109 protein-coding genes, 1 tRNA gene and 6 pseudogenes are annotated in these 115343 nt (G+C 32.8%); 109 read left to right on the forward strand and 7 right to left on the reverse strand.

The window, feature by feature from the left end; all coding sequences use genetic code 11:
• Window positions 1–109 precede the first annotated feature (109 nt).
• The 15 genes from AC1EJ5_RS01125 to AC1EJ5_RS01195 all read left to right on the forward strand — a co-directional run bounded on the left by AC1EJ5_RS01125 (window position 110) and on the right by AC1EJ5_RS01195 (window position 14674).
• Window positions 110–358 (forward strand): hypothetical protein, encoded by a 249-nt coding sequence (locus AC1EJ5_RS01125; protein ID WP_009346075.1) that lies wholly within the window; start codon window positions 110–112, stop codon window positions 356–358.
• 323 nt (window positions 359–681) lie between these two features.
• Window positions 682–996 carry a YdcP family protein gene (locus AC1EJ5_RS01130; protein ID WP_000420682.1) on the forward strand — a complete coding sequence of 105 codons (315 nt, stop codon included), beginning with the start codon at window positions 682–684 and terminating at the stop codon, window positions 994–996.
• Between the two features lie 15 nt (window positions 997–1011).
• Window positions 1012–1398, forward strand: coding sequence for a YdcP family protein (locus tag AC1EJ5_RS01135; protein WP_000985015.1), 387 nt, complete (start codon window positions 1012–1014; stop codon window positions 1396–1398).
• Window positions 1399–1426: 28 nt separating this feature from the next.
• Window positions 1427–2812 carry an FtsK/SpoIIIE domain-containing protein gene (locus AC1EJ5_RS01140; protein WP_000813488.1) on the forward strand — a complete coding sequence of 462 codons (1386 nt, stop codon included), beginning with the start codon at window positions 1427–1429 and terminating at the stop codon, window positions 2810–2812.
• 177 nt (window positions 2813–2989) lie between these two features.
• Entirely contained in the window at window positions 2990–4195 is a 1206-nt protein-coding gene (mobT, locus tag AC1EJ5_RS01145; protein WP_000398284.1) for a MobT family relaxase, read from the forward strand.
• 42 nt (window positions 4196–4237) lie between these two features.
• Window positions 4238–4459, forward strand: a complete 222-nt coding sequence (locus AC1EJ5_RS01150; RefSeq protein WP_001009056.1) for a hypothetical protein — start codon at window positions 4238–4240, stop codon at window positions 4457–4459.
• A gap of 116 nt (window positions 4460–4575) precedes the next feature.
• Window positions 4576–5073 (forward strand): antirestriction protein ArdA, encoded by a 498-nt coding sequence (locus AC1EJ5_RS01155; protein ID WP_000342539.1) that lies wholly within the window; start codon window positions 4576–4578, stop codon window positions 5071–5073.
• Window positions 5074–5161: 88 nt separating this feature from the next.
• The gene (locus AC1EJ5_RS01160; protein ID WP_000723888.1) at window positions 5162–5554 is read left to right on the forward strand and encodes a conjugal transfer protein; all 393 of its coding nucleotides are present in this window, start codon (window positions 5162–5164) and stop codon (window positions 5552–5554) included.
• Window positions 5538–7985 carry a conjugal transfer ATPase TcpF gene (gene tcpF, locus AC1EJ5_RS01165; RefSeq protein WP_000331160.1) on the forward strand — a complete coding sequence of 816 codons (2448 nt, stop codon included), beginning with the start codon at window positions 5538–5540 and terminating at the stop codon, window positions 7983–7985. The genes AC1EJ5_RS01160 and tcpF overlap by 17 nt, the downstream gene beginning before the upstream one ends.
• A gap of 2 nt (window positions 7986–7987) precedes the next feature.
• Window positions 7988–10165, forward strand: coding sequence for a CD3337/EF1877 family mobilome membrane protein (locus tag AC1EJ5_RS01170; RefSeq protein WP_000804748.1), 2178 nt, complete (start codon window positions 7988–7990; stop codon window positions 10163–10165).
• Window positions 10166–10167: 2 nt separating this feature from the next.
• Window positions 10168–11163, forward strand: coding sequence for a bifunctional lytic transglycosylase/C40 family peptidase (locus AC1EJ5_RS01175; RefSeq protein ID WP_001842741.1), 996 nt, complete (start codon window positions 10168–10170; stop codon window positions 11161–11163).
• A gap of 14 nt (window positions 11164–11177) precedes the next feature.
• Window positions 11178–12092 (forward strand): conjugal transfer protein, encoded by a 915-nt coding sequence (locus tag AC1EJ5_RS01180; RefSeq protein ID WP_000975333.1) that lies wholly within the window; start codon window positions 11178–11180, stop codon window positions 12090–12092.
• Between the two features lie 274 nt (window positions 12093–12366).
• Complete coding sequence (locus AC1EJ5_RS01185) at window positions 12367–12453, forward strand: tetracycline resistance determinant leader peptide (protein ID WP_011058339.1); 87 nt, start codon at window positions 12367–12369, stop codon at window positions 12451–12453.
• 15 nt (window positions 12454–12468) lie between these two features.
• The gene (tet(M), locus tag AC1EJ5_RS01190; protein ID WP_019117172.1) at window positions 12469–14388 is read left to right on the forward strand and encodes a tetracycline resistance ribosomal protection protein Tet(M); all 1920 of its coding nucleotides are present in this window, start codon (window positions 12469–12471) and stop codon (window positions 14386–14388) included.
• Window positions 14389–14506: 118 nt separating this feature from the next.
• A complete protein-coding gene (locus AC1EJ5_RS01195; RefSeq protein ID WP_000336323.1) occupies window positions 14507–14674 on the forward strand; it encodes a cysteine-rich KTR domain-containing protein in 168 nt (55 codons plus the stop codon).
• 59 nt (window positions 14675–14733) lie between these two features.
• Here AC1EJ5_RS01195 and AC1EJ5_RS01200 read toward each other — a convergent pair whose 3' ends face one another.
• Window positions 14734–15087, reverse strand: coding sequence for a helix-turn-helix transcriptional regulator (locus AC1EJ5_RS01200; RefSeq protein ID WP_001227347.1), 354 nt, complete (start codon window positions 15085–15087; stop codon window positions 14734–14736).
• 504 nt (window positions 15088–15591) lie between these two features.
• On the opposite strand from AC1EJ5_RS01200, the gene AC1EJ5_RS01205 reads away from it, so the two are divergent.
• The 40 genes and pseudogenes from AC1EJ5_RS01205 to AC1EJ5_RS01400 all read left to right on the forward strand — a co-directional run bounded on the left by AC1EJ5_RS01205 (window position 15592) and on the right by AC1EJ5_RS01400 (window position 62373).
• The gene (locus tag AC1EJ5_RS01205; RefSeq protein ID WP_000804885.1) at window positions 15592–16014 is read left to right on the forward strand and encodes a sigma-70 family RNA polymerase sigma factor; all 423 of its coding nucleotides are present in this window, start codon (window positions 15592–15594) and stop codon (window positions 16012–16014) included.
• Window positions 16015–16028: 14 nt separating this feature from the next.
• Entirely contained in the window at window positions 16029–16241 is a 213-nt protein-coding gene (locus AC1EJ5_RS01210) for a helix-turn-helix domain-containing protein (protein ID WP_050212332.1), read from the forward strand.
• 460 nt (window positions 16242–16701) lie between these two features.
• Complete coding sequence (locus tag AC1EJ5_RS01215; RefSeq protein ID WP_000814511.1) at window positions 16702–16905, forward strand: excisionase; 204 nt, start codon at window positions 16702–16704, stop codon at window positions 16903–16905.
• 81 nt (window positions 16906–16986) lie between these two features.
• Complete coding sequence (locus AC1EJ5_RS01220; protein ID WP_001291561.1) at window positions 16987–18204, forward strand: tyrosine-type recombinase/integrase; 1218 nt, start codon at window positions 16987–16989, stop codon at window positions 18202–18204.
• A gap of 294 nt (window positions 18205–18498) precedes the next feature.
• The gene (locus AC1EJ5_RS01225) at window positions 18499–19932 is read left to right on the forward strand and encodes an ATP-binding cassette domain-containing protein (RefSeq protein ID WP_225791830.1); all 1434 of its coding nucleotides are present in this window, start codon (window positions 18499–18501) and stop codon (window positions 19930–19932) included.
• A 240-nt stretch (window positions 19933–20172) separates the two neighbouring features.
• Window positions 20173–20463: a DUF3847 domain-containing protein gene (locus tag AC1EJ5_RS01230; protein WP_009346049.1), complete on the forward strand. Its 291-nt coding sequence runs from the start codon at window positions 20173–20175 to the stop codon at window positions 20461–20463.
• A 333-nt stretch (window positions 20464–20796) separates the two neighbouring features.
• Window positions 20797–22437 carry a MobQ family relaxase gene (mobQ, locus tag AC1EJ5_RS01235; RefSeq protein WP_060793391.1) on the forward strand — a complete coding sequence of 547 codons (1641 nt, stop codon included), beginning with the start codon at window positions 20797–20799 and terminating at the stop codon, window positions 22435–22437.
• Window positions 22438–22510: 73 nt separating this feature from the next.
• Complete coding sequence (locus AC1EJ5_RS01240; RefSeq protein ID WP_019035175.1) at window positions 22511–22684, forward strand: hypothetical protein; 174 nt, start codon at window positions 22511–22513, stop codon at window positions 22682–22684.
• 183 nt (window positions 22685–22867) lie between these two features.
• Entirely contained in the window at window positions 22868–23395 is a 528-nt protein-coding gene (locus AC1EJ5_RS01245) for a PcfB family protein (RefSeq protein WP_009345651.1), read from the forward strand.
• 443 nt (window positions 23396–23838) lie between these two features.
• Window positions 23839–24909, forward strand: coding sequence for a PDDEXK nuclease domain-containing protein (locus AC1EJ5_RS01250; protein ID WP_007516562.1), 1071 nt, complete (start codon window positions 23839–23841; stop codon window positions 24907–24909).
• An 82-nt stretch (window positions 24910–24991) separates the two neighbouring features.
• Window positions 24992–25705: a hypothetical protein gene (locus tag AC1EJ5_RS01255; protein ID WP_009345654.1), complete on the forward strand. Its 714-nt coding sequence runs from the start codon at window positions 24992–24994 to the stop codon at window positions 25703–25705.
• A 154-nt stretch (window positions 25706–25859) separates the two neighbouring features.
• On the forward strand, window positions 25860–26084 hold the full coding sequence (locus AC1EJ5_RS01260; RefSeq protein ID WP_007516568.1) for a hypothetical protein: 225 nt from the start codon (window positions 25860–25862) through the stop codon (window positions 26082–26084).
• A 3-nt stretch (window positions 26085–26087) separates the two neighbouring features.
• Entirely contained in the window at window positions 26088–27734 is a 1647-nt protein-coding gene (locus AC1EJ5_RS01265) for a recombinase family protein (protein ID WP_007516570.1), read from the forward strand.
• Window positions 27735–27740: 6 nt separating this feature from the next.
• Window positions 27741–27821: a Maff2 family mobile element protein gene (locus tag AC1EJ5_RS01270; RefSeq protein ID WP_143434426.1), complete on the forward strand. Its 81-nt coding sequence runs from the start codon at window positions 27741–27743 to the stop codon at window positions 27819–27821.
• Between the two features lie 10 nt (window positions 27822–27831).
• On the forward strand, window positions 27832–28695 hold the full coding sequence (locus AC1EJ5_RS01275; RefSeq protein ID WP_000466919.1) for a VirB6/TrbL-like conjugal transfer protein, CD1112 family: 864 nt from the start codon (window positions 27832–27834) through the stop codon (window positions 28693–28695).
• A 9-nt stretch (window positions 28696–28704) separates the two neighbouring features.
• Complete coding sequence (locus AC1EJ5_RS01280; RefSeq protein WP_002838520.1) at window positions 28705–28995, forward strand: hypothetical protein; 291 nt, start codon at window positions 28705–28707, stop codon at window positions 28993–28995.
• A 1-nt stretch (window position 28996) separates the two neighbouring features.
• Window positions 28997–29407 carry a PrgI family protein gene (locus AC1EJ5_RS01285; RefSeq protein ID WP_008902108.1) on the forward strand — a complete coding sequence of 137 codons (411 nt, stop codon included), beginning with the start codon at window positions 28997–28999 and terminating at the stop codon, window positions 29405–29407.
• Window positions 29298–31721 (forward strand): VirB4-like conjugal transfer ATPase, CD1110 family, encoded by a 2424-nt coding sequence (locus AC1EJ5_RS01290; RefSeq protein WP_002842305.1) that lies wholly within the window; start codon window positions 29298–29300, stop codon window positions 31719–31721. The genes AC1EJ5_RS01285 and AC1EJ5_RS01290 overlap by 110 nt, the downstream gene beginning before the upstream one ends.
• Before the next feature lie 7 nt (window positions 31722–31728).
• Entirely contained in the window at window positions 31729–34308 is a 2580-nt protein-coding gene (locus AC1EJ5_RS01295; protein ID WP_036757780.1) for a CD1108 family mobile element protein, read from the forward strand.
• 14 nt (window positions 34309–34322) lie between these two features.
• Window positions 34323–34562, forward strand: coding sequence for a hypothetical protein (locus AC1EJ5_RS01300; RefSeq protein WP_001080402.1), 240 nt, complete (start codon window positions 34323–34325; stop codon window positions 34560–34562).
• Window positions 34549–36972 (forward strand): leucine-rich repeat protein, encoded by a 2424-nt coding sequence (locus AC1EJ5_RS01305; RefSeq protein ID WP_036757777.1) that lies wholly within the window; start codon window positions 34549–34551, stop codon window positions 36970–36972. Before AC1EJ5_RS01300 ends, AC1EJ5_RS01305 begins: the two co-directional genes overlap by 14 nt.
• 14 nt (window positions 36973–36986) lie before the next feature.
• Complete coding sequence (locus AC1EJ5_RS01310) at window positions 36987–37847, forward strand: CD1107 family mobile element protein (protein ID WP_479814058.1); 861 nt, start codon at window positions 36987–36989, stop codon at window positions 37845–37847.
• A 73-nt stretch (window positions 37848–37920) separates the two neighbouring features.
• On the forward strand, window positions 37921–38532 hold the full coding sequence (locus tag AC1EJ5_RS01315; protein WP_007895003.1) for a DUF6088 family protein: 612 nt from the start codon (window positions 37921–37923) through the stop codon (window positions 38530–38532).
• Window positions 38525–39508: a nucleotidyl transferase AbiEii/AbiGii toxin family protein gene (locus tag AC1EJ5_RS01320; protein WP_007895000.1), complete on the forward strand. Its 984-nt coding sequence runs from the start codon at window positions 38525–38527 to the stop codon at window positions 39506–39508. The genes AC1EJ5_RS01315 and AC1EJ5_RS01320 overlap by 8 nt, the downstream gene beginning before the upstream one ends.
• A gap of 92 nt (window positions 39509–39600) precedes the next feature.
• On the forward strand, window positions 39601–41322 hold the full coding sequence (locus tag AC1EJ5_RS01325; RefSeq protein WP_479814060.1) for a DNA topoisomerase 3: 1722 nt from the start codon (window positions 39601–39603) through the stop codon (window positions 41320–41322).
• Window positions 41315–42277 (forward strand): DNA cytosine methyltransferase, encoded by a 963-nt coding sequence (locus AC1EJ5_RS01330; protein WP_479814062.1) that lies wholly within the window; start codon window positions 41315–41317, stop codon window positions 42275–42277. The genes AC1EJ5_RS01325 and AC1EJ5_RS01330 overlap by 8 nt, the downstream gene beginning before the upstream one ends.
• Before the next feature lie 35 nt (window positions 42278–42312).
• Window positions 42313–44526, forward strand: coding sequence for a hypothetical protein (locus tag AC1EJ5_RS01335; RefSeq protein ID WP_479814064.1), 2214 nt, complete (start codon window positions 42313–42315; stop codon window positions 44524–44526).
• 1888 nt (window positions 44527–46414) lie between these two features.
• Window positions 46415–50884 (forward strand): annotated as a pseudogene (locus AC1EJ5_RS01340) (helicase-related protein); the annotation flags it as partial.
• Between the two features lie 369 nt (window positions 50885–51253).
• Entirely contained in the window at window positions 51254–51391 is a 138-nt protein-coding gene (locus tag AC1EJ5_RS01345) for a hypothetical protein (protein ID WP_023078863.1), read from the forward strand.
• A 69-nt stretch (window positions 51392–51460) separates the two neighbouring features.
• On the forward strand, window positions 51461–53092 hold the full coding sequence (gene ltrA, locus AC1EJ5_RS01350; protein ID WP_479814066.1) for a group II intron reverse transcriptase/maturase: 1632 nt from the start codon (window positions 51461–51463) through the stop codon (window positions 53090–53092).
• A 127-nt stretch (window positions 53093–53219) separates the two neighbouring features.
• A pseudogene (locus AC1EJ5_RS01355) lies at window positions 53220–54593 on the forward strand (helicase-related protein); the annotation flags it as partial.
• 43 nt (window positions 54594–54636) lie between these two features.
• Entirely contained in the window at window positions 54637–55293 is a 657-nt protein-coding gene (locus AC1EJ5_RS01360; protein ID WP_316531551.1) for a DNA-binding protein, read from the forward strand.
• A 145-nt stretch (window positions 55294–55438) separates the two neighbouring features.
• Window positions 55439–55654, forward strand: a complete 216-nt coding sequence (locus AC1EJ5_RS01365) for a helix-turn-helix domain-containing protein (RefSeq protein ID WP_265236961.1) — start codon at window positions 55439–55441, stop codon at window positions 55652–55654.
• A complete protein-coding gene (locus AC1EJ5_RS01370; protein ID WP_265236959.1) occupies window positions 55635–56300 on the forward strand; it encodes a response regulator transcription factor in 666 nt (221 codons plus the stop codon). Before AC1EJ5_RS01365 ends, AC1EJ5_RS01370 begins: the two co-directional genes overlap by 20 nt.
• Window positions 56287–57264, forward strand: coding sequence for a sensor histidine kinase (locus AC1EJ5_RS01375; protein WP_265236957.1), 978 nt, complete (start codon window positions 56287–56289; stop codon window positions 57262–57264). Before AC1EJ5_RS01370 ends, AC1EJ5_RS01375 begins: the two co-directional genes overlap by 14 nt.
• A gap of 99 nt (window positions 57265–57363) precedes the next feature.
• Window positions 57364–58053: an ABC transporter ATP-binding protein gene (locus AC1EJ5_RS01380; RefSeq protein ID WP_023060024.1), complete on the forward strand. Its 690-nt coding sequence runs from the start codon at window positions 57364–57366 to the stop codon at window positions 58051–58053.
• Window positions 58040–60535 (forward strand): FtsX-like permease family protein, encoded by a 2496-nt coding sequence (locus tag AC1EJ5_RS01385; RefSeq protein ID WP_479814069.1) that lies wholly within the window; start codon window positions 58040–58042, stop codon window positions 60533–60535. Before AC1EJ5_RS01380 ends, AC1EJ5_RS01385 begins: the two co-directional genes overlap by 14 nt.
• 149 nt (window positions 60536–60684) lie before the next feature.
• A complete protein-coding gene (locus AC1EJ5_RS01390) occupies window positions 60685–60906 on the forward strand; it encodes a helix-turn-helix domain-containing protein (protein WP_209814455.1) in 222 nt (73 codons plus the stop codon).
• Window positions 60907–60997: 91 nt separating this feature from the next.
• Window positions 60998–61519, forward strand: coding sequence for a hypothetical protein (locus tag AC1EJ5_RS01395; RefSeq protein WP_209814453.1), 522 nt, complete (start codon window positions 60998–61000; stop codon window positions 61517–61519).
• Window positions 61516–62373 (forward strand): Kiwa anti-phage protein KwaB-like domain-containing protein, encoded by an 858-nt coding sequence (locus AC1EJ5_RS01400; protein WP_209814451.1) that lies wholly within the window; start codon window positions 61516–61518, stop codon window positions 62371–62373. The genes AC1EJ5_RS01395 and AC1EJ5_RS01400 overlap by 4 nt, the downstream gene beginning before the upstream one ends.
• A 19-nt stretch (window positions 62374–62392) precedes the next feature.
• On the opposite strand, the gene AC1EJ5_RS01405 is transcribed toward AC1EJ5_RS01400, so the two are convergent.
• Together AC1EJ5_RS01405 and AC1EJ5_RS01410 are read right to left on the reverse strand one after the other, a co-directional pair.
• The gene (locus AC1EJ5_RS01405) at window positions 62393–63727 is read right to left on the reverse strand and encodes a relaxase/mobilization nuclease domain-containing protein (protein WP_479814072.1); all 1335 of its coding nucleotides are present in this window, start codon (window positions 63725–63727) and stop codon (window positions 62393–62395) included.
• A gap of 1 nt (window position 63728) precedes the next feature.
• Window positions 63729–64085, reverse strand: coding sequence for a plasmid mobilization protein (locus AC1EJ5_RS01410; RefSeq protein ID WP_154272563.1), 357 nt, complete (start codon window positions 64083–64085; stop codon window positions 63729–63731).
• Window positions 64086–64636: 551 nt separating this feature from the next.
• Here AC1EJ5_RS01410 and AC1EJ5_RS01415 point away from each other — a divergent pair.
• From AC1EJ5_RS01415 to AC1EJ5_RS01470, 12 genes and pseudogenes are all read left to right on the forward strand, one after another.
• A pseudogene (locus AC1EJ5_RS01415) lies at window positions 64637–64759 on the forward strand (TetR/AcrR family transcriptional regulator); the annotation flags it as partial.
• Window positions 64760–64819: 60 nt separating this feature from the next.
• A complete protein-coding gene (locus AC1EJ5_RS01420) occupies window positions 64820–65218 on the forward strand; it encodes a hypothetical protein (protein WP_223420581.1) in 399 nt (132 codons plus the stop codon).
• Window positions 65219–65389: 171 nt separating this feature from the next.
• Window positions 65390–65983, forward strand: coding sequence for an MptD family putative ECF transporter S component (locus tag AC1EJ5_RS01425; protein ID WP_002842188.1), 594 nt, complete (start codon window positions 65390–65392; stop codon window positions 65981–65983).
• Window positions 65984–66670 (forward strand): energy-coupling factor transporter transmembrane component T family protein, encoded by a 687-nt coding sequence (locus AC1EJ5_RS01430; RefSeq protein WP_000398547.1) that lies wholly within the window; start codon window positions 65984–65986, stop codon window positions 66668–66670.
• Window positions 66671–66682: 12 nt separating this feature from the next.
• Window positions 66683–68098 carry an ABC transporter ATP-binding protein gene (locus tag AC1EJ5_RS01435; RefSeq protein ID WP_094210128.1) on the forward strand — a complete coding sequence of 472 codons (1416 nt, stop codon included), beginning with the start codon at window positions 66683–66685 and terminating at the stop codon, window positions 68096–68098.
• Window positions 68099–68101: 3 nt separating this feature from the next.
• Entirely contained in the window at window positions 68102–69814 is a 1713-nt protein-coding gene (locus AC1EJ5_RS01440) for an ABC transporter ATP-binding protein (RefSeq protein ID WP_048950572.1), read from the forward strand.
• Between the two features lies 1 nt (window position 69815).
• A complete protein-coding gene (locus AC1EJ5_RS01445; RefSeq protein WP_094210127.1) occupies window positions 69816–71558 on the forward strand; it encodes an ABC transporter ATP-binding protein in 1743 nt (580 codons plus the stop codon).
• 84 nt (window positions 71559–71642) lie between these two features.
• Window positions 71643–73007 (forward strand): MATE family efflux transporter, encoded by a 1365-nt coding sequence (locus AC1EJ5_RS01450; protein WP_048950570.1) that lies wholly within the window; start codon window positions 71643–71645, stop codon window positions 73005–73007.
• Window positions 73008–73246: 239 nt separating this feature from the next.
• The gene (locus AC1EJ5_RS01455) at window positions 73247–73657 is read left to right on the forward strand and encodes a sigma-70 RNA polymerase sigma factor region 4 domain-containing protein (protein ID WP_047199838.1); all 411 of its coding nucleotides are present in this window, start codon (window positions 73247–73249) and stop codon (window positions 73655–73657) included.
• 435 nt (window positions 73658–74092) lie between these two features.
• Window positions 74093–74302, forward strand: a complete 210-nt coding sequence (locus AC1EJ5_RS01460) for an excisionase (RefSeq protein ID WP_006700838.1) — start codon at window positions 74093–74095, stop codon at window positions 74300–74302.
• Window positions 74303–74379: 77 nt separating this feature from the next.
• The gene (locus tag AC1EJ5_RS01465; protein WP_005956591.1) at window positions 74380–75615 is read left to right on the forward strand and encodes a tyrosine-type recombinase/integrase; all 1236 of its coding nucleotides are present in this window, start codon (window positions 74380–74382) and stop codon (window positions 75613–75615) included.
• A 156-nt stretch (window positions 75616–75771) separates the two neighbouring features.
• Window positions 75772–76218, forward strand: a complete 447-nt coding sequence (locus AC1EJ5_RS01470; protein ID WP_479814077.1) for a methionine--tRNA ligase subunit beta — start codon at window positions 75772–75774, stop codon at window positions 76216–76218.
• A 490-nt stretch (window positions 76219–76708) separates the two neighbouring features.
• On the opposite strand, the gene AC1EJ5_RS01475 is transcribed toward AC1EJ5_RS01470, so the two are convergent.
• A complete protein-coding gene (locus AC1EJ5_RS01475; protein ID WP_479814079.1) occupies window positions 76709–77302 on the reverse strand; it encodes a Crp/Fnr family transcriptional regulator in 594 nt (197 codons plus the stop codon).
• Between the two features lie 95 nt (window positions 77303–77397).
• Between AC1EJ5_RS01475 and AC1EJ5_RS01480 the strand changes: the two genes are divergently transcribed.
• The 11 genes and pseudogenes from AC1EJ5_RS01480 to AC1EJ5_RS01530 all read left to right on the forward strand — a co-directional run bounded on the left by AC1EJ5_RS01480 (window position 77398) and on the right by AC1EJ5_RS01530 (window position 84120).
• Window positions 77398–78156, forward strand: a complete 759-nt coding sequence (locus AC1EJ5_RS01480) for a class I SAM-dependent methyltransferase (RefSeq protein ID WP_479814081.1) — start codon at window positions 77398–77400, stop codon at window positions 78154–78156.
• Window positions 78157–79359 (forward strand): ABC transporter substrate-binding protein, encoded by a 1203-nt coding sequence (locus tag AC1EJ5_RS01485; protein ID WP_479814083.1) that lies wholly within the window; start codon window positions 78157–78159, stop codon window positions 79357–79359.
• Window positions 79356–80384 (forward strand): FecCD family ABC transporter permease, encoded by a 1029-nt coding sequence (locus AC1EJ5_RS01490; protein ID WP_479814085.1) that lies wholly within the window; start codon window positions 79356–79358, stop codon window positions 80382–80384. Before AC1EJ5_RS01485 ends, AC1EJ5_RS01490 begins: the two co-directional genes overlap by 4 nt.
• Window positions 80371–81174, forward strand: a complete 804-nt coding sequence (locus AC1EJ5_RS01495) for an ABC transporter ATP-binding protein (RefSeq protein ID WP_479814087.1) — start codon at window positions 80371–80373, stop codon at window positions 81172–81174. The genes AC1EJ5_RS01490 and AC1EJ5_RS01495 overlap by 14 nt, the downstream gene beginning before the upstream one ends.
• Window position 81175: 1 nt before the next feature.
• Window positions 81176–81823, forward strand: a complete 648-nt coding sequence (locus tag AC1EJ5_RS01500) for a cupin domain-containing protein (RefSeq protein ID WP_099320161.1) — start codon at window positions 81176–81178, stop codon at window positions 81821–81823.
• A gap of 266 nt (window positions 81824–82089) precedes the next feature.
• Window positions 82090–82200, forward strand: coding sequence for a Maff2 family mobile element protein (locus AC1EJ5_RS01505; protein WP_479814331.1), 111 nt, complete (start codon window positions 82090–82092; stop codon window positions 82198–82200).
• The gene (locus tag AC1EJ5_RS01510) at window positions 82200–82268 is read left to right on the forward strand and encodes a Maff2 family mobile element protein (protein WP_479814325.1); all 69 of its coding nucleotides are present in this window, start codon (window positions 82200–82202) and stop codon (window positions 82266–82268) included. The genes AC1EJ5_RS01505 and AC1EJ5_RS01510 overlap by 1 nt, the downstream gene beginning before the upstream one ends.
• A 741-nt stretch (window positions 82269–83009) precedes the next feature.
• Window positions 83010–83158, forward strand: a pseudogene (locus tag AC1EJ5_RS01515) (DUF3847 domain-containing protein); the annotation flags it as partial.
• Window positions 83142–83323 (forward strand): annotated as a pseudogene (locus tag AC1EJ5_RS01520) (methionine--tRNA ligase subunit beta); the annotation flags it as partial. The pseudogenes AC1EJ5_RS01515 and AC1EJ5_RS01520, both read left to right, overlap by 17 nt.
• A gap of 305 nt (window positions 83324–83628) precedes the next feature.
• The gene (locus AC1EJ5_RS01525) at window positions 83629–83847 is read left to right on the forward strand and encodes a helix-turn-helix domain-containing protein (RefSeq protein ID WP_348938127.1); all 219 of its coding nucleotides are present in this window, start codon (window positions 83629–83631) and stop codon (window positions 83845–83847) included.
• A gap of 3 nt (window positions 83848–83850) precedes the next feature.
• Window positions 83851–84120, forward strand: coding sequence for a hypothetical protein (locus tag AC1EJ5_RS01530; RefSeq protein ID WP_479814090.1), 270 nt, complete (start codon window positions 83851–83853; stop codon window positions 84118–84120).
• A gap of 274 nt (window positions 84121–84394) precedes the next feature.
• On the opposite strand, the gene AC1EJ5_RS01535 is transcribed toward AC1EJ5_RS01530, so the two are convergent.
• Window positions 84395–84910 (reverse strand): hypothetical protein, encoded by a 516-nt coding sequence (locus AC1EJ5_RS01535; protein WP_479814092.1) that lies wholly within the window; start codon window positions 84908–84910, stop codon window positions 84395–84397.
• Window positions 84911–85221: 311 nt separating this feature from the next.
• Between AC1EJ5_RS01535 and AC1EJ5_RS01540 the strand changes: the two genes are divergently transcribed.
• The 6 genes and pseudogenes from AC1EJ5_RS01540 (at window position 85222) to AC1EJ5_RS01565 (ending at window position 91023) form a co-directional block, all read left to right on the forward strand.
• Window positions 85222–85545 carry a restriction endonuclease subunit S gene (locus AC1EJ5_RS01540; RefSeq protein ID WP_311486954.1) on the forward strand — a complete coding sequence of 108 codons (324 nt, stop codon included), beginning with the start codon at window positions 85222–85224 and terminating at the stop codon, window positions 85543–85545.
• A 176-nt stretch (window positions 85546–85721) separates the two neighbouring features.
• Window positions 85722–85882, forward strand: a pseudogene (locus AC1EJ5_RS01545) (DUF3847 domain-containing protein); the annotation flags it as partial.
• 214 nt (window positions 85883–86096) lie between these two features.
• Window positions 86097–86231, forward strand: a complete 135-nt coding sequence (locus AC1EJ5_RS01550; protein ID WP_479814327.1) for a hypothetical protein — start codon at window positions 86097–86099, stop codon at window positions 86229–86231.
• 42 nt (window positions 86232–86273) lie between these two features.
• The gene (locus tag AC1EJ5_RS01555; RefSeq protein ID WP_479814093.1) at window positions 86274–86474 is read left to right on the forward strand and encodes a hypothetical protein; all 201 of its coding nucleotides are present in this window, start codon (window positions 86274–86276) and stop codon (window positions 86472–86474) included.
• A gap of 201 nt (window positions 86475–86675) precedes the next feature.
• Window positions 86676–89900, forward strand: a complete 3225-nt coding sequence (locus AC1EJ5_RS01560; protein WP_479814095.1) for a right-handed parallel beta-helix repeat-containing protein — start codon at window positions 86676–86678, stop codon at window positions 89898–89900.
• A 283-nt stretch (window positions 89901–90183) separates the two neighbouring features.
• Window positions 90184–91023, forward strand: a complete 840-nt coding sequence (locus AC1EJ5_RS01565; protein WP_308749260.1) for a DegV family protein — start codon at window positions 90184–90186, stop codon at window positions 91021–91023.
• Between the two features lie 64 nt (window positions 91024–91087).
• Here the strand turns inward: AC1EJ5_RS01565 and AC1EJ5_RS01570 are convergent, their stop codons facing one another.
• Together AC1EJ5_RS01570 and AC1EJ5_RS01575 are read right to left on the reverse strand one after the other, a co-directional pair.
• Complete coding sequence (locus tag AC1EJ5_RS01570) at window positions 91088–91990, reverse strand: diacylglycerol/lipid kinase family protein (protein WP_348938113.1); 903 nt, start codon at window positions 91988–91990, stop codon at window positions 91088–91090.
• A gap of 48 nt (window positions 91991–92038) precedes the next feature.
• The gene (locus tag AC1EJ5_RS01575; RefSeq protein WP_223417476.1) at window positions 92039–92458 is read right to left on the reverse strand and encodes a PaaI family thioesterase; all 420 of its coding nucleotides are present in this window, start codon (window positions 92456–92458) and stop codon (window positions 92039–92041) included.
• Window positions 92459–92573: 115 nt separating this feature from the next.
• Here AC1EJ5_RS01575 and AC1EJ5_RS01580 point away from each other — a divergent pair, with 115 nt between their 5' ends.
• The 25 genes from AC1EJ5_RS01580 to AC1EJ5_RS01700 all read left to right on the forward strand — a co-directional run bounded on the left by AC1EJ5_RS01580 (window position 92574) and on the right by AC1EJ5_RS01700 (window position 115329).
• Window positions 92574–93902 (forward strand): CapA family protein, encoded by a 1329-nt coding sequence (locus AC1EJ5_RS01580; RefSeq protein ID WP_479814097.1) that lies wholly within the window; start codon window positions 92574–92576, stop codon window positions 93900–93902.
• Complete coding sequence (locus tag AC1EJ5_RS01585) at window positions 93902–94459, forward strand: phosphatase PAP2 family protein (protein WP_479814099.1); 558 nt, start codon at window positions 93902–93904, stop codon at window positions 94457–94459. Before AC1EJ5_RS01580 ends, AC1EJ5_RS01585 begins: the two co-directional genes overlap by 1 nt.
• Before the next feature lie 32 nt (window positions 94460–94491).
• Window positions 94492–94578: transfer RNA gene (locus AC1EJ5_RS01590), tRNA-Leu, on the forward strand.
• A 293-nt stretch (window positions 94579–94871) separates the two neighbouring features.
• Window positions 94872–95663 (forward strand): hypothetical protein, encoded by a 792-nt coding sequence (locus AC1EJ5_RS01595; RefSeq protein WP_479814101.1) that lies wholly within the window; start codon window positions 94872–94874, stop codon window positions 95661–95663.
• Complete coding sequence (locus AC1EJ5_RS01600) at window positions 95650–96456, forward strand: hypothetical protein (RefSeq protein ID WP_479814103.1); 807 nt, start codon at window positions 95650–95652, stop codon at window positions 96454–96456. The genes AC1EJ5_RS01595 and AC1EJ5_RS01600 overlap by 14 nt, the downstream gene beginning before the upstream one ends.
• 12 nt (window positions 96457–96468) lie before the next feature.
• The gene (locus tag AC1EJ5_RS01605; RefSeq protein ID WP_479814105.1) at window positions 96469–97113 is read left to right on the forward strand and encodes an ABC transporter ATP-binding protein; all 645 of its coding nucleotides are present in this window, start codon (window positions 96469–96471) and stop codon (window positions 97111–97113) included.
• 377 nt (window positions 97114–97490) lie between these two features.
• On the forward strand, window positions 97491–97709 hold the full coding sequence (locus AC1EJ5_RS01610) for a hypothetical protein (protein ID WP_311480662.1): 219 nt from the start codon (window positions 97491–97493) through the stop codon (window positions 97707–97709).
• A 120-nt stretch (window positions 97710–97829) separates the two neighbouring features.
• Window positions 97830–100463, forward strand: a complete 2634-nt coding sequence (gene polA, locus AC1EJ5_RS01615; protein WP_479814107.1) for a DNA polymerase I — start codon at window positions 97830–97832, stop codon at window positions 100461–100463.
• A complete protein-coding gene (gene coaE / locus AC1EJ5_RS01620; RefSeq protein ID WP_479814109.1) occupies window positions 100450–101052 on the forward strand; it encodes a dephospho-CoA kinase in 603 nt (200 codons plus the stop codon). The genes polA and coaE overlap by 14 nt, the downstream gene beginning before the upstream one ends.
• Window positions 101039–101695, forward strand: a complete 657-nt coding sequence (locus tag AC1EJ5_RS01625; protein ID WP_308749250.1) for a lytic transglycosylase domain-containing protein — start codon at window positions 101039–101041, stop codon at window positions 101693–101695. The genes coaE and AC1EJ5_RS01625 overlap by 14 nt, the downstream gene beginning before the upstream one ends.
• A gap of 73 nt (window positions 101696–101768) precedes the next feature.
• Window positions 101769–103097, forward strand: coding sequence for an electron transport complex subunit RsxC (gene rsxC, locus AC1EJ5_RS01630; RefSeq protein ID WP_479814112.1), 1329 nt, complete (start codon window positions 101769–101771; stop codon window positions 103095–103097).
• Between the two features lie 8 nt (window positions 103098–103105).
• Window positions 103106–104086 carry an RnfABCDGE type electron transport complex subunit D gene (locus AC1EJ5_RS01635; protein WP_223417491.1) on the forward strand — a complete coding sequence of 327 codons (981 nt, stop codon included), beginning with the start codon at window positions 103106–103108 and terminating at the stop codon, window positions 104084–104086.
• Window positions 104079–104621, forward strand: a complete 543-nt coding sequence (locus AC1EJ5_RS01640) for an RnfABCDGE type electron transport complex subunit G (protein ID WP_308749247.1) — start codon at window positions 104079–104081, stop codon at window positions 104619–104621. Before AC1EJ5_RS01635 ends, AC1EJ5_RS01640 begins: the two co-directional genes overlap by 8 nt.
• Before the next feature lie 8 nt (window positions 104622–104629).
• Window positions 104630–105259: an electron transport complex subunit RsxE gene (gene rsxE, locus AC1EJ5_RS01645; protein WP_479814114.1), complete on the forward strand. Its 630-nt coding sequence runs from the start codon at window positions 104630–104632 to the stop codon at window positions 105257–105259.
• Between the two features lie 8 nt (window positions 105260–105267).
• Window positions 105268–105843 carry an electron transport complex protein RnfA gene (locus AC1EJ5_RS01650; RefSeq protein WP_223417494.1) on the forward strand — a complete coding sequence of 192 codons (576 nt, stop codon included), beginning with the start codon at window positions 105268–105270 and terminating at the stop codon, window positions 105841–105843.
• A gap of 9 nt (window positions 105844–105852) precedes the next feature.
• Complete coding sequence (locus tag AC1EJ5_RS01655; protein WP_479814116.1) at window positions 105853–106653, forward strand: RnfABCDGE type electron transport complex subunit B; 801 nt, start codon at window positions 105853–105855, stop codon at window positions 106651–106653.
• 101 nt (window positions 106654–106754) lie between these two features.
• Entirely contained in the window at window positions 106755–107144 is a 390-nt protein-coding gene (locus tag AC1EJ5_RS01660; protein WP_479814118.1) for a NusG domain II-containing protein, read from the forward strand.
• Window positions 107144–107662 carry a Gx transporter family protein gene (locus AC1EJ5_RS01665; protein WP_223417498.1) on the forward strand — a complete coding sequence of 173 codons (519 nt, stop codon included), beginning with the start codon at window positions 107144–107146 and terminating at the stop codon, window positions 107660–107662. The genes AC1EJ5_RS01660 and AC1EJ5_RS01665 overlap by 1 nt, the downstream gene beginning before the upstream one ends.
• Window positions 107663–108343, forward strand: a complete 681-nt coding sequence (radC, locus tag AC1EJ5_RS01670) for a RadC family protein (RefSeq protein WP_479814120.1) — start codon at window positions 107663–107665, stop codon at window positions 108341–108343.
• Between the two features lie 9 nt (window positions 108344–108352).
• A complete protein-coding gene (gene mreB / locus AC1EJ5_RS01675; protein WP_308749161.1) occupies window positions 108353–109363 on the forward strand; it encodes a rod shape-determining protein in 1011 nt (336 codons plus the stop codon).
• 6 nt (window positions 109364–109369) lie between these two features.
• Complete coding sequence (gene mreC, locus AC1EJ5_RS01680; protein ID WP_479814122.1) at window positions 109370–110272, forward strand: rod shape-determining protein MreC; 903 nt, start codon at window positions 109370–109372, stop codon at window positions 110270–110272.
• Window positions 110265–110756 (forward strand): rod shape-determining protein MreD, encoded by a 492-nt coding sequence (mreD, locus tag AC1EJ5_RS01685; RefSeq protein ID WP_479814124.1) that lies wholly within the window; start codon window positions 110265–110267, stop codon window positions 110754–110756. Before mreC ends, mreD begins: the two co-directional genes overlap by 8 nt.
• An 8-nt stretch (window positions 110757–110764) precedes the next feature.
• Entirely contained in the window at window positions 110765–114136 is a 3372-nt protein-coding gene (locus AC1EJ5_RS01690) for a penicillin-binding transpeptidase domain-containing protein (protein ID WP_479814126.1), read from the forward strand.
• Between the two features lie 12 nt (window positions 114137–114148).
• Complete coding sequence (locus AC1EJ5_RS01695) at window positions 114149–114772, forward strand: P-loop NTPase family protein (RefSeq protein ID WP_308749165.1); 624 nt, start codon at window positions 114149–114151, stop codon at window positions 114770–114772.
• Complete coding sequence (locus AC1EJ5_RS01700) at window positions 114769–115329, forward strand: S1 domain-containing protein (RefSeq protein ID WP_479814128.1); 561 nt, start codon at window positions 114769–114771, stop codon at window positions 115327–115329. Before AC1EJ5_RS01695 ends, AC1EJ5_RS01700 begins: the two co-directional genes overlap by 4 nt.
• The last annotated feature ends 14 nt before the right edge of the window (window positions 115330–115343 follow it).

The following is a 115343-nucleotide window of genomic DNA, read 5'->3' on the forward strand; positions in this document are numbered from 1 at the left end:
AGCCCCAATAGGGGCGTGCCGGTATTCGCGCCTTATAGGCGCTGCACAAACTACCAGCTAAGCTGGTAGTTTTGATTTTAAGAAGTAATTAAATAATTGTGGTGTGGAAATGAAAAAGAAAAAAAGCATAGTTTATAACATAAAAGTGGTTAAAATAATAAAAGAATGTACACCTAGTCAAATTCCATTGATTATAGCAAATGCCGTTTTAAAAAGTGTTCAAGCCATTATAAATATTTTGTTGTTTAAGTATGTTTTTAATATGTTAATAAATAAAGTTGAATACGATGCTTTGATAACAAATATAATTATAATTTTCTTTACTAATATGATTATTTTAATGATAAAAATAGCATAAAAATCTAGTTATCCGCATAAAAACTGGACTTATCACACTTTATCAAGGTCAAAACCACTCAATTTACTACTAATTTACTACTTATGAATGAGCTTTGATACGACGATTTATCCTTGAAAAGTGAAGATATAAAGATACTTCCAATAAAATTTGAATATTTAATAGGTAGACACTTCAAAAAATGAGGTGTCTATTTTTTTACCCGATTTTGAAAGGAAGTGAACTTATGAAAACAAAAAATCAAGAATCAAAAGGTCGTTCCCCACTCTTTAAGACCATCAAACATTCATTCAGCCAATAAAAAAGAAAGGATAGGTAAAAATATGGAACTTAAATTTGTGATTCCCAACATGGAAAAAACATTCGGCAATTTAGAATTTGCTGGCGAGGATAAAGTCGTTCAGCGAAGAATCAACGGACGGCTAACTGTCTTATCAAGAAGCTATAATCTCTATTCTGATGTTCAAAGAGCAGATGATATTGTGGTGGTGCTTCCTGCTGAAGCTGGCGAAAAACATTTCGGCTTTGAGGAACGTGTGAAGTTAGTCAATCCACGTATTACCGCAGAGGGCTACAAAATCGGCACTCGTGGTTTTACAAATTACCTTTTACATGCTGACGACATGATAAAAGAATAAAGAAAGAGAGGAAAAATGATGAGATTAGCAAATGGCATTGTATTAGATAAAGACACGACTTTTGGAGAATTGAAATTCTCTGCTCTACGTCGTGAAGTGAGAATCCAAAATGAAGACGGGTCGGTTTCAGATGAAATCAAGGAACGTACCTATGACTTAAAATCCAAAGGACAAGGACGCATGATTCAAGTAAGTATTCCTGCCAGCGTGCCTTTGAAAGAGTTTGATTATAACGCACGGGTGGAACTTATCAATCCCATTGCGGACACCGTTGCTACTGCCACCTATCAAGGAGCAGATGTTGACTGGTATATCAAGGCAGACGATATTGTGCTGACAAAGGATTCTAGTTCATTCAAAGCTCAACCACAAGCAAAGAAAGAACCGACACAAGACAAATAGTCGCTAGGTAGAAAGGAGACTTTTTCGCATGAAACAGCGTGGTAAAAGGATTCGCCCATCTGGTAAAGATTTAGTCTTTCATTTTACGATAGCGTCACTCCTGCCTGTTTTCCTGCTGGTTGTCGGACTGTTTCATGTGAAGACAATCCAGCAGATCAACTGGCAGGATTTTAACCTATCACAAGCAGATAAGATTGACATTCCCTATTTAATTATCAGTTTCAGTGTCGCAATTCTTATCTGCTTGCTGGTAGCGTTTGTATTCAAACGGGTTCGCTATGATACGGTTAAACAACTTTACCACCGTCAAAAACTGGCAAAGATGATACTTGAAAACAAGTGGTATGAATCTGAACAGGTCAAAACAGAGGGTTTCTTTAAAGATAGTGCTGGTCGTACAAAGGAAAAGATAACCTACTTCCCTAAAATGTATTATCGACTTAAAAATGGCTTGATACAGATACGGGTGGAAATCACGCTGGGAAAATATCAAGACCAACTCTTACACTTGGAAAAGAAATTAGAGAGTGGCTTGTACTGTGAGCTGACGGATAAAGAGTTAAAGGATTCCTATGTGGAATATACTTTGCTCTATGACACCATAGCCAGTCGTATTTCTATTGATGAAGTAGAAGCTAAAGATGGTAAACTTCGCTTAATGAAAAACGTATGGTGGGAATATGATAAGCTCCCTCATATGTTGATTGCTGGTGGTACAGGTGGCGGTAAAACTTACTTTATACTGACACTGATTGAAGCCTTGCTTCATACAGATTCAAAACTGTATATTCTTGACCCGAAAAATGCTGACCTTGCGGACTTAGGTTCTGTGATGGCAAATGTCTACTATAGAAAAGAAGACTTGCTTTCTTGCATTGAAACATTCTATGAAGAAATGATGAAACGTAGTGAGGAAATGAAGCAGATGAAGAACTATAAGACTGGCAAAAATTATGCTTACTTAGGTCTCCCGGCACACTTCTTAATCTTTGATGAATACGTCGCTTTCATGGAAATGCTGGGAACAAAAGAAAACACCGCAGTTATGAATAAGCTGAAACAGATTGTCATGTTAGGTCGTCAAGCTGGCTTCTTTCTAATACTGGCTTGTCAACGTCCAGACGCAAAATATTTAGGCGACGGAATCCGTGATCAGTTTAATTTCAGAGTGGCTTTAGGTCGTATGTCTGAAATGGGCTATGGCATGATGTTTGGCAGTGACGTACAAAAGGATTTCTTCTTAAAGCGAATCAAAGGTCGTGGCTATGTTGATGTAGGAACAAGTGTCATATCAGAGTTTTATACTCCCCTTGTACCAAAAGGATATGATTTCTTGGAGGAAATTAAAAAGTTATCCAACAGCAGACAGTCCACGCAGGCGACGTGCGAAGCGGAAGTCGCAGGTGTGGACTGATCTTGCTGGCTGGTGTGGCAATAGCCACGCCAGCACTTAACCCCCCGTATCTAACAGGGGGGTACAAATCGACAGGAAACAGTCAAAAAAACATTAGAAAATCCTTTGGTTACAAGGGATTTACAAAATTTCAGCGTATGTCAAATGGGCTTTAAAAGTTGACATACGCCTTTTTGATTGGAGGGATTTTTACTGAATGAACAAACTTGGTTACAGCATTTAAAAGAAAAACGCTTGGCTTATGGACTATCTCAAAACCGTTTAGCTGTTGCGACTGGTATTACAAGGCAGTATCTAAGCGATATTGAAACAGGAAAAGTCAAGCCATCAGAGGATTTACAGCAGTCCCTTTGGGAAGCTCTGGAACGCTTCAATCCCGACGCTCCCCTTGAAATGCTGTTTGATTATGTAAGGATTCGCTTTCCGACAACAGACGTACAGCAGGTGGTCGAAAACATCTTACAACTGAAACTGTCCTATTTTCTTCATGAGGACTATGGTTTCTATTCTTATTCAGAGCATTATGCTTTAGGCGACATATTCGTCCTTTGCTCCCATGAACTGGACAAAGGAGTTCTGGTGGAATTGAAAGGTCGTGGGTGCAGACAATTTGAAAGCTATCTTCTGGCACAACAAAGAAGCTGGTATGAGTTCTTTATGGACGTTTTGGTGGCTGGCGGTGTGATGAAACGCCTTGACCTTGCCATTAACGATAAGACAGGGATTTTGAATATCCCTGTACTCACTGAAAAGTGCCAACAGGAAGAATGTATCTCCGTCTTCCGCAGTTTTAAAAGCTATCGCAGTGGCGAACTGGTACGCAAAGAGGAAAAGGAATGTATGGGAAACACCCTCTATATCGGTTCATTACAAAGTGAAGTTTATTTCTGTATCTATGAAAAGGACTACGAGCAGTACAAGAAAAATGATATTCCCATTGAAGACGCAGAAGTAAAAAACCGTTTTGAGATTCGATTGAAAAATGAGCGTGCCTATTATGCAGTCCGTGATTTACTCGTCTATGACAATCCAGAGCATACCGCCTTTAAAATTATCAATCGGTATATCCGTTTTGTAGATAAAGACGATTCCAAACCTCGTTCTGATTGGAAACTGAATGAAGAATGGGCTTGGTTTATTGGGAACAATCGTGAACGATTAAAACTAACCACAAAACCAGAGCCTTACTCCTTCCAAAGGACGCTGAACTGGCTATCTCATCAAGTTGCCCCGACCTTAAAGGTTGCGATTAAACTTGATGAAATCAACCAGACGCAGGTTGTAAAAGACATTCTCGACCATGCGAAACTGACAGACCGACACAAGCAGATTTTGAAGCAACAGTCAGTAAAAGAACAGGACGTGATAACAACAAAAAAATAACTCAAATACAAATTCATTGAATATAGAGAGGAGAACATTTTTATGAATTTTGGACAAAACCTTTATAACTGGTTTCTATCAAACGCTCAATCACTGGTGCTTTTAGCAATCGTTGTGATTGGCTTGTATCTTGGCTTCAAGCGTGAGTTTAGCAAACTGATTGGCTTTTTAATTATTGCGATTATTGCGGTTGGCTTAGTCTTCAACGCTGCTGGAGTAAAAGACATTTTACTAGAGCTATTCAATCGCATTATTGGTGCTTAAATAAAACCGTTCTTTTGTGGAATATAAGTGGTTTTCTTATGTTCCGCAAAGGAATGGTACACCAAACGAAGTGCGGTAGGGATTTTTGAATCTCTACAAAGAAAGGACGTGAATATATGGACGATATGCAAGTCTATATTGCGAATTTAGGCAAATACAATGAGGGCGAATTGGTCGGTGCGTGGTTTACCTTTCCCATTGACTTTGAGGAAGTCAAAGAGAAAATCGGCTTGAATGATGAATATGAGGAATACGCCATTCATGACTACGAGTTACCCTTTACGGTTGACGAATACACTTCCATTGGCGAACTCAATCGACTATGGGAAATGGTATCGGAATTACCCGAAGAATTACAATCGGAGCTATCTGCTCTGCTCACTCATTTTTCAAGCATTGAAGAACTAAGCGAACATCAAGAGGATATTATCATTCATTCCGATTGTGATGATATGTATGACGTGGCACGCTACTACATTGAAGAAACGGGTGCTTTAGGCGAAGTACCAGCTAGTCTTCAAAACTATATTGATTATCAAGCCTATGGTCGGGATTTAGACCTTTCAGGAACGTTTATCTCAACCAATCATGGGATTTTTGAAATCGTCTATTAAATCTGTCGGTACATTACTACTGGCAGATTTTCTATTTTACGGGGTGGCTCAATCAGCTACCCCTATTTTTTATGAAAGGATTGATTACATGAAGAAAATACGAAGCTATACCAGTATCTGGTCTGTGGAAAAGGTACTGTATTCTATCAATGATTTTAGACTTCCGTTTCCCATAACCTTTACGCAAATGACATGGTTTGTCGTGTCACTCTTTGCAGTGATGATACTTGGCAACTTGCCCCCTCTTTCCATGATAGAGGGAGCATTTCTCAAATACTTTGGGATTCCTGTGGCTTTCACATGGTTTATGTCTACAAAAACTTTTGATGGTAAAAAGCCTTATGGATTTTTGAAGTCTGTCATTGCTTATGCACTGCGACCAAAGCTGACCTATGCAGGAAAAAAAGTAACGCTTGGCAGAAACCAGCCACAAGAAGCCATTACAGCAGTTAGGAGTGAATTTTATGGCATATCCAATTAAATACATTGAAAACAATCTCGTCTGGAATAAAGACGGGGAATGTTATGCTTACTATGAGCTTGTTCCTTACAATTACTCATTTCTAAGTCCAGAACAGAAAATACAAGTGCATGATTCTTTCAGACAGCTTATCGCACAAAATCGTGATGGCAAAATTCATGCTTTACAAATCAGTACAGAATCCAGCATACGTTCTGCACAAGAGCGTTCCAAAAATGAAGTCACTGGCAAGCTCAAAGCGGTTGCCTATGACAAAATCGACCAACAGACAGACGCTTTAATATCCATGATTGGCGAAAATCAAGTGAACTACCGTTTCTTTATCGGCTTTAAGTTGCTTCTCAACGATCAGGAGTTTTCTATGAAAAGTCTTACCGTTGAAGCAAAAAATGCTTTGTCTGATTTTGTCTATGATGTGAACCATAAGCTGATGGGCGATTTTGTTAGTATGAGTAATGATGAAATCCTGCGTTTTCAGAAGATGGAAAAGCTCTTAGAAAATAAAATCTCTCGTCGTTTCAAAATCCGCAGGTTAGATAAGGACGACTTCGGCTATCTGATTGAACACCTTTACGGACAGACAGGCACTGCCTATGAAGAGTATGAGTACCATCTATCAAAGAAAAAGCTGGATAATGAAACGCTGATTAAATACTATGACTTGATTAAGCCTACTCGCTGTTTGGTGGAAGAAAAACAGCGATATTTGAAAATCCAGCAGGAAGATGAAACCGTCTATGTAGCTTACTTTACCATTAACAGCATTGTCGGAGAACTGGACTTCCCGTCCTCTGAAATCTTCTACTACCAGCAACAGCAATTTACATTCCCGATTGATACGTCAATGAATGTGGAAATTGTAGCGAATCGTAAAGCCCTATCTACTGTCCGCAATAAAAAGAAAGAACTGAAAGACTTGGATAACCACGCTTGGCAAAGTGATAATGAAACCAGCTCCAATGTGGCGGAAGCTCTGGAAAGTGTGAATGAGCTGGAAACCAATTTAGACCAAAGCAAGGAATCTATGTACAAGCTGTCTTATGTGGTAAGGGTATCAGCAAATGATCTTGACGAACTCAAACGTCGTTGTAATGAAGTGAAAGATTTTTATGACGATTTAAGCGTAAAACTGGTACGACCATTTGGGGATATGCTCGGCTTACATGAAGAATTTTTACCTGCCAGCAAGCGTTATATGAATGATTATATTCAATACGTGACCTCTGATTTCCTCGCTGGTTTAGGTTTTGGTGCTACTCAAATGCTGGGGGAAAATGAGGGGATTTATGTTGGCTACAGCTTAGATACTGGACGCAATGTCTATCTGAAACCTGCTCTTGCCAGTCAAGGGGTTAAGGGTTCAGTAACCAATGCGTTAGCGTCGGCTTTTGTTGGTTCGCTGGGTGGTGGTAAATCCTTTGCGAATAACCTTATCGTCTATTATGCGGTGCTTTATGGGGCACAAGCAGTGATTGTAGACCCAAAAGCAGAACGTGGCAGATGGAAAGAAACCTTGCCAGAGATTTCCCATGAAATCAATATCGTCACTCTGACTTCTGATGAGAAAAACAAAGGCTTACTTGACCCTTATGTGATTATGAAAAATCCCAAAGATTCTGAATCACTGGCTATTGATATTCTGACATTCCTTACGGGGATTTCCTCTCGTGATGGGGAACGCTTCCCAATCCTTAGAAAAGCCATTCGTGCAGTAACCAATAGTGAAGTACGAGGGTTGATGAAAGTGATTGAGGAATTACGGGTTGAGAATACGCCACTAAGTACCAGTATAGCCGACCATATCGAAAGTTTTACAGACTATGACTTTGCACATTTATTATTCAGTAATGGTTATGTGGAGCAGTCTATCAGCTTAGAAAAACAACTGAACATTATACAGGTTGCGGACTTGGTACTTCCCGACAAGGAAACTTCCTTTGAGGAATATACCACTATGGAGCTTTTATCCGTTGCTATGCTGATTGTCATTAGTACCTTTGCTTTAGACTTTATCCATACAGACCGAAGCATTTTCAAGATTGTAGATTTAGACGAAGCATGGAGCTTTTTACAGGTAGCACAAGGAAAAACACTATCTATGAAGCTGGTTCGGGCTGGTCGTGCTATGAACGCTGGGGTATATTTCGTGACCCAAAATACAGACGACCTCTTAGATGAAAAACTGAAAAATAACCTCGGCTTAAAATTTGCATTTCGTTCCACTGACCTTAACGAGATTAAAAAGACCTTAGCCTTTTTTGGTGTAGACCCAGAGGACGAAAACAATCAGAAGCGATTGCGTGATTTGGAAAACGGGCAATGCCTTATCAGTGATTTATATGGTCGTGTCGGTGTGATACAGTTCCACCCTGTATTTGAAGAACTGCTCCATGCCTTTGATACCAGACCACCTGTGCGAAAAGAGGTGTAAATGTGAAACCATCAATAGTAAACAGAATAAAATCAAACTGGACGCTGAAACGTCTAGGTAAAGTGGCAATGACAGTGGCTTTCACACTTGTGATTGCCATTTTTCTTTTAGCCATGCTGGGAACGGTGGTTCAAGCTGCGGGCTTGGTAGATGATACGGTCAATGTGGCAAATGAATACAGCCGATACCCACTTGAAAACTATCAACTGGATTTTTATGTGGATAATAGCTGGGGCTGGCTTCCGTGGAACTGGTCGGACGGGATTGGAAAACAGGTCATGTATGGACTATATGCCATTACCAATTTTATTTGGACAATCAGTTTGTATGTTTCCAATGCGACAGGTTACTTAGTACAGGAAGCCTATTCCTTAGACTTCATTTCCGCTACAGCAGATTCCATTGGTAAGAATATGCAGACCTTAGCTGGTGTGAGTGCAAACGGATTTTCAACAGAGGGTTTCTATGTTGGATTCCTCTTACTCTTGATTTTGGTTCTTGGGGTTTATGTTGCCTATACGGGACTGATAAAGAGAGAAACCACAAAGGCAATTCATGCCATTATGAATTTTGTGCTGGTGTTTATCCTATCGGCTTCCTTTATTGCCTACGCTCCCGACTACATTAAAAAAATCAATGACTTTTCATCAGACATCAGTAATGCCAGTTTATCACTTGGCACGAAGATTGTCATGCCCCATTCCGATAGTCAAGGCAAGGACAGCGTGGACTTAATCAGAGATAGCCTGTTTTCCATACAGGTTCAGCAACCGTGGCTACTGCTTCAATACAACAGTTCAGACATTGAAAGTATCGGTATTGACCGTGTGGAAAGCCTGCTCTCCACCAGCCCAGATTCCAACAATGGCGAAGACAGAGAAAAAATTGTTGCGGAAGAAATTGAAGACAGAAGCAATACCAATCTAACCATTACAAAGACCATTAACCGTTTAGGTACAGTCTTCTTCCTATTTGTCTTCAATATTGGGATTTCCATATTTGTATTCCTATTAACAGGAATCATGATTTTCTCGCAGGTACTTTTTATCATCTATGCTATGTTTCTGCCTGTGAGCTTTATTTTAAGTATGATTCCATCATTTGATGGTATGTCAAAACGAGCCATAACAAAGCTCTTTAATACCATTTTGACACGAGCTGGAATCACATTGATTATTACGACAGCATTTAGTATTTCAACCATGCTCTATACCTTATCGGCTGGTTATCCGTTCTTTTTGATTGCTTTTCTACAGATTGTGACCTTTGCAGGAATCTACTTCAAGCTGGGCGATTTAATGAGTATGTTTTCTCTACAGAGTAACGATTCTCAAAGTGTGGGAAGTCGTGTGATGAGAAAACCTCGTATGCTTATGCACGCTCACATGCACCGTCTACAGCGGAAACTTGGACGTTCCATGACTACTCTAGGGGCTGGGTCTGCCATTGTTACAGGTAAAAAAGGACAGTCGGGTTCGGGGAGTTCTGCAAGGACACAAGCAGATCACTCCCGACCAGACGGAAAGGAAAAATCAACACTTGGAAAACGTATCGGTCAAACCATCGGTACAGTAGCTGATACCAAAGACAGAATGGTAGACACTGCTAGTGGTTTGAAAGAACAGGTTAAAGATTTGCCGACCAATGCAAGATATGCAGTATATCAAGGAAAATCCAAAGTAAAAGAGAATGTCCGTGATTTAACCAGTAGTATTTCTCAAACCAAAGCGGACAGAGCCAGTGGACGCAAGGAACAGCAGGAACAAAGGCGAAAAACCATTGCGAAGCGTCGCTCTGAAATGGAACAGGTCAAACAGAAAAAACAGCCTGCTTCTTCTGTTCATGAAAGACCGACTACAAGACAAGAACAATATCATGATGAACAGACCTCAAAACAGTCTAATATTCAGACTTCATATAAGGAATCTCAACAAGCCAAACAAGAGCGTCCAGCAGTTAAGTCCGATTTTTCAAGTCCAAAAGTGGAACGCCAAGGCAATACCGTTCAAGAAAAAACCGTTCAAAAGCCAGCAACTTCAACCACTACAGCAGATAGAACTTCACAACGTCCAATCACAAAAGAACGTCCGTCTACTGTTCAAAGAGTACCACTACAAAATACAAGAAGTAGACCACCAATCAAAACCGCCACCATTAAGAAAGTCGGTAAGAAACCATGAAGTTGAAAACTTTAGTGATTGGTGGTTCTGGATTATTCTTGATGGTCTTCTCACTGCTTCTGTTTGTTGCCATTTTATTTTCAGATGAACAGGACAGCGGAATTTCCAATATTCATTATGGAGGTGTGAATGTTTCCGCAGAAGTGCTGGCTCATAAGCCTATGGTAGAAAAATATGCCAAAGAATATGGCGTTGAAGAATATGTCAACATACTTCTTGCGATTATACAGGTGGAATCGGGCGGTACTGCGGAAGATGTTATGCAGTCCTCGGAATCCCTCGGTCTTCCACCTAATTCATTGAGTACAGAAGAATCCATTAAGCAAGGTGTGAAGTATTTCAGTGAATTATTAGCCAGTAGCGAAAGGCTCAGTGTAGATTTAGAATCGGTTATCCAGTCCTACAATTATGGTGGTGGTTTCTTAGGGTATGTGGCTAATCGTGGAAATAAATATACCTTTGAACTGGCTCAAAGTTTCTCAAAAGAGTATTCAGGTGGCGAAAAAGTGTCTTACCCCAATCCCATAGCCATACCTATCAATGGGGGCTGGCGATACAACTATGGCAATATGTTTTATGTGCAACTGGTAACGCAGTATCTTGTCACAACAGAGTTTGATGATGATACGGTACAAGCCATCATGGACGAAGCACTGAAATATGAGGGCTGGCGATACGTTTACGGTGGAGCTTCCCCGACTACTTCTTTTGATTGTAGCGGACTGACACAATGGACGTATGGAAAAGCTGGAATTAACTTACCACGAACCGCACAACAGCAATATGATGTGACCCAGCATATCCCACTATCGGAAGCACAAGCTGGCGATTTGGTTTTCTTTCATTCTACCTATAACGCTGGCTCTTATATTACTCATGTTGGGATATACCTTGGCAATAACCGTATGTTTCATGCAGGCGACCCAATCGGTTATGCCGACTTAACAAGCCCCTACTGGCAACAGCATTTAGTGGGAGCAGGACGAATCAAACAATGAGAAAGGAAGATTTAATGATGAAATTTAGAAAAAATCAGAATAAAGAAAAACAGATACCAAAGGAAAAGAAACCTCGTGTCTATAAGGTCAATCCTCATAAAAAGGTTGTGATTGCCTTGTGGGTACTTTTAGGGCTTAGTTTCAGCTTTGCGATATTCAAGCACTTTACAGCTATAGATACTCATACTATTCACGAAACAACTATCATAGAAAAGGAATACGTTGATACTCATCATGTAGAAAATTTTGTAGAGAACTTTGCGAAAGTCTACTATTCATGGGAGCAATCCGATAAGTCCATTGATAATCGAATGGAAAGTCTAAAAGGCTATCTGACAGATGAACTTCAAGCTCTCAATGTTGATACAGTACGCAAAGATATTCCTGTATCGTCTTCTGTAAGAGGATTTCAGATATGGACGGTAGAGCCAACTGGCGACAATGAGTTTAATGTAACCTACAGTGTAGACCAGCTCATTACAGAGGGAGAAAATACAAAGACCGTCCACTCTGCTTATATAGTGAGTGTCTATGTAGATGGTTCTGGAAATATGGTACTGGTTAAGAATCCGACCATTACCAACATACCTAAGAAATCAAGTTATAAACCAAAAGCCATTGAAAGTGAGGGGACGGTTGATTCCATTACAACCAATGAAATCAATGAGTTTTTAACGACGTTCTTCAAGCTCTATCCTACAGCGACAGCCAGTGAACTTTCCTACTATGTGAATGACGGGATATTAAAACCAATCGGAAAAGAGTACATCTTTCAAGAACTGGTAAATCCTATTCACAATCGTAAGGATAATCAAGTCACGGTATCGCTGACAGTGGAGTATATCGACCAGCAGACCAAAGCAACGCAGGTATCTCAATTTGATTTGGTACTTGAAAAGAACGGGAGTAATTGGAAGATTGTAAAATAACAAATATTGGTACATGATTACAGATACTTTGTAATCATGTACTCTTTTTGATAAAAAATTGGAGATTCCTTTACAAATATGCTCTTACGTGCTATTATTTAAGTGACTATTTAAAAGGAGTTAATAAATATGCGGCAAGGTATTCTTAAATAAACTGTCAATTTGATAGCGGGAACAAATAATTAGATGTCCTTTTTTAGGAGGGCTTAGTTTTTTGTACCCAGTTTAAGAATACCTTTATCATGTGATTCTAAAGTATCCAGAGAATATCTGTATGCTTTGTATACCTATGGTTATGCATAAAAATCCCAGTGATAAAAGTATTTATCACTGGGATTTTTATGCCCTTTTGGGTTTTTGAATGGAGGAAAATCACATGAAAATTATTAATATTGGAGTTTTAGCTCATGTTGATGCAGGAAAAACTACCTTAACAGAAAGCTTATTATATAACAGTGGAGCGATTACAGAATTAGGAAGCGTGGACAAAGGTACAACGAGGACGGATAATACGCTTTTAGAACGTCAGAGAGGAATTACAATTCAGACAGGAATAACCTCTTTTCAGTGGGAAAATACGAAGGTGAACATCATAGACACGCCAGGACATATGGATTTCTTAGCAGAAGTATATCGTTCATTATCAGTTTTAGATGGGGCAATTCTACTGATTTCTGCAAAAGATGGCGTACAAGCACAAACTCGTATATTATTTCATGCACTTAGGAAAATGGGGATTCCCACAATCTTTTTTATCAATAAGATTGACCAAAATGGAATTGATTTATCAACGGTTTATCAGGATATTAAAGAGAAACTTTCTGCCGAAATTGTAATCAAACAGAAGGTAGAACTGTATCCTAATATGTGTGTGACGAACTTTACCGAATCTGAACAATGGGATACGGTAATAGAGGGAAACGATGACCTTTTAGAGAAATATATGTCCGGTAAATCATTAGAAGCATTGGAACTCGAACAAGAGGAAAGCATAAGATTTCATAATTGTTCCCTGTTCCCTGTTTATCACGGAAGTGCAAAAAACAATATAGGGATTGATAACCTTATAGAAGTGATTACGAATAAATTTTATTCATCAACACATCGAGGTCCGTCTGAACTTTGCGGAAATGTTTTCAAAATTGAATATACAAAAAAAAGACAACGTCTTGCATATATACGCCTTTATAGTGGAGTACTACATTTACGAGATTCGGTTAGAGTATCAGAAAAAGAAAAAATAAAAGTTACAGAAATGTATACTTCAATAAATGGTGAATTATGTAAGATTGATAGAGCTTATTCTGGAGAAATTGTTATTTTGCAAAATGAGTTTTTGAAGTTAAATAGTGTTCTTGGAGATACAAAACTATTGCCACAGAGAAAAAAGATTGAAAATCCGCACCCTCTACTACAAACAACTGTTGAACCGAGTAAACCTGAACAGAGAGAAATGTTGCTTGATGCCCTTTTGGAAATCTCAGATAGTGATCCGCTTCTACGATATTACGTGGATTCTACGACACATGAAATTATACTTTCTTTCTTAGGGAAAGTACAAATGGAAGTGATTAGTGCACTGTTGCAAGAAAAGTATCATGTGGAGATAGAACTAAAAGAGCCTACAGTCATTTATATGGAAAGACCGTTAAAAAAAGCAGAGTATACCATTCACATCGAAGTTCCACCGAATCCTTTCTGGGCTTCCATTGGTCTATCTGTAGCACCGCTTCCATTAGGGAGCGGAGTACAGTATGAGAGCTCGGTTTCTCTTGGATACTTAAATCAATCGTTTCAAAATGCAGTTATGGAGGGGATACGCTATGGCTGTGAACAAGGATTGTATGGTTGGAATGTGACGGACTGTAAAATCTGTTTTAAGTATGGCTTATACTATAGCCCTGTTAGTACCCCAGCAGATTTTCGAATGCTTGCTCCTATTGTATTGGAACAAGTCTTAAAAAAAGCTGGAACAGAATTGTTAGAGCCATATCTTAGTTTTAAAATTTATGCGCCACAGGAATATCTTTCACGAGCATACAACGATGCTCCTAAATATTGTGCGAACATCGTAGACACTCAATTGAAAAATAATGAGGTCATTCTTAGTGGAGAAATCCCTGCTCGATGTATTCAAGAATATCGTAGTGATTTAACTTTCTTTACAAATGGACGTAGTGTTTGTTTAACAGAGTTAAAAGGGTACCATGTTACTACCGGTGAACCTGTTTGCCAGCCCCGTCGTCCAAATAGTAGGATAGATAAAGTACGATATATGTTCAATAAAATAACTTAGTGTATTTTATGTTGTTATATAAATATGGTTTCTTGTTAAATAAGATGAAATATTCTTTAATAAAGATTTGAATTAAAGTGTAAAGGAGGAGATAGTTATTATAAACTACAAGTGGATATTGTGTCCTGTATGTGGAAATAAAACACGATTAAAGATAAGGGAAGATACTGAATTAAAAAAATTCCCCCTCTATTGTCCGAAATGCAGACAAGAAAATTTAATTGAAATAAAGCAGTTCAAAGTAACTGTGATTACAGAGCCAGACGCAAAGACGCAGAGCCGATAAAATGAGATTAATACAATCTCATTTTATCGGCTCTTTCCGTTATGTATGGATTCTTTTAATTAGTCTTCGATGTTTCTTGCTTCGTTGATACCGCTGGCTAAAGATTCCATTAAGGATAGTTCTTTGTCTGTAAAGCTATCCATGTATTTCTCTATCTGTAATCGTCGGGTGCTTTTTACCAAGTTATTAGCAGGTAAGAAAAATTCATCAACGGAAACATGAAGTAACGATACAAGGTCATAAAGAACTTGTATGCTGGGGTGTTGCCCTTTATTTTCAATATTAGTTAAGTACCGTGGGTCAATTTCAATCAATGCTCCCACTTGTTCACGAGTTAAACCTCGTTTCAATCGAGCTTCTTTAATGGCTAAACCAAAGGCTCTAAAATCATATTTATCTTCTTTTTTACGCATAGTAGACCACCTCTATACATTTTATTGTTCCTACTGAATTAAAAACAGGTATAGAAAAACGTGTTATATGGTTTATAGGTTTATATTTAATAAAAAGCACTACTAAACGCCAATAAAAAAAACCGTTATATGGTAGTGCTATTTACGCTGTTAAAATATTGTATATTACTTCCAAATGGCGGTTTGTTGGAGGTCAACGTCGCCATGAAGTACATCATATACAATAAATTTCCTTACATTGGGTTCTTGTCAAAAAAAGTCGTCTATCTGCAATAGATAAGTACGTCCACCAATGTGGTTTTATAAATCATATAGATAGAATAACAGAAGCATGTAAACAGAGAAATAAATCTGTTTATATGCTTTTTTGGCTATTCAGAACTTTTTTACAAAGTTTATTTATCAGTAATGCAACAAATCCCCCTTTCACATTGGGACTAAGAGTGAAAGGAGATAAACGAGCAAGGCTCACTTCCTTTCCTAGACAGAAAGGGGGTGAGAAACATGAAACCATCTTCTTTTCAGACCACAATAGAAAATCAGTTTGACTATATCTGTAAACGTGCTATGGAAGACGAGCGAAAGAATTATATGCTTTATCTTTCAAGGATTGCAAAGCGTGAGGTGTCCTTTTCGGATGTTGGCGATTATCTTGTTAGCCAGTTTGCGACAACAGATAACTATTCAACTGACTTTCAGATTTTTACACTCAATGGGTTATCAGTAGGCGTTGAAAATGATTTGTTGAGTGAAGCATTACGTGAGTTGCCAGACAAGAAACGTGAAATTCTACTGCTGTTTTACTTTATGGACATGAGCGATTCAGAAATTGCAGACCTGTTGAAATTGAACCGTTCTACTGTCTATCGGCATAGAACCAGTGGACTAGCCTTAATTAAAAAGTTTATGGAGGAATTTGAAGAATGAAAACACAATATCCTATGATTCCCTTTCCTCTCATTGTAAAGGCAACAGATGGCGATACCGAAGCGATTAACCAGATTCTACATCATTACAGAGGGTACATAACGAAGCGTTCCCTACGACTTATGAAAGATGAATATGGCAATCAAAGTATGGTCGTTGATGAAGTCTTACGTGGAAGAATGGAAACCAGACTGATTACAAAGATTTTGTCATTTGAAATTAAGTAATATCCTCTCTCCTTTCGTGGAAGCGTGCTAAACCATTCCACGCTTCCCGAACAGGGAGGTTTGTTATTCCACCAAAGCATATTGAGCTTTCAATGTGTTTTGATAGGCTAACGAGCCATTGTTCTTTGAAAACTGAATAAAAGTAATCGAATACGTTTCGATAAGAAAAGAGCCAACGGAACTAACCGCCATGACCTATCTTATAAAGATAGCGAGCGATTCATGTTAGTGATCCGAGAAGCAATCTTTAGCAGGATTGCCTGCAACGACATTCTTATCGTGATAATGATACTCCCATACAGTCAATAGTCCGAGCGTGATAAAACCGTCGCAGGCAATGAGTATGGCTACATGAGAACCATGCAGGGGTGGAACTCCCGTGAGCTTTGCTAAAGCTGTTCGATTGCTGGTAAAACAACTTTTATGAAATCCAAATAAGTGATTTGGAAAGGAGGATTTTATGAAGCAGACTGACATTCCTATTTGGGAACGTTATACCCTAACCATTGAAGAAGCGTCAAAATATTTTCGTATTGGCGAAAACAAGCTACGACGCTTGGCAGAGGAAAATAAAAATGCAAATTGGCTGATTATGAATGGCAATCGTATTCAGATTAAACGAAAACAATTTGAAAAAATTATAGATACATTGGACGCAATCTAGCGTCGCCAAAGGGTCTTGTATATGATAAAATAGTATTAAGTCGTATCAAGGCTCTTTCCATAAAGGAAAGGAGCAAATGCCATGTCAGAAAAAAGACGTGACAATAAAGGTCGAATCTTAAAGACTGGAGAGAGCCAACGAAAAGACGGAAGATACTTATACAAATATATAGATTCATTTGGAGAACCGCAATTTGTTTACTCGTGGAAACTTGTGGCTACAGACCGAGTACCAGCAGGAAAGCGTGATTGTATCTCACTTAGAGAGAAAATCGCAGAGTTACAGAAAGACATTCATGATGGTATTGATGTTGTAGGAAAGAAAATGACACTCTGCCAGCTTTACGCAAAACAGAACGCTCAAAGACCAAAGGTTAGAAAAAACACTGAAACTGGACGCAAATATCTTATGGATATTTTGAAGAAAGACAAGTTAGGTGTAAGAAGTATTGACAGTATTAAGCCATCAGACGCTAAAGAATGGGCTATTAGAATGAGTGAAAATGGTTATGCTTATCAAACCATCAATAACTACAAACGTTCTTTAAAGGCTTCATTCTATATTGCTATACAAGATGATTGTGTTCGGAAGAATCCATTTGACTTTCAACTGAAAGCAGTTCTTGATGATGATACTGTCCCTAAGACCGTACTAACAGAAGAACAGGAAGAAAAACTGTTAGCCTTTGCAAAAGCTGATAAAACCTACAGCAAAAATTATGATGAAATTCTGATACTCTTAAAAACAGGTCTTCGTATTTCAGAGTTTGGTGGTTTGACACTTCCAGATTTAGATTTTGAGAATCGTCTTGTCAATATAGACCATCAGCTATTGAGAGATACTGAAATTGGGTACTACATTGAAACACCAAAGACCAAAAGTGGCGAACGTCAAGTTCCTATGGTTGAAGAAGCCTATCAAGCATTTAAGCGAGTGTTAGCGAATCGAAAGAATGATAAGCGTGTTGAGATTGATGGATATAGTGATTTCCTCTTTCTTAATAGAAAGAACTATCCAAAAGTGGCAAGTGATTACAACGGCATGATGAAAGGTCTTGTTAAGAAATACAATAAGTATAACGAGGATAAATTGCCACACATCACTCCACATAGTTTGCGACATACATTCTGTACCAACTATGCAAATGCAGGAATGAATCCAAAGGCATTACAGTACATTATGGGACATGCTAATATAGCCATGACGCTGAACTATTACGCACATGCAACATTCGATTCTGCAATGGCAGAAATGAAACGCTTGAATAAAGAGAAGCAACAGGAGCGTCTTGTTGCTTAGTAGTACAAATGAATTTACTACTTATTTACCACTTCTGACAGCTAAGACATGAGGAAATATGCAAAGAAACGTGAAGTATCTTCCTACAGTAAAAATACTCGAAAGCACATAGAATAAGGCTTTACGAGCATTTAAGAAAATATAAAAAGATAATTAGAAATTTATACTTTGTTTATTTGAAATATATTTATAGAGCAGTTTTTTATAGCTAAAAACAAAAGAATTATAGTGGGTCATTTTCAAAAATTACTGCTTGATAAGAGTGTTAAATTTGAGCTAGAGTGTTTTGAAAAAATGGAATATTACGATGAATTTAAAAAATCTAAAGATCAGATAGAGAAAAGAATAGAAGATATTCAAGAAACACTTTCAAATTTTGTGACATCAATTTTAGGAATTGGTGCATTTATTGGTTTAATAATAACTATGGAACCAATTGTAATTATATTTTCATTTTCAAGTGTATTAATGTCCTTATTTTTAAATAAAAAAGCTATAAGTATGCAATATGATTTTTATGAAAAAATAACACCATTAGAGCGAAAAGTGGATTATTTTCTTAAAATTAGTACTGATAGAGAATATGCTAAGGATGTAAGAATGCACTCTGGATTCGTATCTTTGATTAAAATGAAATTTAACTATAATTTGTCAAATATAATTAAAATAATTAAAAGTTTTTCTAAAAAATACTCATATGTATTAGTGTTTCAGAACTTGATTGTTCAAGGCGTTAATCTGATTACAGTAATTTATATTGTACGAAAAGTTTTCTTTAAATTAATTTCTATAGGAGATTTTGTAGCACTAGCCGGCAGTAACCAGCGATTGATTGAGTATATCAGCACATTATTCAGGGTTATTCCAGAAATATATGAACATGGTTTGTATTTAGAAAATCTATTCAATTTTTTGGAATACAATGTAAAAGTATATGATGGTGAAGTAGATTATGTTGATGAGAAAAATCTTGAGATACAGTTAGAAAATGTTAGTTATATGTATCCAGAAACAAATGTATATGCCATAGAAAACCTAAATATGAAAATAAGGCAAGGAGAGAAAGTTGCTATAGTTGGTGAAAATGGAGCAGGTAAATCTACATTAATAAAATTATTGTGTAGATTATATGATCCCACATCGGGTCGTTTATATTTTAAAAATGAATTATATAAAGATTTAAAAATAAATATTATAAGGGACAATATAAGTGTTCTTTTTCAGGATTTCAAAATGTATTCGTTACCTATAATTGATAATGTTTTAATGAAAGAAGTAACAGAGAAAGATGTTGATTTTGGGAATGTAATAGAAGTGCTACGAGTACTAAGAATGTTGCAAAGGATAGAAAATTGTGATAACGGGATATTCACAGAAATATCTAGAGAATTTAGTAATAAAGGGACTTTATTTTCGGGAGGAGAGGAGCAACGTATTGCAATAGCGAGAATTTTTTCTCAAGACAAAAAAATATACATTTTTGATGAACCATTAAGTAATATAGACCCTCTTGCTGAGAGTGAAATATTTGATTTATTGATGGAGAAATGCTCTGATAAGACTCTAATATTAATATCTCATCATCTGTCTAATTTATATAAAATGGATACAATATACTTCTTAGAAAATGGTAAAATAAAAGAAAGTGGTTCACATGAACAATTGATGGCAAAAAAAGGAGAGTATTATAATATGTATATGCGACAATCGGAAAGATATTTAAGGTAGCAATTTTAATTCAATATAAGATATATTGGTAAGAAAAACTTAGCCTTTTTAAATCTTAAATTTGAGGAAATTATTATAAAATAATAAAAAAATAATGGAACAAATGGAGAAAGAATAAAAAATAGAAAATCATTATAGATACATAGATGATATTTCAAAAGACATAAAATTTTAATAGTGAAACTTTGAAAGGGATAGCAGAAATGTTATCTCTTTTTTAATACAAGAAAGGAGATCAGTATGAAAAATTTAGATCAAATAAGACAAGAGTCAAAAGAAATAAAAGATAAAATTGATGATACAGAAGAAAGATTAAGGCAACTAAAAAATCAAGAAAAGAAGATATTAAAACAAGACATAATAAAAAGAAGAAAAGAAAGAACTCATAGGCTAATAACTAGAGGAGCAATATTAGAAAGCCTTATAGAAAATGCAGAAGAACTAACAGATGAAGAAATAAAAATCCTACTAGAAGAAGCAACAAAGACAAAAGAATTCAAAGAAACACTAAAAATAATGAGAGAAAATTAAGAAAAATAAAATAATCAAATATCCCTTAGATTTTCTAAGGGCGCAATTATACACCCTAAAGGGTGCTTGCGTCCTGCGGAGCCAAACCCTTGCAGGGAGCAACAACCATTCGCTTTTTAAAAGTCAAGGGTAAATAAACTCGCTAACGCTCGCCCTTGACTTTTAAAATTTGAAATGAAAGTAACAATTAAGCCGACATACTGAAACAACAAAAATTAATTCAGTAGTCGGCTTTTTCTATTCTATCATTTCAAAACGCTCATTCACAAGGTGGCTATAAAAAATCTATTAAGCCTCCACCTAAAACAACAAAAAAGAAAGGAAGTGATAAAAATGGCAGACAGTTTTCATTTTTCAGTAAACATAATATCAAGAGGAAAAGGCAAAAGTGCAGTAGCAAGTGCAGCATATATAAGTGGAGAAAAAATAAAAAATGAATGGGACGGAGTAACCCATGACTATACAAGAAAAGAAAAAGTATTAGTAAAAAATATAATATTGCCTGATCATATACCAAAAGAATTTAATGATAGGTCTACCTTATGGAATAAAGTAGAAATGGCAGAAAAAAATTCTAATGCACAACTAGCAAGACAATTCATAATAGGACTACCAAAAGAATTAACTTTAAGTGAAAATAAAAACCTGGTTGAAAGATTTATAAAAGAAAATCTAACATCACAAGGAATGATAGTAGATTATGCAATTCATGATGAGAGTCAAGATAAAAATGGAAATATTCATTGTCATATAATGACCATAATGCGACCCATAAACGAAAAAGGAGAGTTCTTAGCAAAGTCAAAAAAAGAATATATCCTAGATGAACAAGGAGAAAAGATTTTAAACAAAAATGGAAAACCAAAGACAAGAAAAGTAGAACTAACAACATGGAACGATAAAGGCAATGTAGAAAAATGGAGAGAAAATTTTTCAGACCTTTGTAATGAATATCTTGCAAAAAACAAGATAGAAAAAAGAGTAGACCATAGGAGTTTTAAAAGACAAAATTCTGATTATCTACCGACAATCCATTTAGGATCAGCAGCAAGTGCAATGGAAAGAAAGGGAATAGAAACTGACAAGGGAAACTATAATAGAGAAATAAGAAAATATAATGAACTTGTAAAAACAATAAAAGAAGAGATAAAAACATTAAAGGATTGGATAGGAAATCTATTAGATAACTTGTCTACTGCTTATGAAAAATTTAAGGATATAGAAAGAGATAAGGTAATAGACAACCCTAAACTTTTTAATCTAACAAATTATCTATTAACTTATTCAGAAATTCAAAAAGAAAAAAGTAAATATCTAAAAGGATATGCCAAAACCAATAAAGAAAAGTATGACTTCAAAAAGCTAACGAGTGCATATAGCTATTTAAGAAAAAACAACATAGAAACCATAGGTCAGTTACAAACAAAAATAGAAACTTTAAAGTCTAATAGTTACAAAATAAATAAAAAAGCAAAGACAATCCATAAAGAAATGGAAGATGTAGAAAAGAAAATTCTATACTATGAAATATACAAAGACAAAAAAGGAGTTTATGAAGAATATCAAAAGAAAAATATATTCACAAAAGACACATTCTATAACAAACATAAGAAAGATATAGACCAATATAAGGTAGTAAGCGAGAAATTAAAAAAACTCCTATCAGATAAGGAAAAACTAAGTCCTAAAAAATGGAATGAAGAAAAAAATCTTTTAATGGCAAATCTTGAAGAAATAAATAGAGAAAAAGACAAGATAAAAGATGAATACCAGGAAATTAATCATATAAAATATTCAGTAGATTTTGTAAACAAAGAACTTGGCATAGATTTATCCATAGAAATAGATAAGCTAATAAAACAAGGTGAAAAACCAAGTGTAATAGCACAGATTAAAAAATTCCAAGACCAAGTTATTAAAGATAATGAATACAGAGAAATGATGAAAAACAAGAAAATGGATCAAGAAAGATAAGACCTGGTAAAAATATCTTATCCAAGCTATAATATGACCAAACAACTAAAGGCAGATCTAGGAGGTAATAGAGATGAATAAAAGGCAAGAGCTAATAGATGAACTCATAAAAGCAGATCAAGATGGAACATACAAAACCTATAAAAGCACAGAAGAAATAAAAGCGATGAACAATGAAGAAATACAGATTATATATTCCAACATGAAAAACTATCTATCAGACAAAAGAACGCACATAAACTACTAAAGGTGGAAAGGCATTGTAAGCTATTTTAAAGTATAAAAGGTACAAATACCTAAGTAAGCTATAAAAACATCAAAATAAAGCATTCCACCACCAAGAACAATAAAATAAAAACAATCAAAGGGAAGTATAGAAAAATTAAAGCCTATACTTCCCTTTTTTTAATTCAAACAAAGGAGATAAAGCATGATAAACGAAGAAATAAGCAAAGAAGCAGGGCAAGCAGCACAAACCATAATATCATACACAATAAAGGCAGCAAAAGAATCAATTAAATTAGACAAAGAAATTAGAAAAAAGATGAATGATACTTTAGAAAAAGCAAATGGAAACCTAAAAAGCCTTATTGGCGATGAAATAAAAATAAAAGACCTCTACAAAAAAGGACAACTAGAAAATATAAGCATAGATCAAAGCAACCTCAAAGACTTAAGAAAAGAACTAAACAAACTTGGAGTAAGTTTCTCAGTAATGAAAAACAAAGAAAGCAAAAACTATGAAATATTCTTCCAAGCCAAAGACATAAAAGTAATGGAATATGCCTTTAAGCAAGTCATAGCCAAGGAAAATAAAAAAGAAAAAGAAAGTATCCTAAAACAAATAAAGAAATACAAAGACCTATCCAAGAACAAGGATAAGACAAAAGAAAAAGTCAAAAGAAAAGTAAAAGAAAAAGTAAAACCAAGTAAAAAAGATATGACCAGAGAAATCTAAGGGAGTAACGAAAAGTTACACCCTTAAATAACTAAAATAACAAGACTTCCGAAAATCGGAAATCAAGAATTCCGAAAATCGGAAATCAAGAATTTCGATTATCGAAAATCAAGAAAGGAGCAGATATGGCAACAAACAAAAGATATTATTGGATAAAATTAAAAAAAGAATTTTTTACAGACAAAATAAACAGAGGACATTGTCCTTAATGAGTCCAACCCATGTCCGACAAGAGATAGAGAAAGATATAGAGATAGATAAAGAGAGAGAGGGAGAGATAGAAAAGATTTAACATTTTTGGTATAATCACATTAATTAAACTAAATGTGTAATGATAAAATGAGCTTGTTTACCGTAAGCTGATTGTGATAAAAAGATTAAAACTCCCACCATTGGTGAAAGAGATAGAATAAAATAAAAAGAATCAGATTGGAGTGATTAGAATGGATAAAAAAGATTTAGATATTATAGGAGATGGTGAATATATAAAAATGCTTGAGAAAATAAAAAGATCATATACAAGCAGACAACTTAAAGCAGCAGTTTCGGTCAATTCTGAAATGCTAAAGTTTTATTATAGTTTAGGAGAAGAAATTATTAACTTAAAGGCAGAAAGCAGATGGGGAAGCGGATTCTATAAAAAATTAAGTTCGGATTTAAAAAATGAAATTCCCAATGTTAAAGGATTTTCTGTTACTAATTTAAAATATATGAAGAAATTTTATGAAATGTATTCGCCATTAAATCGTCCACAGCTTGTGGACGATTTACAAATATCTAAAGTCGGTGGAGATTTTAATATGATTTTTAGTATCCCATGGGGACATCAAAGATATATTATGGATAGATGTGAGGGAAATTTGAATAAAGCATTTTTCTTTATATCTAAAACATTAGAAAATAGCTGGAGTAGAGCGGTGCTTTTAAATTTCTTGGATACAGATCTATTTGAAAGACAAGGAAAAGCAATAACAAATTTCACAAATAATTTGCCTGCTACACAAAGTGATTTAGCCAATGAAATGACGAGAGATCCGTATAATTTTGACTTTATATCTATAAGGCAAAATTATGATGAAAAAGAATTGAAAGACGCTTTGATGGATAATATTCAAAAATTCTTATTGGAGCTAGGGACAGGTTTTTCGTTCGTGGGCAGAGAATATAGACTTGTAGTTGGAAATTCAGAAGAATTTATTGATATGTTATTCTACAACATTAAGCTACATTGCTATGTAGTTGTGGAGGTTAAAATTTCCGCATTTAAACCTGCGGATATAGGACAACTTGGAACCTATGTAACATCTGTAAACCATATATTAAAGGGAGATGGGGATAATCAAACAATAGGTCTTTTAATCTGTAAGACAAAGGATAATGTATTGGCAAAATATGCTTCTGAAAGCTCCAGAGAGCCTATTGGAATTTCAGAATATCATCTACAAAACTTAATTCCTGAAAGTTTAAAGGGAGCATTACCAACCATAGAAGAAATTGAAAACGAACTAAAATAAATTTTAAAAACATAATAAATGTACACAAGGCGGTAGAAGTAAAAACTATCGTCTTTTTTTATTTGAAGAAAGGTAGGAGAGCATGGCAGATAAAAGAATGTTTTCACTAAAGATAGTGGATAGCGACTTATTTTTGGATATGCCACTAAGTAGTCAATGTCTGTATTTTCATTTATCAATGCGAGCAGATGATGACGGTTTTGTAAATAACCCTAAGAAAATCATCAAGATTATCGGAGCAAATGAAGATGACCTAAAAATACTTATTGCCAAAGGCTTTGTGATAGTCTTTGATCAGGGAATTATCGTCATTACTCATTGGAAGATAAATAACTTTATTAGAAAAGACAGATATAAGCCAACAATGTATATCGATCAGAAACAGCAGCTTTATCAAACGGACAATGGAGCATATATTTCAGAAGAAAAAGTTGGTTGTCATCTGGTTAACCAAAGGTTGTCAAGTGGTCAACCCAGTATAGATAAGGGTAGATTAGATAAGGTTAGTATAGATAAGGGGAGAGAGGGAGAGATAGATAAAAAGTCCACCCCCATTTTTTATGGAGAATTCAAAAATGTAAGGTTAAGCAAAGAAGAATATAAGACCCTTAAAGAAAAATTAAACTCACACACAGAAATAATGATAAATAAACTATCAAGATACATGAAAAGTAGTGGCAAGACCTATCAAAACCACTATGCGACAATCTTAAAATGGTATGAAGAAGACAAAGAAAAACTAAGACATCAAGGAGGGAATAAAAAAATGAACTATGACGTAGGAGAATCTTTATAGGTAAAAAGAGGTGGAAAGGCATTATTAAAGACTTTAAGTCTAAAAAGGTATCAAAGTATGCCAGAGATAATAAAAATGTAAATATGACACTTAAAAGGCGATTAGAAAATTAAAAATCTAATCGCCTTTTTTTTATTGTATGAAAGGATAAGCTATGACAAAAAGACAAACAAAATACATTGTAAAAAGAAATTATGATGATAGAAGAACAGATACGGACGCTTTTCTAAGACTAATAAAAAAATCAAGCAAATTAAATAATACTAATGAAATTGAGTATAACAAATATAATATTGATAGTAATAAAAAAGAGTGCTATAATAAAAATAGTTTTAGAGAAAGTTGTGTTATTTCCGAAAACTCAAATAAGGAGGAATAGGAAATGATACAAACAAATTCAAATCACTTTTCATTCAAAGCTGCAATTTATTGCAGACTATCTAAAGATGATGAGCAGAAAGGAGAGAGTGCCAGCATACAAAACCAAAAGGAACTTTTAGAAAACTATGTAAAATCAAGGGGTTGGAGTATTTACGATGTATATATAGATGATGGATATACTGGATTAAATACAAATAGACCATCATTTCAAAGACTAATTAGAGATATTGAAAATAAAAAAGTGGATATAGTAATCACTAAGGACTTATCAAGACTTGGAAGAAACTATTTGCAGACTGGGTACTATACAGAAAATTTCTTCCCAAAGAACAATGTCAGATATATAGCTTTAAATGATGGAGTAGATACCTTTCAAGAAAACAACGAAATAGTTCCTTTTAAAAATGTTTTAAACGAGTTTTATTCAAGAGATGTTTCTAAAAAGATGAAATCTGCCTATATGACAAGAGCAAGGCAAGGAAAATTTATTGGTTGTCTTGCTCCAATAGGATATAGGAAAGACAATGAAGATCCACATAAATTAGTAATCGATGATGAAACTTCATGGATTGTTGAAAAAATTTTTGATCTTGCTTTTAGTGGTTATGGAGTACAAGCAATTAGAAGAAGACTATTTGAAGAAAAAATACCTACACCTACCTGGTGGAATAGAAAAAAAGGACTTAGAAATAAAAAAACTAAGTTAGAAATGACCGTAGATGGTGGAGAGTATTGGTGGGACTGCACAACCCTAAAAGAAATTATTGAAAACCCAGTTTATATTGGTCATATTGCTAGTCAAAAAGTTAATTATAAATTCAAAGTAGGTTGGTTATCCGATAAACCCAAAGAGGAATGGATAATAGTAGAAAATACACACGAACCAATTATTTCTGAAGATATTTATAATATAGCAAATGAAAAATTAAAGAGCAGGAGAAGACCATTTAAAAATGGAGAAGAAAGTATATTTGCAGGAATTGTGAAATGTCCCGATTGTGGAAAATCTTTAAATCTTGGAAGAAACAAATCGAAAAAAAGAGAAAAGTTACTCACTTGTAACACTTATAGAAGATATGGAAAATCATTATGTAGTCAACATAGAATTTATTACGATACTCTTTATGAGATAGTGCTTAAGGATATTAGAAAAAATGCAGAAATAGCATTAAAAGATGAAAAAGAAATTATAAAAGCACTTGAAAAATCACGAGAAATTGATAATGAAGAAGAACAAAAATTTATTATGGATAAGATTTACGAAGATCAAATAAGAGTAGAAGACTTAACTAAAAAGATTGAAAGATTATATGATGACTGGCTAGACAATAAGATAAGTGAAAGTAACTTCCAAAAAATTCTTGAAAAATCACAAAACGAACAAGACTATCTTAACCAAAGAATAGAAGATAATCAAAAATTGATTGTTAAAGAAGATCTTGAAGATATTAATGTTAAAAAATGGATTGAACTCATAAAAAAACATAGGGATATAAAGAAGCTGGACAAAGAAACCTTAAACGAACTCATCTCAAAAATCTATGTTCACGAAAAAGAAGTAGTGAATGGAGAAATCACCCAAACAATTGATATTTACTACAATTTCATAGGAAATACAGACACACTACAAGTATTTTACAATCTCTAATTAGGCATAAAGCAGCTTATGGCTGGTGGGGGAATTGTACTAATCGGTATTAAATTAATTCCACTACTTGCAAATGCTTTAAAATAGGAGAAAGTCTATGTTTGGTATCTTTGACAAGCTAACTGAATTTTTTAAGGATATGCTACTCGGAGGTATCAAAGCAAATCTTGAGTCCATGTTCTTAGATATAAATGACAAGGTAGGAGTTATTGCAACTGATGTTGGGAAGACACCAATGGGTTGGAATGGAGAAGTGTATAACTTCATAAAAAACATTAATGATAATGTGATCGTTCCAATAGCAGGTCTTATCATAACAGCAGTTTTATGTATTGAACTCATAAATATGGTTATGCAAAAGAATAATATGCACGATACAGATACTTTTGAGTTTTTCAAATACATTATAAAGATGTTTATAGCAGTCTACCTTGCAAGCCATGCCTTTGAATTTTCAATGGCAGTCTTTGATGTGGCACAAAATCTTGTAAACAAAGCGGCAGGGGTAATCACTACTTCTGCCACTGTTTCAGGAGATCAGATAGTTGCAATGGTTGATACATTAAAAGAAAAAGAAATAGGTGAGCTTTTAATGATATTAGTTGAAACAAGCCTTGTAAGGATTGCAATTCAATGTATATCTTTAACTATTACCTTAATAGTATATGGGCGTATGTTTGAAATATATGTCTACTCATCAGTATCATCCATACCATTTGCGACTATGGGAAATAAAGAATGGGGTCAGATTGGAACAAATTATATCAAGGGACTTTTTGCCTTGGGACTACAAGGTTTGTTTTTGATGGTATGTTTAGGTATCTACACCGTTTTAATAAGAACGGTACAGATTACAGATATTCACGCAAGCTTGTTTAGTATATTAGGATATGCTCTACTACTTGGACTTATGATGTTTAAGAGTGGAACAGTTGCAAAAAGTATTATGAATACGCACTAGGAGGAATAAATGTTAAAAAAGAAAAATTGTGCTTTATTGGGACTTGGAATTTTATTAGGAGGAACTTATGAAATCTTAAAAGAGAAAAAAAGAAATGAAGAGATTAGAAACTTAAAGAGGAGAATAAATAGACTCGGAAGATGTCACAATGAATTTGTTATGTATCAAGGCGAATACAATGACAGAAATGAAGAAAAACAAGAAGAATTAGAAGAAAGAATTAGCTACCTGGAAGAGGAAACAACATCTAATTATGACCATATACTTGAACTTTCCAAAGAAGAAGTAGAGGGAGATTAAAATGGCATATGTACCAATACCAAAAGATTTGGACAAGATTAAAACAAAGGTTGCCTTTAACTTAACCAAAAGACAACTTATAGGTTTTTCTGTGGCAGGACTAATTGGTATACCAACCTATTTATTTATGAAGAAATATCTACCTAATGATGTTTCTATCATTGTAATGCTAATAGTAACCCTGCCAATCTTTTTTATAACCTTATATGAAAAAGATACCTTAACTTTTGAAAAATATTTTAAATTTTTCTATCTTCATAAGTTTTATCAACCAACTAAGAGAATAAGAAAGGAGGCATACATTGAAGCAAAGAAAAAAGCAAATCAGCGACTTAAATCTAAGGGAAAAACAATTAAAAAAAGACCGAAAGGAAGTAAGAAGGCTAAAAACAAAGAAAGATCCAACAAATAGTCTTCTAAGTGTACTTTTAAAGAAAGAGAAAAAGAGATTTACTGTTGAAGATACAATTCCCTATATAAGAATGTTACCAGAGGGCATTTGCCAGTTAGATGAAAAAAATTATTCAAGGACAATTTCATTTCAAGATATAAATTACCAGTTGGCATTGGAAGAAGATAGAGATTTAATCTTTAACCAATTTGCCAACTTTTTAAATTCTTTTGATCCAAGTGTCCACATTGAACTTTCGTATGTAAATCAATTAGGAAGAAATAAAGACCTACAAGATGCAATTAAAATTGCTGATAAGGGAGACTTCTATGACGATGTAAGAAAAGAGTTTAGGGAGATGTTAAAGCTTCAACTTGCAAAGGGCAATAACGGACTTAAAAAGATGAAGTATATAACCTTTACAACAGAAGCCGATAACCTAGAGCAAGCAAGAGCAAAGTTAAATAGACTTGAAGTAGATATTTTATCTAACTTTAAATCTATGGGAGTAAGAGCAGAAAGCCTTGATGGTGAAGAAAGGCTAAGACTTGTTCACGATATGTTAAATCCAGACAAAAACTTTTATTTTTCATATAAAGATTTGAAGAAGAAAGAGTCTACAAAGTCACATATAACTCCCAATATCTTTAATTTTGCACCAGTAAATAATTTTAAATTTGGTAAATATATTGGAGCAGTAAGCCATTTTCAAATACTTGCAAGTGAGTTATCAGACAGAATGTTATCTGAGTTTTTAGATATTGATGACAATATTTATGTAGCTTTTCATATAGATGTAGTTGAACAAGCAGAAGCCATTAAACTCATTAAGAGAAAAAATACAGACCTGGATAGAATGAAAATTGAAGAACAAAAGAAAGCAGTTCGAGCAGGATATGATATGGATATTATTCCATCAGATATAAATACTTTTGGTGCGGATGTTAAGTCCATGTTATCTGACTTACAAAATAGAGATGAAAGGCTCTTTGTAGTTACCATAGTAATGATGAATTTTGCTAGGACTAATCAAAAATTAGAAAATACTATTGCTCAAATCTCATCAATTGCTAACAGACATAATTGTCAGGTGAAAAGATTATCTCATCAGCAAGAGCAAGGACTTGTTTCTGTCTTACCTCTAGGAGTTAACCAAGTCGAGATAAAAAGATTTTTAACTTCATCATCAACGGCAGTATTTATGCCTTTTACAACAGAAGAGCTATTTATTGATTCAGCAAATTCTTTGTACTATGGCTTAAATGCCCTTAGCCAAAACTTAATTATGGCAGATAGGAAGAAACTCAAGAACCCTAACGGATTAATATTAGGAACACCAGGTTCTGGTAAATCTTTCTCGGCAAAGAGAGAGATGGCAAATGCAATTCTTGTAACAGACGATGATGTAATTATTTGTGATCCTGAAGGCGAGTATTCAAACCTTGTAAAACAATTTAATGGAGAAGTTATTAAAGTTTCAGCAAAATCAAAGGACTACCTTAATCCACTAGATATAAATATGAACTATGGAGATGGGGACGCACCTTTAAAGGATAAGGCAAACTTCATAATGTCTATGCTTGAACTTGTAGTAGGAGGATCTGGTCTTACTGCTGCAGAAAAATCAGTTATAGATAGGTGCTTACCAAAGATATACCAAAAATATTTTGAAGACCCAAAACCAGAAAATATGCCAATATTAGGAGATTTATACGATATGCTCCTATCTCAAGAAGAGGGAGTTGGTAGAAAACTCGCAACAGAAATGGAAATTTATGTTAAGGGAAGTCTTAATGTATTTAATAATAGGTCAAATGTTGACCTAAATAGGCAACTGCTCTGCTTTGATATAAAAGAGCTAGGAACACAACTTAAAAAAATAGGTATGCTTGTAATTCAAGACCAGGTTTGGAACAAGGTTTCCCTAAATAGAGGAAGTAAGTCTACAAGATACTATATAGATGAGTTCCACCTTTTATTAAAAGATCCACAAACTGCTTCATATTCAGTAGAAATCTGGAAAAGATTTAGAAAATGGGGTGGTATTCCAACAGGCATAACTCAAAACGTAAAAGACCTTTTAACAAGTCAGGAAATTGAAAATATCTTTGACAATACAGACTTTGTTCTAATGTTAAATCAAGCATCTGGAGATAGAGATATTCTTGCTAAGAAATTAAAAATATCGCCTTATCAGTTAAACTATATTACTAATTCAAACGCAGGTGAGGGACTCTTATTCTTTGGAAATACTATTGTTCCATTTATTGATAAATTCCCTAAAGACACCATGCTATATAAGCTAATGACAACTAAACCAGAAGAAGCTAAGTAGGTGTGATATGGATAAAAAACTAAAAAAAGATTTTCAAAAGAAAATTATACGAAATAGGGACGCTCCTGAAAAGAATATTGATAGTAAACTTGTTCATTCAGATGATTATACCAATAAGATTATTAAAACTAAGGATAGGTTCGGAGATAAAATATCAGAAAAAGAATCTAAACTTATCCATGAGAATGTATTATCTAAGGATCATAAACAAGATAAACTAAAAGACTTTCAGAAGGCTAAAAACAAGGAAAGAATTAGAAAAGAAGTTTTAGATAATAAGGATAAGACCAAAGAAACAAAACAATCTAATCTTGAAATAAGGGCAGATGAAAGCTTTAAACTTGATGAAGACTTAGATGTAGACTTCAAAAAGGTAAATTTTGATAGTGAAAATAGTAGAAATATTAATTCTAATAAACTAACAACAGATGATATTTCAGCTAACGCTCAACCAATAAGCAATAAGAAGGCATCAAGTAAAAGAAAAGTTCTTAAAAATTATGAGGATAAACTTATCCATAGTAAGGATAAATTCCAAGACAAAATCAACGAGAAAGAGTCTAAGCGAATCCAGACAAGTGAAGATAAACCTATCGAAGCAGAGAAAAGCAAGAGAATATATAGAAAAGATAAGCTTGTTAAAGATGAAGTGAGCAAGAACGACAGTAATGCTAATATCGATAAAAAGCGAAAACAGAAACTTTATCAAGAAAAGAAGTTTAGAGATAAGGAGAAAATTTCTAAAGAAAAAGATAAAGAAAATAAGCTAAACGAAGTTGATACAGATAAAACTTTTGATAATCCTGAGTTTAAAGACAATAATCAAGAATTTATAAAAGATGAAAAAGAAACAAGCCTTAAACCTTCAGAACAAAAGAAAGTTAATAAAAAGAAGACTTACTACAAGAGAAAAAATTATGAAAGTGATAAATTTACTCGAAAGAAAATCGATGACTTAAAAAATGAATCTAAGAAAGTTACACCGAAAGATTCTAAGAAGGCACAAGATGTTAAAGACTTTATATCAGATAAAAAGATTGGAGAGCTTGAAAAGTCTAAAAGCAAGCTAAAGGATAATATTTTAAAGAATAAAACTAAAGGAAGTCTATCTTCTGGGGTTTTATTATCTGGAGCTAAGTCATCAGAGTTAGTGAGAGATTATTTAAGTTCAGGATCTGATAATACTGGTGTAGAATCTGGAGAAAAGGCCGCTAATGTAAGCTCTAAACTTCAGCATGGAATAAGGAAGTATAAGTTAGACAAAAAGAAAAAGTCATTAAAAAAGCTATCTACACTTGATAAGAAAATAAGAAATAGAAAAAGCAAGTTGGAGTTTAAAAGTGGCTTGGAAGATTTAAAAAAGTCAGACTCCTATATAAAGAAAAATAGATTTAAGAAGTTTTACCAAAGAAAACAAATGAAAAGCATGATAGCTAAAAAGCACGAAACAAGACTGGTAGATAGAGTTAAAAAAGCTATTTTAAGTTTAGGTAAGGCTTCTAAAGAGCTAATCGTAAGAAAAAGTAAGATGGTTCTATTTCTAGTAATAGGACTAGGTCTTATGCTATCAATCATGATTGGTGGTGGAAGTGTTGGTATGAGTGGATTAAGTAACTCTGTTAACTCAGTAATGACAACAACATACCTATCACAAGATACAGTTCTAAGTGAAGTTAATCAAGAATTTTCATCAATGGAGTATGACCTACAATCACAAATCGAAAGTGTAAAAACAAGTCATCCTGGATATGACGAATATATTATAAATAAAGATGGAGAAATTGGTCATAATACCCATGAACTTTTATCCTATATAACTTCAAGATGTGGTGAAGTAAAATCAGCATCTGAAGTAAAAGGAATTTTAAAAGAGCTTTTCGATAAAATGTATAAGCTTGATTTTAAGGAAGAAATCGAAATTAGAACAAGAACAGTAGAAAGAACTAGATATGATAGTCGTGGTAATCCCTATACTAGCTATGAAAAAGAAGAGTACGAATATAAAAAGTTAATTGTAACTTTAAAGAAAAGAGAAATGGATGAAGTTGTTAGGGAAATATTTAAAGATTATCCAGACAATGTAGTTCATTATGAAGCTCTTCTTGAAGCTAAGGGAAATATGGGAGATGTTTTTGGATCAGGTAATGGGGACTTAGGAGAAATAGTAGATAATCCAAACTTTGGAAATCCTGGTCTTGCTTTTGATTCAGCTACTGCCAAAGCCTTATTTAATGAAGCAGAAAAACATATAGGCAAAAGATATGTGTTTGGAGCAAGTGGACCATCTAACTTTGACTGCTCAGGTTTTGTATGTTGGTCATTTACAAAGTCTGGTGTAAAGAGAATGCCAAGAACAACTGCATGGAGAATATACAAAGACTATTGTAACCCAGTCAGTCCAAGTGAAGCTCAACCTGGAGATATTATATTTTTCCATTCAACATATAACAGTGGAACACCAATATCTCACGTAGGAATATACGCAGGTAATGGAATGATGATTCACGCAGGAGATCCAATTCAATACACATCAATAAATTCAAAATATTGGAAATCACACTTTTATGGTTTTGGAAGACCAAGATAGAAGGGAGATATTATGTGAACAGAAAGCTTATAAGTATTAGAAACAAAAAGAAAAAAATAGAAGAGAAATTAAAAGATCTAAATGCAAAATACAAGGAAATTTGCGATGAAGAAATACAAGTTGAAAATGAAGAAATAATTGTAACTCTTAGGAGGAACAATATCAGCTTGGAAGAATTAATGGAGAAAATCAATGATAGAAAAAGAGAAGAAAAATTAAAAGAAAAGGAGAACATTCATAATGAAGAAATTTAATACGAACAAACTAAGAGCCTTTTTTATGGCTCTTTTATTAATTTTGACATCAACTGTGCATACAAGTGCATTTGCAAAGTCTGATGTTACTTGGACGGAAGATGATTTTATTTACCATCAAGGAGATAAGACTCATGTAGCAGGACTAAGTAAAACAGGATGGGAAAAAGCAGAGAAAACTCAAGAAATTAAGTTTTTAGAAGGTACTAAAACTATTGGATATATAAATAGTTCTGGTTACTCACAAAATATGTTTGATATTCCAAGAATATCAAAGTTAAAAGATTTGAAGATTACTTTACCAGAATCCCTAGAAACAATTAAGAGCAACTCTTTTGTATATTGCCCAATAAGAGAAATTAAATTGCCAAGCAATTTAAAAACAATTGAAAGTTGGGCATTTAACAATACAAATTTAGAAGAAATCTATATTCCTGATTCAGTAACAAACCTTGGTGGTGCTGCTTTTAGAGAAAATAAGATAAAAAGAGCTAGACTTCCAAAAGGGTTAAAGGTTATAAAAGATGGATTATTCTTTGAAAACGAACTAGAAGAAATTGAAATACCAGATAGTGTTGAAGTTATTGAAGGTGGAGCTTTTTATAAGAACGCATTAAGGAGAATTAATGCACCAAGCAATCCTAAACTTAATAATACTGGAGCTAAGTTAATAGGGAATCAAGTTGTAGAATATAGACCAAAACAAAATCCTTTCTATCTTAATAATCTAGGATATAATGGAGAACTTGGAATTTCTAATTACAAAAATCTAATCAAAGATGAAGATGGAGGATTGATATTTCCAAAAGATGTAGACATGGTAGAATTGGACTTTTCAGTTCCAAAATACTACTATTCAGGAACTATCAAGATTTACAATCCAAATAAATATTCCATTGATACTCAAACAGATTTAACAGGGCAAGATATTGATGAAAAGGACAATAAGATTGATGATTTAACAAAAAACATTAAGGACTTAGAAAATCAGATTAAAGAATTAAATGAAAAGAAACAAGAAGACCAATCAAAGATAGACGAATTAAAGGGAAAGTTAGAATCTTGCAAAGATAATGGAGAGAAACTAAAACAAGAAAAGTCTAAGTTAGAAGAAGAGATTAGAGAGAAAGACAATAAGATTGCTCAATTGAATAAAGAAATTGAGGATCTTAAAAATTCTAACAATGATGAACTAATAGCAGAAATTACTCAGCTTAAAGATGAACTAAAAAGATTACAAGATGAAAATGCAAAACTAAAAGAAGATTATTCATCTACAAAATGGGAGTTAGAAGCTGAGAAAGAAAAGACCGATAAAAACGAAAATAAAGTCAAAGAAATGCAAGAAAAGCTTGAGTCTTTAGAAGGAGAACTTGCAAAGAAGACTAAAGAAATTGAAGATAAAGATAATAGAATTAAGGACTTAGAAAAAGCTCTTGATGAAAAAGATGCTAAGATAAGAGACTTAGAGTCTAAAAAGAAAGATACAGAAAATTCTAAGTCAGAATGCTGTAAGAAAATTGAAGAGCTTCAAAAGGCTATTGATAGTTTAAAAGAATCTTCTGAAAATACAAAAAAAGAATTAGAAGATAAGATTAAAGGACTAGAAGAAAAACAAAAAGCTTCTGATGAAGAAATTAAAAAACTAAAAGAAGAATTAGATAAGAAAATTGAAGAAGCAAAGAAGTTAATCGAGGAAGCAAATAAAAAAGCGAAAGAAGAACTTGAGAAACAAGCTAAAGATGAAAAAGATAAAAATCTAAACCAAGACTTATCTAAGAAATTAGATGAACTTCTAAAACTCCAAAAAGAAAACAAAGAGAAGAAAGAAGATAAGAAATCTCAAGATAAGAAGTGGGACGAACTTTTGAAAGCTGATGACAAGAACATTCTAAATCAATTTGATCTTAACAAGATGAAAAAGCAAGAGGAACAACAAGGTAAAAAACAAGTTAAAGATGAAAAAGAATTTGCAGTTTTTCAAGTAGACAAAAACTTTTATAACATTATCAACAAAGATGGTAAGACAACAGTCTATATGGATGTAAAAACTTATGTGGATCAAGGAAGAACTATGATTCCAGTAAGATATATCGCTTATACTCTAGGTTTTAATGTTGAGTATGACAATTCTACTCGTGAAGCTATTTTCTCAAATAAAGAGAACAATATCTTAGCTAAAAAGACATTAAGACTAAATATTGATACTGGTGTTATGAAAGATTCAGATGGAAAGGTCTACAATTCAGATGTTAAGCCAGTGATTATAAATGGAAGAATTCATGCTTCAATTTCAAATATTGCTAAAGCTTTTGGGGCAAGTCATGGAGATATTAAAGATGGTAAAAACCAAACAATAGAATGGGACGATGCTAGAAAAGCAGTCTATGTATTTAAAAATGTAAAATAAGAAAGGATAGAAAAATGAATAAGAGTATTAAACGAGGAGTAGCCATAGCGTTACTCCTTTTTACATTTACAGTACCAGCAACTACATTTGCTATGACAAATGAAGGTCAAATAGAAAGTCAAAACGAATCAATCTATGAACCACAAAAAGAAGAATTTGAAAAAATGTTGAAAGATGATGTTTTTACACCATCAAAAGAAGAAATTCCTTATCAAGATGTTCCAAGAATACCAGGAAATACAAGTGAAGCAAATAAGCCTTCAAATAATCCTCCAAAGAAAACACCACTTGTAAAAGGTGGTAATACAAAGGCAGTAAATAATCTTGCGACACAGGAAAATAAAGCAAGAGGTTCAGTAATTGAAAATGTAGATAGGAATGGAAAAGATATAACACCAAGTGGAGACACAGAAAAAGATAAAGAAAATCCAGTAGATGTAAGACAATTTTTAACATTTCAAACTAAAAGTGGAAAAACTATGCACCTAATAGTGGATCACTCATCAAACCAGGATAATGTAAGATTATTAACAGAAGTAGGAGAGCAAGATCTACTTAATATGATTGAATCAGAAGATAAAAACACTATAAAGGTTGAAGAGCCTAAGAAAGAAGAAGTAAAAAAAGAAGAACCTAAGACTGTTCCAGTAAAAGAAGAAAAGAAAAGTGGAATAAGTTCATTTCTAATTGTTGCACTTGTAATTGGAGGAGTAATAGGAACAGGATACTATTTTAAGGTAGTTAAAGCAAAAGAAGATAGAATGTTGGAAGATTTTGAAGAAGATGATGAGGATTATATTAGTGAGTCAGAAGATGAATCTGACAATGAAGAAAGTCATGAAGAATCTTTAGATGAAGATGACGAACTATTATAAGGGTATTAAATTTAAGTACAATTGAACTTTTGTCACGGATATGATACAATATCTGTGACAAAGGAGGATTGTAATGAGTTCATATACAGAAAAAATATCAAACAAAATAAATAGTTTTGACTCACATAAAGTATTTTTTGCAAATGACTTTTTAGATATCGCATCTAATGCTACGGTTAGACAAATATTAAAAAGATTAGCAGATGAAGATAAAATTAAGCGTGTTATTGATGGATTCTATTACAATCCAAGATACAGTGAATTAATCGGAGAGTATGAAGCAGTATCAATTCATGAATTAGCACTTGCTATAGCAAGAAAATACAATTGGAATATTGCACCATATAATAGCACAGCCTTAAACCTATTGGGACTTTCAACACAAGTTCCAACTCACTATAAATATATATCTAGTGGAAGATATAAGGAATATAAAATTGGAGATACGGTTTTAGAATTTAAAAAAGTAAATCTAGGAGAAATTGCCAATATGTCCCTAAAGACTGCAACAGTTATTCAAGCAATTAAATCTTTGGGCAAAGAAAATATAAGTAACGAAGTCATACAAAAGATAAGAGAAAACTTAAGTGAAAAAGAAAGAACAGACTTAATGAACGAATCAAAATCAGTGCCAGCATGGATATATGAAGTAATAAGGGAAATTTGTGAGGGCAAAAATGAATAAGTTTTATGTGGAAAACAAAGATGATTTAAGAGTTTTAATAGTAAATACAGCCAGAAAGAAAAATGTATCTGAAGCAGTCATTGAAAAAGACTATTGGGTTACTTTTATCTTAGACTATCTATTTAATGAAAATAAATGGAAAGAATATTTAACCTTTAAGGGTGGCACATCACTGTCAAAATGTTTTGGACTCATTGAAAGATTTTCTGAAGATATAGATCTAATCTTAGATTGGCGAGTATTAGGATATGAAGAAAAAGAACCATGGATAGAAAGATCAAATACTAAACAGGATAAATTCAACAAAGCAGTTAATGAAAAGACAGAAGAATTTTTAAAAGATGAATTTTTAAAAGTTTTAGAAGAAGATTTAAATGACATGGACTTTGAATTTTGGGTTGATAGTCTTGATCCACAAACAATTCTATGTAAATATCCTAAAATCTTTGAATCTAATTATTTGACACAAAATATAAGGCTTGAAATAGGAAGCCTTGCAGCATGGACACCTGCAATTGATGTTGAAGTTTTGCCGATAATTGGTGAAGCATATTCAAATGTATTCCAAGAAAAAACTAATATAAGGACAGTATCAACAGAGAGAACATTTTGGGAAAAGGCAACTATACTTCATCATGAAGCAAATAGACCAGAATCTTCTCCTATGCCACACAGATATGCAAGACACTTTTATGACCTATATAAAATAGCAAATTCAGATTTCAAAGACAGAGCCTTAGAGGATAAGGAGTTATTAAAGAAAGTAACTGAATTCAAAATGAAGTTTTATCCTAGGAAGTGGGCAAGGTATGAAGATGCATTAGTTGGAAAATTGAAGTTAGTTCCAAGAGAGTACCGACTCCCTGAAATAGAAAAAGATTATAAGGCTATGTCAGAAATGATTTATGGAGACTATCCAAACTTTGAAGAGATTATAAAAGTTCTTCAAGAACTAGAAAAAGAAATTAATAAGTAAGTAGAATTCTCCCGAAAATAATATAATATTCGAGAGAAATACTTTGAGCGAGAGAGAAATCTTTCGCTCTTTTTTTATTTATGGAGGTATTAATGAAGTTAGTAATAGCAGAAAAGCCAAGTGTAGCAGTTACAATTGCAAATGTAATTGGAGCAAGAACAAGAAAAAACGGATATTATGAGGGAGGTGGATACATTGTTTCATGGTGTGTTGGCCATTTAATTCAAATGGCAAGTCCCGATAAGATTGATGAAAATTGGAAGAAATGGACAATAGAAAATCTTCCTATAATTCCAGAAGAATATATTTATGAAGTATCTAAAAGTACTAAAAAACAGTATGGAGTTTTAAAGAAGCTTTTAAACGATAAGAATATCGACACAGTTATAAATGCTTGTGATGCTGGAAGAGAGGGAGAACTTATTTTTAGGCTTGTATATAATCAAGCTAAATGTAAGAAGAAAATTCAAAGACTTTGGATATCTTCAATGGAAAACAAAGCTATTGAAGATGGTTTTAGAAATCTTAAAGACGGAGAAAAATTTGAAGACTTATATGGATCGGCAAGTGCAAGAGCTATTGCAGATTGGCTGGTAGGAATGAATTTAAGTAGGCTTTATTCTTGCATTTACAAGGAAACATATTCAGTTGGTAGAGTACAAACACCAACTCTATATTTAATAGCTAAAAGGGATAGTGAAATAAATCTATTTAAGAAGCAAAAATATTATACAGTTGACCTATCTTATAAAGGATTGAAACTTGTATCAGATAGGATTGATAAAATCGAAGTGGCAGAGCAACTTTTAAACTTGATAGAAGATGAAATAGTTATTACAGAGGTAGAGGATAAAGAAATAAGCACAAAACCAGATAAGCCTTATGATCTCACTACCTTACAGAGAGAAGCAAATAAATATTTTGGATATTCAGCAAATGACACTTTAAATATGGCACAAGGTCTGTATGAAAAAAAGCTAATCACATACCCAAGAACAGATAGCAGGTATTTAACCGATGATATGGTTACTACTATGAAAGAATTATTAGAAGGACTTGAAGAAGGTTTTAAAATCAACGAATCAAACTTTAAGTCTATTTTTAATTCATCTAAGGTTACAGACCACTATGCGATTATTCCTACTATATCAGGTATTGGAAAAGTTAAAGATTTATCTGATAAAGAAAGCAAAGTCTATAATCTAATTAAGGATAAACTACTTGCTTCATGTTCGGATAACTTAAAGGAATCTAGTAGAAAAATCAGATATGAATATGATAAATTTAACTTCAATGCAAGTGGAAAGACTATAATCGATGAAGGTTATACCAAGTATCTAAAGGCTTATGGAAAAGAAAAGCAAGAAAATGAATTACCAGATGTAAAGACTGGAGATAAAATTAAGCTAACTTCTAAAAATATATCGGAGAAATTTACAAAAGCTCCAAGTCATTATAATGAAGATACACTTTTAAAGGCTATGGAGAATGCAGGGATTGAATCACTGGATAAAGATATAGTAGTGGAGAGAAAAGGCTTAGGAACACCAGCTACAAGAGCAGGAATTATTGAAAATCTTATCCATAAGGACCTTATAAGAAGAGATAAGAAAAATCTACTTGTAACAGAAAAAGGCAATAGACTTGTATCAATTGTAGAGGATAAGTTTAAGTCAGCTAAAACAACATCTGAATGGGAAATGAAACTTGCAAAGATTAGCTCTGGTGAAGTAGATAAAGAAGACTTTTTAAGAGAAATAGAAGATAGTATAAAGGAGCTTGTAGATAGGTACAAGAATAATCTAAATGAATAAGGTAAAAATATTGGAGCTTTTCGGTGGCATAGGTGCTATTAGAAAGGCTTTTATTAATTTAAAGATATCTTATGAAGTAGTTGATTATGTAGAAATAGATAAGGCTTGTGTTAAATCATACAACGCACTTTATGGAGAGGCTTATAAGCCAAAATCAGTAGTAGGATATAAAGCTCCTAATGAGAAGATAGACTTAATTATGCATGGAAGTCCTTGCCAAGACTTTTCAAGAATAGGGAAAAAGCAAGGAGGAGTAAAGAATTCAGGAACTAGATCAAGCTTACTATTTGAAACAATTAGAATAATCAAAGAAATGAAAGATAAACCTAAATGGATAATTTGGGAAAATGTAAAAGGAGTCCTTGATAGAAATATGAGGGACTCCTTGTTTATTTATCTAAAGGAGTTAGAAGACCTTGGATATGAAAGTAAGTATGAAATTTTAAATGCAATGGACTTTGGGATACCTCAAAAAAGGGAGAGGATATTTGTTGTTTCATGTCTAGGAGCAAATAACTTTTCTTTTAATAAATTGGAGAGGAAAGAAACTAGACCACTAAGTGAATTTTTAGAAAAGGATGTAAGTGAACTTTATACAATGACCCAACCCTATATGCTGAAATTTTTAAATAAAAGCATTGATAACAGTTTTAGAGGGCGACTCAAAGTGATTAAAGATTTTTCTTATACTATTTCTACAAAACAAATGAGAGTACCTAATTCTGGAATAATAGATATTGGAAATGGTAGGTATAGGTATTTAACAGAAAGAGAATGCCTAAGACTCATGGGTTTTGATGATAGTGATGTAGACAAATTAGAGGAAGTGCATTCAAGAAGAAAAAATTGCACCTCAAGTAAACTATATAAACAGGCCGGCAATTCTATTGTGGTTGATATTTTAATGTGCATTATTAGTTCAATAATGCATGTTAGTGCAAACTTATTATTGTAAATGATATAATAAAATAAAAGACTGGAGGGCATGATATGGATATTCTAGAATGTAAATTAAAGAATTGTTATGGAATAGATGAGTTTAACCATGAATTCGATTTTACAAATACAAATGTGATTACAGTATATGCAAAAAATGGATTAATGAAAACTTCTTTTGCAAAAACTTTTAAGAAAATTCAAGATGGTAAAGCTGACGAAATACGTGATGAAATATTCGATATAAAAGCAGAAGTTAATGTTAGCGTAGATGGACAAGATATAAGAAAAGAGCAAGTGTTTGTAATAAAAAGCTTTGAAAATTATTATGAATCTAGTAGTATAGCGGATTTATTAGTAGACGAAAAAACAAAAAAATCTATCACAACTTTATTAAAGCAAAAAAATAATTTTTTAAAAAAGTTAGTGCAATATTCAGGACTAAAAATTGAAAAAACACAACAAGGAAGAAAAATTTATGAATTAGAGCCTACAATAGTTTCTGACATGAATTTAAGTGAAAAAAGCTTTTTATTAAGCTTGAAAGAATTAGGTGAAGTTGAAAATAAAACGTATTTACCTAATGTTAAATACTCGACAATTTTTGATAATAGTGTAATTAAAAAAATAAAGGACAGTAGTTTTCAAAATAAAATAAAAGAGTTTTGTGAAGCTGCTGAAACTATATACAGTAGTTATACTTTTTTTGAAAAAGGTAAGTTCACATTTCCAAAATTGAAAAACGTTGCAAAAAATTTAGATTCAGATAACTTTTTTGTAAGAGATAATAAACTTAATTTAAATAATAGCATAGTAATTGGTAATAATGATGAACTACAAGAGAAATTATATGAAATAGAAGGGAAAATTAAAGATATTCCAGAGTTTCAACAGATAGAAAAGTTACTAAGTGATACAAAAGGCATATTATTAAGAGATACAATAGAAAATAATCCTGAGCTAATAGAATTTTTAAAAATAGAAAATTTAGACAATTTAAAAAAAGAATTATGGACTTCCTATATAAAGAAAGAAAAGAAATCTTTTGATGATTTATTAGAGATATATAAAGAATTAGAGAAGAATGTTAAAAATCTCAATATAGACAATACATTGTGGAATCGTTCTTTAGAAATATTTGAAGATAGGTTTACTGTTCCATATAAGATGAAAATATCAAATTTAAAGGGAGCGATAATAGGAGAAAACCTCCCACGTGTGGAGTTTATATTTGAGAAGGGTGAAAATCAAGCAAGCTTAGATAGATCAAATTTAGAAAAATTAGACGTGTTAAGTCAAGGAGAAAAAAGATCTTTATATTTGTTAAATATAATATTTGACATAGAAAAAATAAGAAAAGAAAGCAATGAAATCCTATTTATAGTAGACGATATAGCAGATTCTTTTGATTATAAAAATAAGTATGCTATTGTAGAATATTTGTATGAAATGGCAACAATTGATAATTTTAGAATGATAATTTTATCTCATAATTTTGATTTTTATAGAACAATTTCTTCTAGACTCAATGTACCTCGTAAATCTAGATTTATCGTTGAAAACAAACAGGATTTAAATTTGATAGAAGAAAAATATCAAAAGCAACCTTTTATAACATGGAAAAGTAAACCAGATAAATATTCTTTATTTGCACTTATACCATTTGTTAGGAATCTAATTGAATATAGTTATGATAAATATGTTAATGATTCAAATTATTATGATAGCGATTATGAGCTATTAACTAATTTACTACACAATAAAGATAATTCAGGAACTATTACTTTTAAAACTTTAGGGAAAGTATATAAAGAATATTTAGGGAAATTTGATATACCAAGTGAATTTAAAGAGGATGATCTGGTTATAGAAAAGCTTTATGAAACTACTGAAAACTTAAGTAATAACTTAAATTTACTCGAGCATAAAGTTTTATTATCAATGGCTTGTAGACTTAAAGCTGAGGAAATAATGTTAGATAAAATTAATAATTATAATGGGATGCTCAATTGGAAAGTAAAAAATAATTTGAAAACAGGAGATAAAGCGGAATTTCTGAATCATGTAGATAAAACTAATAATATGACCAGGGTATTATTTGATGCATATAAGCAGATTGCGAATGAAGAACAAATTAATATTGTTAATGAAGTTAATATAATGACTCCAGAAAATATTCATATAAACTCTTTTATGTATGAGCCTATAATGGATATGGATATTAACGAATTATTGAACTTATATAAAAAACTTAAAAAATTAATATAGGTCATTTAATTATATTACATTAAAGACGGTAGATTATTTAAAATCTATCGTCTTTTTTATTACTCTAAAAAGGAGGTAGAAAATGCAAGTAAATGATTTTAAGAATATACAAGAAGCAATAAAGTATGAAGTTTTGCAAGATGAAAAAGAATATTTAAAACTCTTAAAAGTTATAGGCAATAATCAGAAATATGATTTTTCTAGCCAATTAAGTATATACAACAAAGAACCTGAAGCTAGAGCTTGTGCGACTTTTGACATGTGGAAAAAATATTTTGGCAGAGTTGTTATGAGAGGTCAAAAGGGTATTCCAATTTTAGTTGGAAGTGATGTAAATCAAAGAATTTCATACATTTTTGATATTAGACAGACCACATCAATGGATAGGAATATTAATGAGGTTAGCTTATGGCAATTTGACCACGAAAACCATAACGAGGCTTTAAAAGAAATAATAAGAGATTTTTCATTTGAACCTAGTGATTCACTCAATGAAAATATATTTTCTTTGAGCCGAATTTATGGAGATGAATATATTAATTTGGCTATTGCTGATTTGAGGATAGATATAGAGGATAGACTTAGCTTTGAAAAGTTTATGAGAGACTCAATATCCTATGCGGTAGCTAATAGGTTTAATACAGTCTATCCTATGGATATGGAAATTTTAAAAAATAATTTTTCTAGGATTAATACAATTTCTTTAGAACAGATAGGTACTGTAATATCAAGGGTTAGCGAAGATATTATAGATAGAACAATAGAAAAATCTAAGGAAATGGATCGAGCTAGGCTGCTGACAGAAAGGGACGCTGCCGACTATAATAGAGATACAGAAAATATAAACGAAGATAGAGGAGGTCAAGATGATTTATATAGACGAGATGATAGGTCAAGAAGTAGAGATGGACGAGTTTTCACAGATGGAAGCGACAGAAGAAATAGCGATGAAGATCGAAGAGAAAACCTTGGACATGATGGAGAAGGATCTGGAATTTATGGAGAGATTCCCGAATCCGACTTACGCAGTTCTAAGACTGTCTTACCTAGTAGGGAGCGAGGACATGGAGAACTGGAAGAAACTTCAGGAAATGTACGAGGAGAAAATACTCTTGAACCATCTGAAGGAAATTCAGACTCAGGCAGTGGACTATATCAAGAGAGAGAAAGTCAAGATGATGAAAGCACAGGGATTGACAGAGAAGATGATGAGAGAGAATCCAGAACAATACCAAGGACAGATGAACAACTTAATGGCAACAGTGAAGAGAATGGCAATCAAGGAATACGTGGAAGCTTAGAAAATGAAATAAGCCAAGAAAAGGAAGCTGATGAAGCTTCTTTTTTTGATGACAAAAACACTGAAAATAGAAAAGATTATTGGATTGTAGAATTTAATGAAAACCACGAATTAGTTCCCGATTATAGTGGGCAGATAGTAACTAAAGACTTAATTAATGTCCTAAAACAAAAGGATATTGATGTTAAAGACCATAATCAAACTTATGGAGAAAATGAATTTGGAGAAATGACTGATGATTATATCGGATATTTCAAATTCTATTTTGACCACTATGTAGACGGCGAAGTTGTCGAGCATTATAGGATTGACCTTGGTGATGGTGGAGAAGTAAATGAGCGTGAATTTTCATATTTAGAAGAACAAGTTGAACTAAGTGAGGAAAAATCATTACAAGAAGAAATTAAGGAAAAGATAGAGCCTAAATTTAAGATAGGGGATCAGGTTAGATATAAAGATAAGGACTTTACAATTACAGATTTTGATGAACTAAGTGGAGGACTTAAAACTGTTACTATCAGAGATAATATGGAATATATGGGAGGTATGATTAGGGGTTCGGAAGTAATTCCATATAGAAATGATTTATACCTTGAAGAAATCTTTGAAAATATAAGTCAAACATCAGAAAAACTAGCAGTAAAGGTTGGTAAGGAATTTATTTTAGAAGATGAGAAGATCTTTGATGGAATTAACTTAATTGAAACTGGAACTAAAGTAGAAATTAATGGGGAAGAATTTCCTTTATATAAGGGCGAAACATTTGAAGAAAGTAGAAAAATTGATGACCTTTTAGATAGTGGAAATTATGAGATATACAAACTATCTGACTATGAAAAACAAATTGAAAGACAAGTAGAGCAAGAAAGCTTTATTGATAACTACAATCCTGAAATTGACCAAATGATGGATAGGTATGATATCCCAAGAGAAGCAGCCGAAAACTTATTGAGGGGAAAAGAAGATTTAAAGAATTTAGGCTATGAACCTAATAAGGAAAGACTAAGTTTTGCTAGAAATTATGACTTAAAAAATCATATCTACTCAGAATACCTTACACCATCAGAAAAGCTAGATAAAAATATAAAAGCTATTAAGATGCTCAAAAGACTTGAAAATGAAAATAGGAGTCCAAGAGAGTATGAACAAGCCTATCTTGCTGATTATCTAGGATGGGGTGGTCTTGCCGATGTCTTTGATGAAGAAAAGGGAGGACAATGGCTTGAAGCAAGAAATATTTTAAAAGAAAATCTAACAAATGAAGAGTATTTGAATGCCAAAGAGTCCACTCTTACATCATTTTATACACCTAGAGAGGTAATGGATGGAATATATAAAACTCTTACAGATATGGGATTTAAGACTGGAAATATCCTTGAACCGTCTGCAGGGGTTGGTAACTTCATTGGTAATATGCCAAGTGAAATACAAAGCTCTAAAGTCTATGGAGTAGAAAAAGATAGTCTAAGCGGAAGAATAGCAAGAGAGCTCTATCCTGAAGCAAATATTCAAATTAAAGGCTTTGAAGAAACAAACTTCTCAAATAATTTCTTTGACTTGGTAATAGGAAATGTTCCCTTTGGAGATTTTAAAGTTAACGATCGTGAATATAACAGAAATAATTTTCTGATTCACGATTATTTTTTTGCAAAGTCAATAGACAAGGTAAGAAATGGAGGAATTATTGCCTTCATAACATCATCTGGAACTATGGATAAAAAAGATGAATCTGTTAGAAAATATATTAATGCAAGATGTGAGTTTTTAGGAGCTATGAGGCTTCCTAATACAACATTTAAAGGACTTGCTGGTACAGAAGTTACTTCAGATATTATTTTCTTAAAAAAGAGAGATTCAGTTATAGAAAGAGATGACGATTGGGTACACCTATCAACTGATAAAAAGGGTTTGACTTATAATAAATACTTTGTAGATAATCCTCAAATGGTATTAGGGAATATGAAAGAAGTATCTGGCAGATTTGGCAATACTATTACTTGTGATGAAAAAGAAGATGAAAAGTTAAAAGACTTAATGGATATTGCAAGTAAGGAAATATCTTCAAATTCAAAATATGAAGAGGTCGAACTATTGGAAGATGAAGAATTAAGTCTTCCAGCAACAGATGATGTTAAGAATTTTTCTTACACTATTATTGATGAAGAGGTCTACCTAAGAGAAAACTCAGTCTTAATCAAGCAGAATATATCAGATAAAAATAAAGAAAAGATAAAAGATTATCTTGATGTAATGAATGCTTTAAAAGATGTAATAGAAAAATAAAAGGACTATTTTTCAGACGATGAAATAAAAGAGTCACAAGCAAAGTTAAATGAAGTCTATGATAACTTTTCAAAGAAACATGGCTTTATTAACTCCTTATCAAATACTAGAGCCTTAAAGGAAGACTCAAACTTTCCTTTGGTTTCATCAATAGAAATACTTGATGATGAGGATAATTTCAAAGCTAAGAGTGATATATTCTCAAAAAGAACAATAACAAAGGCAAAGGTAGTAGATCATGTAGACACTTCCCTTGAAGCTTTAGTCTTATCAGTTTCACAAAAAGGATATGTAGATTTTGAATATATGGAATCTATCACAAGTAAAGATAGGAACACCTTAATTGGTGAGCTTGAGGGCGAGATATTTTTAGATATTAAGGATACAGACCTAATAAATAACAGAATGCCCTTTGAGAACTTTGACAATGACGATCCATTTCATTTTTCATATGTATCGGCTGATGAATATTTAAGTGGTAATATCAGAGAAAAGATTGGCTACCTCAATTCATATATCGGAGAAATTGAAAATGTAATAGATTTAGCACCTTCTGAAAAGAAAGATACACTATTAAACGAGTTAGGCAAACTCAAATATCAAAGAGAAAAATTACAAGAAGTTATGCCTGAAGAACTTACTGCTTCTGATATAAATGTAAGGTTAGGAGCAACCTGGATACCTCAAAAAGATATAGAAGACTTTACTTTTAACCTTTTAAAAACACCAGGTTATGATAGGTGGAATATAAATGTTAGGTTCTCGCCACACTCAAGTGAATGGAATATTGAGGGTAAAAGTGTTGACTCGACTAATGACCTTGCTAACATGACTTATGGTACAAGTAGAGTAAATGCCTATAAGCTGATTGAAAATGCTCTTAATCTAAAAGATACAAAAGTATTTGACCAAATAATAAATGATGATGGGTCTAAGACTTCTGTATTAAACAAAAAAGAAACTATGCTAGCAAGTCAAAAGCAAGAACTGATAAAAGAAGAATTTAAGAATTGGATATTTGAAGATCCTGATAGAAGATATAGGCTAGAGAAGATTTATAATGAAAAATTCAATTCAATTAGAAATAGAGAATTTGATGGTTCTAACTTAACTTTTGATGGAATGAATACTGAAATTAGACTTCGAGAACATCAAAAAAATGCAATAGCTAGGACTCTTTATGGTGGAAATACACTACTTGCCCATGTAGTAGGAGCAGGAAAAACTTTTGAAATGGTAGCTTCTGCTATGGAATCTAAAAAGTTAGGACTTGCAAGTAAGTCATTATTTGTAGTTCCTAACCATCTAACCACTCAAATTGGTAGAGAGTTTATGCAGTTATATCCGTCAGCAAATATTATGGTGGCCGATAAAAAAGACTTTCAACCAAAAAATAGGAAAAGATTTATTGGTAGGATTGCAACGGGAGAATATGATGCAGTTATCATAGGACACTCTCAATTTGAAAAAATATCAATGTCTAAGGAGTATCAGGTAAGGCATATACAAGATCAAATAGATGACATAGTTTCCTTTATTGATGAGAACAAAAGAAATAGAGGAGAAAATTTCACTGTAAAACAACTGGAAAAGACAAAGAAGAAACTCTTGGTAAGACTTGAAAAGCTAAACGATGACTTTAAAAAAGATGATGTAATAACCTTTGAAGAACTAGGAGTAGATAAGTTATTTATAGACGAAGCTCATAATTACAAAAACTTATTCTTGCATACTAAAATGAGAAATGTTGCGGGTATCGGTCAAAGTGAAGCCTTTAAGTCTTCAGATATGTATATGAAATGTAGGTATATGGATGAAATGACAGATGGAAAGGGAGTTGTATTTGCTACTGGTACACCGATATCAAATTCAATGACAGAGCTTTATACAATGCAAAGATATCTTCAATATGACGATTTAAAGGCAAGAGGATTAGAACATTTTGACGCTTGGGCTTCTACTTTTGGAGAAACAGAAAACACCTTTGAGTTATCTCCAGAAGGCACTGGATATAGGCAAAAGACAAGATTTTCAAAGTTCTATAACTTGCCAGAGTTGATGTCTATGTTTAAAGAAGTAGCAGATATAAAGACTTCCGATATGTTAAATTTGCCAGTACCAGAAGCAAACTTCGAAGTTATAAAAACAAAACCTACTGAAGAACAAAAAGAAATATTAGAAGCTATTTCAGAAAGAGCTGACGCAGTTAGAAATAACCAAGTAGAACCAACAGAAGATAATATGTTAAAGATTACAAATGATGGTAAAAAACTTGCCCTTGACCAAAGATTAATAAATCCACTACTACCCGATGATCCTAATTCAAAGGTAAATGTATGTGTAAAAAATATCTTTTCGATCTGGGATAAGACAAAAGAAAATTCATCGACACAATTAGTATTTTCAGATATGTCTACACCAAAAGGAGATGGAGAATTTAATATCTATGATGATATTAGAAATAAGCTAGTGAATATGGGAATACCTAAAGAAGAAATAGCCTTTATCCACGAAGCAGATACAGACAAACAAAAAGATGAATTGTTCTCTAAGGTAAGAAGGGGAGAAGTAAGAGTATTATTAGGCTCTACTCAAAAAATGGGTGCAGGTACTAATGTACAAAACAAACTAATAGCCTTACACGATTTAGACGTCCCTTGGAGACCGTCTGACCTAGAGCAAAGAAGTGGTAGAATTGTTCGTCAAGGTAATGAAAATGATAAAGTTAATATCTTTAGATATGTCACAGAAAACACCTTTGATGCCTATTTGTGGGTGCGACATGAAGTCGCTTAATTTAACTGTTTGGCAAAATGACCAAACCAACTATTCCGTTAGTTGAGCCGAGTATCGACTGCACTTAGGTGTGGTAAGCCGATATTAAAGTAGCCCTACTTGAGGTAAAACCGTGAGGGAATACCGAAACTGCCAGCAACAAGGCGGTTAGGGAGCGAGGCTTGATAATATGGCTAACATATGTGAACTACTGATAAATGTCGTTAAGGTGAACAGGCTAAAGTTGCTGATAAGCCTGAACCAAAATGGTGTGTAGTCGGATAATCCTTTCCATAGTGGGATTACACGGACAAAAAGACTACCGGCAGAGAGGTAGAGCCTAAGTTATCAACGTTAATTAAGTGAAACATGGTAAGCCTGTATTATTGCCAAAAGGCAAGGCAAATCGTAAGAAATGCTGATAATGGTGCAGGTAAAGGAGAATGGAAAAAGCGAATGCCATCTTATAATGAGATGGATAGGGGTTCAAAATTTGCCCTAACTTGAAAGAGTGCAGACTTCCATTTGGTTTTTAATCACAAGAGAACTTGTAGAATTTTTGAAAGGAGAAAGCAAATGAACAGTAAAATGTGTGCTACTACTAACATAGCTAAAAACTGGGAAAGTATAGACTTTTCTCTAGCAGAAAGCTATGTTAAAAAACTACAAATGCGTATTGTGAAAGCGTGGAAAATGAGTAAATATGGAAAGGTAAAATCCTTACAACATTTACTCACAACTTCATTTTATGCAAAAGCCTTGGCAATTAAGAGGGTAACTGAAAATCAAGGCAAGAAAACAAGTGGTGTTGATGGAGAATTATGGCTAACATCACAGGCAAAGTATAAGGCGATAGAAAAGTTAAATTTAAGAGGATATAAACCTAAGCCTCTTAAAAGAGTGTATATACCAAAGAAAAATGGGAAGAAAAGACCTCTCAGCATTCCTACAATGACAGATAGAGCAATGCAAACCCTATATAAATTTGCACTTGAACCGATAGCAGAAACTACTGCTGACCCTAATTCTTATGGATTTAGGGCAAAAAGATGTACACAAGATGCTATCGAGCAGTGTTTTACATCACTTAATAAAAAGAAATCTGCAAAATGGGTATTTGAGGGAGATATAAAAGGTTGTTTTGATAATATAAGTCATGAATGGATATTAAATAATATCCCAATGAACAAAAAATTATTAAAACTCTGGCTTGAGTGTGGATATATAGAAAAACAAAAACTATTTCCAACAGAAACAGGAAGTCCCCAAGGCTCGCCAATATCACCTATTATTTCCAATATGGTATTAGATGGTTTAGAAAAAGCAATCAAAGAGAAATACCATAGAAGGACAGTAAATAAGAAAACATATTTCCCAAAGGTTAACTTTGTTAGATATGCAGATGATTTCATCGTTACAGGAGAAAGTGCAGAATTGCTTGAAAATGGTGTAAAGCCAATCATTGTAAAATTCTTGGCTGAAAGAGGTTTAGAATTATCAGAGGAAAAGACACTCATAACACACATAAATGACGGTTTTGATTTTCTTGGAGTTAATATTAGGATGTATAAAGATAAGTTGCTTACAAAACCATCTGATAAGAACTTTAAGGCTATTGTCGATAAAATCAGACGAATCATAAAAGATAATCCGTCAATGAAACAAGAAATTTTGATTAGAAAATTAAATCCAATCATTATAGGTTGGGTAAACTATCAAAAATATAATGTTTCATCTAAAGCCTTTGAAAAACTTGATTATGAAATATATAAAAGCTTGTGGACCTGGTGCGTTCGTAGACACCCAAAGAAAGGTAGAAAATGGATAGCTAAGAAATACTTCCATACCATTGGAAATAGAATCTGGACTTTCAGTGTAGCAACTGGCGACAGAATGGAAAATGGCGAGAAATACTATCTTCGTCTTAAATATGCTACAGATACTGATATTAAAAGATTTACCAAGATACAAGCTGAAGCAAATCCGTTTGATGAAAATTGGCAAATATACTTTGAAGAAAGAGAAGAGTTAAAAATACGAAACGAACTTAAAGGACGTACAGTTATAAATAGACTGTATAAAACGCAAAATGGAATATGCCCTGTTTGTGGAGAGAAAATAACTATTGATACAGACTTTAGAGTACATCAAACAATTCAAAATAACATTACCCTTAAAACTTTAGTACACCCTTGGTGTCATAGATAATTGCATATAAATGATAAAGAAAATACGCTGGCTCTTTAATTAGGGCTTATAAAAACTTGAGCCGTGTGAGGGGAAACTCTCATGCACGGTTCTTAGAGGGGAAAGGGATAGTAATATCCCCGACCTACTCGACCAGACAATAGAGAATAAGCAAAAATTCATTTCTCAAATAATGACAAGCAAGACACCTGTACGTGTTGCTGAAGATGTTGATGAAGCAAGTCTATCTTATTCAGAAATTAAGGCTTTAGCTACTGGTAATCCTCTGATTAAAGAAAAAATGGATTTAGATAACGAAGTTACAAAATTAAAAATGCTTGAAGCAAACTACAAGTCTAATAAATACAAGCTTGAAGATAAGGTAAATAAAATTTATCCTCAAAGTATTTTAAAAACTGAAATGGAAATACAAGCAGTTAAAGAAGATATTGCAAGTGTTGAGAAATTAGGAGAAGGAGAAAGTAAATTCACTTCAATCAGTCTTGGTGCAAATAAAATTTTAGATAAGAAAGAAGCCGGAGAGAAGCTATTAGAAGAAATAAAAAAGGTAAAGATAAATGATAGCAAGGTCATTGGTAAATATAGAAATTTAGATTTACAAGTTTCATATAACTTTATGACTAACACTCACACTTTTAGACTTCTAGGAAAAGCAGAATACTTTGGAGAGTTTTCAAACTCTACTGATGGCAATATAACAAGACTTGATAATGCCATTGAAAAAATGCCCGCAAGGCTTGAGAGGTTAAATCAAAATCTTGAAAACTATAAAGAATCTTTAGAAAATGCCAAAGTAGAATTAAGAAAACCATTTGAAAAAGCAGATGAGTTAAGGGATAAGACACTAAGATTAGCTGAAATTAATAAACTTTTAGATATGGGAGAAGTAGAAGAATTAGAAAACCAATCACCATTATTAGAAGATTTAAAGAGGGCGATAGTTGATTATTCTAACTACGAGTTCTCAGAATCTAATAGCTATGAAGACTTTGACAAATTATACCCAGATTTAAGCCATATAGGACTTGCCTATACAGAAACACCTGATGGTAAGCACACGATTCAATATGAGGTAAATTTAGAAGAAAAAACATGGACTCAGTATGTAGATAATGTAGCTATTAGAACAGAATCTTTTGTAGAAGAAGATATATCTAATTCACAAGCTATTAAAGATATGACTGAAGCCATAAAGATGTCAAGTTTTGATGATCTGGTATCAGTAGATGAAGAAGATTTAAAACAAGCTCTAGGACTAGAAATGGATGATGACGGAAACTTCTATGATCCATTAGCAAAAGATCTTGATAATGACGGAATACCAGATAGGTATGACAATGATTTTAAAGATAGTGATTACTTTGAATCAACTTATGATGTAGAGGATAATCTTCATTCAAGAGAAGAGAAACCATCAATATTGGGACAAATTTCAAAATTCAAATCTGAAGAAGAAAAAGATAAAAATCAAGAAAAAAGTGAAAAAGGACAAGAAAGATAGAGGAGGGCGAATAGCTCTCCTTATTTAATACAAGGAGGAAATTATGGAATACAAAGATATTAGAGAAAACTTAGAAGAAATGATGAATGATAACTACAAGGATTTTATAAAAGCACTTGTGAGCATAGAAAAAGGTGTTAATGATGAAAAGGCACTTGAAGAAGTCTATGTTTTATATATGAACAATGATACAACGGGACTACTAAGTGATGACTTTGACTATATGATTGATGATATGAAAGAACAAGGTAAGATTGTTGAAAACACCAATGAACTTGAAGAAAAAGACGACCTCATAAATCTCGTGGGTAATATATCTGGAAAAGTAGAAAATCTTGAAAGAGAAAATGCTAATGGAGAAAAGTTCAAGGTAAGCAACTTTTCAATTGTTTCAAAAGATGACGATGGAAATAAGGTATATACAAATTGTTCAGCCTATGGAGATAAGACAAAAGATTTAAAGAACTTAAAACAAGGAGATTTTGTTAAAATCTTCGGACAAGTAAAAACAAGCATTGATAACAATGGAAAGGAACATAAAAATGTCCGTATTTTGTCTTCTAAGCTCTTAAAAGCAAAAGAACAAGTAAAGAGTCAAGATAAAGATAAAAAGTCCATATTAGGGCAAATAAAAAGATTTAAGACAGATGACAAAACTAAGTCAACTAAGAAAGACCATAACAAAGGTGCAGAGAGATAAATATCGGCAGTCTTCGGACTGCCTTTATTTTTTTGCTCAGTTTAATGCAGTAAATCATATAATTGAAAGGAATCTGTGTTATATGCTATAATTAGGTAGTTAATCTATACATTTAGAAAGGTAAAATATAGAATTGGAGAAGGTTATGGGGTTTTCCTATGATAAATTATGGAAAAAATTAATAGATGAAAAGATGAATAAATTAGACTTACAAAAAGCGATAAATACAAGTCCACGAACCATAGCTAAAATGGGACGAGATGAAAATGTGAGTATGGAAATACTTGGTAGAATTTGTAGTTATTTTAAATGTGATATCTCAGAAGTACTGGAGTATAGAATTGAAAATATTAATGATTGAAGATGACAGCACAATTGCTTTTGCTGTTAAAACTTACTTAAACAAGCATAATATTGAAACTATTATTTATAACAATCTTTCTCAGACAGAGAATCTTAATTTTAATGATTTTGATTTAATTCTTCTTGATGCTAATCTCCCAGATGGATCAGGCTTTAATTTTTTAAATTGGCTGAGAGAATTTTCTAACCTTCCTGTAATAATGCTTACTGTAAAAGACGAAGATGAGTATGTTATTAAAGGTCTTTCTCAAGGAGCAGATGATTACATTACAAAACCTTTTTCTCTCCCTGTTTTAAAGGCGAGAATAGACAATATATTTAGCAGAAAAATAAAAAAGGTTGACGAACTGACTTTTGAGAATTTATCTTTAGATTTCATTTCAAAACAAGCTTCAATAGATGGAATAGATCTAGACCTTAACTTAAAAGAGTTTGCTGTATTGGAAATGCTTTTAGAAAACCAAAATATAAATCTATTAAGGGAGAAAATTTTAGATTATGTATGGGGTTATGATTTTTATGAAGTAAACGATAACACTCTAACTGTAACTGTAAAAAGACTTAGAAATAAACTTGGCGTGTATGGAGAGCATATAAAAACAGTTAGAGGAATAGGTTATAGGTGGGACAATGAGAAAAAATAAAAGAATTTTACTTATCATAGTCCTAAATTTATTGATGTCTTTATTTGTAGTCTATCTAAACCCAAGATTTGATATTCTAACACTTTTAGGCTTTCTACTAATAAATATAATTCTGTTTCTAATTATTAGAAAATTTGAAAAGAAAAAAGAAATAGAGCTAGAAGATAAGATTAATAATATATTTAACCTTCTCCATTCATTGGATTTAAACTCGGATAATTATGAAATTATAGATGATGAATTTGGAAAATTAAGAGATGAGATTATTAAAATTATTTTAGAAAACAAGAGGATTGCTGAAAATGCTGAGAAAAATAAAGAAATTTTAAGGGAATATACGGAAGATATTGCCCATCAAATAAAAACTCCTCTAACTGGATCTCTATTATTACTTGACTTATTAGAAGACGAAGAAGATGAATCGGTAAAAGAATATATATCTAGACTTAGGGACAATCTCCTTAGACTTTACAATCTATCCGATATTTTATTAAAACTTGCTGCCATTGATTCTGGCACAATTGAAATGACAAGAGACAGAGTTTCGGCTCGAGATTTAATTGATGATAGCATACGAAACTTGAAGGACTATTTTATCAATGATCCTATTGAAATTCCCCTTTATGGAAATGATTTTGATCTTATATGCGATAAGAAATGGACTTATGAGGCACTTTTCAATGTTATGAAGAATGGTCTAGAAGCTACAGAAGGTAGACAGATAGAAATTCAACTTAAAGAAACAAATCTATATAAAAGTATTTTTGTGGAAGATTTTTCTAAAGGTTTGGATCGTGAAATGTTAGAAAAAGTTTTTAAACGTTTTTACAAGATGGATCCAAATTCAAAAGGTTATGGAATTGGACTTCCTATGGCAAAATCTGTCATGGAAAGGCAAAATGGAGAGCTTTTATATCATAAGGGGAAAAAATCAAATGCCTTCGAACTAAGATTTTATAACTGATTTAATTATGGCTGTGTAAATAAAGCACAGTCTTTTTTTCTAGTCACTTTCCAGTCACTTAAGTCTAATATCATATAAGGAAGATAAGGAGGACTAAATATGAATATTGTAAAAACAGTAGATTTAACAAAAACTTACAATAGCGGAGTAGAAGTACACGCTCTATCAAATGTGAATTTTGAAATGGATAAAGGAGATCTTGTCGCCATTATTGGAGATAGCGGGTCAGGAAAGTCTACCTTGCTTCACCTATTAGCAGGAGTTGATAAACCAACAAGTGGGGATATTTTTATTCAAGATAAAAATATTACCAAGTTTAACAACGATGAGATGACAATCTTTCGTAGAAGGAATATAGGCGTTGTATATCAATTTTTTAATTTGATTCCAAACATCAACGTTCGAAAAAATATTTTGCTTCCTCTTTTGTTAGACAATAAAAAGGTAGATGAAGAATATTTAAAGGAAATTTTATCTATACTAGGAATAGAAGGAAAGCTTGATAGGTATCCAAAACAATTATCAGGTGGCGAGCAACAAAGAGTTGCCATTGCCAGAAGTTTGATTACAAGACCTGCCATAATCTTAGCAGATGAGCCGACAGGAAATCTTGATAGAAAAAATTCTGAAGAAATCACAGGACTTTTTAGACTAGTAAATAAGAGATTGAACTCTACGATTATGATTATCACCCACGATGAAAAGGTTGCGAATGCATGTGATAAAGTTTATAAGATGATTGATGGTAGGTTAAGTTTCTTGGGAGATGAGTCTTATGAAAATTATTAACGATCTTGCCAGTGGAGCTGTTAAAAATAATAAAAAAGACACCCTAGCCATTAAAATTTCCATACTTTTGGCAGTAATTTTACTAGGAACTGTTATTTTTATTTTCGACTCAATAAACACTGAACAGTATGAATATGTAAAGAAAACTATTGGAGATTATCATGTAAATATAGGTGAAATTGACGAAAATTTTTATGATAAATTAAAAAACGATACAGACATAGAAAAAGTATCTTTTAATAAAATCATTAATACAGACTTAAATGCAGTTATATATGAAAATGGAGATTCCGAAAGTCTTCTGGGCTATGAAATCAAAAATGGTAGAAAACCGGAAAATTCAAATGAACTTTTAGTGCCAGAGAGATTTTTATTAAAAAATAAGGAGTATGATTTAGGTTCTGAGATAATTGAAAATAAAAAGACATATACCATAGTTGGTGTTTACGATGATTATGGATATTCTTTTGAAGATACTATGCTTATAGGTTTAGCAGATAGCAATAAAAAGGATTATCTATTTGAAAACAATGGTGAAATAGAAGCGCAGATTTGGTATAAAAGCATAAGGGACACCTATACGAAGACTCGAAAAATTTTGTCTGAAATGAATATTGATGAGAAAAAAGCCTTAGATATTGGAAGAGTTTTTTACAACAAAGATATTTTAGAGCATAGTATGGTTTATCCCAAAGGAATTATTCCACCTAAAAGCGTAATCAATTTAGCTATAGAAAAATATGGGATGGCTTTCTTTCTCTGCGTACTTTTTGCCTTTATTATATATGGTGCTTTTAATGTATGGAATAATAGAGATTTAAAAGAAATTGCTCTTTTAAAAAGTACTGGGATGACTAAAAAGCAAGTTAGACAAATGATTCGAAAGAAGGCATCTAAACTTTCAATCTTGCCAATAGCTTTAGGGACAGTCTTATCTTGGGCTTTTGCAAATCTACTCCTATATTTGTTGTGGTTTAACAATTCTATCTCTTACAAAAAAATGTCAAATATTTTAGGCGAAAGTCTAAAATCTCCAGACTTTAATTTAGTAATACCAAGTATTGGATCTATTTTAATAATTATTCTGTTATCCTTATTAATGGTTTATTTTTCAGCATTGATTCCTGCAAAGAAAAGCTCAAAGATAAAGGTTATTGAGGGATTAAATGGCATTACAGAAAAAAATATTAAGTTTGGTAAGTCAAAAATAAATGGACCTATAGAAAAGACTTTAGCAAAAGATTATTATAGGTCCTATCGTTCAACCTATCGAATTATTGTAATTTCAATGGCTCTATCAGCCTTTGTACTTACCACAGTTTTAGTTAGCCAGTCATATAGAACTTTGAATGAAAAATATAATTCATATAAAAGTCCTTACAATTTTAACTCTAGTATTTATACTGACGATTTTTTGGATAAAAATTTTGTGGATGATATGGAAAAAGTTAAGGGTATAGAACAATTTCATATCTATCAAAGAGTAGATACAAAGTTTTATGTTGGTGAAAATGAAGACTTTATTTCTAAAGATTTAAAAAATTCTCTAGATAGTGGTAAAAAATCCAGTGATAAACTTTATGCTAGTATCTATGCACTAACAGAAAAAGATTTTAAAAACCTTTTAGAAGTAAATAATATTACAAATGCGACTTATGTTTTAGTGAACAAAGTATCTAAAGATAATAGTACGCCTTATACCTTTAGAGATTATATAAAAATTTCTGATAAGGAATCTGGAAATATTACTTTAAAATATAATGAAAAGGCAAAGGCTATGAAAATAAGAATTGACGAATCTATAGAAGAGATGCCTTATGGATTAGAGGCATATAAGTCAAATGAAATAGCTATTTACACAAGTGAAAGTAGTCTAAGAAATTTTATAGATGAGTATGGAATAGATGAAGCTAATCCTGTATATTATTATTTTGTAAAACTCAAAGCCGATAAAAATAAAGAAAAAGTATTTGAAGATGCCGAAAAAGTGATTTCGACCTATGTTCCAAAATCAGATCATGGCACTTCTACAGAAATTATAAAAGCTGCTATGAATAAAGAACAAACGAGAAATGAAAAACTATTAAATCTTGGCATCCAAATTATTCTTATAACCATCGCTCTTTCCAATGCCTATAATAGTTTTAAATGCAACCTTAAAGCAAGAGCCAATGATTTTAAACTTCTATCAACTACTGGCATGACAAAAAAACAAGTGGTAAAGATGGTATTTGCTGAAGTAAAAATATTATTTAAAAATATTTTCTTAGCATATATCTTTATGTTTGCTATAGGCATTGTGTTAAGAGCCTATAGGAGTAACTATGAATTAGGCTTTGGAATAAAAGAACTGCTAATAAATATGAACTATACTCCTATATTAATAGTATTTGTCTTTATAATTGCAGGTGTCTTACTTGCAATAAAAAGTGGTCTTAAAACAATAAATGAAAACTCAGATAATACTTTCAAGAGTATATAAGAAAAAGGCTGTGAGCATTAAACTCACAGCCTTTTTTTGCTCGTTTTAACGCAGTAAATCATATAATTGAAAGGAATCTGTGTTATATGCTATAATTAGGTAGTTAATCTATACATTTAGAAAGGTAAAATATAGAATTGGAGAATGATATGGGATTTTCATATAATAAATTATGGAAGTTATTAATAGATAAAAATATGAAAAAAACAGACTTACAATGTGCAATCGCAACAACACCCAAAACAATAGCAAAAATGGGAAGAGACGAAAATGTAAGTTTGGAAACATTGGGAAAGATTTGTGAGTATTTTCAATGTGATATTGGAGATATTATTGAATATAGAAATGAGGAAGCAAAAGGCGACTACTAGAAAATATAAAGCATTCGATTTATTTTGTGGATGTTATGGATTGTGCTTTTGATAATAGAAAGTTGTTAAAGTTTAATTAGTAGAGGTATTTATGTTAAATAAGTTTTCTCATGTATTTTTCAACTCATCAATTATTATTCCTTATATACTTGCGATTGGAGTGTCCACGTTGATGTCTAAGGAATCAATAGTCGGATTGATATGTTTATTGATATCCATTATATTAGCGATATCACAAATAATATTTATTAAATATTTAAGAAATAATTTACAAGTATTTAAAGTTAATGTAACTAATGTTGATGATGAGGGAAACAATTGGTATATAGCAAGCTTTTTATCGTATTTTTCTCCATTTATAAAAAATTTATTAAGAAAAGAAATAGATAATTATTCTTGGATTTTAATGGGTATTGCAGCTATTTTATTGGTATTAGGAAATAAAACAACAAACAATCCAATACTTAGGATAGTAGGATATAACTCATATAAAATTAGCACGGAACAAGGAAAAGATTTCACTTTATTAAGCAAGAGAAATATTAGAAAAAGCAATGACGTTAGAAAAGTAATACGTATTTTCGAAGATATATTAATGGAGGTAGAATATTGATTTATGTTTTGGAAAATGCAGGTAGAGATTCAACATCTGTAAAAATGATAGAGACCCAAAGAGAAGACGATGCAAGTATCAAAAATTCACTTACTAAAAGTATAGAAGGGTACAAAGATAACACAATTGAATTTGATGGTTCATATAAGCCTGAGAATGATGAGAGTTTAGTAATAAAAAATTTTGATCTGCCAAATGAAATAACGGAAGCTATAAATAATCCTCTGGGAGTGACTCAAGTTTCTGTTAACTCCGATAATGAGCTAGATCTTAAAGCTATCTTTGTGCCTATTTCAGATTATGATGATTGCGAAAAAATAATCTTTCAAAGGTTGCCTAACAGACAAATACTGAAGAGCCATAATTTTACACTTTTTTTTAATAAACATACATTTTCATGTGAAAATAAACCAGGTATTGTTATAACTGATTGTATAGACGCATACTACGAATATGGTAATCTATATTTTAAATCGTATTATTGGGCGAATCAAATATTTAACCTAAACAAATATTATAGAGAAGCAACAACCGATGATATAAAAAAATTTTGCTCTAACGAGTGCTTCTCTATAGATGATATAGATTCTGTAGCTGAGTCTTGTAATAACTGGACTAGAAGAAAAATTGCATATATATTAGATTCTGGAGTTCTTGAGAATAATTCTGTAGATGAAATCATTAAGTCTGCAAAAAAATTAAACTTAAAAATTGATATTAATGAAGAAAATAAAATAATTTTTCCTGACGACAAGGATTCACAAAAAGAACTACTATCTTATTTAGCGGAAGAAATATATAGAGGAAACTTGACAGACGGCGTTTATTTAACCAACTCCAAGAGACCTTTATAGAAAATATTCGAAGGTTTTATTAAGTTCTTTCCACTTCCTTCCCATAATAATTTTCATAGTTTTTCCTATACTGAACAAGGTCAGAAAATTGTTCTTTATTCAAAGAATACTCTTGCATAAGGGTGTTCTTTTTTTCTTGTAGTTTATCGAGTCTCGTTAATATTTCTTTTGTATTGGGTAGTTTTTTATAGTTCTTCAAGATTTCCTTTGCGGCTATTTTATAGACGGAAAGTTCACTATAATATTCATCTGCAAATTGCTTATCTTCAGGATTTTTCTTGTGGTATTTATAGATTTCACGATACTTATTTATAGTATTTATATTTTCCATATCTTGATATAAACTCTTCATTTCAGTTTCAATCTTCTTTATTTTATCTAACAAGTCTTGTCTATCATCAGCAGATTTTTTGATTAGATCATCGAGCTGTGTAATTGAATTAATTCCTTGGTCTCTAAGTTTAATTATTGAATCAGCCATTGTTTTGATATTATGTTTTCTTGCCCAGACTTCGTAACCTTTAGAGGATTGAGCTTTTTTAGTAGTAGATATATCAATAACATTTCCTACACGTTTTTTAATAGTATTAGCTTTGTTTTTAATAGCTAAATCTATTCTTTCTTTAATTTTTTCTTCGGTATAATCTTCTCCGATAGTCTTCGATCTTGTAAATCTTTGCTTATCTTTATGACGAAAAGCAATGTGTTTACCAAATTTAATTTCATAATCAATAGATTTCATATTATCTAAAAACTCTTCCCACGATTTAGACTTATTAATCATTCTGTCTATATCAAATTGAAGTTTAGATTTCCAAGAATTTCCTTTCTTGTTTTGGTCATATTCGTACCAAGATTTACCAGCAGTTTTATATTTTCTCTTGTAAGCTTCATAGTATTTATCAATTACTGAAAGCTTATTTTCTTTACATAATTCATCACTTTGATACCTAATTTTGTGGTAAGATTTTTTGTTAGATTGGTAGCATTTACCAGTCTTGTAATTAACATTATTAAAAATAATATGGTTGTGGATATGTCCTCTATCTACATGAGTTGTAAGAACAAATTCATAATCTTCCTTTAAAATTTTCTTACATAATTCCATTCCAATTTCGTGAGCTTTTATAGGATCAACCTCTCCTGGTAGAAAAGATTGGATTAAATGTCTAGCCAAAACTGTACCCTTAGTATCATTATCTTCTCGTGTTTTCATAAATTGAATATGGGCAGTAGATGGATGACATTTGAAGGAAGATACCAAGATTTTTTCATCAGTTTTTTCACTCTTAGTTATATAGTCTATTGCCAAATTTAGAGTTGATTTTATAGGATGTATTTTTGTAATTGCCATACTAATCACCAGAACTTTCTTTTGATTTATTAAGAAGTAGGGAATGGATCTGCCATATTTCTTTTGCCAATTTTTCTATTTTTTCTCGCATATAATCAATGTCTTTCTTGTAAATTACTCCCGTTGTATTAGTAGCTTTTGCAATCTGGTTTATATTATTTGTTGCATTTGAAAGTAGCCATTGTAGGTTTCTAAATGGTTCTAAATCTACAACATAAATTTCTTTTTCTAATACGCATTTTCTAAGAAAGTGGGACATAGTTTTGCAATTAGCAAGTTTCATTTTCTTTTCAAAAACTTCTTTTTCTTCTTTGGTTAGTTTTATTTCTATTCTTTCATTTCTAAATCTATTTGCCATTTTATTCTCCTTTATAAAATATATTTCGGGGTATTAGGGCTCTCCCTAACAAGGTAAAAAATAAAAAAATGGAGCATTCCGTAAAGGGCTGCTCCATTAATTTTTTCGTAAGTGTCCGTACACTTACTGTGCTTGCTATTAAAGTTATAAGCGTTAAGCGTTTATTCAGTTCTATTAATTATACCGCACTTATCGAAGCTAATAAACAACATAGAATAGATTTCAAGGAATATTTCAATATTAACAATATATTCTAAAAATGACAATTGTTTATTCTGCTAATCAGTAATGGAATCAGATAAGTTGTATAAATCTAAAATAGTTGTTTTAGACAATGTGTGTCATGATTGTATGGTTGATCTAGAAAGGAGATTAGTAGCAGACCTAACAAGATAATTTATAGAGAATTAAATAAAATGTTATCATAAAAAAATATATTTGATAGCGATTATTGACTTCATTAGTTTCTTTATGCTAAAATAAAGTAAACGGTGTTATCTTAATTTGGGAGGTGAAACTTACTGAGAGACAAAGATGTTACAATAGAGAAAATATTAAAAAGTGCAAAAAGCGAGTTTACAGAGCATGGATTCGAAGAGGCTTCTATTCGCACTATTGCTAAAAATGCAGGAATTACACCTGGTGCAATATATAAGCATTTTAAATCTAAAGAAGATATTTTTAAGGTACTTGTAAATCCTATACTTAATCACTTATACAGAAGAAGTAAAGAATTGACAAATCAAGCGATTGAAGAAATTAAAGTAAATGGTTTACAAGCTTTTGGAGAAAAATCTGATGATAGTAATAGGGAATTATTGGAATTTATTTACCAAAACGATCCTATAGTTAATCTTCTGTTTAATTGTTCTCAGGGTACGGAATTTGAATCAATTCGTCATGATTTAGTGAATCTTGAAGTGCAGGGTGCTAAGAAATTGATCGAGGTTCTTAAAGAAAAAAAAATAGAAGTAAATGATTTGAATGATGATGAACTTCATGTTCTTTATACAATGGCATGTACGCCTTTATTTGAGGTAATCACACATAGGTATCCATATAATGAAGCCTTAAATTTTATCGATATGATGGAGGCAGCAATGAATTTTGGTTGGAGGAGGATTATTAAATGAAAACATAATATAAAATTAAAAAATAATAAATTTTGAAATCGGGTTAATCCCGATTTTCTGCGTTTTATGGAAAGTAAACAAAAATAAGAAAAATTTACCAGCAAAGATTATTTTGAATCAATCATATTGTAACTGGTAAATAAATATAAAAATTTAAATGGAGGTATTCAAATGAATGAATCAAAATTAAAAACAAAAGATTTAGTTAACATCGGCATTTTTTCAGTGATTTATATGGCGTTATCCATGGCGGTAATGTTTATTCCTGTGTTTTCTCCGATACTTTGGTTATTATGGCCAGCAATGACAGGCATAATATGTAATTTTATTTACATGTTGTTGGTCTCTAAGGTGCCAAAACCAGGAACGGCTTTACTTTTGATAGCAATTACAGGGATTATATATTTTGCTATAGGAGAATGCACTTTTACAATTGTCATAACTTGCGTTATTGCAGGGGTTTTAGCAGAAATTACTAGAAAAATTTTGGGATATAAAAGTCAAAAAAGCGTAATAGTATCTTCAGGATTGATTTGCATTGGGTTGATTGGCTCACCATTGCCTATGTGGTTGTTCCAAGAATCTTATATGAAGTCTATTATTAAAATGGGAATGAGTCCAGAATATGTAAATAAATTACAAACTTTAATTTCAATTCCAACACTTATCGGGATGATCATTACTGCATTTATTGGAGGAGTCATTGGTGCATATATAGGTAAAGCAATGTTCAAAAAACGTTTTGAGAAAGCTGGAATTATGTAAATGGAGGGTATTGTAAGAGGCATTATAAAGCTAAATCCACTAACTGAAATCATTTTTTTGATTTCAGTTAGTATTATTAGCTTTGCAAATAATAGCTTAAAATTAGATTTTTTTATTCTTTTAATTGTTGCTATTATAGCGTTATTTATGGGACTTGTTAAAATATCTTTAAAGGCATTATCTATGTTTGTATTATTACAGGGATTGAAATATTTTGTTTTGCCGATTCTACCAGATGTCATATCAGCACATTTTGGATTATTGGTGATTCATGCTCCTAAGTTAATACCGATTTTTTTAGTTGGTCAAATTCTTGTAAAAACTAATCCTATACGAAATATTATGTATGCCTTAAAAATGATGCATTTTCCAAAAAGCCTAATTATTTCTCTAGCAATAGGCATCAGATATTTTCCATCTTTAAGAGAAGAAAAAATATTAATCTCAGATGCAATAAAAATAAGAGGCGTGACTGGATTTAAAAAGATACAATTAGGACTAATATCATTAATAGTTACAGCTTCTAATACCGCAGATGAATTAGCTCAGGCTATTACAGTAAGAGGGATAGAAAATCCTGCAAGAAAGACTTTTATGGATGATGCAGGATTTAACATTTGGGATCTAATAATTATTCTATTATGCATTCTGATGTTCTTTAATTTAAAGTTCAAGTTATTTTTATAAGAGGTACGAAACATGATTAATATAAATGAAGCTTCATATTCCTATAAGAGAAGCTTAGAAGAACAGTTAAAGAAAATTTCAATAAAGATTAATCAAGGAGAAGTTATCTTATTATGCGGAAAATCTGGTTCTGGGAAAACAACTATAACAAAATTAATCAATGGATTGATTCCTCATTTTTTAGAGGGAAATTTATTAGGAAATATTTTTATAAATGGGATAAACACAAAACAAATGAAGATATATGAAATTTCTGAAAAAGTGGGAACAATTTTTCAAAACCCCAAAACACAGTTTTTTAATTTAGATTCAGATAGTGAACTAACATTTGGATTAGAAAATTTAGGTGAAAACCCTGATAAAATAAAAAGACAAGTTTTTAAAGTGGTACGTGATTTGGGAATTGAAAGATTAAAAAACAGAAATGTTTTTATGATGTCAGGTGGAGAAAAGCAATTACTTGCTATTGCATCTATTTATGCTACCAATCCAGATGTATATGTGTTTGATGAACCTTCTGCAAATATTGATGAGTATGGCATTGAAAGAATAAGAGAGATGCTTATAAATCTTAAAACTCAGGGCAAGACAATTATTATTTCTGAACATAGACTCTATTATTTAATGGATTTAATTGATAGAGCTATTTATTTACAAGACGGAAAAATAAAATATGTTTTTTCAAATGTGGAATTTTCTTCAATTAGTGATGACTCACGAAAGAAACTAGGACTTAGAACTTTTGTAAGAAAGAAAAATGATGATTTTGCAAATCCTGTCACATTTTGTGAATCTGATGACTTTGTAGTTTCAAATTTAGAATATGAAAATAAGAAACAAAAAATTTTAGATAAGATAAATATTTCCGGAAACAAGGGAGATATTATTGCAATAACAGGTAAAAATGGTCAAGGAAAAACAACATTAATGAGAATTTTGTGTGGACTGTTGAAAGAAAACGAAGGAAAAATAAGCTATAAAGGAAGTCCCATAAAATATAAAAAACGAAGAAAACTTTGTTATATGGTTATGCAAGATGTAATTCATCAGTTTTTTTCGGAATCTGTAAGAGATGAATTTAGTTTATTTGATTCTAAAATAGATGAAAAGCAAATAGATAATATTCTAGAAAAATTAGATCTTAAAAAATTAGATAATCGTCATCCTATGTGCTTATCAGGAGGTCAAATGCAGAGACTTTCTGTAGCATTGGGGATGTTAATGAATAGAGAAATTATTATTTTGGACGAACCAACAAGTGGACTTGATTATACAAATATGCTCGAAATAAGCAAAGTCATTAAAGAATTTTCAAATAATAAAATTATATTTATTGTTACGCATGATAATGAATTGATTGATAGTACATGTAATAAATTATTGGAAATTTGCGATGGCAGAATAAAAAGATTTTATGAAAGAAGGTAAAAGATGGATATCTTAAAGGGACATAAAAGCAAGATTTTCGCAGCTGTATTCATTGCGATAATAGGAGTAGGATTTGGTGTAATACCTTATTTTTCTGTAGCAGCCATTATTAATAACTTGGTTGCAAAAAATGCAAATTTAAATAATTATTATCCATATATTTTTGCTGTATTTTTGGGATTTTTGGCAAGTATATTATTTCATGAAATATCTACTATTATTTCTCATAATCTTGCCTACAGGATTATTGAAGATAAAAGAAAGTTATTAGCTGACAAATTAAGTAAAATTTCTATGGGAGAAGTTGAAAGAAAAAGTAGCGGACAGTGGTCTCAATTTATGGTGGAAACACTTGATAAAATGGAAAAACCGATTGCTCATGTGATTCCAGAAGTTATTGCTAATATATTCATTCCTATAGTATTGATCATAACAATTTTTATAATGGACTGGAGAATAGGAATTGCAAATTTGCTTACAATTCCATTAGGATTATTGTTCTCAATGTTAATGATGCGAGGTTATGAAGAAAAATCTAAAAGATACCAAGAAGCAGCTAAAGCTATGAATACGACAATGGTTGAATATGTAAATGGTATTAAAGTTATAAAAGCATTTAATAAATCAGCATCATCATTTGGGAAATTTAGAAAGACTGTTGAAGAGAATAAGAACGCAATGCTTGATTGGTATTTGAGTGTTTGTTTTTCAATGACAGCAACTATGGAAACTATCCCGTCAACTATGGTATTCGTTTTACCAGCTTCATTGTATTTCTTTATGAAGGGTAGTGTTGAAGTAGGAACTCTTATCACGTGTATATTGCTATCATATGCTTCATATAAACCATTAATAAAAGCTATGAGTCATATGGAAACAATAGCAAATATAAAAGTTGTATTTGAAGAAATAAAAAAAATAATGGAAATTCCTAACTTAAAAAGAGGAGAAGAAGTAAGAGATATAAAATCTTATGATGTAGAGTTTAAAGATGTTACATTTGCATATGAAGAGTCAAAGAATGTATTAAATAATATTTCGTTTAAAGCAAATGAAAATGAGTTAACTGCAATCGTTGGAAATTCAGGTAGTGGAAAGTCTACTATTACAAAACTAATCGCAGGATTTTGGAATGTTTCTAATGGAGAAATTTTAATTGGAAAAACAAATTTGAACGAATTGCCTTTAAAACAGAATATGGAGCTTGTTAGCTATGTATCGCAAGAAAACTTTCTTTTTAATAAAACAATATTAGAAAATTTAAAGATGGCGAAAGAAGATGCGAGTATGGATGAAATTAAAGAAGCTTGTGAAAAAGCGAGTTGCTATAATTTTATAAAGGGCCTACCAAATGGATATGAAACTATTGTAGGGAAGGGAGGAGCAAATCTTTCTGGAGGAGAAAAGCAAAGAATTGCAATAGCTAGGTGTTTTTTAAAGAATAGTCCTATTGTACTACTTGATGAAGCAACAGCATATTCTGATCCTGACAATGAATCAGTTATTCAACAGTCTATTGATAAGTTAATTAAAGATAAAACAGTGATTATGGTAGCTCACAGGTTATCTACAATTGTAAATGCAAATAAAATAATTGTGGTGGATAATGGAGAAGTAATTGAAGAAGGCACTCATAAACAATTACTAGAGTTAAATGGGAGATACAAAAAAATGTGGGATGTATATACAGAATCTAAAGAAATCGAGGTGATATAAAGTGAGAGAATTGATAAAAACTTTATATGAGGTGTCAGGGTCATATTCAAATAAAATAACAAAAATGCTTATTTTTGATGTATTTAAGGGAGTATTTGAAGGAGTTTCTTTAGGTGCAATTCTATTATGTTTGACCAAAATTTGTGAAAATATATTTACGAACCAAAGCATTTTAATGAAAGATGTGTATATTGTTTTTATTATTGCAGCTATAAGTTTGGTGGGGAAAATTATATTTGGATATCTGGCTGATAAAAACAAATATATTGCTTCGTACAATTTAGGAGCAGAAAATAGATTATATATTGGTGATCGTTTAAAAAATGTAAACATGGGATATTTCAGCACAAATTCTTTAGGGAATATAGCAGGAGCATTGTCAACTGTTATAGGTGAACTTGAAACAATAGGAGTTTTTATTATTGAGCAAATGCTTGTAGGTACAATACAGACACTAATTATGGTTATTTTCATACTACCTTATGATTTTGCAACAGCTATAATTATATTGTTGACTTTGATTGTTGGAACCTTAGTAAACTTATTCACACAAAAAAGCACAGATCAACTAACAGAGAGATTGTTAGGACTTAAATTGGATTTAAGTGAAAAAATGCTTGAGTATGTAAATGGGATAGGAATAACTAAAGCATTTGGAAAAGATAAAAATACAGTCAAGGAACTAAACGAAAGTATTACAAAAAGTCGCAAAGGCTTTCTTGCTGTAGAAAAAATTTTAGTTCCAACACAGTTTTTATTCTTGTTAGTATTTAAACTTGGTATTTGTGTGATAATTTTTAGTTCTATAATAAGATATTTATCAGGGGATATTGAAGTTACTAAAGCTATTATATTAATTGTTATGAGTTTTGTTGTTTTTTCTGGATTTGAATTAGCAGGAAGTATGCAGAGTATTAAGGGTGTTGCTGTACGAAATCTTAATACTGTTATAAATTTAAGAAATTTGCCTGTAATTGAAGAAGGTGAAATGACAGAAGTAGATAAAGCAGAAATATCAATGAACAATATTTCATTTTCTTATGGAAAAGAAAATCTTTTCAATAATCTAAGTATGCTTGTTCCAGATGGAAAAACTACTGCTCTTGTTGGATTTTCAGGAAGTGGTAAAACAACACTTTGCAATTTAATGGCGAGGTTTTGGGATGTAAATTCTGGCGAAGTAAAAGTTGGAAATCTAAATATTAAACAGTACAAGTATGATGAATTGCTTTCAAATTTTAGCTTTGTTTTTCAAGACGTGTATCTTTTTGATGATACCATAAAAAACAATATTAAGTTTGGTAATCCAAATGCAACAGATGAAGAAATGATAGATATTGCCAAAAAAGCTCAGTGCCATGATTTTATTATGAAATTGCCACAAGCTTATGAAACTGTTTTGCAAGAAGGGGGTTCAAATCTATCGGGTGGTGAGCGTCAACGAATTTCTATTGCAAGAGCCATGTTAAAACCGAGTAGGTTTGTAGTTCTTGATGAGGCAACTTCAAGCGTAGATCCAGAAAATGAAAAAGAATTATTGATTGCTTTGAAAAACTTATTAAAAGGCAAAACCGTTATTGTAATTGCACACAAGCTTTCTACTGTAAAAAATGCAGATCAGATAGTTGTTTTAAAAGATGGTGTTATAAAACAAGTAGGAACACATAGTGAACTTGCATCTAAACATGGAATATATAAGGATTTTATTGAAATCAGAAAACAATCTGAAAAGTGGAAGATTTAAATTTGAGTAATAGATCAATCTTAATTTTTGACGAACCTACAAGTGGTTTGGATTTTAAGAATATGAAAAAAGGAGGATGATTTTATGAAACAAGATATGAAAGAACAATTATTAACAAAAAGACCTATAGATTTACTTTTTCAATTATCTATCCCTGCTGTAATAGGAATGATAGTAATAGGTCTTTATCCACTAATGGATGGAATTTTTGCAGGAAATATTATAGGACAAACAGCAATGACAGCTTGTGGTGTAGCTATGCCACTTACCTTTTTCAATAGTGGTGTATCTACACTTATTGGTGTAGGTTCAGCATCGGTTTTATCAAGAGCTATAGGAAAGGGCGACAAAAAAACAGTTGATAAAATTATGGGGAATTTAATCTTTTGGGTTATTCTATTCTCATCAATTATTACAATAGGCGGAATTTTACTTGCACCACATTTTTTAGATATGGTTGGAGCAAGTGGAGAAATTAAAGAATATGGTATCAGATATTTACGAGTAATTTTTATTGGTTCTTTATTTGTAAACTTTACTCAATCAGCAAACATGGTTATGCGTGGAGAAGGATTAATGAAAAAAGCCATGATGATAATGGGACTTGGAGCTTTACTGAATATCATTCTTGATCCCATTCTAATGAAATTAATGGGAAAATACGCAATAGAAGGGGCTGCACTTGCAACTATTACAGCACAATTTGTTCAAGCGATAATAACACTCCATTACTTCAAATATAAAAGTAAAGCAGTAAAAATAAATAAAATCAAACCTGATCAGGAAATAAAAAAAGAAATGTTTGGCGTAGGGTCATCTGCTATGATGATGCAAATTTTATTTATGATTCAACAAACAATGCTATATAAAATGTCATTTAAATATGGCGGAGATACAAATGCTATCTTGATGGCAGCAACACTTAGAATATATGCCTTTTCATTCATTCCACTTTGGGGAATGAGTCAAGGTTTACAACCTGTAGTTGGTACAAATTTTGGAGCGAAAAAATACGACAGAGTAAAAGAAGCTATGAAAGTATTTTCTATCGGAGGATTAATTCTTGCATCAATATTTTGGATACCAGCATTAGCATTTTCAAAGAATATACTTTCCTTATTTGGAGTAGAAGAAAGTATTATAACTCAGGGAATAGGAAACTTTAGACTATTTTATTCTATCTTTATTCTATATGGAGTAATGGTAATGACTATAACATTCTTTCAATCAATAGGAAATGCTAAAAAAGCTGGCATAATAGTAATGCTAAGACAGTTATTTTTGTTCGTACCTGCCATGATTGTTTTGCCAATGATATTTGGAGTAAAAGCAGTATGGTTTGCTGAACCCCTTGTAGATTTAATTATGATAATAGCTGGTGTAGTAATGATGTTTGGGGAATTAAATAGGATGGATAAAATTGGTTTGAAAAATTCAAGTAATGAATAATGAGTGGATTGATTTAAAAGAATGGAGGTAAAATATGCAAAAAAATATAATTAAAGTAAATTTACCTTTTTTCTTTGGTTTACGCTGTTTACAAGTTAGATAACTCAGTTAAAAAATTAAATAAAATTACTATTAGAAAGAGTTTCTTTCATTCTAGAGGACTAACCATGCCCAAAAGCAGGAGTCCTCCTTTTTTTGTCTGAAAACATAAAGACAAAAAAAGAATGGAGGAAACATAAATGACAAAAGAATATTACCTTTATGTCGGTGGGCAAAAAATCAAAGTAAGTGAGCAGATATACAAAGTCTACTGGCAAGAAAGAGAACACGAAAAATATTTAGAGCAGGTGGACAAGAAAAACCACTTGCTATTTTTTTCGTCTCTAAATCACGATGGGAATTTTGAAGATAATCTAGAGGATAAAAATGTTGATGTTGAAAAAGTTGTAGCTACACAAATGATGATTGAAGCACTAAGAAATGCAATGTCAAAGTTAAATAAAGATGAACGGGAAATAATTGAAAGATTATATTTCAATGATGAAACACTTCGTGCAGTAGCAAAGACTCAAAATATATCACATCCTGCTTTAATAAAAAGACGAGATAAGATTTTAGAAAAACTAAAGAAATTTATAGAAGAAATATAATTTCTGGTTACCAAAGAGGGCAAATTTTCCTTTATAAAGTGAGGGGAGTTTTGTCCTCTTTCTATTTTAAAAGAAATTTAAACAATATTTGAACCTTAACAATTGAATAGACCAAGACAAGACATTAATCATTTTTGGAGCGTAATAACCTATCCGTCAAGATCTTTCTGCTGAAAAATTCGGCAAAACAAGTACTGCTAAGCTAAAAGCAAGGGAAGAAGAAAGGGAGCGATAAGTAAGAGTTTGAATATAGGGAGGGATACCCTATTCGCTACGAAGAAAATGAGGATAATGATACTTCTAAGGTTGAAGCCGGCTCATCCTGAACAGAGGCGGAGGTGAGATTCCTATGTTGCTAATCCAAGGCACTTGTCAATGTCAAAAAACTTTAAAAATTTTAAAATAAATATTTTAAATATATTATTTGGAGGATTTATGATTAACGAAAATATAAAAGGTGTTCGTGTTTCTGAGAAAGCATTTCTAACATTAAAAGAAGCATCTGAATATTTTAATATTGGTCAAGATAAAGTTAGACAATTAACGGATGAAGATGATTGCGATTTTGTATTATTTAATGGTAGTAAGCGTCTTATTAAGAAAAAGTTAATGGAAGAATATTTAAATAGACAGTTCTCTATTTAATCTAAAACTATATATAAAACACGCTTAATGCGGTATAATAATTATAGCGTGTCTTTTATCAAAAAAGGAGAATTTTTATGGTAAAAAGACGCAAAGATAGTAAAGGGGTTGTTTTAAAAGACGGTGAATATCAAAGGTCAAATGGCACTTATGAATTTAAGTGGCAAGACAAAATAGGTCGTAGAAAATCTATCTATGCGAAAACTCTAAAAGAATTAAGAGAAAAAGAATTAGATATTTTACGCAATACTATAGATGGAATCAACAACGAAGGAAGTAGCTTGTCTGTAAATGATACTTTTAAGCTATGGACAAAGGTAAAAAGAGGTTTAAAGGATAATACCTTTAAAAATTACATCTATATGTATCAACAATTTGTAGAACCGACTTTTGGTCGCATTAAACTATCTGATATTAAAAGATCTGATGTTAGAAGTTTTTATAACAGATTAAAGGAAGATCAGGGATTGATGGTTTCTACCATAGATTGTGTTCATACTGTCTTACATCAGGTTTTAGAATTAGCAGTGGATGACGAATATATAAGGTTTAATCCGTCTGACAATGCTTTAAAGGAACTGAAAGTAGCTTATCGAAATGAATCTCCGAAGAAAAAAGCCATGACAATAGAAGAACAGGTGCTATTTGAAGAATATTTATCTAATAGTGATGAATATAAAAAATGGTATCCAATATTCATTGTTATGCTTTGGACAGGCATGAGAGTTGGAGAAGTCACAGGATTGCAATGGGACGATCTAGATTTTGATAATGGTCTTATAAATGTAAATAGGACTTTGGTATATTATAGTAAAGGTAAAGGATTAAACAATAGATATGCTATTAATACACCGAAGACAGAATCAGGTAAGCGAAGTATTCCTATGGTTCAAAAAGTAAAAGATGCTTTTCTTATGGAAAGAGAGTTACAAAAAACTTTTGGAATCGAATGTTGTGATTCAATCGATGGATTTAAAGACTTTGTATTTTTAAATAGATTCGGAAAGGTTCACAATAATGGAACACTTAATAAAGCTTTAAGAAGAATTGTTAGAGATTGCAATTTAAGTATAATGGATAAAAATAAATCGAACTCTAATGATATTCTATTAGTTCCACATTTAAGCAATCACATTTTCAGACACACCTTTACTACAAGGCTTAATGAACAAAATATAAATACAAAAGCAATGCAGTCTATTCTAGGTCATTCTGATATTAGTACAACAATGGATATATATGTAGATGCTACAGAGGACTTTAAGATAGAACAGATGGGAGAATTTGAAAAAGCAATGAAATTTATATTTTAGAATTTACGACAGCTTACGACAAATTTACGACAATTTGCTAGAAATCTATAGGCACTTATAGAGAGTTAGCAAATTGTCGTAAATGGAGAAGTACCATAAAATAGACTTTTATAGAGATTTAGACAATTATCTAAAGTAAAGGGGATTTTCCCAACAATGAAGCCACTTGGACTTGAGAAAAAAGAAAGCGAAAAGCAAAAAGTCGCAAGCATTGATGAAGACGAAGTTGTTGATTTTTCAAAGGTAGTAGTAGAAGATATATATGAAGATGTAGACTTTGAAACATTTTCTAAATCAGACTTTAGAGCTGTAAAAGTTCTAAACTGTGAAGAAGTTCCAAAATCTAAAAAACTACTAAAATTCACACTAAACGATGGATCAGGCGAAGAAAGAACCATCCTATCAGGCATCAAAGAACACTATGACGCAGAAGACCTAGTAGGTAAGACCCTTCTAGCCATTGTAAACCTCCCTCCAAGAAAAATGATGGGAATTGACTCAGAAGGAATGATAATCTCAGCCATCCACGAAGAAGAAGGCGAAGAAAAATTAAACCTAGTAATCCTATCAAACAGGATTCCTGCAGGGGCAAAAATGTATTAAAGAACACGCTAATTATGAAACTGGGATTTGTAATGAATCCCAGTTTAATTTTTATAATTGGATTAATGGAATTATTAACCTATACAATAAAATCAATTTAAAGAAAATAAATATTAGATAATCACCGGCGATAGAAATTAAAAACTTTATCGTCTTTTTTATTTGGAAGAACAACAAATGGTAGAAATGTCAATAAATTTACTGCCATGCAGATAATAGCAGCTTATTCATGTGTGAGAGTTTTGGCTGAAACCTTAGTAGGACTTCCCGTTTATTTATATAAAACAGGTTTATCATTTGAAGTAGATAGGATACCAAAAGATAGAAATCTTCAAGGATAAAAGTCTAGGAAAAAGAACCTAATTCAATATAGAGACTTGTTTGTTATACAGCTAAAAATATCATTTGAGTTTAAAATGAAATCCGTATTCTCTTAGGCTGATTTTTTGTAAATTTTGTTTATATTTAATTAGTCCTATGAGTAATACTTTTATATTAATCCCTCTTTTTTCATAAGAGATAACTCTCTTGAAAGAGCAGGCCTATTACAAGCTAAAAATTTAGCTAAGTCCTCTCTGGATAATTTATCTGAAAATAGGTAATCTTTTCCATACCTATCTATATACATATTAATTTTTTCCCTAATCTTAGGCTTAGAATATATATCTAATTTGTAAGTTAAGTATGAAATTTGTTCATCATACAATTTTATAATATTTTCCATAAAAATCGCTCTGCTTGAACAAGACCTTTTATTTTCTTCAAAGATTTTGCTAACATCAAGTGCCAAAACTTCAGAATCTTTTTTTGCGATTATGAATCTATCAGCTAGGGAGGAAAAATTCAAAGAAAAAGAGTCTGAAGCCTCATAAATTCTATCTATAATTTCTTTATCATCATCTATTGTAGATAGATCAATTCTTCCCTTCAAAACTATACCTGCCTTAAATCCCTTAGAAAAATCATATAGGTATCCGCCTTTACTAAAAACTAAGATTTTATGATCAATACAAGAAAGTATGTGGTGGATAGTATTTTCGTCTAAACCATAAAATAATTTACTTTTCACAATAATTTTTTCCATAAAATCCTTTCTTGTTGCTTTAGCAACTGCAATAAAAATCACCTATGTTATAATTATATATGTAACGATTATCATTATCAAGGAGGGAAAAACAAATGAATAAAAACAAAATTATATTTGGACATGATTTTTTAAAGATGCTTGGAAGAACAAGACTCAGACCAGGCGGCGGTCTTATGACCGATTGGTTATTTGATCAGGTACAGATTGATAAAGATATGCAAGTTTTGGAAGTTGCTTGTAATAGAGGTGATAATCTTATAAGGGTCTATACTAAATATAAATGCAAAATAATAGGTATAGATATTGACCAAGTTGCCATAGACCAAGCTTTGGAGAATATAGATCTCTTGAGTTTAGATAAGGAAATACAAGTAAAGAACATGAATGCCTTGAATTTAGATTTTGAGGATGAAACATTTGATGTAATAATTAATGAGGCTATGCTTACCATGCTAACAAATGAAGACAAAGCAAAGGCCCTTAAAAATTATCACAGGGTCTTAAAAAAGGGTGGATATTTACTAACTCATGATGTGGCAGTTGAAAACGAAAGCGAAGATATAAGAAGGCAACTTTCGAAATTTACAAATATGGATGTATATCCTCTAACAGTAGAAAATTGGAATAAATTATTCTTAGAAAATTCTTTTAGACCTTTTTCACAAAGAACTGGTAGGATGATTCTTTTAGATAGGGATACAATCATAAAAGATGAGGGACCAGTTGGAGCAGCAAATTTTTATAGAAATGCTTATGCCGAAGAAAATAGGGCAAGGTTTACAAAAATGCTAGAAAGGTCTAAAAGTTCAAATAATTCATATATAGTTTTAGCGAGTAAAAAGGAGAATTAGATGAAAACTATTAAAAAAATACTATTAATTTTATGTTTGCAAGTCTTTGCTTTAACAAGCATGACAGCTTGTGGCAAGGCAAAAACTGAAGATAAGTCAGAAAGCAAGGAAGTAGTTCAAAACGAGAATAACGAAGAGAAAGAAGATACAAAGGCAGATAAGAAAGAAGAAAAGCCTGAGGAAAGCAAGGATGAAAGTAAAAAAACAAGGACAATAACAGACCATGCAGGCAATAAAGTTGAAGTTCCAGAAAAAATTGAAAAAATAGTTATAGACCAGATTCCAATTTTATCTACCTATATGGCTTACCATCATGGAAAGGCTCCATATATCGTAGGTTATGCTGGCTCACTTAAGCAAGTAATTTCAAATACAGTTTTAAAGGACATAGCTCCAGAGCTTCTTGATAGTCAAAATACAGTTCAAGCTCAATCTGATATTAATATTGAGGAAATAATGAAGCTTAAACCAGATGTTATTTTTTACAATGCTTCGAATAAAGAACACTATGAAACTCTAAAAAAGACAGGGATTCCATGTGTAGGCTTTGCTACAGTTGGTACAAATGGACCGGCTGACCCAATAGATAGGTACACACAATGGTTAAAGCTCTTAGAAGATGTATTTGGCGAAAGCGGAAAGACAGATGATTTCATAAAAGCTGGTCAAGATATTGTAAAAGATGTTGAAGAAAGAATTTCAAAAATAGATGATAGTAAAAAACCAACTGGTGTGATTTTATGGAAGTATGTTGAAGGAGTACCAATGGTTGCTGGTAAAGGTGTTTTTGGAGATTTCTGGCTAAAGAGAATTGGTGTTAAAAATTTAGCTGATGAAACAAAAGGCTTTGCCAAAGTTTCTATTGAACAATTTTATCAATGGAATCCAGATATACTTTATCTTGATGGACCTGGTCTTCTTGATATTACAACAAAAGATGTATATGAAAATTCAGTAGAAGGTATCAATTTTTCAAATATGAAAGCTGTTAAGGATAAAAAAGTTTATAACACTAAGCTTGGTATGTGGAATTGGTTTACACCAAATCCAGACGGACCGCTTGTCCTAGCTTGGCTTGCAAAATCGACCTACCCAGAAGAATTTAAAGACTATGACCTACAAAAAATGATTAAAGATTATTATAAAACATGGTATGGATACGAATTAAATGATGAACAAATTGAGGATATGTTTGATATATGATTAAAGAAATCTTTATCAAAGATAAAAAAATAAAATTAAGCTCATATATAATCCTCATAAGTCTACCCATTTTAATTAGTATTTTGGCACTAGCCATAGGTAGAATGCCCCTTAGCATAGGACAGATTGTAGATTTTTTCAATGCTTATCTAGGAGGAGGAGACTTTGATCCTATGCTTGAATCAGTAATAATAAATGTAAGATTACCAAGAATTATTACTGGCATAGTAGTAGGAGCTGGTCTTTCCACAGCAGGTCTTGCCTTTCAAGGGGTATTTTCAAACCCCTTGGCAACTCCTGATATACTAGGTGTAAGCTCGGCTGCAAGTCTTGGAGCTGTAATCGGAATACTTTTATCACTTTCAACCCTATCTATTCAAGTCTTTGCTTTAGCTTTTGGATTAATTGGAGTAGTTTTAACCCTTTATATTGGCAAGAGTAGAACTAGGTCATCAACGATAATGCTAATACTGGCAGGTCTTGTAGTTTCATCATTATCAAATGCACTAGCGTCTCTTTTAAAATATACAGCAGACCCGACAGATAAGTTGCCAGCCATCAGTTATTGGCTTATGGGTTCTTTTGCAAGATCATCTTATAAAAACTTGATGCTTTCAGCACCCCTAATAATTATGGGAGTAATCATAATAAGACTCTTGATATTTAGACTAAATATTATGAGCTTATCAGAAGATGAAGCAAAAAGTCTTGGAGTAAATGTTAAAAAAACCAGACTTATTTTCATATTCGCATCAACACTTATTACAGCCTCATCTATATCAATGTGTGGGCAAGTCGGATGGATTGGTTTGATAATTCCTCACATGGCAAGGATGATGGTTGGAGCTAATAATACTCATACTCTACCTTTTAGTATATCTTTAGGCGCAAGTCTTATGGTACTAATAGAAGCTTTATCAAGAACGGTTTCTGTAATAGAACTACCTATTTCAGTTCTTACGGCAATAATTGGAGCTCCAATTTTTATAAGCCTAATTAGAAAAACTGGGGGTGGTTTCAATTAAACTAGAAGTAAAAAATGCAGGATTTTATTATGATAAAAATCATGAATTATTTAAGAATTTATCTTTTAGTCTGGCTCAAGGTCAGGTTTTATCTATCTTAGGGCCCAATGGTGTTGGTAAGACAAGCCTTATAAGATGTATATGTGATTTTGAAAAATGGAAACTAGGAAATAGTTTTATGGATGGAAAAGATATTGCAAGCTTTAGCCGAAGGGAATTATGGTCTAATATATCATACGTTCCTCAAAAAAGATCATTTTCTTTTGAATATTCTGGTATAGATATGGTAGTTCTAGGCCTTGCTAGCAAGCTTGGGCCTTTTGCAAAACCAGGTGAAAGAGATTATGAGAAAGCAAATAATATTATGAAAAGCTTAGCTATAGAGAAGCTTAAGGATAAGTCTTGCTCAGTAATGAGTGGGGGAGAACTTCAGATGGTTCTAATAGCCAGAGCCTTAATATCAGATCCAAGCTTAATCATATTAGATGAGCCAGAAAGTGGTCTTGATTTTAAAAATCAACTTAAAATAATTTCATTAATCAAAAAACTATCCAAGGTAGACAATATTAGTGTTATTATAAATACTCATTACCCAGCCCACGCTCTTGAAATAGCGGATAAATGCTTGATATTAATGGAAAATGCTAGACATAAAATAGGCAAAACATCTGATATTATCTGCAAGGAAAATATGAAAGACGCCTTTGGGGTAGAAGTTATACTTGAAAAAATAAAAAATGAAGAAAAAGACTATAATACAATCATTCCGATTAGTATAGTGGGAGATTAAAATGAAAAATATTAGTAAGGGAATAATCTTAAAGGCAGAAGAGATGATACCTGTAAGAGAAAACCAAACTATAAGCAAGAAACTTGTAGATTTATATGATCTTCACATCTTACTTATGAGTCTTGATCAAAACACCAGCATTTCCCCTGAATTTTATGCTGAAGAAAGAATATATTTTGCTTTAAAAGGCGAGCTTAAATTTAATAATGAAAGACTTATAAATAACGAACTAATACTTTTTGAAAAAAATAAACTTTTTAATATAGAGGCAAGGGAAAAAAGTATATTTTTAGAAATCGCAATTAACTTAAAGGAGGAAGAGATGAAAAATATTGATAAGGGACAAAAAATAAAATTAGTTGACTATTTGGATTATATTGATGGAGCCATAGCCAATATTGACCTTGTTTCAAAAGATGATTTTAGGGTGGTGATGATGGCTTTTGATGCGGGAGAGGGGCTAAAACCACACAAGGCTCCTGGAGACGCTCTTGTCCTAGCACTTGAGGGCAAGGCAAAGCTTCTTGTTGGAGATAAGGAAGTTGAGATTGAATCTGGAGAACAAATAGTATTTCCGGCAAATGTAATGCATAATGTAACTGCAATTACAAGATTTAAAATGTTATTAATATTATCTGTAGATAAATAAAAAAAGATTGAATGATTTTCAATCATAAATCTGAACACAAAAAATTGGAACTAATACCAGAGTTAGCATTAAAGCTTGCTCTGGTGTTTATTTGTTATAAAAATGATTTTTTTTGTACATTAAATTATTAAAACTATTTGAAAATGCAACTTGTAAGTACAACTTTTGATTTTAATAAAGAGAACAATATTTATTCCTGAGATGCAGACAGAGGTTATGGCCCATATGCTTATATAGGGCTATACAAACAAAAGAGATTAAGATTAATGGGCAAGGTGTGTTATAATTATTGTCGAAAAGAAGCTGGAGTTGGAGTTTTAAAGACACTTGTAACTGCGATTGGTGCAGGTTTAGGATCATGGGGAGTTATAACTTAATGGAAGGTTATGGTAATGATAAGCCTGGTGCTAAATCTCAAGGTATTAAGCAATTTATGGCAAAATAAGGACGGAATTACACAACAAATTCTCTAAAACAAATCACTAAATCAATGTAAGATTGAATGAAATCAATATCTATGCTATAATTAAATAAACTAATAAAGAGAAGGTGAAGCTGCTAACGCGGCAGGTGCAGCCATTGTTGAAGTTACTGCATTAAACCTTGAAATAGATAATTGTCAGAGTGTTTGGAGGCTTTATGATGCGTAAAAGTAGATTAGAAAAGTTCAGAAATATGCTATTGATAATAGCTAGATTTTCGGCGCTTTTGTCCTCATTGTACTTCTTTTTTAGAATAAGAGATTATATAATAGCACTTATTTTTTTTATTATGTTTCTTCAATTGATGTTGTTAAGGCAGTCTAATGGGTAAAATAGTGTCTCTAATAATTCAAATTATAGTCATTACATGTATTTTTGCGATTGCTATAACTGCCAGTTATTTTGGACTTCCAAATCCAATTGGAGTAATAATAGGAGTTATACTATTTATAGTTTATGATGTTTTATTTATGACTTTAATAGATAAATTCAAAAAAAGAAGACGCAAATAAGGCGAATTATTTGTATAAAAGTGCTTGAATTATTTACCTTTTATATGGCATTGTACAAGAATACTGGAAAATAAATTATCAGCATGTAAAAAACAGTAAATCAAATCGGTTTACTGTTATTTTATTGCTCAAATTTTAAAAGAAAGAGAGGAATACGACCAATGAAAATATAGAAGAAAAAATCTTAATGAACAAGAAAGAAAAGCAAGAACTTATAGTCTCATAACAATAAGACCAATTTTAGAAAGCCTTATAGAAAATTCAGAAAAACTAACAGATGAAGAAATAAAAATCCTACTAAAAAACCAACAAAAACAAAAGAATTTAAAAAAATACTATGACGCAGAAGACCTAGTAGGGAAAACCCTCCTTGCTATTATAAACCTCCAACAAGAAAAATGATGGGAATCTACTCAGAAGGTATGATTATATCTGCAATTTGCGAGTACGACGGAGAAGATAAACTTAACTTAATAATGTTGGATAATAATATTCCAGCAGGATAAAAACTATATTAAAGAACACGCTAATTATAAAACTGGGGTTTGTAATGAATGCCAGTTTAATTTTTATGATTGGATTAATAGAAATATTAAACTATACAATAAAACCAATTTAAAGAAAAATAAATATTAGATAATCTCAGACGATAGAAATTAATACCTATATCGTCATTTTTTTACACTAAAAATAAGGGCGGAATAAAGCAACAAATTCTCTAAAATAAAACACTAAACCAATGTAAGATAGAATGAAATCAATATTTATGCTTTAATTAAATAAATCTAATAAAGAGAAAAAGAGGGATATTATGGCACTTAATTATAAACCATTATGGATACAGTTAGCAAAAAAAGGATTAAACAAAACAGATGTAATAGCTATGGCAGGACTAACAACAAATGTTATGGCACAAATGGGTAAGGATAAACCAATTACATTTAAGAATTTAGAAAAAATATGTAATGCATTAGATTGCACTCCTAATGATATCATTAGTTTTGAAGATAATTTTAGTGACGAGGAATAGAAAATGAGTTTAAGGACAGAAGATCAAGTTAGGGATTATGCGAAATTAGTATTAGGCTTTGATGAAACTGAAGAAAATGTTGTTCAAGGGACTGGTCAAATAACAACTTTTAATCAATTAAGCTTCAAGGGATATTCAGATAAGCCAGATGGTTGGTGTTTACCTAAAAATATGAATGATGTAGCAATAATCAGGGGCTTGAATATTAGAAATCTCTTGGAAAATACACCAACTAAAACAACAGCTCCTACATACATAAAGAAAAAGCAGTAAATTCCTTATTTACTACTTTAATTATAGTTTCTAATTTCATTATTTGAAGCTATTTACTATCATTAGTTGTACTTGTCCTAATGGAATATTAAATATTATTCCATAAATAGACATTCCAAGTAATAATATTGCAATAAGAACTCCAATTCCGTAAAGGTAGCCGTTGCTAACCTTAGCTTTTTTAACTTTAATATTTATAAAACTATATATTAGGAATACTGTAAATATAAAAGCCAAAATATAATTTGGTAACATATTCACAATAAATTACCTTTTATTTACAAAATTTATTCCAAAAATCCACCCAGCTGCCATGTACTTCTCTTTGGTCAATGTAGGTAAAAGTATCTTCATCATACCAATCATGGTTAACTAAATCATCAATAGTCTCAGGAACAAAAAAGTTGAAAAACTCTTTCTTGAATGAACTACCATACTGTAAATAATATGCACCTACCATCTTTGTAAAATTGGTTTTCTTTACGTCATGTGGTTTATAGATAAGTGTTTCTCCAACCTGATTTAAATCAGGGCTTACTTCAAGAAAAACTAAACTTAGATTATCTTCCTTATAGCCAAGTATAAAACTTCTATATTTATAGGAAACAGTACGAAGCACTACGAAATTCGCACCACCAATATCTTCCGAATAAGCATAAACTATTTTATATTCCGAACCATTATCTACTTGTCTATCAAAGATTTCTCTCATGCGATTTTTGTTTTCATCGCTTTTTACTTTATCTAACTCAACTGTTTTTTTGCCACCAAATAGATTAAACAAGCCCATTTTATTATCTCCTATCATAATTTTAAATTCTTTATATTGATTATAGTTTTTTTGTACAATTTTTACAAACACAAAATATTGACTAAAAATTTCTTAAAATTTTTTTAACTCAGATACTTTAAAAATGCAAAATTAAATAAGGTTAATACTTCAAAACGGAGAGAGTTTATATTTGGTGATTTATTTGAAAATATTAAAAAGCCTGACGTGCTTCATGCAAGTGAAGTCGTTGAAGATGAGAACGGTATTCCTTATGTAGTAAGAACAAAATTTAATAATGGTATAAAATATAGAGTTACTGAAACTAAAAAATGATTCCTAGCCTTAAGGGAGTTATATTATTTGGTGCAGAGAATGCATCATTCTTTTATCAAAAAGAAAACTTTGTATTTGGAAGAGATATTTATTATATTGATACAAGACATTTGAGTGAGAAAGCATGTCTATTTTTAGTATCGTGTTTAGACACATTGACTGATAAATATTCTTATAGTTATGGACTATTTCCCGATTTGTTAAAGAAAGAAAAGATAAAACTACCAGTAGATGTTCATGGTAATCCCGATTGGGATTATATGGAAAAATATATTGAAAAAATAAAAGAAAATTGCAATAGAGAAATTCATTGTGTTTGAATTAAAAACGATTAGAAATAAAAATCTAGTCATTTTTTTATTTTAAGAAAGGATACAAATGGCAAGTAAAAGAATAAAGTTAAGTATTGAAGAACAGATCGAAAAGAAATAAGAAAGCATTAAGCGATTACAAAATCAAAAAAGACAGTTGAAGAAAAAATCTTAATGAATAAGAAAGAAAAGCAAGAACTCATAGACTCATAACAAGAAGACCAATCTTAGAAAGTCTTATAGAAAATGCAGAAGAACTAACAGATGAAGAAATAAAAATCCTACTAAAAAAATAACAAAAACAAAAGAAGTTAAAGAAACACTTAGAGTAATAATGAAAATATAAAATATTAGCATAGATATTATATAATGATAAATTAGGAAAAGGTAATCAAAAATATTAAAAAGTATTGATATTCAAACGAAATTATGTTAAACTTTAGTTAACCAAAGAAAGGTGATATAATGGAAAGTAAAATCGAGAAATACCGTAAACCTTTAGGGTTATCGCAACATAGATTTGGGAAAAAGTAGGTATATCAAGGACGAGTATAAACAAAATAGAAACTAGGAAAACAATTCCGAGTCTTAAAACTGCTAACGATATAGCAAATGCTTTAGGGGTTTGTATGTATCAGATTTTTGATTTGGACGGAGAAGGAACATATAAATGTCATAGTCGTAATTGTTGTTAGGAATTATATGACTATATTTAGTAAAATGGAGGAGGATGCTATATGAACTTAAAAGTTGTAGCAAAAGTTTTCGGTTCTTTAATTCCTGCTATTATTGGGACATATTTGTTAGTTAAAGATTATATAGCAGCGGCAAATCATCCTGAATGGAGTGTTTCGCCAATGGTAATGTGGGTGAAATTTGGCGTATGTTTGATTGTTAGCATCATCCTGCTTCTTGTCGTTTTTAGACAAAAGAGTTGAAAGGTTTTTGTGATCTTAAAACAATATAAACAGAAAAATTAAAGTTAAAATCAATACTATAGCGTAGCGACTAAGATTTCATTCTTAGTCGCTTTTTATGGCAAAAATTTTAAATGAACAAATGAAAACTTTTCGTATTTGTAGATATTTACAAGCTGTGCTATATAATATTTATAAGAAACTTGTAAAGGAGTCGTTAAGATGAAGCTTTTTAAAAAAACAATTAGTAAATCCTTAGCAATATTGATTACGTTTTCAATTATATTGACCTACCTATCACCTCTCGTCTATGCCTTGGATGAGTGCAATGATAAGGCGGGAGTTGAGACTGGAGTAGTCGAAAGCAAGGAAGGCATGGTAAAGGAGCCAGAAAAAGAGGAAAAATCTTCAGAAGAAGGTAATTTTACGAAAGATAATAAGAAAAAAGAAGAACCTAAACAAGATTCAAAAAGAGATGAATCTTCAAAAGAGGATGCAAAAAAAGATAATGCCAAAAAAGAAGAAAAAAAAGATTCGAATAAGGAAGAAAACTCCGAGGATAAAAAGGAAGATTCTGATGAATTAAACCTAGGAGAAGAAAAAGTCCCAAATCCTGTAGGAAATCCAGAAGAATCGAAAACTTTCACTGTAACTAAAAGACCTCTCGGTAGTACTGAAGATGGTGAACTCGTCGGAAATTATGATACCTTATATGATGCAATGGGTAATGTCATGCAAAACGATTTAAGCAATGAATATGTTGTTACTTTGAATAGTGATTATGATATTCCTGTTGATGAGAGTGTTTGGGATAGAAACTACGCAAATATCCTTCTTAGATCAGCTAATAACAAAAAATATACTCTTAAAAGACTAGGGACAAGATTAATTTTTTATGTTTCTAAGGATTGTAAATTTAGAACTGAAAATATAATTTTAGACGGAAACAATGATGGAGAACTTACATTTTTATCGGAAAATGGGGTACTAACTTTTGGTAGAGGTACAATAGTACAGAATTTTATTGATGTCCCTTTAGCAGATGGTCCTGCTATTTTTATGTATTCAGGTTCTACTCTAAATATAGAGGAAGGAACAGTTATACAAAATAATAACTCTAAATCACAAGGAGGAATAATTCAAGGTAGACATGGTGCAACTATAAATATTTCTGGGGGAACCTTTTCAAATAATAAATCCAATACAAGCGACGGTGGTTTCCTAGCAGCTTATGGTAATTTGAATATAACTGGGGGAATTTTCAAAGGAAATGTTGCTAAGAAAACAGGTGGAGCTATTATAGTTGGCTCAAGAGCAACTGCTAAAATCGAAAATGCCAGTTTTGAAAATAACCATGCCAGTACAGCTGGTGCGGTTTACTCATCAAGTCCTTTAACAATAAGGAACTCTACATTTGAAAAAAATGAAGCTAATTGGGGAGGAGCGATTTTCACATCAAAAAAACTCGAATTGGAAAACTGTAATTTCTCAGAAAATATATCACAAAAAGCCGGTGGTTCTGTATATTTATCAGGCGCAGATATAAAAAATACTGAGTTTATTGGTAATAAATCAGGAAGTCAAGGTGGAGGAATTTATCTAAAAAGTGGAGAAGTGAAAATAGAAAATTCGACTTTTTCTGGAAATTTTTCTAGAAGCGGCGGCGGTGGAATTTTTGTAAACCAAGACAATTCCCATCCTGTTAGTATAACAAACTCTACTTTTACTGAAAATACTTCGTATGGTTTTGGTGGCGGAATTTATTTAGGCCTTAATTCCATCTTGGATGTCAAAAATTCTGAATTTTCAAAAAACGCAGCAGCTTATGGTGCAGGAATATCCACTGCAGGTGAAGTTAGAAATTCCAAAACCGCAAGGTTGAGTGTTGATAACACAAGTTTTAGTGAAAATGAATCACTTATGGGAGCAGGGATATATACATCATTCCCAACAACTGTCAATACTTGTACCTTTACTAAAAATATTGCTCAAGTTCATCCTCAAGATGAACAAAGCAATCCACATTTATCTGGAGTTGGTGGAGCAATGGAGATTGCTGATAGCAAAACAGAAATAAAAAATTCTAGATTTGAATCTAACAGTGCTTTTGGTTCTGGAGGAGCAATTGGTATAAATGGAGTTAACAGAGATGAAAACAATAATATTAAAGGAATTAAGCCTAATATAAAATTAGAAATTTCTGAAAATAGTAAATTCATTGGCAATACTTGTGAAGTAGGTCAAGGTGGTGCGATTTATACAAATCCTTATGAATATAAAGACCCTATTGAAGATGAAAATGCTTATAAAAATCTTACAATAGATAAGACTACCATATTTAATGACAATATTGCAAAAGCGGGCTTATATGATCCGCCTAGTAATTATGAAGAGTTTACTAATTTGCAATTCGACCCTGATTCTGATGTAAAACATAAGTCATTAGAAGTATCTAGTTTGTTAAATAACTATGATGTTAATTATAAAAATGATAAATATCTAATTGTATACGATGCTAATGGTGGAAAATTTGCTGATGGTACTAGTGTTAAGCAAAAAAGACATAGCAAAGATAAACAAATAACAATTATGTCAGCTCCAACTAGAGAGGGATATAAATTCCTATATTGGAAGGGCTCAAAGTACTATCCTGGAGAAACATACAAAGTTACAGAAGATCATTCCTTCATCGCTCAATGGAATAAAATTCCAGAGCTTGAAGTCAAGGATGCTGTTATTGAAAAAGGTCAGTCCATAGAGTTAAGAAGTCTTATAACAAAGGCGGCTGATGAAGAAGATGGTCCTGATTTAAAAGCGACTGTTGTAATTGATAATAGCGGATTTGATTCCAATACGCCTGGTGTATATAAGATAAAATATACATTAACAGATAAGAACGGGGCGAGTGTTGAAAAAATAGCCACAATAACTGTCAAAGAAAAGAAGAAGCCTGATAATCCTCCAATTATTATCCCAGATTACACACCAGATAAGCCAAGCGAAGAAAAGCCAGAAGAAAAACCAGAGGAAAAATCTAAAGAAAAACCTGAAGATAAGCCTCTAGTAATTCCAGAAGAAAATACTCCTCCAATCCTAGAAGTTAAAGATACTGAAATAAATGAGGGGGAAAAGCTTGATCTTAAGAGTTTGATTATTAAGGCTTCTGATAAGGAAGATGGGGATAATTTGATAGATAAGGTTGTGATAGAAAAGGGAAATTTTGATTGTAATGTTCCTGGTATTTATAAAATACAATATAGCTTAACTGATAGCATGGGCGTTAAAATCTCAAAGACAGCTACTGTCAAAGTTTTATCCAAAATAAAAAAATTAGTCGAAACAAATCCAAAAAAATCACCAAAAACTGGAGTGGAAGCAAGTTTTGCTGTTTATTCTAGTCTTCTTGCTTTATCAACAGGAGTTTATTACTCTTTAAGAAAAAAATAAGCTTGTTTAATTAGTCAGATTAAAAATATTATAATATTTTTAAAAGGAAGTTTAAGTACCAACTCTATTTTAAATAAGATAGGGTTGGTATTTTTATTAAGGAATATAAGCTTAGGTTTGACTTAAAAGTTTTATTTCTTGACAAGGAGGCAATTCAAGATAAAATAATACTAATCTAGTTATTAAAACTAGATAAAAAATGAAAGGATTTTTAATTGATATAAAATATAAGATAAGATTTCATATTTGAATTTAATATAAAAATGAGATAAAGGGAATAGTTATGGAAAAGATTGCTATTTTAACAGATTCGGCTTCTAATATAGAAGAAAATATAAGCGAGGGGATTTTTGTTGTACCCTTGTATGTGAACTTTGATACTGAGTCTAAAAAAGACTTGGTGGAAATAAGTCCTGTGGAACTTTTTGAAAGAATGGATAAAGAGAATGCTTCTACTTCAGCTCCATCTATAGATGATTTTGATGAAAAAATCAAGTTTATTAAAGAACTAGGCTACACAAAGATACTTGCCATAGGTGTTTCCCAGGCCTTGTCTGGGACTTATAATGCTATGAGGATTGCGCTGGAAGATGGTGACATGGAATATGTCCTTATTGATAGCAAAAATATTACTATGACCGAGGGTCTTTTGGTTATGTATGCCAAAAGCTTAGTCACAAAAGGACTTGGCATAGATGAAATAAGTAAGAATGTGAAAGGAAAAATCAAAGACCTAAGACTTTTTGCCACTGTTAGTGATTTAAAATACATGATTAGGGGTGGGAGATTAAGTGCTGTTGAAGGTCTTCTCGGTGGGACTTTGAGGATTAACCCGGTTCTTACCATTGAAGAGAAGGGAACTATAGGAAATTACAAATCTGTAATGGGAAGAAAAAGGGCAGTCAATTTTATAGCTAGGGAAACCCAAAAGGCCCTAGCTGAGGCTGATGGATATTACCTAGCCCTTGCCTATGGCAAAGATGTCAAGGATATTGCTGATATTAAGGAAAAATTAGGGGATTTAATTAAGGGAGCTGACCTCTATATTGAATCTTCCGTTACTGCGGTTTTGGGTTGCCACTCAGGTCCTAGCACCTATGTTGTAAGTTTCCTAAAATTATAAGTAAAAAACTGACCCTAAATTTTGTTTTAAAATAAGAGGGTCAGCTTTTTTTATCTCTATAATTTTATTCAAAGACCACCCAATTTAAGGCTTGGGGCAAGACTTGGAACTTTATTTCGTCTGTCTCAAAGATTTCTCCATCGGCGTTGGCAATGAATTTGTTTTTGGACCTGATAGTTCCAGATTTTACAAGGATTTCGTTGATATACTTGCTTTCCTTATGGCGACCTTCCTTGTATTTTTTTATAAGTGGGATAAATCGTATAAAGGGAATCTTATCTGCCAAAAGTAGGTTTAGGACTCCGTCGTCAATTTTTGCCTCAGGGGCAGGGTTAAAACCAGACCCGTAAAAGCCACCGTTACATAGGGCAGAGATTAGGTAATTCCCCTTGATTTCAAAATTTGATCCGTCAACTAATTCTAATTTTAATTCCAAATTTTCACAATTAATCTTATTTAAGGACTTAAGAACGGCGAGGCCATAGGCTTTTTTGCCGAGCTTTGGATTTTTATCAAGGTAATCGTAGGCCCTTTTTAAAACCTGGGTGTCAAAGCCAAGGCTTGTCACGTTTATAGAATAAAAGTCGTTGACCTTTATTAGGTCAATTTTTTTTGTCTTAAAATTCAAAAGGGAATTTAGGGTGAAAGACTCATAGTCAAAGTTTTTGGCAAAGTCATTTCCTGTTCCTGTTGGTATAAGGCCAAGGGTCATATCTTTGCCATAAGCCACGTTCACCAGCTCATTTAAGGATCCATCTCCACCGCAAATTATAACGATTTTTTCGTCATATTTAAGGGAGTCAAAGGCGTCGATTAGGTACTTGGTGTGGTTTTTATACCTAGTATTGACGACTTCTATCTCAGAAAGTTTGCCAGCCTTCCTAAAAGTTTCTTCTATATCTTCTTTTTTTATGTCAAATTCTGTCTTACCAGCTTTTGAGTTAATAATAAATAAAATCTTTCTCATGATAATCCTATTTATCCTTTATTTGTCCTACAATTATATTTGTTAAAATCAAAATGTTTTGTACTTTCCTTTTGAATAAGCCATGTTGCCAGTTGTTGATTTTTCAAGCTTGTCATTAATAATGGCAAATTCTGTTCTTGTTATGGCGGTTGTTTTTTCATCGTCCCCGTAGACTTCGCAATCAACAGTGATTATCCTTGATCCCCTTTTGATGACCTTGGCTTTGGCGTAAATGTAGTCTGTCGCCATAAGAGGCCTTAGGAAGTGGGTAGTCATGGATAGGGTTGGGGCTGTGTATTTTTTGGCTGAAGCAATGTAGCCTGAAGCATTGTCAGCAAGGGTCATTAAAACTCCGCCATGAACGACATTTAATTCATTTAGGAAATTTTTTTCCATTTTACACCTTAAAATAAGGTTGTCTTCGTCTATTTCTCTTATTTCTATATCAAATTGATCACTAAAACTCATATAAACTCCTTTTATCGTTATAATTATATGATTTTTGGAAAATCTTTCATTCTTTTAATAAGAAAAGATGAATAATTTCCCTAAATAGTATAAAATATATAGGTAAGGAGCGTTTATGAAGAAAAAAATTTTTAGAATATTCTTAAGCCTAACCATGGCCTTTGGCCTAGTGGCTTGTTCAAATAATAAAGATATGGAAGAAATTTCAATTAAGTCTGTTACAGATTTAATAACTAGGCTTGATAATTACCAAAAACACAAGGAAGAAGAACAAAGACTTGCTGAAGAAAAGGAAAAGGCAAAAAGCCAAGAGGTAAGCAAAAAAGAAGCCAGCAAGGAAGATATAGAGGAAAAGGCAAGAAAGGAAATTGCCGAGGAGATTAAGAAAAAACCTGAAATTAAAAAGGTGAAATTAAAGGCTTTTGGCGATATTATGGCCCACATGGCACAAATTCAGTATGCCTATAATAAGGGCGGTGGGGAATATGATTTTTCAGATCAATTCACCTATTTAAAAGATTTTGTAAAAGATTCTGATATTTCCATTGGAAACTATGAAACAACCACCAATCCAGACTTGCCAGTAGCAGGTTTTCCAAGATTTAATGTGCCAGCAGCCTACTTAAAAGACCTTAAGGAAACTGGTTTTGACATAGTTTCCACAGCCAACAACCACTCTATGGATACAGAGCTTGAGGGCGTTTTCTCAACTATGGAAGCTGCCAAGGAAGCAGGCCTTGATTATGTTGGATCATTTAAAGACAAGTCCGATAGGATTTTATTTAAGGAAGTAAAGGGGGTCAAACTTGCATTTTTGGCCTATACTTACGGTTGTAATGGTAGGGAAAATTTGATTGTACCAAGAGAAGAAGTTGAAAATCTCGGCTACCTATCAGACGAAGACCAAATCAAAAAAGACATTGGTAGGGCCAAGGCCCAGGGAGCGGACTTTGTAATTGTCTATCCGCACTGGGGAATTGAGTATCAATCCATGCCAAACGAGGCTCAAATTACCCTGGGAAGAAAAATGATAGATTGGGGAGCAGACCTAGTAATTGGAAACCATCCACACGTGGTCGAACCAGTGGAGGTTTACCAAGCAGAAGATGGGAGAAAAGGCCTAATTGCTTATGCTCTTGGTAATTTTATATCTTACCAAAATTATGAAAATAGCAAGGATATTAGGGTAGAACACTCCTTAGCCCTTGAAATTGACCTAGAAAAAGATATGACAAGTGGCAACAAAAAAATTGCTGATGTAAAGCTTCATCCAATCTGGGTAGGAACTTATTATAATGAATACGGAATTTTAATCAAAAATCACCTAACAGAGGACTTTTTAGAAGGCGGCAAGTATTATGACCTGGTAAATGAAAATCAAAGGAAAAGAATCCAGCAGGCCCACGACATGACCCTTGAAATCGCAAACACAGGAGTTCAATGATGGTGAATTTTGAATTAGATATCCTAAATGCCATTCAAAATATGAGATCAACGCCCCTGGATAAGTTTATTGTGACAATCTCAGCAGCAGGCAACCTGTCCCTAATTTGGATAGCTTTTATCTTTATATTTTTAGCAGCCAAAGAATTAAAAAACCAGGGGAAAATAATGGTTATTGCTTTTATCTTAAATATTATCTTGGTAAATATTTTGGTAAAAAACCTAGTAGCAAGGCCTAGACCTTACGATGTGGCGAACTTCACTGATCTTTTGGTCCACAAATTATCGGACAACTCCTTCCCATCAGGTCACACTTCATACGCCTTCACTTTTGCGACAATTGTGACCCTGCTAAATAAAAACAAGGCCCTAAAAATATTTACAGATGTCTTGGCAGTCTTTATGGCATTTTCAAGGTTGTATTTATATGTCCACTTCCCAACAGACGTCCTAGCAGGGGCTATTTTTGGAATTTTGATAGGGATTTTGTCGATAAAAATATATAATTCTAAAAAATATAGGAAAATAAAAACAAAATATAATTTACACTGGGCATAAATTGTTGTATAATGTACTGGTAAGCAATTTACGCCGGTGTGTCGGAACTGGCAGACGAGATAGACTCAAAATCTGTTGTCCTCCGGGGCGTGTGGGTTCGAGTCCCACCACCGGCACCAAATACCTAACAAGCGTTGGAATATCCAGCGCTTTTTTTGTTGCCTAATTTCAAGATACAATTTTTTTCATACTAAATCAGCTTTTAAAATTCCCATAATCATCGTAAATTTTATAAAAATTTCAAATGAAGTTTTGTAACATTTTTATTTTTCATTCGTTATTATAGTAGGAAGGCCATAAAAGAAGTAGTTCTATCTAAGCGGAAGAATACTTTTAAAAACAAAACTTTTCTAATTAATAATGTTATATTTTAAAGAATTTAAAGGTTGCACTTTGATAGATGGAGGAATATATGTCTTATAGGTTAAATGTAATTTCAAAAGTAATGAGAAGTAGAAAGTTTTTCTTATCCATACTCATTATTTTATTATCTATGATTTTTTCCTTAACTGCCTTTGTAGAAGAGGGCATGGAATATTTTTTTAAACACGACTATGTCATGGCATTTTTACAAGGATATAACGGGGATAGGTCCTTGCTTGTAATTTTAGGGCCTCTAATCGCTACCTTTCCTTTTTCCGCCAAACATGTTGAAAATAGTAAGAGTGGAACAATGAAATATCTTGTTGCAAGAATGGGATATAAAAAATATTTCAATTCTAATTTCATAATAAATTTTCTTATATCTTTTATAACTTTCGCTTTTGGTATGGTCATATTTTTTATAGGATGCTTTGTGTTTTTTTCCAAAGACCTCAATATAGATGCTTATATGGGAATGACAGGAGTATCCGCATATAAAATGCTTGCAGATAAATCTGCCTTACTTTATATATTGGCAATAATTCTACATTGTGGGTTTGTAGGTGCTTGTTATAGCAGCCTGGGACTTTCTTTATCTTATTTTATTAAAAATAAGTTCATCGCTTGGATAGGACCTTTTATTATAGCCACAATAGGATCTTTGTTTGCGATGTTTGTTGGACTTACAAAGCTTGAGCCAATGGCAATATTTGATGTGTCAAGAGTACAAGGAATAACGCCTGTATTTGTTATTTCCTATTTGCTTATAAGTCTCTTACTATCCTATGTTTTATCTTTATTGAAATTTAAAAAGGATATAGAAAACGATGAAGAAATATAAAGATTTAAAAAATAAAAGTGAAATCTATATTATCTTTTTATATCTATTAGTGACAGGGTCAATACTTGCAAGTTTTAGCCAGCTTATTAGCTTTAAATATAGGTCTGGGAATTTTAACTTTGGGGAAATAATTCTAATAATGTTTAATGACTCCTATACCGGATATTTTACTTTTCCCTTTTTATTAGGATTTATATTGATGCTTCAAAGCCCAGTTGAACAAAATATATTCTTCACCCTAACAAGGTACACAAATAGGAAAGAATTTTATAAAGTGAAACATACCAAAGTTATTAAAAGCCTTTTAGCTTATGTGGCTTGTATTTGTTTATTTTGCCTATTAGTAGGGATAGGATCTTCAAACTTTGGATTTAGTATTTCTCAAGCGGGTAAAGAGTTTGCAAATCTTTATTTGTTGGGGAATTTTGAAACAAACAACTTAATTTTGGAAATATTTAAGCTAGTAATTTTAGAGACTCTACTCCTATATTTCTTTGCCCTAGTCCATGCCTTTTTAATACAATTTAGGATTTCACAATCCCTTGTATTTGTCATATATACAGGCATCCTAATCATTGCGGCAGGAATGAGTTTGGGATTTTTTGGTGATGTGATTAAGGATTTTTCCCTTTTTTCATTAGCAAGTTCAATTAATGGACGTGGGATAAAATTTATTTATAGGTTAGGAGTTTTGACTGGTATAGATTTGATTTTGCTTATATTGAATTTTAAAATATTTGAAAATAAGGACATTAACCTTCCAAAGGGAAGTAAAGAGTATCAAAATGAGTAAGGAGGGGAGAATATGGACCTAATAAAGTTAGAAAATGTATCCAAAGCTTTTGGAAATAAGAAAGTAATAGATAATATTTCCTATAATTTTGAAGCTGGTAAAATATATGGGATTGTCGGAACAAACGGGTGTGGAAAGAGTGTTTTATTTAAGTTGCTTTCAGGATTGATGAAAGCATCTTCTGGTAAAATTATAATTAATAATGTAGTTGTTGGAAAAAATGGAGCTATGCCATCTGACTTGGGTTTACTAATTGAACATCCAGGTTTTTTACCAAACATAACAGGCTTTGAAAACCTAGACCTCTTAGCTTCGATTAAAAACAAAATCACCAAGGCAGATATTGAAGAGATTTTAAAAGAGGTATCTTTGTATCAAGATAAGGATGTCAGAGTAAAGAACTACTCCCTAGGCATGCTTCAAAGACTAGGCATAGCCCAAGCTCTTATGGAGAAACCAAAACTCCTGCTCTTAGATGAGCCCTTTAATAGTATGGATCACGAAGGAGTAGTAGAACTTAGGGGAATAATTAAGTCTTACGTTAGAAATAAGGGGGTAACGATGCTTATCACATCCCACAACAAGGAAGATATCGACATCTTATCTGATCACGTTCTTGTTTTGAAGAATGGAAAGTTTAATGAATTAAAAGATTGAGAAAAATACTCAATCTTTTTTTTGCTGAAAATTATAAATAATTTGTGTGAGGTCCTATTAACTTTATATTATTCATATTTATATTATTATCTTTAAAGCCTGCTTTGATACCCCTCACAAAGCCTGCTTTATGACCCTCTTAAAGCCTGCTTTAATATGTATTAAAGTAGGCTTTTATATGGTTTGAGGGATTTTAAATTTTGGTAAATAAAAAGCAAGGCTCGTTCCCTTGCTTTTTTTGTGAACCTCATGGATTCTGTATACCTTTTACTCAAGTTTATTATACTACTAATGTTATATATTTCCAATATTTCTCACTTTTTATAATAATTTGAAAGAAAAATTCTTTCTAGTATTATTTTTTTAAGGAGGTATTTATGAAAAATTCTAATAAATGTCCAAAGTGTGGGTCAAGTGATATTATCAAAATACCTGGCCATGCTGGAGCCTATGGTTCTGGTAATAATATTATGGTTGGTATGACTATAAAGTCCGCAGTTCCTGTTGATAGGTATCTTTGTGCGGATTGCGGATATTCTGAAGAATGGGTAGATACTGATTATATTGATAAGATAAAGAAAAAGTTTAAAGATTAATATTTTTTTTAGGGAACATTCGTAGATGTTTCCTTTTTTTCTTTAAAAATTTTCCAATATAAGTTATACTATAAGGTAGGACAGAGTTTTAAAACTATTTTTTATAGTTAAGGAGATATAATGAAAAAAACTGTTATGTTGATTGATGGGTCGAGTTTGATCTTTAGGGCTTTTTTTGCCCTGCCAAACCTTTCCAACAATGACGGAGTTATGACTAATGGCGTTTATGGTTTTTTGACCATGTATAGGAACGCCTTTGATAAATACAAACCAGATTATGTTCTCGTGGCTTTTGACAGGTCGTCTAAGACTTTTAGGAATGACGAGTACAAGGATTATAAGGCAAATAGGGACAAGACTCCAAACGAGCTTTCCTACCAGTTTGGGATTTTAAAGGACATCCTCGATTCGATGGGGGTCAAGTATACTGACCTTGATGGTTTTGAGGCCGATGATATAGTTGGCACTTATGCGGAAATGGCCAAGGAAGCTGGAGATAAGGCGGTTCTTATCACAGGTGATAGGGATTATTTGCAGCTTGTTGATGATGATATTTTGGTTTATCTTACCAAAAAAGGCGTGTCAGATACTGTAGAATACACAGTTGATAAAATAAAGGAAGAATACGGCATTACTCCTAAGCAGCTTATTGATGTAAAGGGTTTGATGGGAGATAAGTCGGATAATATTCCTGGAGTTGATGGGATTGGCGAAAAGCGTGCCCTAGATTTTATCAGAAAATATGGGTCTATAGAAAATCTTTATGACAACCTCGATGATATTTCTGGCAAAAAAACCAAGGAAAATCTCGAAAATAATGAGGCTGTTGCCTATATGTCCAAAAAAATAGGTACAATCGTGACCCACGCACCTGTCGAATTTGAATACGATGACCTAGCCCTTGGAGAACCTGATATAGCAGGACTTAGGGAGAAATTTTCCAAACTTAATTTCAACAAATTTTTGGAAGAACTTGACGGAGGTGGTCCGGAGACTGCTAGTAAGGAATTCAAATTTAAGACTAGCAAGGATTTAAAAGACCTAATCGATTCTAGCAAAAAAACTAAGGAAATTTTCTTTAAATCGGTTAATGATGGGGAAAATTATATCCATTCTGAAATCTATAAACTTGCTATAAAGAGTAAGGATACTGACGTTTATATAATCGAGCCTGAAAAAATCAAAGATTTAAAAGAGGTTTTTGAAGATAAATCAATAAACAAAGTTTCCTTTGATATTAAGGAAGAAATGGTACTTTTGGATAAGCTAGGCATTGACCTAATCGGTCCTTATGATGACATCATGCTCATGCACTATCTAATTGATCCATCCAGGTCTTCTTACGATTTGAAACTTTTAAGCCAGTCTTATTTGACCTATGAGCTTGATAGCGACGAGACTTTAATTGGCAAGGGAGCCAAGATAAAAAAATACGCTGATGTCAACCAAGACGACTTAAGTCTACTTCTAGCAGCCAAGGTTAACGCAATAGAGGACGCAAAGGATAAGGTCTTTAAAAACCTAGCTGAATATGAAATGGTTGACCTTTATGAAAATATAGAGAAAAAACTTGCAAAAGTTCTCGCTTCCATGGAAATAATAGGATTTGGCACTGATAGGAAAATCCTTGAAGAAATCAAGGCCCAACTTGATCAGCAAATCGAAGAGCTAACCCAGGATATTTATGACCTGGCTGGTAGCGAATTTAACATAAATTCTACCAAGCAATTGGGAGAAGTTTTATTTAAGGACTTGGAACTACCTGTAATAAAGAAAACTAAGACAGGTTTTTCTACAGATGCTAGTGTCTTGGATAAGCTTAGGGATAAGCACCCAATTATAGAAAAAATTGAAAGATATAGGGAAACTTACAAACTTCGTTCAACCTATATAGAAGGCCTCGAAAATGCTATAGACGAAGACGGCAGGATTAGGTCTACCTTTAGGCAAAACATTGCTTCAACTGGTAGGTTATCAAGCCAAGAGCCAAACCTTCAAAACCTTCCAATCAAAACTGACGAAGGCAGGGCCATCAGAAAGGCCTTTAAGGCAGGTGAGGGCAAGGTTTTAATTGATGCTGACTATTCACAAATAGAATTGAGAATTTTGGCTAGTTTGTCAGATGATAAAAATATGCAAGATGCCTTTAACCACGGCATAGACATCCACACCCAGACAGCTTCTGAGGTTTTCCACACTCCACTTGATGAGGTTACAAAACTTCAAAGATCAGAAGCTAAGGCGGTAAATTTCGGTATAATCTATGGTATAAGTGACTATGGCCTATCACAAAACCTAAATATTCCAAGAGCAAGGGCCAAGGATTATATAGATAAGTATAAAAAATCCTACCCACAAATCAAGGAATACATGGACAATGTTGTAAAACTTGCCAAGGACCAAGGCTATATAGAAACTTTATTTAAAAGACGTAGGTATGTACCAGAAATATCTTCGAGAAATTTTAATGTCAGAAGTTTTGGTGAAAGGATTGCCCTAAATACACCAATCCAAGGCACAGCTGCTGATATTATAAAGATTGCAATGATAAAAACCTACGAAAAACTCAAGGAAGAAGGCCTTGATGCCAAAATCATCCTCCAGATCCACGACGAAATAATCATTGAATCTAGCGAGGAGGATAAGGAGAAGGCACGTGAAATCCTTAGGGAATGTATGGAAAATGCAGCAGATCTCAAGGTAGATTTGCTAGTAGATATTGGTTTTGGAGAAAGTATGTATGAATCCAAATAAAATTGTAATTACAGGCACAATAGGCTCTGGCAAATCAGCTGTAAGCGAGATTGTAAAAGACCTTGGTTTTAAGGTCATAAGTGCCGATGAAGTTAATAAAAAACTTTTAGAAGAAGGTGGGGAAAATTATGAGACTATCAAGGCCGACCCCTTCTTTAGAAAGGCCTTTGACGGTCATATCCTAGATAAAAAACACCTGGCAAAAATGATTTTTTCTGCACCTGATTTGATGAAAAGGCTCAATTCTATAACTCACCCAATAATTGTGAGGGAAATAGAAAGGGAAATTGAAGAGTCAGATGAAAAAAATATCTTTATAGAAATTCCACTTTTCTATCAAATGTCAGTGAGATTTCCAGCTGATTTGGTTCTATTTGTTGAAACTGATAAAAATATCCAGGCCCAAAGACTTGCCAAAAGAGATGATATTGGCGGATTTTATGCAGAATCAAAAATCAGAAACCAAGAAGCTCTTATGGGTCCTAGGGATGGCAGGGAAATTGTAATAAAAAACAATACCAGCCTTGAAGACCTGAGGGAAAATGTAGAAAATATCCTAAGAAGGGAGAAAATTTATGAAAGTAATTAAATGGTTTGGAAAACTTATAGGTTTTATCCTCCTTGCCATCCTAATTTTATTTGTTGTTTGCTATGGAACAATAGCCTACCAAACATCAAGGAGTAGGATAAGCTATCAAGATGAGATCTATAAATCTTCTGAAAAATATAATGTAGACCCACTCTTAACAGCTGCTATAATCAAGGTAGAATCAGACTTTGATAAGGATGCCCAAAGTCACCAAGGTGCCCAAGGTCTAATGCAACTCTTAGACGAAACTGCATCCCATGCAGCAGAGTTAACTGGTAAAGAATTTTACCCAGACAAGCTATCTGATGTTGAATACAATCTTGACTTAGGTGTTGCTTATTACGATTACCTTTATAGGTACTACAACAACAGAGACTTGGCTCTTGCAGCCTATAATGGTGGGGTAGGAAATGTTGACAAATGGATAAAGGAAGGAATTCTCGACCCTAATAATCCGGATGTTTTGAAGATTCCTTTTGAAGAAACTAGGCAATATGTGACCAAAATCGACGCAAATTATGATGTCTATAAGAAATTTTATAAAAATGCTTTGCCTAGCGAAAAGAGAATGGCTGATCTAAAGCAATTAGCCTTTGACAACTTTATGGTATTTATAGAAGATATTTTTGCAAATCTTAAATAAACCATTGAGAAATTTCCCGATATAATTTATAATAGAAGTATCGGGAAGAAATTTTTTTAAAAAGGAGAAATTTATGGCAGCTAATACTGTGACATTTGCTCATGGTGTTAAGATGGAAGAATACAAAGAACTTTCAGAAAACAGCAGTCTTCATACTGCTGCTATTCCAAAGCTTGTAACAATTCCACTAACCCAACACATAGGTGCACCAAGCAAATGCAATGTAAAGAAAAATGACGAAGTTGCTGTAGGAGATCTTTTAGGATCTGCAGTAGGTAACTTCTCAGCAAATATCCACTCCTCAGTAGCAGGAGTTGTAAAAGATGTAATCGATATTCAAAGTGCCTCAGGCAAAAACTGTAAGGCAGTAGTAATCGATACAGAAGGTTTCGACCAAGAAGTTCAATATACTGAGCTTGAAAACGTAAACTTAAGCCCAGAAGAAATTGTAGCCAAGGTAAAAGAAGCAGGAATCGTTGGTATGGGTGGTGCAGCTTTCCCAGCTCACATCAAATATTCACCAAATAAACCAATCGATACTGTAATAGTAAACGGGGCAGAATGTGAACCTTACATAACTTGTGATGACTACATAATGAAAAATTATCCTTTACATATAATAAAAGGACTCATCCAAGTAATGAAGGCTGTAAATGCTAAAGACGGCGTAATCGCTATAGAAAATAATAAGCCAGAGGCTTATAAAACTATGACCCAAGCCCTAGCTGAATTTGCTAATTCAAATAAATTTGACGGCACAATCAAAGTTGTAAGCCTTGAAACCAAATACCCACAAGGTGATGAAAAAAGACTTATAAATGCAATCCTCAAAAGAGAAGTCCCATCAGGTGGTCTTCCAATGGACGTAGGAGCAGTTGTATCTAACGTTTCAACTGTAAATGCTATTTATGAAGCACTTTTCATGGGAAAACCACTTTATGAAAGAATTCTTACAGTAACAGGTAGGACTGTTAAAAATCCTCAAAATATGCGTGTAAGAATCGGCACAAGCTTTAACGACCTTATCGAAGAAGCTGGCGGTGCAGAAGAAATCGCCAAGGTTATAAACGGCGGACCTATGTGTGGTATAGCCCAACCTGACCTAAATAAACCAGTAGAAAAAGCTACAAACTGTATCCTAGTATTTGATAGCAAGGATGCCTTCATAGAAGATCCAACACCATGTATCAGATGTGGTAGGTGTGTAAGCGTATGTCCAGTATTCTTACTTCCAAACTACATCCACAAACATGCCCTAGATGGTAGGTTCGAAAAGGCAGACGAAGAAGGCGCACTAGATTGTATAGAGTGTGGTTCTTGCTCATTTGTTTGCCCAGCCAGAAGACCATTAGTTGAGGCTATCAAGTTTGCTAAGAGACAAATAAGACAGGCAGGAAAATAGGGGGAAATATGGAAAATAATAAACAATTATTAGTAACAGCTTCTCCACATATTAGGAGTAAAAGAACAGTCGCAAATGACATGCTCGATGTTATCATTGCACTTTTACCTGCTGGCGCTGTTTCTGTTTACTACTTTGGTTATAGGGCTTTAGTTCTTATCTTAGCATCTGTGATCACTTGTGTATTAGCTGAGACAATCTTTAATAAATGTATCAAAAAAGAAAACACAATCAAAGACCTATCAGCAGTTGTAACAGGTATCTTACTTGCCTACAACGTGCCATTTACTCTTCCAGTATGGCAACTTGTAATAGGAGCAGTATTCGCAATAGTAATTTGTAAGATGCTCTATGGTGGTATAGGTCAAAACATTGTAAACCCAGCACTTGGTGCAAGAGCATTCTTGATGGCATCTTGGTCATCAACCATGACAAACTTTGTGCCAACAGAAAGAGTTGCAACCTTAAAAACAGTTAGCGACGTATCAATGCTAAGTGCGGCAACACCACTATCTGATCCAAAAGCCTACACAATTATGGACTTATTTATTGGTCACATTCCAGGCTGTCTTGGTGAAATAAGTGCCCTAGCCCTTTTACTTGGTGCTTGCTACCTATTAATTAGAAAAGTAATTCACATAAGAATTCCACTAGTATACATACTAACAACTACCATATTCCTTGCAATTTTTGGAGATAAGGTAAATCTAGATTATATACTTAAAAATATCCTATCAGGCGGTCTAATTCTTGGTGCCTTCTTTATGGCAACAGATTATACTACAGCCCCAATCACTCCTAAGGGACAAATCGTATTTGCCTTTGGTTGCGGATTCCTAACAGCAGTAATAAGACTTTGGGGTGGATATCCAGAAGGTGTTTCTTATTCAATCTTACTAATGAACCTCTTAGTGCCAATTATAGAAAAACACACTAGGGACAGGATTTTTGGTAAGGCCAAGGCAAAAAAAGGAGCTAAAAATGAATAATAGTTTAAAATTAGGTTTTAAATTACTTTTAATCACATCAGTTACAGCCCTAGCCCTTGCCTTTACAAACAATATGACTAAGCCAATTATCGAAGCTCGTCAACAAGAAGAGCTTAAGGAGAGCTTGGCAGTAGTATATAAGGCAGATAGCTATGAAGAGCTAGATGTTGAAAAACCAGACGTTATAGAAGCAGTTTACAAGGCAAGCGGTGCCGAAGGTGACGGATATGTTTTCCAAATCAACTCACCAGGTGGTTATGGTGGTGACATTGAATTTTTAATCGGTGTTGACAAAGACCACAACATAACAGGTTTTGCTCCTCTAAACCAATCAGAATCAGCAGGTTTTGGTGCTGAAATGGAACAAGATTATTTCAAACAGGGAATGGTCGGAGTAAACATGGACAAAGAAGTTAAGGCAAGTGCAGCAGGCGGAGAAAATGAAATAGTTGGCATCTCAGGTGCTACAATTTCAACATCTACTATCTTAAGAGGTATCAACGCTGCAAGAGAAGTACTTACTAGCTTAGAATAGGAGATATCATGGAAAAACAAAAAGATAAAAAACCAAAGGTAAATTACGGCAAAATATTTACCGACGGTATTATTAAAAACAACCCTGTCCTTGTACAGATGGTTGGTATGTGTTCAGTACTAGCTATATCTTCATCATTAATCAATGCTGTTGGTATGGGTGTATCTGTAACATTCGTACTTGTAATGAGTAACTTAGTTATATCATTACTTCGTAATTTCATCTCAGATGAAATCAGAATCCCATCATTTATCGTAGTAATAGCAGGTTTCGTAACTATAGTTCAAATGCTAATAAAGGCTTATGCCCCAGCTCTTGATAAGAGTCTAGGTATCTTTATTCCACTTATAGTTGTAAACTGTATCATCCTTGCCCGTGCTGAAGGTTTTGCTAGCCAAAACGGTCCAATCCCATCAATTGTAGATGGTATCAGCCAAGGTCTTGGTTATACAATAGCTATATCAATCCTAGCTTTCTTTAGAGAATTATTAGGATCAGGAACACTTTTTGGCATGCCAGTTATCCCAGAAGAATACACCATAGGATTTATGCTTCAACCAGCATCATCATTTATAGTCCTAGGTCTTATCTTCGGAGCCTTCCATGCTATAATGAATAGAAAAAAGAAAGTTAATTAGGAGTTATTATGGCAGAATTATTTAAAATTATAATAGCAACTATATTTGTATCAAACTATGTATTAGGACAATTCTTGGGTATCTGTCCAACCCTCGGTGTAACCAGCAAGGTTGAAACCGCAAGAGGTATGGGCTATGCAGTAATCTTCGTAATAGTACTTGCAACAGTTATTACTTGGTTTATCCAACACTACATACTAGAAGTTTTTAATGTTCAATACCTACAGACAGTTGTCTTTATCTTGGTAATAGCAACCCTCGTTCAATCAGTAGAAACAGTAATGAAGAAATCTATGCCAGCCCTTTACGGTGCACTTGGTGTATATCTTCCACTTATTACAACAAACTGCGTTGTACTAGGTGTAGCTATAAAAGCAATCGACCTATCATATAACCTTGTAGAATCAACAGTTTATGCCTTTGCAGCATCAATTGGTTTTATGATAGCAATCATGATCTTAGCTTATCTAAGAGAAAAAATCGAATATAACAAAATACCTGAGTCATTTAAGGGAGCTCCAATGTCTCTTATAACCCTAGGTCTAATGGCTATAGCCTTCATGGGCTTTGCAGGTTTAGCATAGGAGGTAAGAATGGAAAATTTATTATTGCCGGTAGCGATACTTGCTATAATGGGCTTTATCTTTGCGATAGCCCTAGGCTTTATTTCACAAAAATTTCACGTAGAAAAATCAGTAAAAGAAGCAGCTGTCAGAGACGCCCTACCAGGCGCTAACTGCGGTGCTTGTGGATATCCTGGTTGCGATGGTCTTGCAGAAGCAATCGCTAAGGGAGAAGCTCCTGTAAATGCTTGTGCCATCGGTGGTGCTAGTGTAACAGCAGCTGTAGCAAAAGCTATGGGTGTTGAAGCGACAGGTGCAGATGATAGAAAAGTAGCCCTAGTTTACTGCAATGGTACTTGCGAAGCAGCCAAGGACCAATACAAATACCAAGGTCTTGAAGACTGTAGGGCACAAATCGCACTCTTTGGTGGTAAAAAAGCCTGCGATTATGGTTGTATCGGTTGTGGTACATGCGAAAAAGCTTGTCCATTTGATGCAATCCACATCATAAACGGTGTTGCCAAGGTAAATAGAGATAAGTGCGTGGCTTGTAAAAAATGTGTGGAAGTATGTCCAAAACACATTATCGAGCTTGTACCATTCAAACAAAAACAAGCTGTTCTTTGCTCATCACATGATAAGGGCAAGGACGCAAGGGCAAAATGCTCTAATTCTTGTATAGGTTGTACAATCTGTGCTAAGACTTATCCAGAAGCCTTTGAAATGGACAATTTCTTATCAAAAGCTGTTAATATCGACGAAATCGATCCAGAATTACTAAAGACAGCCGCAGAAAAATGTCCAAACAAATGTATAACAATATTTGAATAAAATTTAAAGAAGACTCTACGGGGTCTTTTTTTATTGGCCAAAAACCATATAATATAACCATGATTATTTTATAAAATATTAAGATAGATATAGAGGTAATTATGAAGATTAGAAAAGGAGATATAATTGTAATTGTTGGCCTGATTTTTTTGAGTTTTGGCCTGAATTTTGCAATTGATAAGATGACTACGGGACACACGGGAGATATGCTTGTAGTCGAACAAGACGGAAAAGTAATTAAAAAACTACCTATGGATAAGGATACAGAATACGTGGTAAACTACGGTGGCCACTACAATAAAATTGTTATTAAAAACAAGAAAGCATTTATAAGCGAGGCTGATTGTCAAGATCAGATTTGTGCCCACATGCACCCTATAGAAAGGGAAGGCCAAACAATAATTTGCCTGCCACATAGGTTGTTTCTGGAACTTGAAAGCCATGGAGATAAGAAAAAAGATGACGATGCTATAGATAAGGTGGTGAACTAATGGGTAAAAATATCAAAGATTTAACTAATATGGCCCTCTTGGTGGCCCTTGCCCTAATAATTTCACTTATTGAACTACAAATCCCTGTTCCTGTGCCAATACCAGGTGCAAAACTCGGACTTTCAAATATAATAATACTAGTAAGTCTTTATTTTTATGGATTTAAGGCAAGTCTTACCATAGCGCTTTTAAAAAGCTTTATGCTGGTCTTGATAACAGGGGCTGTGACTTCGTTTTTCTACTCAGCAGCAGGAGCCATTCTTTCATCAATCGCAATGGCAATCGCCTTAAGATACCACGACCGCTTATTTTCTTTTATCGGTGTAAGCGAAATAGGAGCCTTTGCCCACAACCTAGGACAAATCATAGTTTCAGCTATTATCATGGAAAATATCAAGATGTTTACTTATTTTCCAGCCCTAGTTTTGGTTGGCACTTTTAGTGGATTTTTTGTAGGACTTTCTTCAAACTTTATTATAAAGCATATGAAAAAAATAAACATCGGAGAAAATGTTTAAATGAAACAAACTATCAAGGATATGAAGCTTATAGATAGGCCAAGGGAGAAACTTATAAAGTTGGGCCACGACAGCCTGAGTGAAAAAGAGCTTCTTGCCATAATTATATCAACTGGTACAGATAAGAAAAATGCCATTGACCTTGCTGAAGAAATACTTGAGACCTTTAGCGAAGAGGCTCTTTTAGAAATAGAAGTCGAAGAGCTTACAAAAATAAATGGAATCAAAGAGGCCAAGGCTTCAAAGATTATAGCAAGCCTTCAACTAGGTAAGAGGATTAAGGAAAATATCCTAAATAAGGAAAAATATAAGATTAGCTCAAATGAAGATGCCTATGAATATATCAAAGATACAATAAGCCTTAGAGACAGGGAATATTTTTACACAATCCTTCTTAACAACAAAAATGAAGTTATTTCCAAGGAACTCATTTCGATTGGGGACTTGTCTTCTTCCATAGTTAATCCTAGGGAAGTCTTTAAGTCAGCCATAAAAAAATCTGCCAAGTCAATGATTTTGGCCCACAACCATCCTTCGGGCAATCCTAGCCCATCAAAGGCAGATTTGTTAATCACCCACAGACTAATAGATGCAGGGGAAATCCTTGATATCAACGTCCTTGACCACTTGATTATTGGCCACGGATCTTATGTAAGTTTAAAAAAAGATAATTATATATAGGAGTTTAGGATGAAATTTAAAATGATTGCTACAGACTTTGCCATAGACCTTGGCACTAGCAATATTTCAGTATATAAAAAAGGCGAAGGCCTTATTATAAATGAGCCTTCAAGCCTGGTTCTTGATGAAAATCACACTAAGGTAGAAGCTATAGGTCAAGAAGCTAAGGATATGCTTGGTAAAACCCACGAGGATATCCAAGTTGTAAAACCAATTAAAAATGGAGTTATAACTGACTTTAACCTCACAGAAGCCATGCTAAATTACTTTTTTGACAAGGTAAATCCGAACTTTAGCCTAATCCAACCAAGAGTTGTGATTGTTGTCCCATCTGGTATCACAGATATACAAAAAAGAGCAGTAGAAGATGCTGCCCTTCACGCAGGCAGCAGGGATATTATCCTTGTTGATGAATCACTTGCAGCAGCTTACGGGATGAACCTTTCCCCAGATGAGCCTAGGGGAATTTTAATGATAAATATGGGCGCTGGCACAAGCCAAGTTGCGGTTATATCCCTAAATGGAATCGTAGTTTCTGCCACAATGAACAAGGGTGGTGACTACCTAGATGAAAAAATTGTTGATTATTTTAGGGAAGAAAAGAATCTTGAAATCGGCAAAAATACAGCAGAAGAAGTGAAGATTAAACTTGCTTCACTAAAGATAAAAGACGGCAATAACCAGATGGAAGTAAACGGCAGGGACATTCTAGATGCTAGACCAAAGACTGTAAGTGTAAGTTCTAGCGAGTTAGTTTCTTGTATTCTTCCTTTCGCAGACGAAGTTTGTGAAATGGTTCTAGAGGCTCTTGAAAAGACACCACCAGAAATTTCTTCAGATATTAGAAAAGATGGCTTTGCCCTTTCTGGATCCTTGTCAAAGCTTGCGGGGATGTCTGAATATATAGAAAAGAAAATTGGCCTAAAATCCTATTGTTCAGATGACCCAGGCACAGATGCAATCCTAGGAGCGGGATTAATTCTAGAAAATCCAGACAAGTATTTAAAATATCGTAAGTAGGTAAATATGGCATATAAGAGAGTAAAAAAAGATAAGAAACCTTTCATATTTACAGTTGTAGGCCTAAGTCTGCTTATACTTATTTCTAGCCAAAGTGAAACTCTTTCGCAAACAGGTTCAAACCTTGCAAATACAATCCTAAGACCAATTGAGAAAGTGACTTATTCTATTTCATCAGCTATGATAGAGCAACTTGAAAGAACAATTGGCTCTAAGGAAACCCGTGAGCAAGTGCTAAAGCTTGAGGCAGATAATAGGTCTTTGGTAATGGAAAATGCAAGGCTTTTAGCAACAATAAATAGGGAAGAGTTTTTAAAAGATGAAGCCATTGCCACCAATGGCACAGAAAATAAGTACATTAAGGCCAAGCTTATAAACACAGATGTAAATTCAATGACAACCCATTTCACAATCGATAAGGGAGCTGTAGACGGGATAGAAAAAAATGACATCATTCTTCAAGCTATTGGGGATAGCAAGTTTTATACAGGTCTTGTCGGCAAGGTCACAGAAGTTTATAAGACTACAGCAAGGGTTGAAACTATAAATTCAAATGAAAATGACGTTTCCTTTGTAAATGCGAACTCAGGAGACTATGGTGTAATTGATATTTTCAATAAAAACACTATACAAGGTTTTATGATAGACCTTGAAAGCAAGATTAATGAAAAGGACATCCTCCTAACAAGTGGTCTAGGTGGAATTTACCCTTACGGCATCTACATAGGTAGGGTTGCCACAGTGACCATGAGTGAGGATTCCCTAAGGAAAAATATTACAATCAAGTCACCAGTCGATTTCACCCACTTGTATAGGGTCCTAGTATTAAAGCACGACGCGACTTATTCAATTGATAAAAAACCAGTAACTAAGGAGAAAAAGCAAAAGGAGGGGGAAATTTATGAATAAATTTAAAAGCTTTTTGATTTTATTACTAAGTTTTATTTTACAAACCTCAATTTTTGCTAAAATAGATATCCTAGGGGCAAATATAAATATACTAATCCCAGCAACTATAGCCCTTTCCCAAATTCTACCAAATAAAACTGGCAGAATTGGAGGTCTTGTGGTTGGTCTTTTTGAAGATTTTCTATTTTCAAGCCTAGTAGGGGTGAGGGCCTTATCATATTATCTAATAGGCGTTGTTTCCTCAGGAGAATTTATAAAGGTCTCAAAGGACAAGCAGACAGGTCTAATAGTTTGTCTTATAGCTAGTGTTTTTAACTTCTTACTGGTAAATGGTATCTACTATATTTTTGGAAAGAGTTTAAACTCAATTACAGGCTACTTTGGCCTTGAAATCCTAGTAGAAGCTATCTTAAATTCAGCTATCTACCTAGTTTATTACATGCTTATCAAAAAGATAATGTATATACCAACCTATAGAATTTAGGGGATTTTATGAAAAATAAAAAAGAAAATAGGTTTATTTTCATCCAAGTAGTTGTAGTACTTGCTATAATTGCTATAGTTTTTAGACTTTTTAATGTAATGGTCACCAAGGGTGATTATTACAGGGACTTATCCGATAATAGGAAAGTAAAGGAAGTTGACGAACTTGCAAGTAGGGGCAATATCTACGATAGAAACGGCAAAATCTTGGCTACATCTATACCTTCCTTTGCAGTTAAGCTCTACAAGGATGAGTTGATGAGCCTTGATGAAGATAAAAGAATAGAATTAATCTCAAACCTAGTTGATATTCTTGAAGAAGATGGGGTCAACTATACTGAAGATTTCAATATAAAACTAAATACCTTTAAGTACAAAAAAGATATTGACTATTTCAAGAAAAAAGAAATGCCGATTGAAGATGTGGTTCATAAGTTAATTGAAAATGACCTCATAGAAGAATTTTTACTTTCCACTTATGACCAAGATGGTATCAAGTATGAAACTTTAAATACAGCCATCCTTGCCCTCAAAAAAAGGGGTATAGATGTGCCAGCTCACATTAGCCAGAAAGATGGCAAACTCAAGGTTGAATATAAGAAAAATTACGAGAAAAAACTTGCCAATATAGGCCACAAGAAAGACGACGATCCAATAGACGTAATCCTAGAATCTGTTGGTGAAGATAGGTCTGTTTTATTATCAATCCTTCAAAACTCACACGCAAGATTACTTGCCTATAGGATTTTAGACAGTCACAAGCTTTTGGGAAGTCTCTCTATGGAACCTTACTCAATTAAGAGTGACCAAGACCTAATTGAAAAAAAGGCGAGACTTCATAAAGTTTTCAAGAAAATCACCCTTGATTCAAAGCCAAGTGACGATTTTTATGAAATAGTAAAAAATTCTACAATTAAAGACGTGTTGGCGCAAGCCATGGTAGATGATAAGGGTGCCTATATAATTCCTGCAAATATGCTTATAGAAGAGCTTGAAAACAAGGGGATTTATGCCAACTTTGAAACAGAAGTTATAACAGAAACCAAGGATGATAAGAACCAATATTCTGTAGACGTTAGGTTTAAAAATCCGCAGGCAGGTTCCGCCATAGATGAACTAGCAAGACTTGCTGAGGAGCATGACCTAATAAAGCCCTTAATTTTGTCAGAATATGTAAAATATATGGCCCAAAATGCCAATACAAGAAATAATATTTATCCAAATATAGATATTACAGAAGATGATCCGGACGACTGGAAATACACCTTCACCATAGATAAGAAAGATTTTTATACCCATTATGCTAACAAAGATAGGGCAAATTCTACAAAGGAAACTGTAGATATCCTTATGAATGAAAATGATGGACAAAAAATCCTAGAATACCTAAAGAAGGTTAGTGGACTTGATGCCTATAATGATGTTGAAGCTGTTGGAATATTAACTATTGACAATACTTTAAACAGACAAGGATCATTTGGTTATAGGCCAATAAATATAGTTTATAACCTTGATGAGTCCACAGTTTTAAAAATTGAGGAAAAGATTGATTCTGGATCGGGAATTGTTGTTGAGACTATCCCAATCAGGTCTTATCCAAATAGAAACTTAGCAAGTCACGTTCTTGGCTATATGGGACCAATTGCCACAAGCCAGGAAGTAGATAAGTATGTTAAGGAAAGAGCCTATCTGAGAGACGAAATCATTGGTAAAACAGGTATAGAAGAATCCTACCAAGATAACCTAAAGGGTAAAAACGGTAGGTCCCTTGTAACAGTTGACTCTTCTGGAAATAGGAGAGAGACCATTTCCCAAACCAAGTCAGAGCCAGGTGATGATGTCTATTTATCAATAGATGCCAAGCTTCAAAAACAGGCAGAAGATTCACTCGAAGGTGTTCTTAGGGCCCTAAGAGAATCAGGCTTTTATGAATCAGAATATGGATCGTTTAGACCATTCAAGATGGCACCACACGCAGAAAGTGGGGCTGTAGTTGTTTCTGATGTTAAGACAGGGGAAGTCTTAGCCCTTGCATCTTATCCAAACTACGATCCAAACTTATTTTCAACTGGTATTTCAACTTCCGACTGGGAAGCCCTCCAGGTAGAAGATAGCGAAGGCCCACTTGCCCCAAGACCAATGTTAAATATAGCAACCCAAACAGCAGTAATGCCAGGTTCAACCTTTAAGCTAGTAACAGCTCTTGCTGCCCTTGAAAAGGGCCTAGACCCGCTTGCTATAAATAATTGTCATGGCTTTATGGAAATAGGTAACAGGAGATTTTCTTGCTTGATCTATACTGAAAGTGGAATGACCCACGGCGAGGAAAACCTCTATGGAGCAATCAGAGATTCTTGTAACTATTATTTCTACACCCTAGCCCTTGGAGAAAATCCGGAAGATGGTGATACTCTAACAACCAAGCTTGAATTAAATGATATTAGGCTTGCTTGCGAAATGCTAGGACTTGACCAAGAAACAGGTATAGAAATCAATATACCAAAAGAAGCCAGGGGTAATGTCCCATCAATAGGTAAGAAAGTTGAAGTTACAAAGCTAATGCTCAAAGACTACCTAGAAAAAAACCTAACCCTCTTTATCAAAGAAGGAGTCAAGAAAGCTAGGGATGAATATGAGCAAGATATTACAGATATAGTCAAATTTACAGATAATCCTAGTGAATGGTCAAGAAAAGCCATAGTTGATTTCTTCGATGAAAGAGGCTACGATCCACTAATGGTGCCAGAAGGACAAAGAGACGGGCTTGCTGATACAATCAAGTATACCTACCTAAACCAAGCAGTTTGGGATATTACAGATATGCTAAATATCGTAATCGGTCAGGGCCAAAACTCCTACACACCTATCCAGATGAACAGGGCCATAGCTACCCTAACTAATGGTGGTTATCTAAATAAATTCACCCTTATAAATAAGGTTAAAAACCACGATTCTGGTGAAGTTTTATTTGAAAATGTGCCAGAAAACGAGAGAATAGATATTAAGGATAAAAAATATCTTGAAGATATCAAATACGGTACCCTACTCGTTGCTCAGAAAAATGCTGTATTAAGCCAACTTCCAATGGACATTGGTATAAAAACTGGTACAGCAGAGGTAGAAGGTAAAAACCCTGACGGAACAGACTATGATACCTATGCATGGATGGTAGGCTTTGCACCTTATGATAATCCAGAAATAGCAATTTCTATTGTCTTAACCCAAGGTGATACTTCCTACAATGCCTCTCCAATTATGAGAGATATTGTTGCTAGGTACTTTGATTTGAATGTTGAGATGATAAACGCAGAGCCAACCGCCAAAGATATCCAAGACCTTGGCGAATCAGCCAATGGTGGGGACCACAACCACGGACATTAGTAAGAGGAAATTATGCAAATATATCTAATAAATGGGAAAAATAGTATAGGTAAGACCGATTTTGCGGTAAATCTAGCAGAAAGACTTTCTGAAAATAAGATGGTCTTACTTACATCTCTTTTTAGGAGTGACCAATCAAATATTGAAGATTATTACAAGAAGGACGGGATGATAAGCTATGATATATCAGACTATTTTCTAGGTCTTTGTAGCTTGGATAAGGTAATTGTTGAAGAAAATCCAAACTTAAAATTTATTATAGCCCCTCTTGTTGAAGGTAAATACGATATTAGAGTCCAAGATGTTTACAATCTTATAGACGAAGTAGATGCTGATATTATCATTCTAGATAATCTATATCTTCCAATTAAGGATGCAATAAAAATAGAAATTCTTGATAAGGATGAAATAGAAAAAGATATTCACGCAGACTATTTCTTCATTAATCGTTGCGATGAAGGCTTTGATCCAAGAACTATCAAAGAAAAACTTCAAGGAAAATCCGCAACCTATCTAGGTTTTGTAAAGGAAAATGAATATTTCAAAGATGTTATAGATAATCTTATGAAAGGCGAAGCAGAGCCAATAGGAGACCTTGGATTTTTTGAAAAAGTAAAGAGGATTTTTAAGAAGTGAAAGTAATCTTTGACGATAAAAAAGAAAAAATCTTAATGAGACAAGTAGATGGGAGAGTCATGGAAGTCATATTCTATGACTCTCTTCTTCATAATATTTATAGGGGGAAGGTCCTTGACAAGATTGATAGCCTGGGAGCATATTTTGTAGAAATATCCGAAAAAGAAACTATATTCTTAAAATCAACTCTTAATTATAAAATAGGGGATAATGTCATAGCCCAATATGTTAGAGAGCCTGCCAATGGTAAGTTAGGCCTAGGAAGCGAAAATTTTTCTATAGAAAATGAGGCCTACACTCTAACTAGATATCCGCTTAGGAAAAGACCAAAGCTTAAAAAAACTATGGAAAAAAATAATGACTTGTATAAGGAAATCTTAGCGGAAAAAGATAGGCTAATTAATGAGGAGAAATTCCTACCAAGTCCAAAACTTTTGAGGGAAAATTCAATAAAGGAAAAATACCTAGAAAATTTCAAGGATTATGAGTTAAAAGACTTTGATATTAATAATTCTTTAGATTTTGCTAAGCTCATTAGAGAGATAAAAAAATCGTAAATTTCCTACAAGGA

The organism is Anaerococcus sp. C0059F3 (genome assembly GCF_056590475.1).

What these genes read in the sequence shown, in the direction of transcription:
- AC1EJ5_RS01125 (WP_009346075.1), top strand. Translation starts at nt 110, where the DNA reads ATGAAAAAGAAAAAAAGCATAGTTTATAACATAAAAGTGGTTAAAATA.
- AC1EJ5_RS01130 (WP_000420682.1), top strand. Translation starts at nt 682, where the DNA reads ATGGAACTTAAATTTGTGATTCCCAACATGGAAAAAACATTCGGCAAT.
- AC1EJ5_RS01135 (WP_000985015.1), top strand. Translation starts at nt 1,012, where the DNA reads ATGATGAGATTAGCAAATGGCATTGTATTAGATAAAGACACGACTTTT.
- AC1EJ5_RS01140 (WP_000813488.1), top strand. Translation starts at nt 1,427, where the DNA reads ATGAAACAGCGTGGTAAAAGGATTCGCCCATCTGGTAAAGATTTAGTC.
- AC1EJ5_RS01150 (WP_001009056.1), top strand. Translation starts at nt 4,238, where the DNA reads ATGAATTTTGGACAAAACCTTTATAACTGGTTTCTATCAAACGCTCAA.
- AC1EJ5_RS01155 (WP_000342539.1), top strand. Translation starts at nt 4,576, where the DNA reads ATGGACGATATGCAAGTCTATATTGCGAATTTAGGCAAATACAATGAG.
- AC1EJ5_RS01160 (WP_000723888.1), top strand. Translation starts at nt 5,162, where the DNA reads ATGAAGAAAATACGAAGCTATACCAGTATCTGGTCTGTGGAAAAGGTA.
- tcpF (WP_000331160.1), top strand. Translation starts at nt 5,538, where the DNA reads ATGGCATATCCAATTAAATACATTGAAAACAATCTCGTCTGGAATAAA.
- AC1EJ5_RS01180 (WP_000975333.1), top strand. Translation starts at nt 11,178, where the DNA reads ATGATGAAATTTAGAAAAAATCAGAATAAAGAAAAACAGATACCAAAG.
- AC1EJ5_RS01185 (WP_011058339.1), top strand. Translation starts at nt 12,367, where the DNA reads ATGCTTTGTATACCTATGGTTATGCATAAAAATCCCAGTGATAAAAGT.
- AC1EJ5_RS01200 (WP_001227347.1), bottom strand. Translation starts at nt 15,087, where the DNA reads ATGCGTAAAAAAGAAGATAAATATGATTTTAGAGCCTTTGGTTTAGCC.
- AC1EJ5_RS01205 (WP_000804885.1), top strand. Translation starts at nt 15,592, where the DNA reads ATGAAACCATCTTCTTTTCAGACCACAATAGAAAATCAGTTTGACTAT.
- AC1EJ5_RS01210 (WP_050212332.1), top strand. Translation starts at nt 16,029, where the DNA reads ATGATTCCCTTTCCTCTCATTGTAAAGGCAACAGATGGCGATACCGAA.
- AC1EJ5_RS01215 (WP_000814511.1), top strand. Translation starts at nt 16,702, where the DNA reads ATGAAGCAGACTGACATTCCTATTTGGGAACGTTATACCCTAACCATT.
- AC1EJ5_RS01220 (WP_001291561.1), top strand. Translation starts at nt 16,987, where the DNA reads ATGTCAGAAAAAAGACGTGACAATAAAGGTCGAATCTTAAAGACTGGA.
- AC1EJ5_RS01225 (WP_225791830.1), top strand. Translation starts at nt 18,499, where the DNA reads ATGGAATATTACGATGAATTTAAAAAATCTAAAGATCAGATAGAGAAA.
- AC1EJ5_RS01230 (WP_009346049.1), top strand. Translation starts at nt 20,173, where the DNA reads ATGAAAAATTTAGATCAAATAAGACAAGAGTCAAAAGAAATAAAAGAT.
- mobQ (WP_060793391.1), top strand. Translation starts at nt 20,797, where the DNA reads ATGGCAGACAGTTTTCATTTTTCAGTAAACATAATATCAAGAGGAAAA.
- AC1EJ5_RS01240 (WP_019035175.1), top strand. Translation starts at nt 22,511, where the DNA reads ATGAATAAAAGGCAAGAGCTAATAGATGAACTCATAAAAGCAGATCAA.
- AC1EJ5_RS01245 (WP_009345651.1), top strand. Translation starts at nt 22,868, where the DNA reads ATGATAAACGAAGAAATAAGCAAAGAAGCAGGGCAAGCAGCACAAACC.
- AC1EJ5_RS01250 (WP_007516562.1), top strand. Translation starts at nt 23,839, where the DNA reads ATGGATAAAAAAGATTTAGATATTATAGGAGATGGTGAATATATAAAA.
- AC1EJ5_RS01255 (WP_009345654.1), top strand. Translation starts at nt 24,992, where the DNA reads ATGGCAGATAAAAGAATGTTTTCACTAAAGATAGTGGATAGCGACTTA.
- AC1EJ5_RS01260 (WP_007516568.1), top strand. Translation starts at nt 25,860, where the DNA reads ATGACAAAAAGACAAACAAAATACATTGTAAAAAGAAATTATGATGAT.
- AC1EJ5_RS01265 (WP_007516570.1), top strand. Translation starts at nt 26,088, where the DNA reads ATGATACAAACAAATTCAAATCACTTTTCATTCAAAGCTGCAATTTAT.
- AC1EJ5_RS01275 (WP_000466919.1), top strand. Translation starts at nt 27,832, where the DNA reads ATGTTTGGTATCTTTGACAAGCTAACTGAATTTTTTAAGGATATGCTA.
- AC1EJ5_RS01280 (WP_002838520.1), top strand. Translation starts at nt 28,705, where the DNA reads ATGTTAAAAAAGAAAAATTGTGCTTTATTGGGACTTGGAATTTTATTA.
- AC1EJ5_RS01285 (WP_008902108.1), top strand. Translation starts at nt 28,997, where the DNA reads ATGGCATATGTACCAATACCAAAAGATTTGGACAAGATTAAAACAAAG.
- AC1EJ5_RS01295 (WP_036757780.1), top strand. Translation starts at nt 31,729, where the DNA reads ATGGATAAAAAACTAAAAAAAGATTTTCAAAAGAAAATTATACGAAAT.
- AC1EJ5_RS01305 (WP_036757777.1), top strand. Translation starts at nt 34,549, where the DNA reads ATGAAGAAATTTAATACGAACAAACTAAGAGCCTTTTTTATGGCTCTT.
- AC1EJ5_RS01310 (WP_479814058.1), top strand. Translation starts at nt 36,987, where the DNA reads ATGAATAAGAGTATTAAACGAGGAGTAGCCATAGCGTTACTCCTTTTT.
- AC1EJ5_RS01315 (WP_007895003.1), top strand. Translation starts at nt 37,921, where the DNA reads ATGAGTTCATATACAGAAAAAATATCAAACAAAATAAATAGTTTTGAC.
- AC1EJ5_RS01320 (WP_007895000.1), top strand. Translation starts at nt 38,525, where the DNA reads ATGAATAAGTTTTATGTGGAAAACAAAGATGATTTAAGAGTTTTAATA.
- AC1EJ5_RS01325 (WP_479814060.1), top strand. Translation starts at nt 39,601, where the DNA reads ATGAAGTTAGTAATAGCAGAAAAGCCAAGTGTAGCAGTTACAATTGCA.
- AC1EJ5_RS01330 (WP_479814062.1), top strand. Translation starts at nt 41,315, where the DNA reads ATGAATAAGGTAAAAATATTGGAGCTTTTCGGTGGCATAGGTGCTATT.
- AC1EJ5_RS01335 (WP_479814064.1), top strand. Translation starts at nt 42,313, where the DNA reads ATGGATATTCTAGAATGTAAATTAAAGAATTGTTATGGAATAGATGAG.
- AC1EJ5_RS01345 (WP_023078863.1), top strand. Translation starts at nt 51,254, where the DNA reads ATGGTAAGCCTGTATTATTGCCAAAAGGCAAGGCAAATCGTAAGAAAT.
- ltrA (WP_479814066.1), top strand. Translation starts at nt 51,461, where the DNA reads ATGAACAGTAAAATGTGTGCTACTACTAACATAGCTAAAAACTGGGAA.
- AC1EJ5_RS01360 (WP_316531551.1), top strand. Translation starts at nt 54,637, where the DNA reads ATGGAATACAAAGATATTAGAGAAAACTTAGAAGAAATGATGAATGAT.
- AC1EJ5_RS01365 (WP_265236961.1), top strand. Translation starts at nt 55,439, where the DNA reads ATGGGGTTTTCCTATGATAAATTATGGAAAAAATTAATAGATGAAAAG.
- AC1EJ5_RS01375 (WP_265236957.1), top strand. Translation starts at nt 56,287, where the DNA reads ATGAGAAAAAATAAAAGAATTTTACTTATCATAGTCCTAAATTTATTG.
- AC1EJ5_RS01380 (WP_023060024.1), top strand. Translation starts at nt 57,364, where the DNA reads ATGAATATTGTAAAAACAGTAGATTTAACAAAAACTTACAATAGCGGA.
- AC1EJ5_RS01385 (WP_479814069.1), top strand. Translation starts at nt 58,040, where the DNA reads ATGAAAATTATTAACGATCTTGCCAGTGGAGCTGTTAAAAATAATAAA.
- AC1EJ5_RS01390 (WP_209814455.1), top strand. Translation starts at nt 60,685, where the DNA reads ATGGGATTTTCATATAATAAATTATGGAAGTTATTAATAGATAAAAAT.
- AC1EJ5_RS01395 (WP_209814453.1), top strand. Translation starts at nt 60,998, where the DNA reads ATGTTAAATAAGTTTTCTCATGTATTTTTCAACTCATCAATTATTATT.
- AC1EJ5_RS01405 (WP_479814072.1), bottom strand. Translation starts at nt 63,727, where the DNA reads ATGGCAATTACAAAAATACATCCTATAAAATCAACTCTAAATTTGGCA.
- AC1EJ5_RS01410 (WP_154272563.1), bottom strand. Translation starts at nt 64,085, where the DNA reads ATGGCAAATAGATTTAGAAATGAAAGAATAGAAATAAAACTAACCAAA.
- AC1EJ5_RS01425 (WP_002842188.1), top strand. Translation starts at nt 65,390, where the DNA reads ATGAATGAATCAAAATTAAAAACAAAAGATTTAGTTAACATCGGCATT.
- AC1EJ5_RS01430 (WP_000398547.1), top strand. Translation starts at nt 65,984, where the DNA reads ATGGAGGGTATTGTAAGAGGCATTATAAAGCTAAATCCACTAACTGAA.
- AC1EJ5_RS01435 (WP_094210128.1), top strand. Translation starts at nt 66,683, where the DNA reads ATGATTAATATAAATGAAGCTTCATATTCCTATAAGAGAAGCTTAGAA.
- AC1EJ5_RS01440 (WP_048950572.1), top strand. Translation starts at nt 68,102, where the DNA reads ATGGATATCTTAAAGGGACATAAAAGCAAGATTTTCGCAGCTGTATTC.
- AC1EJ5_RS01450 (WP_048950570.1), top strand. Translation starts at nt 71,643, where the DNA reads ATGAAACAAGATATGAAAGAACAATTATTAACAAAAAGACCTATAGAT.
- AC1EJ5_RS01455 (WP_047199838.1), top strand. Translation starts at nt 73,247, where the DNA reads ATGACAAAAGAATATTACCTTTATGTCGGTGGGCAAAAAATCAAAGTA.
- AC1EJ5_RS01460 (WP_006700838.1), top strand. Translation starts at nt 74,093, where the DNA reads ATGATTAACGAAAATATAAAAGGTGTTCGTGTTTCTGAGAAAGCATTT.
- AC1EJ5_RS01465 (WP_005956591.1), top strand. Translation starts at nt 74,380, where the DNA reads ATGGTAAAAAGACGCAAAGATAGTAAAGGGGTTGTTTTAAAAGACGGT.
- AC1EJ5_RS01470 (WP_479814077.1), top strand. Translation starts at nt 75,772, where the DNA reads ATGAAGCCACTTGGACTTGAGAAAAAAGAAAGCGAAAAGCAAAAAGTC.
- AC1EJ5_RS01475 (WP_479814079.1), bottom strand. Translation starts at nt 77,302, where the DNA reads ATGGAAAAAATTATTGTGAAAAGTAAATTATTTTATGGTTTAGACGAA.
- AC1EJ5_RS01480 (WP_479814081.1), top strand. Translation starts at nt 77,398, where the DNA reads ATGAATAAAAACAAAATTATATTTGGACATGATTTTTTAAAGATGCTT.
- AC1EJ5_RS01485 (WP_479814083.1), top strand. Translation starts at nt 78,157, where the DNA reads ATGAAAACTATTAAAAAAATACTATTAATTTTATGTTTGCAAGTCTTT.
- AC1EJ5_RS01490 (WP_479814085.1), top strand. Translation starts at nt 79,356, where the DNA reads ATGATTAAAGAAATCTTTATCAAAGATAAAAAAATAAAATTAAGCTCA.
- AC1EJ5_RS01500 (WP_099320161.1), top strand. Translation starts at nt 81,176, where the DNA reads ATGAAAAATATTAGTAAGGGAATAATCTTAAAGGCAGAAGAGATGATA.
- AC1EJ5_RS01505 (WP_479814331.1), top strand. Translation starts at nt 82,090, where the DNA reads ATGGGCAAGGTGTGTTATAATTATTGTCGAAAAGAAGCTGGAGTTGGA.
- AC1EJ5_RS01525 (WP_348938127.1), top strand. Translation starts at nt 83,629, where the DNA reads ATGGCACTTAATTATAAACCATTATGGATACAGTTAGCAAAAAAAGGA.
- AC1EJ5_RS01530 (WP_479814090.1), top strand. Translation starts at nt 83,851, where the DNA reads ATGAGTTTAAGGACAGAAGATCAAGTTAGGGATTATGCGAAATTAGTA.
- AC1EJ5_RS01535 (WP_479814092.1), bottom strand. Translation starts at nt 84,910, where the DNA reads ATGGGCTTGTTTAATCTATTTGGTGGCAAAAAAACAGTTGAGTTAGAT.
- AC1EJ5_RS01540 (WP_311486954.1), top strand. Translation starts at nt 85,222, where the DNA reads ATGATTCCTAGCCTTAAGGGAGTTATATTATTTGGTGCAGAGAATGCA.
- AC1EJ5_RS01555 (WP_479814093.1), top strand. Translation starts at nt 86,274, where the DNA reads ATGAACTTAAAAGTTGTAGCAAAAGTTTTCGGTTCTTTAATTCCTGCT.
- AC1EJ5_RS01560 (WP_479814095.1), top strand. Translation starts at nt 86,676, where the DNA reads ATGAAGCTTTTTAAAAAAACAATTAGTAAATCCTTAGCAATATTGATT.
- AC1EJ5_RS01565 (WP_308749260.1), top strand. Translation starts at nt 90,184, where the DNA reads ATGGAAAAGATTGCTATTTTAACAGATTCGGCTTCTAATATAGAAGAA.
- AC1EJ5_RS01570 (WP_348938113.1), bottom strand. Translation starts at nt 91,990, where the DNA reads ATGAGAAAGATTTTATTTATTATTAACTCAAAAGCTGGTAAGACAGAA.
- AC1EJ5_RS01575 (WP_223417476.1), bottom strand. Translation starts at nt 92,458, where the DNA reads ATGAGTTTTAGTGATCAATTTGATATAGAAATAAGAGAAATAGACGAA.
- AC1EJ5_RS01580 (WP_479814097.1), top strand. Translation starts at nt 92,574, where the DNA reads ATGAAGAAAAAAATTTTTAGAATATTCTTAAGCCTAACCATGGCCTTT.
- AC1EJ5_RS01585 (WP_479814099.1), top strand. Translation starts at nt 93,902, where the DNA reads ATGGTGAATTTTGAATTAGATATCCTAAATGCCATTCAAAATATGAGA.
- AC1EJ5_RS01595 (WP_479814101.1), top strand. Translation starts at nt 94,872, where the DNA reads ATGTCTTATAGGTTAAATGTAATTTCAAAAGTAATGAGAAGTAGAAAG.
- AC1EJ5_RS01600 (WP_479814103.1), top strand. Translation starts at nt 95,650, where the DNA reads ATGAAGAAATATAAAGATTTAAAAAATAAAAGTGAAATCTATATTATC.
- AC1EJ5_RS01605 (WP_479814105.1), top strand. Translation starts at nt 96,469, where the DNA reads ATGGACCTAATAAAGTTAGAAAATGTATCCAAAGCTTTTGGAAATAAG.
- AC1EJ5_RS01610 (WP_311480662.1), top strand. Translation starts at nt 97,491, where the DNA reads ATGAAAAATTCTAATAAATGTCCAAAGTGTGGGTCAAGTGATATTATC.
- polA (WP_479814107.1), top strand. Translation starts at nt 97,830, where the DNA reads ATGAAAAAAACTGTTATGTTGATTGATGGGTCGAGTTTGATCTTTAGG.
- coaE (WP_479814109.1), top strand. Translation starts at nt 100,450, where the DNA reads ATGAATCCAAATAAAATTGTAATTACAGGCACAATAGGCTCTGGCAAA.
- AC1EJ5_RS01625 (WP_308749250.1), top strand. Translation starts at nt 101,039, where the DNA reads ATGAAAGTAATTAAATGGTTTGGAAAACTTATAGGTTTTATCCTCCTT.
- rsxC (WP_479814112.1), top strand. Translation starts at nt 101,769, where the DNA reads ATGGCAGCTAATACTGTGACATTTGCTCATGGTGTTAAGATGGAAGAA.
- AC1EJ5_RS01635 (WP_223417491.1), top strand. Translation starts at nt 103,106, where the DNA reads ATGGAAAATAATAAACAATTATTAGTAACAGCTTCTCCACATATTAGG.
- AC1EJ5_RS01640 (WP_308749247.1), top strand. Translation starts at nt 104,079, where the DNA reads ATGAATAATAGTTTAAAATTAGGTTTTAAATTACTTTTAATCACATCA.
- rsxE (WP_479814114.1), top strand. Translation starts at nt 104,630, where the DNA reads ATGGAAAAACAAAAAGATAAAAAACCAAAGGTAAATTACGGCAAAATA.
- AC1EJ5_RS01650 (WP_223417494.1), top strand. Translation starts at nt 105,268, where the DNA reads ATGGCAGAATTATTTAAAATTATAATAGCAACTATATTTGTATCAAAC.
- AC1EJ5_RS01655 (WP_479814116.1), top strand. Translation starts at nt 105,853, where the DNA reads ATGGAAAATTTATTATTGCCGGTAGCGATACTTGCTATAATGGGCTTT.
- AC1EJ5_RS01660 (WP_479814118.1), top strand. Translation starts at nt 106,755, where the DNA reads ATGAAGATTAGAAAAGGAGATATAATTGTAATTGTTGGCCTGATTTTT.
- AC1EJ5_RS01665 (WP_223417498.1), top strand. Translation starts at nt 107,144, where the DNA reads ATGGGTAAAAATATCAAAGATTTAACTAATATGGCCCTCTTGGTGGCC.
- radC (WP_479814120.1), top strand. Translation starts at nt 107,663, where the DNA reads ATGAAACAAACTATCAAGGATATGAAGCTTATAGATAGGCCAAGGGAG.
- mreB (WP_308749161.1), top strand. Translation starts at nt 108,353, where the DNA reads ATGAAATTTAAAATGATTGCTACAGACTTTGCCATAGACCTTGGCACT.
- mreC (WP_479814122.1), top strand. Translation starts at nt 109,370, where the DNA reads ATGGCATATAAGAGAGTAAAAAAAGATAAGAAACCTTTCATATTTACA.
- mreD (WP_479814124.1), top strand. Translation starts at nt 110,265, where the DNA reads ATGAATAAATTTAAAAGCTTTTTGATTTTATTACTAAGTTTTATTTTA.
- AC1EJ5_RS01690 (WP_479814126.1), top strand. Translation starts at nt 110,765, where the DNA reads ATGAAAAATAAAAAAGAAAATAGGTTTATTTTCATCCAAGTAGTTGTA.
- AC1EJ5_RS01695 (WP_308749165.1), top strand. Translation starts at nt 114,149, where the DNA reads ATGCAAATATATCTAATAAATGGGAAAAATAGTATAGGTAAGACCGAT.